General features: G+C 74.3%; 96 protein-coding genes, 1 pseudogene and 2 riboswitches (1 of these 99 only partly in view). Of the genes and pseudogenes, 64 read left to right on the forward strand and 33 right to left on the reverse strand.

The genetic code is table 11. The features are described 5' to 3' along the window. From ACZ7LB_RS01640 to ACZ7LB_RS01650, 3 genes are all read left to right on the forward strand, one after another. Positions 1-873 carry the 3' portion of a sensor histidine kinase gene (locus ACZ7LB_RS01640; RefSeq protein WP_471464787.1) on the forward strand. It extends 429 nt beyond the left edge of the window, so 873 of the gene's 1,302 nt are visible here — the last part of the coding sequence; the start codon falls outside the window, past its left edge; its stop codon occupies positions 871-873. Further along, positions 870-1,556, forward strand: coding sequence for a response regulator (locus ACZ7LB_RS01645; RefSeq protein WP_161225114.1), 687 nt, complete (start codon positions 870-872; stop codon positions 1,554-1,556). The genes ACZ7LB_RS01640 and ACZ7LB_RS01645 overlap by 4 nt, the downstream gene beginning before the upstream one ends. Positions 1,557-1,714: 158 nt before the next feature. Continuing rightward, the gene (locus ACZ7LB_RS01650) at positions 1,715-4,846 is read left to right on the forward strand and encodes an efflux RND transporter permease subunit (protein WP_471464789.1); all 3,132 of its coding nucleotides are present in this window, start codon (positions 1,715-1,717) and stop codon (positions 4,844-4,846) included. A gap of 281 nt (positions 4,847-5,127) precedes the next feature. On the opposite strand, the gene nadA is transcribed toward ACZ7LB_RS01650, so the two are convergent. Then, the gene (gene nadA, locus ACZ7LB_RS01655) at positions 5,128-6,312 is read right to left on the reverse strand and encodes a quinolinate synthase NadA (RefSeq protein ID WP_471464791.1); all 1,185 of its coding nucleotides are present in this window, start codon (positions 6,310-6,312) and stop codon (positions 5,128-5,130) included. A 261-nt stretch (positions 6,313-6,573) separates the two neighbouring features. On the opposite strand from nadA, the gene erpA reads away from it, so the two are divergent. Continuing rightward, complete coding sequence (erpA, locus tag ACZ7LB_RS01660) at positions 6,574-6,930, forward strand: iron-sulfur cluster insertion protein ErpA (protein ID WP_471464793.1); 357 nt, start codon at positions 6,574-6,576, stop codon at positions 6,928-6,930. A gap of 135 nt (positions 6,931-7,065) precedes the next feature. Here the strand turns inward: erpA and ACZ7LB_RS01665 are convergent, their stop codons facing one another. Both ACZ7LB_RS01665 and ACZ7LB_RS01670 read right to left on the reverse strand, forming a co-directional pair. Then, positions 7,066-8,586, reverse strand: a complete 1,521-nt coding sequence (locus ACZ7LB_RS01665) for a hypothetical protein (protein ID WP_471464795.1) — start codon at positions 8,584-8,586, stop codon at positions 7,066-7,068. Between the two features lie 399 nt (positions 8,587-8,985). Continuing rightward, positions 8,986-9,198 (reverse strand): hypothetical protein, encoded by a 213-nt coding sequence (locus ACZ7LB_RS01670; protein ID WP_471464797.1) that lies wholly within the window; start codon positions 9,196-9,198, stop codon positions 8,986-8,988. A 129-nt stretch (positions 9,199-9,327) separates the two neighbouring features. On the opposite strand from ACZ7LB_RS01670, the gene ACZ7LB_RS01675 reads away from it, so the two are divergent. Next, a complete protein-coding gene (locus ACZ7LB_RS01675; RefSeq protein WP_471464799.1) occupies positions 9,328-10,302 on the forward strand; it encodes a carbohydrate kinase family protein in 975 nt (324 codons plus the stop codon). Positions 10,303-10,423: 121 nt separating this feature from the next. Here the strand turns inward: ACZ7LB_RS01675 and ACZ7LB_RS01680 are convergent, their stop codons facing one another. Next, positions 10,424-11,806 (reverse strand): aminotransferase class V-fold PLP-dependent enzyme, encoded by a 1,383-nt coding sequence (locus tag ACZ7LB_RS01680; protein ID WP_471464801.1) that lies wholly within the window; start codon positions 11,804-11,806, stop codon positions 10,424-10,426. A gap of 235 nt (positions 11,807-12,041) precedes the next feature. On the opposite strand from ACZ7LB_RS01680, the gene ctaC reads away from it, so the two are divergent. The 4 genes from ctaC to ACZ7LB_RS01700 all read left to right on the forward strand — a co-directional run bounded on the left by ctaC (position 12,042) and on the right by ACZ7LB_RS01700 (position 16,533). Continuing rightward, the gene (gene ctaC / locus ACZ7LB_RS01685; RefSeq protein WP_161225122.1) at positions 12,042-13,001 is read left to right on the forward strand and encodes an aa3-type cytochrome oxidase subunit II; all 960 of its coding nucleotides are present in this window, start codon (positions 12,042-12,044) and stop codon (positions 12,999-13,001) included. Next, the gene (ctaD, locus tag ACZ7LB_RS01690; RefSeq protein ID WP_161225123.1) at positions 12,998-14,734 is read left to right on the forward strand and encodes an aa3-type cytochrome oxidase subunit I; all 1,737 of its coding nucleotides are present in this window, start codon (positions 12,998-13,000) and stop codon (positions 14,732-14,734) included. The genes ctaC and ctaD overlap by 4 nt, the downstream gene beginning before the upstream one ends. Next, complete coding sequence (locus ACZ7LB_RS01695) at positions 14,731-15,129, forward strand: cytochrome c oxidase subunit 4 (protein WP_161225124.1); 399 nt, start codon at positions 14,731-14,733, stop codon at positions 15,127-15,129. Before ctaD ends, ACZ7LB_RS01695 begins: the two co-directional genes overlap by 4 nt. Positions 15,130-15,258: 129 nt before the next feature. After that, complete coding sequence (locus ACZ7LB_RS01700) at positions 15,259-16,533, forward strand: L,D-transpeptidase (RefSeq protein WP_471464803.1); 1,275 nt, start codon at positions 15,259-15,261, stop codon at positions 16,531-16,533. A gap of 370 nt (positions 16,534-16,903) precedes the next feature. Here the strand turns inward: ACZ7LB_RS01700 and ACZ7LB_RS01705 are convergent, their stop codons facing one another. After that, positions 16,904-17,305, reverse strand: coding sequence for a response regulator (locus ACZ7LB_RS01705; RefSeq protein ID WP_471464805.1), 402 nt, complete (start codon positions 17,303-17,305; stop codon positions 16,904-16,906). 206 nt (positions 17,306-17,511) lie between these two features. Here ACZ7LB_RS01705 and ctaE point away from each other — a divergent pair, with 206 nt between their 5' ends. The 6 genes from ctaE to ACZ7LB_RS01735 all read left to right on the forward strand — a co-directional run bounded on the left by ctaE (position 17,512) and on the right by ACZ7LB_RS01735 (position 24,708). Continuing rightward, the gene (gene ctaE, locus ACZ7LB_RS01710) at positions 17,512-18,123 is read left to right on the forward strand and encodes an aa3-type cytochrome oxidase subunit III (RefSeq protein ID WP_161225127.1); all 612 of its coding nucleotides are present in this window, start codon (positions 17,512-17,514) and stop codon (positions 18,121-18,123) included. A 64-nt stretch (positions 18,124-18,187) separates the two neighbouring features. Further along, complete coding sequence (gene qcrC, locus ACZ7LB_RS01715; RefSeq protein WP_471464807.1) at positions 18,188-18,997, forward strand: cytochrome bc1 complex diheme cytochrome c subunit; 810 nt, start codon at positions 18,188-18,190, stop codon at positions 18,995-18,997. Then, complete coding sequence (gene qcrA, locus ACZ7LB_RS01720) at positions 18,994-20,052, forward strand: cytochrome bc1 complex Rieske iron-sulfur subunit (protein WP_471464809.1); 1,059 nt, start codon at positions 18,994-18,996, stop codon at positions 20,050-20,052. Before qcrC ends, qcrA begins: the two co-directional genes overlap by 4 nt. Further along, entirely contained in the window at positions 20,049-21,707 is a 1,659-nt protein-coding gene (gene qcrB / locus ACZ7LB_RS01725) for a cytochrome bc1 complex cytochrome b subunit (RefSeq protein ID WP_471464811.1), read from the forward strand. Before qcrA ends, qcrB begins: the two co-directional genes overlap by 4 nt. A gap of 127 nt (positions 21,708-21,834) precedes the next feature. Further along, the gene (trpD, locus tag ACZ7LB_RS01730; protein WP_471464813.1) at positions 21,835-22,899 is read left to right on the forward strand and encodes an anthranilate phosphoribosyltransferase; all 1,065 of its coding nucleotides are present in this window, start codon (positions 21,835-21,837) and stop codon (positions 22,897-22,899) included. A gap of 83 nt (positions 22,900-22,982) precedes the next feature. Then, a riboswitch (SAM riboswitch) is annotated at positions 22,983-23,099 on the forward strand. 169 nt (positions 23,100-23,268) lie between these two features. Continuing rightward, positions 23,269-24,708, forward strand: a complete 1,440-nt coding sequence (locus tag ACZ7LB_RS01735) for an aminotransferase class V-fold PLP-dependent enzyme (protein WP_471464815.1) — start codon at positions 23,269-23,271, stop codon at positions 24,706-24,708. A gap of 103 nt (positions 24,709-24,811) precedes the next feature. On the opposite strand, the gene ACZ7LB_RS01740 is transcribed toward ACZ7LB_RS01735, so the two are convergent. Together ACZ7LB_RS01740 and ACZ7LB_RS01745 are read right to left on the reverse strand one after the other, a co-directional pair. After that, a complete protein-coding gene (locus tag ACZ7LB_RS01740; RefSeq protein WP_161225133.1) occupies positions 24,812-25,093 on the reverse strand; it encodes an Lrp/AsnC family transcriptional regulator in 282 nt (93 codons plus the stop codon). Then, entirely contained in the window at positions 25,090-25,851 is a 762-nt protein-coding gene (locus ACZ7LB_RS01745) for a rhomboid family intramembrane serine protease (RefSeq protein WP_471464818.1), read from the reverse strand. The genes ACZ7LB_RS01740 and ACZ7LB_RS01745 overlap by 4 nt, the downstream gene beginning before the upstream one ends. Positions 25,852-26,010: 159 nt before the next feature. Here ACZ7LB_RS01745 and ACZ7LB_RS01750 point away from each other — a divergent pair, with 159 nt between their 5' ends. From ACZ7LB_RS01750 to ACZ7LB_RS01770, 5 genes are all read left to right on the forward strand, one after another. Next, positions 26,011-26,250 carry a hypothetical protein gene (locus tag ACZ7LB_RS01750; protein ID WP_471464820.1) on the forward strand — a complete coding sequence of 80 codons (240 nt, stop codon included), beginning with the start codon at positions 26,011-26,013 and terminating at the stop codon, positions 26,248-26,250. A gap of 59 nt (positions 26,251-26,309) precedes the next feature. Continuing rightward, positions 26,310-27,659 (forward strand): NYN domain-containing protein, encoded by a 1,350-nt coding sequence (locus ACZ7LB_RS01755; protein WP_471464822.1) that lies wholly within the window; start codon positions 26,310-26,312, stop codon positions 27,657-27,659. A gap of 475 nt (positions 27,660-28,134) precedes the next feature. Then, positions 28,135-29,232, forward strand: coding sequence for a C40 family peptidase (locus ACZ7LB_RS01760; RefSeq protein ID WP_471464824.1), 1,098 nt, complete (start codon positions 28,135-28,137; stop codon positions 29,230-29,232). 214 nt (positions 29,233-29,446) lie between these two features. After that, complete coding sequence (locus tag ACZ7LB_RS01765) at positions 29,447-30,469, forward strand: C40 family peptidase (RefSeq protein WP_471464826.1); 1,023 nt, start codon at positions 29,447-29,449, stop codon at positions 30,467-30,469. Positions 30,470-30,528: 59 nt separating this feature from the next. Further along, positions 30,529-31,722, forward strand: coding sequence for a hypothetical protein (locus ACZ7LB_RS01770; protein ID WP_471464828.1), 1,194 nt, complete (start codon positions 30,529-30,531; stop codon positions 31,720-31,722). A 300-nt stretch (positions 31,723-32,022) separates the two neighbouring features. Here the strand turns inward: ACZ7LB_RS01770 and ACZ7LB_RS01775 are convergent, their stop codons facing one another. Continuing rightward, entirely contained in the window at positions 32,023-33,234 is a 1,212-nt protein-coding gene (locus tag ACZ7LB_RS01775) for a glycosyltransferase 87 family protein (protein WP_471465108.1), read from the reverse strand. Positions 33,235-33,564: 330 nt separating this feature from the next. On the opposite strand from ACZ7LB_RS01775, the gene ACZ7LB_RS01780 reads away from it, so the two are divergent. Next, complete coding sequence (locus ACZ7LB_RS01780) at positions 33,565-34,707, forward strand: glycosyltransferase family 4 protein (protein ID WP_471464830.1); 1,143 nt, start codon at positions 33,565-33,567, stop codon at positions 34,705-34,707. A gap of 122 nt (positions 34,708-34,829) precedes the next feature. Here the strand turns inward: ACZ7LB_RS01780 and ACZ7LB_RS01785 are convergent, their stop codons facing one another. Then, a complete protein-coding gene (locus tag ACZ7LB_RS01785) occupies positions 34,830-36,626 on the reverse strand; it encodes an AMP-dependent synthetase/ligase (RefSeq protein ID WP_471464831.1) in 1,797 nt (598 codons plus the stop codon). Between the two features lie 260 nt (positions 36,627-36,886). Between ACZ7LB_RS01785 and ACZ7LB_RS01790 the strand changes: the two genes are divergently transcribed. The 6 genes from ACZ7LB_RS01790 to ACZ7LB_RS01815 all read left to right on the forward strand — a co-directional run bounded on the left by ACZ7LB_RS01790 (position 36,887) and on the right by ACZ7LB_RS01815 (position 43,493). Further along, positions 36,887-37,690 carry a metallophosphoesterase family protein gene (locus ACZ7LB_RS01790; RefSeq protein ID WP_471464833.1) on the forward strand — a complete coding sequence of 268 codons (804 nt, stop codon included), beginning with the start codon at positions 36,887-36,889 and terminating at the stop codon, positions 37,688-37,690. Between the two features lie 538 nt (positions 37,691-38,228). Then, entirely contained in the window at positions 38,229-38,669 is a 441-nt protein-coding gene (locus ACZ7LB_RS01795; RefSeq protein WP_161225143.1) for an SRPBCC family protein, read from the forward strand. Positions 38,670-38,699: 30 nt separating this feature from the next. Beyond that, positions 38,700-39,923, forward strand: a complete 1,224-nt coding sequence (locus ACZ7LB_RS01800; protein ID WP_471464835.1) for an ArsA family ATPase — start codon at positions 38,700-38,702, stop codon at positions 39,921-39,923. Positions 39,924-39,980: 57 nt separating this feature from the next. Next, a complete protein-coding gene (locus ACZ7LB_RS01805; protein ID WP_471464837.1) occupies positions 39,981-40,649 on the forward strand; it encodes a DUF5304 family protein in 669 nt (222 codons plus the stop codon). Between the two features lie 181 nt (positions 40,650-40,830). After that, on the forward strand, positions 40,831-41,784 hold the full coding sequence (locus tag ACZ7LB_RS01810; protein ID WP_471464839.1) for an ROK family glucokinase: 954 nt from the start codon (positions 40,831-40,833) through the stop codon (positions 41,782-41,784). Between the two features lie 950 nt (positions 41,785-42,734). Beyond that, positions 42,735-43,493 (forward strand): endonuclease/exonuclease/phosphatase family protein, encoded by a 759-nt coding sequence (locus tag ACZ7LB_RS01815; protein ID WP_471465109.1) that lies wholly within the window; start codon positions 42,735-42,737, stop codon positions 43,491-43,493. 157 nt (positions 43,494-43,650) lie between these two features. Here the strand turns inward: ACZ7LB_RS01815 and ACZ7LB_RS01820 are convergent, their stop codons facing one another. Then, complete coding sequence (locus ACZ7LB_RS01820) at positions 43,651-44,247, reverse strand: hypothetical protein (RefSeq protein WP_471464841.1); 597 nt, start codon at positions 44,245-44,247, stop codon at positions 43,651-43,653. Next, on the reverse strand, positions 44,240-45,043 hold the full coding sequence (locus ACZ7LB_RS01825) for an alpha/beta hydrolase (protein WP_471464843.1): 804 nt from the start codon (positions 45,041-45,043) through the stop codon (positions 44,240-44,242). The genes ACZ7LB_RS01820 and ACZ7LB_RS01825 overlap by 8 nt, the downstream gene beginning before the upstream one ends. Before the next feature lie 175 nt (positions 45,044-45,218). Here ACZ7LB_RS01825 and ACZ7LB_RS01830 point away from each other — a divergent pair, with 175 nt between their 5' ends. From ACZ7LB_RS01830 to ACZ7LB_RS01845, 4 genes are all read left to right on the forward strand, one after another. Next, entirely contained in the window at positions 45,219-45,986 is a 768-nt protein-coding gene (locus ACZ7LB_RS01830) for a lysophospholipid acyltransferase family protein (protein ID WP_471465110.1), read from the forward strand. Positions 45,987-46,032: 46 nt separating this feature from the next. After that, the gene (macS, locus tag ACZ7LB_RS01835; protein WP_471464845.1) at positions 46,033-47,235 is read left to right on the forward strand and encodes a MacS family sensor histidine kinase; all 1,203 of its coding nucleotides are present in this window, start codon (positions 46,033-46,035) and stop codon (positions 47,233-47,235) included. A gap of 134 nt (positions 47,236-47,369) precedes the next feature. Next, on the forward strand, positions 47,370-48,047 hold the full coding sequence (locus tag ACZ7LB_RS01840) for a response regulator (RefSeq protein WP_471464847.1): 678 nt from the start codon (positions 47,370-47,372) through the stop codon (positions 48,045-48,047). A 509-nt stretch (positions 48,048-48,556) separates the two neighbouring features. Next, entirely contained in the window at positions 48,557-49,552 is a 996-nt protein-coding gene (locus ACZ7LB_RS01845; RefSeq protein WP_471465111.1) for a 2-hydroxyacid dehydrogenase, read from the forward strand. Here the strand turns inward: ACZ7LB_RS01845 and ACZ7LB_RS01850 are convergent. Together ACZ7LB_RS01850 and ACZ7LB_RS01855 are read right to left on the reverse strand one after the other, a co-directional pair. Next, a complete protein-coding gene (locus ACZ7LB_RS01850) occupies positions 49,504-51,387 on the reverse strand; it encodes an anthranilate synthase family protein (protein ID WP_471464849.1) in 1,884 nt (627 codons plus the stop codon). The two genes, ACZ7LB_RS01845 and ACZ7LB_RS01850, sit on opposite strands and share 49 nt — an antisense overlap. A gap of 106 nt (positions 51,388-51,493) precedes the next feature. Beyond that, the gene (locus tag ACZ7LB_RS01855) at positions 51,494-51,583 is read right to left on the reverse strand and encodes a trp operon leader peptide (protein ID WP_471464851.1); all 90 of its coding nucleotides are present in this window, start codon (positions 51,581-51,583) and stop codon (positions 51,494-51,496) included. Positions 51,584-51,669: 86 nt separating this feature from the next. Between ACZ7LB_RS01855 and ACZ7LB_RS01860 the strand changes: the two genes are divergently transcribed. Together ACZ7LB_RS01860 and ACZ7LB_RS01865 are read left to right on the forward strand one after the other, a co-directional pair. Then, positions 51,670-53,025, forward strand: coding sequence for a class II 3-deoxy-7-phosphoheptulonate synthase (locus tag ACZ7LB_RS01860; protein WP_471464853.1), 1,356 nt, complete (start codon positions 51,670-51,672; stop codon positions 53,023-53,025). Between the two features lie 167 nt (positions 53,026-53,192). Then, complete coding sequence (locus tag ACZ7LB_RS01865; protein ID WP_471464855.1) at positions 53,193-53,441, forward strand: (2Fe-2S)-binding protein; 249 nt, start codon at positions 53,193-53,195, stop codon at positions 53,439-53,441. 49 nt (positions 53,442-53,490) lie between these two features. Here the strand turns inward: ACZ7LB_RS01865 and bfr are convergent, their stop codons facing one another. Next, the gene (gene bfr / locus ACZ7LB_RS01870) at positions 53,491-54,009 is read right to left on the reverse strand and encodes a bacterioferritin (RefSeq protein WP_471464857.1); all 519 of its coding nucleotides are present in this window, start codon (positions 54,007-54,009) and stop codon (positions 53,491-53,493) included. A gap of 182 nt (positions 54,010-54,191) precedes the next feature. Between bfr and ACZ7LB_RS01875 the strand changes: the two genes are divergently transcribed. Then, positions 54,192-54,839: a sulfite oxidase-like oxidoreductase gene (locus ACZ7LB_RS01875; RefSeq protein WP_471464859.1), complete on the forward strand. Its 648-nt coding sequence runs from the start codon at positions 54,192-54,194 to the stop codon at positions 54,837-54,839. Between the two features lie 117 nt (positions 54,840-54,956). On the opposite strand, the gene ACZ7LB_RS01880 is transcribed toward ACZ7LB_RS01875, so the two are convergent. From ACZ7LB_RS01880 to thiO, 5 genes are all read right to left on the reverse strand, one after another. Next, positions 54,957-55,835, reverse strand: a complete 879-nt coding sequence (locus tag ACZ7LB_RS01880; protein ID WP_471464862.1) for a deoxyribonuclease IV — start codon at positions 55,833-55,835, stop codon at positions 54,957-54,959. Between the two features lie 66 nt (positions 55,836-55,901). Further along, positions 55,902-57,821, reverse strand: coding sequence for a Stk1 family PASTA domain-containing Ser/Thr kinase (gene pknB / locus ACZ7LB_RS01885; protein WP_471464864.1), 1,920 nt, complete (start codon positions 57,819-57,821; stop codon positions 55,902-55,904). Between the two features lie 373 nt (positions 57,822-58,194). Next, positions 58,195-58,992, reverse strand: a complete 798-nt coding sequence (locus ACZ7LB_RS01890) for a thiazole synthase (RefSeq protein WP_471464867.1) — start codon at positions 58,990-58,992, stop codon at positions 58,195-58,197. 1 nt (position 58,993) lies between these two features. Then, positions 58,994-59,218 carry a sulfur carrier protein ThiS gene (gene thiS / locus ACZ7LB_RS01895; RefSeq protein WP_471464869.1) on the reverse strand — a complete coding sequence of 75 codons (225 nt, stop codon included), beginning with the start codon at positions 59,216-59,218 and terminating at the stop codon, positions 58,994-58,996. Further along, positions 59,215-60,414, reverse strand: a complete 1,200-nt coding sequence (gene thiO / locus ACZ7LB_RS01900) for a glycine oxidase ThiO (protein ID WP_365205745.1) — start codon at positions 60,412-60,414, stop codon at positions 59,215-59,217. The genes thiS and thiO overlap by 4 nt, the downstream gene beginning before the upstream one ends. Next, positions 60,411-60,523: riboswitch (TPP riboswitch) on the reverse strand. It overlaps the preceding gene by 4 nt. Positions 60,524-60,738: 215 nt before the next feature. Between thiO and ACZ7LB_RS01905 the strand changes: the two genes are divergently transcribed. The 5 genes from ACZ7LB_RS01905 to ACZ7LB_RS01925 all read left to right on the forward strand — a co-directional run bounded on the left by ACZ7LB_RS01905 (position 60,739) and on the right by ACZ7LB_RS01925 (position 65,456). After that, positions 60,739-61,989, forward strand: coding sequence for an NAD(P)/FAD-dependent oxidoreductase (locus ACZ7LB_RS01905; RefSeq protein ID WP_471464871.1), 1,251 nt, complete (start codon positions 60,739-60,741; stop codon positions 61,987-61,989). 91 nt (positions 61,990-62,080) lie between these two features. Beyond that, positions 62,081-62,446: an Rv2175c family DNA-binding protein gene (locus ACZ7LB_RS01910; RefSeq protein ID WP_471464873.1), complete on the forward strand. Its 366-nt coding sequence runs from the start codon at positions 62,081-62,083 to the stop codon at positions 62,444-62,446. A 248-nt stretch (positions 62,447-62,694) separates the two neighbouring features. Further along, positions 62,695-63,345 (forward strand): thiamine phosphate synthase, encoded by a 651-nt coding sequence (gene thiE / locus ACZ7LB_RS01915; protein ID WP_471464875.1) that lies wholly within the window; start codon positions 62,695-62,697, stop codon positions 63,343-63,345. A gap of 157 nt (positions 63,346-63,502) precedes the next feature. Further along, a complete protein-coding gene (metF, locus tag ACZ7LB_RS01920) occupies positions 63,503-64,426 on the forward strand; it encodes a methylenetetrahydrofolate reductase [NAD(P)H] (protein WP_471464877.1) in 924 nt (307 codons plus the stop codon). 55 nt (positions 64,427-64,481) lie between these two features. Beyond that, positions 64,482-65,456: an SCO2102 family sporulation regulator gene (locus ACZ7LB_RS01925; RefSeq protein WP_471464879.1), complete on the forward strand. Its 975-nt coding sequence runs from the start codon at positions 64,482-64,484 to the stop codon at positions 65,454-65,456. A gap of 87 nt (positions 65,457-65,543) precedes the next feature. Here ACZ7LB_RS01925 and ACZ7LB_RS01930 read toward each other — a convergent pair whose 3' ends face one another. The 4 genes from ACZ7LB_RS01930 to ACZ7LB_RS01945 all read right to left on the reverse strand — a co-directional run bounded on the left by ACZ7LB_RS01930 (position 65,544) and on the right by ACZ7LB_RS01945 (position 71,693). Beyond that, positions 65,544-67,043, reverse strand: a complete 1,500-nt coding sequence (locus ACZ7LB_RS01930) for a phytoene desaturase family protein (RefSeq protein ID WP_471464881.1) — start codon at positions 67,041-67,043, stop codon at positions 65,544-65,546. A gap of 346 nt (positions 67,044-67,389) precedes the next feature. Then, on the reverse strand, positions 67,390-68,019 hold the full coding sequence (locus ACZ7LB_RS01935; protein WP_365205755.1) for a TetR/AcrR family transcriptional regulator: 630 nt from the start codon (positions 68,017-68,019) through the stop codon (positions 67,390-67,392). 49 nt (positions 68,020-68,068) lie between these two features. Then, positions 68,069-70,285 carry a YhgE/Pip family protein gene (locus tag ACZ7LB_RS01940; RefSeq protein WP_471464883.1) on the reverse strand — a complete coding sequence of 739 codons (2,217 nt, stop codon included), beginning with the start codon at positions 70,283-70,285 and terminating at the stop codon, positions 68,069-68,071. Next, a complete protein-coding gene (locus tag ACZ7LB_RS01945; RefSeq protein WP_471464885.1) occupies positions 70,257-71,693 on the reverse strand; it encodes an ATP-binding cassette domain-containing protein in 1,437 nt (478 codons plus the stop codon). The genes ACZ7LB_RS01940 and ACZ7LB_RS01945 overlap by 29 nt, the downstream gene beginning before the upstream one ends. A 198-nt stretch (positions 71,694-71,891) precedes the next feature. Here ACZ7LB_RS01945 and ACZ7LB_RS01950 point away from each other — a divergent pair, with 198 nt between their 5' ends. From ACZ7LB_RS01950 to ACZ7LB_RS01960, 3 genes are all read left to right on the forward strand, one after another. Continuing rightward, positions 71,892-72,410 (forward strand): SAV_6107 family HEPN domain-containing protein, encoded by a 519-nt coding sequence (locus ACZ7LB_RS01950; protein WP_471464887.1) that lies wholly within the window; start codon positions 71,892-71,894, stop codon positions 72,408-72,410. 200 nt (positions 72,411-72,610) lie between these two features. Beyond that, complete coding sequence (locus ACZ7LB_RS01955; protein ID WP_471464889.1) at positions 72,611-73,459, forward strand: class I SAM-dependent methyltransferase; 849 nt, start codon at positions 72,611-72,613, stop codon at positions 73,457-73,459. 266 nt (positions 73,460-73,725) lie between these two features. Beyond that, positions 73,726-74,130, forward strand: coding sequence for a DUF3040 domain-containing protein (locus tag ACZ7LB_RS01960; protein WP_471464891.1), 405 nt, complete (start codon positions 73,726-73,728; stop codon positions 74,128-74,130). 1,055 nt (positions 74,131-75,185) lie between these two features. Here ACZ7LB_RS01960 and ACZ7LB_RS01965 read toward each other — a convergent pair. From ACZ7LB_RS01965 to ACZ7LB_RS01980, 4 genes are all read right to left on the reverse strand, one after another. Continuing rightward, positions 75,186-77,588: a transglutaminase TgpA family protein gene (locus tag ACZ7LB_RS01965; protein WP_471464893.1), complete on the reverse strand. Its 2,403-nt coding sequence runs from the start codon at positions 77,586-77,588 to the stop codon at positions 75,186-75,188. Beyond that, complete coding sequence (locus tag ACZ7LB_RS01970) at positions 77,585-78,988, reverse strand: DUF58 domain-containing protein (RefSeq protein ID WP_471464895.1); 1,404 nt, start codon at positions 78,986-78,988, stop codon at positions 77,585-77,587. The genes ACZ7LB_RS01965 and ACZ7LB_RS01970 overlap by 4 nt, the downstream gene beginning before the upstream one ends. Then, positions 78,988-80,052 (reverse strand): AAA family ATPase, encoded by a 1,065-nt coding sequence (locus ACZ7LB_RS01975; RefSeq protein WP_471464897.1) that lies wholly within the window; start codon positions 80,050-80,052, stop codon positions 78,988-78,990. Before ACZ7LB_RS01975 ends, ACZ7LB_RS01970 begins: the two co-directional genes overlap by 1 nt. 280 nt (positions 80,053-80,332) lie before the next feature. Continuing rightward, positions 80,333-80,878 (reverse strand): beta-class carbonic anhydrase, encoded by a 546-nt coding sequence (locus ACZ7LB_RS01980; RefSeq protein WP_471464899.1) that lies wholly within the window; start codon positions 80,876-80,878, stop codon positions 80,333-80,335. A gap of 417 nt (positions 80,879-81,295) precedes the next feature. On the opposite strand from ACZ7LB_RS01980, the gene rsmH reads away from it, so the two are divergent. The 16 genes from rsmH to ACZ7LB_RS02060 all read left to right on the forward strand — a co-directional run bounded on the left by rsmH (position 81,296) and on the right by ACZ7LB_RS02060 (position 99,353). After that, positions 81,296-82,249 (forward strand): 16S rRNA (cytosine(1402)-N(4))-methyltransferase RsmH, encoded by a 954-nt coding sequence (rsmH, locus tag ACZ7LB_RS01985; RefSeq protein ID WP_471464901.1) that lies wholly within the window; start codon positions 81,296-81,298, stop codon positions 82,247-82,249. A gap of 52 nt (positions 82,250-82,301) precedes the next feature. Then, a complete protein-coding gene (gene ftsL / locus ACZ7LB_RS01990) occupies positions 82,302-82,937 on the forward strand; it encodes a cell division protein FtsL (protein WP_471464903.1) in 636 nt (211 codons plus the stop codon). A gap of 4 nt (positions 82,938-82,941) precedes the next feature. Continuing rightward, positions 82,942-84,900, forward strand: a complete 1,959-nt coding sequence (locus ACZ7LB_RS01995; RefSeq protein WP_471464904.1) for a peptidoglycan D,D-transpeptidase FtsI family protein — start codon at positions 82,942-82,944, stop codon at positions 84,898-84,900. 261 nt (positions 84,901-85,161) lie between these two features. Then, complete coding sequence (locus tag ACZ7LB_RS02000) at positions 85,162-86,682, forward strand: UDP-N-acetylmuramoyl-L-alanyl-D-glutamate--2,6-diaminopimelate ligase (protein ID WP_471465112.1); 1,521 nt, start codon at positions 85,162-85,164, stop codon at positions 86,680-86,682. 28 nt (positions 86,683-86,710) lie between these two features. Next, positions 86,711-88,141, forward strand: a complete 1,431-nt coding sequence (locus ACZ7LB_RS02005; RefSeq protein WP_471464905.1) for a UDP-N-acetylmuramoyl-tripeptide--D-alanyl-D-alanine ligase — start codon at positions 86,711-86,713, stop codon at positions 88,139-88,141. Next, the gene (mraY, locus tag ACZ7LB_RS02010) at positions 88,141-89,232 is read left to right on the forward strand and encodes a phospho-N-acetylmuramoyl-pentapeptide-transferase (RefSeq protein WP_471465113.1); all 1,092 of its coding nucleotides are present in this window, start codon (positions 88,141-88,143) and stop codon (positions 89,230-89,232) included. Before ACZ7LB_RS02005 ends, mraY begins: the two co-directional genes overlap by 1 nt. Before the next feature lie 8 nt (positions 89,233-89,240). Next, complete coding sequence (murD, locus tag ACZ7LB_RS02015) at positions 89,241-90,647, forward strand: UDP-N-acetylmuramoyl-L-alanine--D-glutamate ligase (protein WP_471465114.1); 1,407 nt, start codon at positions 89,241-89,243, stop codon at positions 90,645-90,647. 74 nt (positions 90,648-90,721) lie between these two features. Further along, entirely contained in the window at positions 90,722-92,104 is a 1,383-nt protein-coding gene (gene ftsW, locus ACZ7LB_RS02020) for a putative lipid II flippase FtsW (protein WP_471464906.1), read from the forward strand. A 6-nt stretch (positions 92,105-92,110) separates the two neighbouring features. After that, positions 92,111-93,205 (forward strand): undecaprenyldiphospho-muramoylpentapeptide beta-N-acetylglucosaminyltransferase, encoded by a 1,095-nt coding sequence (gene murG / locus ACZ7LB_RS02025; RefSeq protein WP_471464907.1) that lies wholly within the window; start codon positions 92,111-92,113, stop codon positions 93,203-93,205. Positions 93,206-93,230: 25 nt separating this feature from the next. Continuing rightward, positions 93,231-94,028 carry a cell division protein FtsQ/DivIB gene (locus tag ACZ7LB_RS02030; RefSeq protein ID WP_471464908.1) on the forward strand — a complete coding sequence of 266 codons (798 nt, stop codon included), beginning with the start codon at positions 93,231-93,233 and terminating at the stop codon, positions 94,026-94,028. Positions 94,029-94,314: 286 nt separating this feature from the next. Continuing rightward, positions 94,315-95,514 carry a cell division protein FtsZ gene (ftsZ, locus tag ACZ7LB_RS02035; RefSeq protein WP_471464909.1) on the forward strand — a complete coding sequence of 400 codons (1,200 nt, stop codon included), beginning with the start codon at positions 94,315-94,317 and terminating at the stop codon, positions 95,512-95,514. Continuing rightward, positions 95,511-96,239, forward strand: coding sequence for a peptidoglycan editing factor PgeF (gene pgeF / locus ACZ7LB_RS02040; protein WP_265291541.1), 729 nt, complete (start codon positions 95,511-95,513; stop codon positions 96,237-96,239). The genes ftsZ and pgeF overlap by 4 nt, the downstream gene beginning before the upstream one ends. A 6-nt stretch (positions 96,240-96,245) precedes the next feature. After that, on the forward strand, positions 96,246-96,965 hold the full coding sequence (locus ACZ7LB_RS02045; RefSeq protein WP_471464910.1) for a YggS family pyridoxal phosphate-dependent enzyme: 720 nt from the start codon (positions 96,246-96,248) through the stop codon (positions 96,963-96,965). A 129-nt stretch (positions 96,966-97,094) separates the two neighbouring features. Beyond that, entirely contained in the window at positions 97,095-97,736 is a 642-nt protein-coding gene (gene sepF, locus ACZ7LB_RS02050; protein ID WP_161225187.1) for a cell division protein SepF, read from the forward strand. Between the two features lie 71 nt (positions 97,737-97,807). Further along, positions 97,808-98,092, forward strand: coding sequence for a YggT family protein (locus ACZ7LB_RS02055; protein WP_161168615.1), 285 nt, complete (start codon positions 97,808-97,810; stop codon positions 98,090-98,092). Between the two features lie 55 nt (positions 98,093-98,147). Then, complete coding sequence (locus tag ACZ7LB_RS02060) at positions 98,148-99,353, forward strand: DivIVA domain-containing protein (protein WP_471464911.1); 1,206 nt, start codon at positions 98,148-98,150, stop codon at positions 99,351-99,353. 405 nt (positions 99,354-99,758) lie between these two features. Here ACZ7LB_RS02060 and ileS read toward each other — a convergent pair whose 3' ends face one another. Beyond that, positions 99,759-102,905, reverse strand: a complete 3,147-nt coding sequence (gene ileS, locus ACZ7LB_RS02065; protein WP_471464912.1) for an isoleucine--tRNA ligase — start codon at positions 102,903-102,905, stop codon at positions 99,759-99,761. A 657-nt stretch (positions 102,906-103,562) separates the two neighbouring features. Here ileS and ACZ7LB_RS02070 point away from each other — a divergent pair. The 5 genes from ACZ7LB_RS02070 to ACZ7LB_RS02090 all read left to right on the forward strand — a co-directional run bounded on the left by ACZ7LB_RS02070 (position 103,563) and on the right by ACZ7LB_RS02090 (position 108,339). Continuing rightward, positions 103,563-104,303 (forward strand): TraR/DksA family transcriptional regulator, encoded by a 741-nt coding sequence (locus tag ACZ7LB_RS02070; RefSeq protein WP_471464913.1) that lies wholly within the window; start codon positions 103,563-103,565, stop codon positions 104,301-104,303. Between the two features lie 88 nt (positions 104,304-104,391). Beyond that, positions 104,392-105,078, forward strand: coding sequence for a signal peptidase II (gene lspA / locus ACZ7LB_RS02075; protein WP_471464914.1), 687 nt, complete (start codon positions 104,392-104,394; stop codon positions 105,076-105,078). Between the two features lie 169 nt (positions 105,079-105,247). Further along, positions 105,248-106,192, forward strand: coding sequence for an RluA family pseudouridine synthase (locus tag ACZ7LB_RS02080; protein ID WP_161225191.1), 945 nt, complete (start codon positions 105,248-105,250; stop codon positions 106,190-106,192). Next, positions 106,189-106,662, forward strand: a complete 474-nt coding sequence (locus tag ACZ7LB_RS02085; RefSeq protein WP_471464915.1) for a GNAT family N-acetyltransferase — start codon at positions 106,189-106,191, stop codon at positions 106,660-106,662. Before ACZ7LB_RS02080 ends, ACZ7LB_RS02085 begins: the two co-directional genes overlap by 4 nt. Positions 106,663-106,752: 90 nt before the next feature. Beyond that, positions 106,753-108,339: a Na+/H+ antiporter gene (locus ACZ7LB_RS02090; RefSeq protein WP_471464916.1), complete on the forward strand. Its 1,587-nt coding sequence runs from the start codon at positions 106,753-106,755 to the stop codon at positions 108,337-108,339. 298 nt (positions 108,340-108,637) lie between these two features. On the opposite strand, the pseudogene ACZ7LB_RS02095 reads toward ACZ7LB_RS02090, so the two are convergent. After that, positions 108,638-109,714: pseudogene (locus tag ACZ7LB_RS02095) on the reverse strand (mechanosensitive ion channel family protein); the annotation flags it as partial. A 134-nt stretch (positions 109,715-109,848) separates the two neighbouring features. Between ACZ7LB_RS02095 and ACZ7LB_RS02100 the strand changes: the two are divergent. After that, a complete protein-coding gene (locus tag ACZ7LB_RS02100; RefSeq protein ID WP_471464917.1) occupies positions 109,849-110,442 on the forward strand; it encodes a dienelactone hydrolase family protein in 594 nt (197 codons plus the stop codon). Here ACZ7LB_RS02100 and ACZ7LB_RS02105 read toward each other — a convergent pair. From ACZ7LB_RS02105 to ACZ7LB_RS02120, 4 genes are all read right to left on the reverse strand, one after another. Next, positions 110,355-112,025 carry an alkaline phosphatase D family protein gene (locus ACZ7LB_RS02105; protein WP_471464918.1) on the reverse strand — a complete coding sequence of 557 codons (1,671 nt, stop codon included), beginning with the start codon at positions 112,023-112,025 and terminating at the stop codon, positions 110,355-110,357. The two genes, ACZ7LB_RS02100 and ACZ7LB_RS02105, sit on opposite strands and share 88 nt — an antisense overlap. 162 nt (positions 112,026-112,187) lie before the next feature. Continuing rightward, on the reverse strand, positions 112,188-112,988 hold the full coding sequence (locus ACZ7LB_RS02110) for a thioredoxin domain-containing protein (RefSeq protein WP_471464919.1): 801 nt from the start codon (positions 112,986-112,988) through the stop codon (positions 112,188-112,190). An 81-nt stretch (positions 112,989-113,069) separates the two neighbouring features. Then, positions 113,070-113,777, reverse strand: a complete 708-nt coding sequence (locus ACZ7LB_RS02115) for a hypothetical protein (protein WP_471464920.1) — start codon at positions 113,775-113,777, stop codon at positions 113,070-113,072. Between the two features lie 236 nt (positions 113,778-114,013). Then, positions 114,014-115,339 carry a DUF2252 family protein gene (locus tag ACZ7LB_RS02120; RefSeq protein ID WP_471464921.1) on the reverse strand — a complete coding sequence of 442 codons (1,326 nt, stop codon included), beginning with the start codon at positions 115,337-115,339 and terminating at the stop codon, positions 114,014-114,016. Between the last annotated feature and the right edge of the window lie 4 nt (positions 115,340-115,343).

Below are 115,343 nucleotides of genomic sequence, written 5' to 3' on the forward strand. Positions count from 1 at the left end.
GAGAACCTCGCCGTCTTCGCCTGGACCGGCATCGGCGCCACCGCCGGGGACGCCGTCCGCAGCCGCCGGGCCTTCGTGCAGGCCATCCGGGACCGCGCCGAGAAGGCCGAGCGCACCCGGGAGGAGGAGGCCCGCCGCAGGGTCGCCGAGGAGCGGCTGCGCATCGCCCGCGACCTGCACGACGTGGTCGCCCACCACATCGCCCTGGTCAACGTGCAGGCCGGGGTCGCCGCCCACGTCATGGACAAGCGGCCCGACCAGGCCAAGGAGGCCCTCGCCCATGTGCGCGAGGCCAGCCGCTCGGCGCTCAACGAACTGCGCGCCACCGTCGGCCTGCTGCGCCAGTCCGGCGACCCCGAGGCCCCCACCGAACCCGCGCCGGGCCTGGACCGGCTCGGCGAACTGGTCGCCACCTTCCACCACGCCGGACTGAGCGTCCAGGTGGCCCGCACCGACCAGGGCACCGCCCTGCCCACCGCCGTCGGCCTGGCCGCCTACCGGGTCATCCAGGAGGCCCTGACCAACGTCCAGAAGCACGCCGGGCAGGGCGCCAGGGCCGAGGTCAGCGTCATCCGGGTGGGGCCCGCCGTGGAGATCACCGTCATCGACGACGGCGCCCGCGCCGCCGCCGCGGCCCCCGACGCCCCCGCGCCCCCGCCCGCCGCCTCCGGCCAGGAGCCGGCCTCCGCCGCCGGGCCGGGCGCCGGGCCGGGCGAGGGCCCCGGCGGCGGGCACGGCCTCCTCGGCATGCGCGAGCGGGTCACCGCCGTCCGCGGCACCCTCGCCACCGGCCCCCGCTACGGGGGCGGCTTCCGGGTCCATGCGATCCTGCCCGTCACACACCGCACCGACGCCGCGGAGGACCCCGCATGACCATCCGTGTCCTGCTCGCCGACGACCAGGCGCTGCTGCGCAGCGCCTTCCGGGTGCTCGTCGACTCCGAGCCCGACATGGAGGTGGTGGGGGAGGCGTCCGACGGCGCGGAGGCGGCCCGGCTGGCCGCCGAGCGGCGCCCCGACGTGGTCCTCATGGACATCCGGATGCCCGGCACCGACGGCCTCGCCGCGACCCGTCTGATCAGCGCCGACCCGGAGCTGGCCCGGGTCCGCGTGGTCATCCTGACCACCTTCGAGGTCGACGACTACGTGGTGCGCTCGCTGCGCGCCGGGGCCTCCGGCTTCCTCGGCAAGGGCTCCGAGCCCGAGGAACTGCTGAACGCCATCCGGGTCGCCGCCGCCGGGGACGCGCTGCTCTCCCCGGCCGCCACCAAGGGCCTGATCGCCCGGTTCCTCGCCCAGGAGGGCACCGCGGACGACCCCGACCGCGACCCGGCCCGCGCCGAACGGCTGGACTCGCTGACCGTGCGCGAGCGCGAGGTGCTGGTGCAGGTGGCGGGCGGGCTCTCCAACGACGAGATCGCCGAGCGGCTGGAGGTCAGCCCGCTGACCGTCAAGACGCACGTCAACCGGGCCATGGCCAAGCTCGGCGCCCGCGACCGGGCCCAACTCGTCGTCACGGCGTACGAGTCCGGGCTGGTACGTCCAAGGGTGGAGTGATCCCGCTCCGGGCGTACTGCGCCCGGAGTAGGTCCCAGGTAAGGAAATTGCACCTGCGGTCTAGGGAACGGGCACCGGGCATGGACCAGGGTGGTGGAATGGGCGCGCCCGCTGTGTGCCCCGTCCTCCGCTCGGCCACAGAAGAGAGACCCTGATCCATGTCCTGGCTGTCGAGATTCAGTCTGGCGCAACGGGCCCTGATCGGGCTGATGTCGGTCATAGCCCTGTTCTTCGGGGCGATCGCCATACCCCAGCTCAAGCAGCAGTTGCTCCCCACCATCGAACTGCCCATGGTGTCGGTGCTGGCGCCGTACCAGGGCGCCTCGCCCGACGTGGTCGAGAAGCAGGTCGTCCAGCCCCTCGAGGACATGCTCGAAGCCGTCGACGGCATCTCCGGCATCACCTCCACGGCCAGCGAGGGCAACGCCGTCATCATGGCGTCCTTCGACTACGGCAACGGCACCCAGCAGCTCGTGGCGGACGTCCAGCAGGCCGTCAACCGGGCCCGCCCGATGCTGCCGGACGGGGTGGACCCGCAGGTCATCTCCGGCTCGACGGACGACATCCCGACCGTGGTCCTCGCCGTCACCTCCGCCAAGGACCAGCAGGCCCTCGCGGACCAGCTCGACCGCACGGTCGTCCCCGAGCTGAAGGGCATCGACGGCGTCGGCCAAGTCGTCATCGACGGGGTCCGCGACCTCCAGGTCGGCGTCACCCCCGACCGGGCGAAGCTCGCCAAGGCCGGGCTCGGCCCCCAGTCCCTCGCCCAGGCCCTCCAGGCCGGCGGCGCCACCGTCCCGGCCGGCTCCTTCGACGAGGACGGCGCCAACCGCACCGTCCGGGTCGGCGGCGGCTTCACCTCGCTGCGCCAGATCCAGGACCTGATGATCCCGGGCGAGGGCGGCCGCAAGCCGGTGCGCCTCGGTGACGTGGCCACCGTCGAGCAGCGCGAGGCCAGGGCCGACTCGCTCACCCGCACCGACGGCAGGCCGAGCCTGGCCGTCGCCGTGACCATGGACCACGACGGCAGCGCGGTCGCCATCTCGGAGGCCGTCCAGGACAAGCTCCCCGACCTGCGCAAGCAACTCGGCTCCGGCGCGGAACTGACCGTCGTCAGCGACCAGGGCCCCGCCGTCTCCGAGGCGATCAGCGGGCTGACCACGGAGGGCGCCCTCGGCCTGGTCTTCGCGGTCCTCGTCATCCTGGTCTTCCTCGCCTCCATCCGCTCCACCCTGGTCACCGCCGTCTCCATCCCGCTGTCGGTGGTGCTGGCGCTGATCGTGCTGTGGACCCGCGACCTGTCGCTGAACATGCTGACGCTGGGCGCGCTGACCATCGCCATCGGCCGCGTCGTCGACGACTCGATCGTGGTCCTGGAGAACATCAAGCGGCACCTCGGCTACGGCGAGGAGCGCCAGGAGGCCATCCTCAAGGCCGTCCGCGAGGTGGCCGGCGCGGTCACCTCCTCCACGCTCACCACCGTCGCCGTCTTCCTGCCCATCGGCCTGACCGGCGGCATGGTCGGGGCGCTGTTCGGCTCCTTCAGCCTCACCGTCACCGCCGCGCTGCTGGCCTCCCTGCTGGTGTCGCTGACGGTGGTCCCGGTGCTGTCGTACTGGTTCCTGCGCCCGCCCAAGGGCACCCCCGAGGACGCGGCCGAGGCCCGCCGCCTCGCGGAGGAGAAGGAGGCCCGCAGCCGCCTCCAGCGCCTCTACGTCCCCATCCTGCGCTTCGCCACCCGGCGCCGGCTGACCAGCCTGGCCATCGCGGTCGTCGTCCTCCTCGGCACCTTCGGCATGGTGCCGCTGCTGAAGACGAACTTCTTCGACCCGGGCGAGCAGAAGGTCCTGAGCATCAAGCAGGAGCTGGAGCCGGGCGCCAGTCTGGCCGCGACCGACGAACAGGCCAAGAAGGTCGAGAAGCTGCTGGCCGGCACCGACGGCGTCAAGGACTACCAGGTCACCGTCGGCTCCTCCGGCTTCATGGCGGCCTTCGGCGGCGGCACCGACACCAACCAGGCCTCGTACCAGGTGATGCTGGAGGACTCGGCCTCCTCCGGCGACGTGCGGGACCGCATCGAGGCAGGGCTCGCGAAGCTCGACGGCATCGGCACCACCACGGTCGCCTCCGGCGACGGCTTCGGCGGCCAGGACCTCAGCGTCGTCGTGAAGGCGGCCGACGCCGAGGTGCTCCGCAAGGCCGCCGAGCAGGTCCGCGAGGCGGTCGCCGGGCTCGACGACGTCACCGACGTCAGCAGCGACCTGTCCCGCAGCGTGCCCCGGATCTCCGTCCGGACCAACGAGAAGGCCGCCGCGGCCGGGTTCACCGACCAGACGCTCGGCGCGGCCGTCGCCCAGGCGGTGCGCGGCACCCCGGTCGCCAAGGCGATGCTGGGCGACGCCGAGCGCGACGTCGTCATCGGCTCGGACCGCCCGGCCCGCACCATGGCCGAGCTGAAGGCCCTGGACCTGGGCCCGGTCAGGCTCGGTGACATCGCCACCGTCGAGCTGGTGGACGGACCCGTCTCGATGACCCGGATCGACGGCCAGCGCGCGGCGACCGTCACCGCCCGCCCGACCGGCGACAACACCGGCGCGGTCAGCGCCGACCTCCAGTCGAGGATCGACGGGCTGGACCTGCCGGCCGGTGCCACCGCCGAGATCGGCGGCGTCAGCGCCGACCAGGACGACGCGTTCAAGAAGCTCGGCCTGGCCATGCTCGCCGCCATCGCCATCGTGTTCATGCTGCTGGTCGGCACCTTCCGGTCGCTGGCCCAGCCGCTGATCCTGCTGGTCTCCGTCCCGTTCGCGGCGACCGGCGCCATCGGCCTGCTGATCGTCACCGGCACCCCGATGGGCGTCCCGGCGATGATCGGCATGCTGATGCTGATCGGCATCGTGGTCACCAACGCCATCGTGCTGATCGACCTGATCAACCAGTACCGGGCGCGGGGACACGGCATCGTCGAGGCGGTGATCGAGGGCGGCCGGCACCGGCTGCGGCCCATCCTGATGACGGCCCTGGCGACCATCTTCGCCCTGCTCCCGATGGCGCTCGGCGTCACCGGCGAGGGCGGCTTCATCGCGCAGCCGCTCGCCGTGGTGGTGATCGGCGGTCTGGTCACCTCGACGCTGCTGACGCTGCTGCTGGTCCCGACGCTCTACGCGATGCTGGAGCTGCGCAAGGAACGCCGCCGCGACAAGCGCGCGGCCAAGCGGGAGGCGGCCGGGGGGAGGACCGGCCCGAGCCGGTCCGAGTCCTCGGACGACCCGGAGCCCGCGCAGGTCTGACGGGCGGCACGGGTACGGCGGGTCCCGCGGGTCACGCGGCCCGCCGGACCCGGCCGGACCGGTCACCGGACCACCCGGCACATGGAGAGGGCCCCCGCCCGGTACACCTCGCGGTGTGCCGGGCGGGGGCCCTCTCCGCCGTCCGGCGGCCCTCTCCTCCGGGGGGCCGGGGGAGGTCGTCCGGCTGACGACGGAGGAAAGAGGCCGTGCCCCGCCGGGCCCGGTGCCCCGCCCGGCCGCGCGGGCCCGGGACCGCACACGCGCCCGGCGGGGGCCGCCCGCTACGGCAGCGCCAGCATCCGCTCCAGCGCCAGCTTGGCGAACGCCTCGGTCTCCTTGTCGACCTCGATGCGGTTGACCGTGTTGCCGTCGGCCAGCGACTCCAGGGCCCATACGAGGTGCGGCAGGTCGATGCGGTTCATGGTCGAGCAGAAGCAGACCGTCCGGTCGAGGAAGACGACCTCCTTGCCCTCGGGAGCGAAACGGTTCGCCAGCCGCCGGACGAGGTTCAGCTCGGTGCCGATGGCCCACTTGGACCCGGCGGGGGCCGCCTCCAGCGCCTTGATGATGTACTCCGTGGAGCCCACCTCGTCCGCCGCCGCGACGACCTCGTGCCGGCACTCGGGGTGGACCAGCACCCTGACGCCGGGTATGCGCTCGCGCACGTCCCTGACCGAGTCGAGGCTGAAGCGGCCGTGCACCGAGCAGTGGCCGCGCCACAGGATCATCCGGGCGTCGCGCAGTTCCCCGGTGGTGAGCCCGCCGTTCGGCTTGTGCGGGTTGTAGACGACGCAGTCCTCCGGCGACATGCCCATGTCCCGCACCGCGGTGTTGCGGCCGAGGTGCTGGTCGGGCAGGAAGAGCACCTTCTCGCCCTGCTGGAAGGCCCATTCCAGGGCCCGCTCGGCGTTCGAGGAGGTGCAGATGGTGCCCCCGTGCCGGCCCGTGAACGCCTTGATGTCCGCGGAGGAGTTCATGTACGAGACGGGCACGACCCGCTCGGCGACCCCCGCCTCGGTCAGCACGTCCCAGCACTCCGCGACCTGCTCGGCGGTGGCCATGTCGGCCATCGAACAGCCGGCGGCCAGGTCGGGCAGGACCACCTTCTGGTCGTCGGAGGTCAGGATGTCGGCCGACTCCGCCATGAAGTGGACACCGCAGAAGACGATGTACTCCGCCTCCGGGCGCGCGGCCGCCTCCCGGGCCAGCTTGAAGGAGTCGCCCGTGACGTCCGCGAACTGGATGACCTCGTCGCGCTGGTAGTGGTGGCCGAGGACGAAGACCCTGTCCCCGAGCCTCTCCTTGGCCGCCCGGGCGCGCGCGACCAGATCCGGGTCGGAGGGCGAGGGAAGGTCGCCGGGGCACTCCACGCCGCGCTCGCTCCTCGGGTCGGCCTCCCGGCCGAGCAGCAGCAGGGCGAGGGGCGTCGGCTGTACGTCGAGCTCCTGGGTTTGGGCGGTGGTCACGACACGCACCCTTTCTACTTTTCGTCGAACTGACGCTATATATCATATCCGGTTCACGTCACTTTGACGATGCCCATCGTGTCGATGTGACGTGAATCCCGGCGCCGGAGCGGCTGTCCGCCTCCGGAGGCATGTGCGAGCATGAGGGAGAGGGCCGTGGGGAAGGACCCGGAGAACCCGGGGGCCGACCCGGAATGAATCCGGGACCCCGCCGGTTGAAACGTCGGCAAGCAGTCTCCGTACAACCCGGGAGAGATGTAGATGTCCGTATCGGACGAGACCACCACCGTCACCGACGGCATCATCCTGACCGACGCCGCCGCGGCCAAGGTCAGGGCCCTGCTCGACCAGGAAGGCCGTGACGACCTCGCGCTGCGCGTCGCCGTCCAGCCCGGTGGCTGCTCCGGCCTCCGCTACCAGCTCTTCTTCGACGAGCGCTCGCTCGACGGCGACGTGGTGAAGGACTTCGACGGGGTCAAGGTCGTCACCGACCGTATGAGCGCCCCGTACCTGGGCGGCGCCACCGTCGACTTCGTCGACACCATCGAGAAGCAGGGCTTCACCATCGACAACCCGAACGCGACGGGCTCCTGCGCCTGCGGCGACTCGTTCAGCTAGCCGGTCCCGGCGGCCGGCCCGGGCCACGGACACCGTCCGCCGGTCCGCGCCGCGCACCGGACCCGCACCCGAGGGCGGCGGTCCCGGAGGAATCCGATTCCTCCCGGGGCCGCCGCCCTCGTGCCGTCCGGGCGGTCAGCGGGCCTCCCCCGGGAGCCGCGCCCCCGGCTCGTGCCGCGGCACGGGAGCGCCGTCGGAGCCCACCACGGCGCGGTCGCCCAGCGGCCGGTCCAGCGTCACCGTCCGCGTGTACTCCCTGGCGACCAGGACGCACGTCCGGCCCGGCTGCGGGGTCTCGGTCACGGTGACCGTCACCCGCCGGTCGTCGGCCCGCGCCGCCGCCGCGTAGTCCGAGCACACCCCGCCGATGAAGCGCACCGTCAGTTCGCTGCCCGCGGCGGTGTAACCGGTCACCCGCACCCCGTGCGGTGCCGCGGGCTCCGCCGGGGTCGTCTCCGGTTCCCCGGAGGGCGCCGTCCCGGCACCGGCGGGGGGCGCCAGGTGCGAGGGCTCGACCGCCGGGTACGTCACGGTGAACGTGTTCTCCGTGCCCGCCGTCCGCACCTCGTACAGCCAGGACGGCACCAGGGCCTGCCGTCCCCGCACCGAGTGCGCGGCCAGCCCGAACACCGCGTCCTCCACGGTGACCGTCCGCTCGTCCGGCCCCTCCGCCGGGGACGCGCACGGCCGCCCCGTCCCCTCCCGCAGCGGCACCGGTTCCGCGCAGCCACCGGAGTCCGGGGCGGTGGCGCCCTGCGCGTTCAGCAGCTCCAGCGTCCGCTCGGCGTCCAGCACCGGGTAGGTGTCGGCCTCGGCCGGCGCCTTCAGCCGTCCGCTGCCGCCGACCACCTCGCCCAGGGGGCCGACGACGACGCCGGTCGTCCAGCCGTACGTGGGCAGCCCGCCCACCTCGGGCTCGGCGTTCACCACCCGCCGGGCGCCCATGAGCTGGCTCGCGTCCAGCGCGGCGCCGTCCTGGCCCACCGCCTTGAGCACCGGGTCCGCCGCCCGCACCGCCGCCGCCTCGCCCACCGGGGTCCCACCGGCCGAGGGCGCCTTGCAGACGGGGCCCGTGCCGCAGTCGTCAGTGCCGGGGGCGTGGCGCTGGAAGGTCCAGAAGCCGGGCGCCTCCACGTTCACGGTGAGCAGGGGGCCGAAGCCGTCCCCGGAGGTGCCCACCTTCCACGCCCCGCCCTGCACCCGGGGGGTGCCCTCCACCCCGAGGGCCCCGGCCAGCCGGGCCACCTCGGCCGCGGTGACGTCCTCCCGCGCCGCGTACACCGGGGCCGAGCGGGGTCCGCCGGGGAGCGGGCGGGCCGCGCGGTAGACGACGCCGCGCGGGTCGGGCTCGCCGGGCGCGATACCGGGACCGCTGCCGCCGCCGCCGTCGGTCGAGGAGGTGCCGTCCGCGGGGGCGGCGAGGTCGTCCAGGGCCAGGGGTTCGGGGGCGCCCCGGGAGGTGCCGGGGGCCCTGCCGCCGTCCGGCCCGCCGCCGGAGGACGTCGCGGCCAGGACCGCGCCGCCGCCCCCGATCAGCAGGACGGCGGCGGCGACGGAGACGGCGGCGACCCCGGGGGAGCGCCGTCGCGCGGCACGTCCGGTGCCGGACCCGGTGCCCCGGGTGGCGTCGTCGTTGTCGGGTCGCTCGCTGTTCACCGCATCGCTCCTTCGGCCGGTGCTGGGACAGCCATGGGACGTGGCCCGGAGCCGTACGGTTCCCGCCACCCGGCCCGCGCCACCCGAACGGCCCAGCGATCCACCCCGTCAGGGGGACGACCCCGTGCCGACCGCCCGCACCCCCGCGGTGCCCAACAGCCACATGCGCAACACCCGGGAACCCGAGGCCCACGGCACCCGAGGCCCACGGCACCTCGACGCCCGCGCGCCCGGCGCCCACGGCACCCGGCGCCCACGGCGCTCAGGTCCCGCGGCCCTCCACGCCCCCGGCCCCGGCGCACCCCGCCGGGTCCCCGCGCCCGGCGGTCCCGGGGCGCCCCGCGTCACCGGCCGGCTGCCCCGGGGCCCCGGCGGGACGGCGCCCCGGCCGCCGCCGCCTCAGTCCCCGTACTCCGACATCGCGTCCAGCAGCCGCGCCGACCTGCCCGGTACCGTCACCCCGTGCGGCAGCCCCGGCGGGACGGCGCGGCCGGCGGTGCTCGTGGGAGGGGTCCAGCGCGGTGCCATCAGGGCGCAGTCGCCGCGCAGTTCCGCCAGGCCGGGGTCGAGGTCCGGCCGAGCGGTGGTCGAGTCGGTCTTCCGGTTCGTCATAACGGCACCGTAGGCACGTTCCGAAGCGCGGAGAAAGTGGTACTACCGGGTAGTTTCGTACGCTTCGGCGTGGGCGCGTCCCCGGGTAGCGTGAACCGTCCACCCAACCTCCCCTCAGGAGTCCACGCCGTGCGCATCGCTGTCACCGGCTCCATCGCCACCGACCACCTCATGACCTTCCCCGGACGCTTCTCCGACCAGCTCGTCGCGGATCAGCTCCACACGGTCTCGCTGTCCTTCCTGGTCGACCAGCTCGATGTGCGCCGGGGCGGTGTCGCCGCCAACATCGCCTTCGGCATGGGGCAGCTCGGCACCCGCCCGGTCCTGGTCGGCGCCGCCGGCTCGGACTTCGACGAGTACCGGGCCTGGCTGGAGCGGCACGGCGTCGACACCGACTCGGTGCGCATCTCCGAGACGCTGCACACCGCCCGCTTCGTGTGCACCACCGACTCCGACCACAACCAGATCGGCTCCTTCTACACCGGGGCGATGAGCGAGGCCCGCCTGATCGAGCTGAAGACGGTCGCGGACCGGATCGGCGGCCTGGACCTCGTCTCCATCGGCGCGGACGACCCGGAGGCGATGCTCCGGCACACCGAGGAGTGCCGCACTCGGTCCATCCCCTTCGCCGCCGACTTCTCCCAGCAGATCGCCCGGATGAACGGCGACGAGATCCGGATCCTGCTCGACGGCGCCACCTACCTCTTCTCCAACGAGTACGAGAAGGGCCTGATCGAGACCAAGACGGGCTGGAGCGACGAGGAGATCCTCTCCCGCGTCGGCCACCGCGTCACCACCCTCGGCGCGCGCGGGGTGCGGATCGAGCGGCGGGGCGGGGAGACGATCGAGGTCGGCGTGCCGGACGAGGAGCGCCGGGCCGACCCGACCGGTGTGGGCGACGCCTTCCGCGCCGGGTTCCTCTCCGGCCTCGCCTGGGGCGTCTCCCTGGAGCGCGCCGCCCAGATCGGCTGCATGCTCGCCACCCTCGTCATCGAGACGGTCGGCACCCAGGAGTACCAGCTCCAGCGCGTCCACTTCATGGAGCGCTTCACCAAGACCTACGGCGACGACGCGGCCACCGAGGTCCGCGCCCACCTGGGCTGACCCGGGCCCGCCCGTGCCGCCCGGCCCGGTCCGCCTCGTTCCGCGGGGCGGGCCGGACCGGCCGGGGCGACCCCGCCGGTCCGCCCGCCATCCCGGTCCGCCCGCCACCCCGGTTTGCCCGTCAGACCAGCCGGCGGACCAGGTACGCCGTGCCCCGGTCCGCCGGCTCCTCGCCCGCGTACTCCTGGCCCCGCATCTCGCACCAGGCGGGGATGTCCAGCCGGGCCGCCTCGTCGTCCGACAGGACCCGCACCGTGCCCCCCACCGGCACCCTCCCGATGACCTTGGCCAGCTCGATCACCGGAACGGGGCAGCGCCGGCCCAGCGCGTCCACCACCAGCGCGTCCACCGTCCCCCCGGCGGCGTCCGCCGCCTCCGGCGCCCCGAGACGGGCCCGCACCCCGGCCACCGCCCCGGGCAGCACCGCCAGGAACCGCTCGACGTCCCCGGCCGGGGTGCCCGGCGGCAGCGACACCCGGATGTTGCCCTCGCTGAGCACGCCCATCGCCCGGAGCACATGGCTCGGCGTCAGCGTGCTGCTCGTGCAGGACGATCCGGACGAGACGGAGAAGCCGGCCCGGTCCAGCTCGTGCAGCAGGGCCTCCCCGTCGACATAGAGACAGGAGAAGGTGACGACGCCGGGCAGCCGCCGGACCGGGTCGCCGACCACCTCCACGTCCGGCACCAGCGCCGGGACCCGCTCCCGGACGCGCTCCGTCAGCTCCCGCAGCCGGTCCGCCTCCCGGGCCGCCTCCGCCCGCACCGCCCGCAGCGAGGCCGCGGCCGCCACCACCGCCGGAAGGTTCCCGAAGCCGGGGGAGCGCCCCGACTCCCGCTCGTCCACCGGGCCCCGGGGGGCGAACCGGGTGCCCTTGCGGACCACCAGCAGCCCCACCCCGGGCGGGCCGCCCCACTTGTGCGCGCTGGCCGCCAGCAGCGACCAGCCGCCCGGCACCGGCCCCCAGCCGAGCGACTGCGCCGCGTCCACCAGCAGCGGCACCCCGGCCGCCCGGCAGACCTCGGCCGCCTCCGCCACCGGCTGCTCGGTGCCCACCTCGTGGTTGGCCGACTGGAGGCAGGCCAGCGCCGTGTCCGGGCGCAGCGCCGCCGCGTACGCCGCCGGGTCCACCGCGCCCGCCCGGTCCACGGCGACCCGGGTCAGGGAGCCCCCGGCGGCCTCGTGCGCCTCCGCCGCATGGAGTACGGAGGAGTGTTCGACCGATGACACGATCAGATGACCTCCGGTGCGCCGCCGCCCCGCCAGCGCGCCCGCGATCCCGCCGTGCACCGCGTGTGTCCCGGAGGGGGTGAAGACCAGCTCGTCCGGGCGGCACCCCACCGCCTCGGCGGCCGCCTCCCGCGCCGCGTCCAGCAGCAGCCGGGCCCGCCTCCCCTCCTGGTGGAGCCGTACGGGATCGGCCCAGCCCTCGTCCAGGGAGGCCAGCAGGGCCTGGCGGGCGACGGGGTGCAGAGGGGCGGCGGAAGCGGCGTCGAAGTAGGGCACACGGCCACGCTAACCCGTGCCGCGGAAGGGGTGTCAGAACCACCCCTGGGCAGGTGATTCCACCCCTTCGGGGTGACCGGCGGCGCGTTGGGCACCCTCCCCGCGCGACCCCAAATGGCGTCCAGTAGGGTTTGGTCCGCATAAACATCAAACCCCTGCCCGACGCAGGGCGGCGACCGACCAGCGAGAAGGCCGCAGCCAACCAGCGCGGGCGAGACTCTCGGGAAGGCGCTACGTGAGTCCCAACGGCTCCGACCGCTCGCCGCGGCGCCCGATGCGGCGGAAGCTGCTGCAGGCACTGACCGCGGGCCTGGTCCTGGCGACCGCCACCGGTTGCACATACAAGGACTTCCCCCGCCTTGGCATGCCCACCCCGACCACGGAGGAGGCTCCCCGGATCCTCTCCCTGTGGCAGGGCTCGTGGGCCGCCGCGCTCGCCGTGGGCGTGCTGGTGTGGGGCCTGATCCTGTGGAGTGCTTTCTTCCACCGGCGCTCGCGCACCAAGGTCGAAATCCCTCCGCAGAACCGGTACAACATGCCCATCGAGGCGCTGTACACGGTGGTTCCGCTCGTCATCGTCTCGGTGCTCTTCTACTTCACCGCTCGCGACCAGTCCGAGCTCCTGAAGCTGGAGAAGAAGCCCGACGTCACGGTCAACGTGGTCGGCTTCCAGTGGAGCTGGTGCTTCAACTACGTCGCGGACGTCCCGGGTTCCACCGGTGACGCCAAGACCTCGAAGGACCTGGACGCCGTTCCGCAGCGGTTCAAGGACGCCTTCCCGGCCAACGCCGGCGGCGTCTACGACTGCGGTGTCCCCGGCACCCGGAACCCGCAGACCAACAACCCCGGCCCGACCCTGTGGCTTCCCGAGGGCAAGCGGGTCCGCTTCGTCCTCACCTCGCGGGACGTCATCCACTCCTTCTGGGTGGTGCCGTTCCTCATGAAGCAGGACGTCATCCCGGGCCACACCAACGCCTTCGAGGTGACCCCCAACAAGGAGGGCACGTTCCTGGGCAAGTGCGCCGAGCTGTGCGGCGTGGACCACTCCCGGATGCTGTTCAACGTGAAGGTCGTCTCCCCGGAGCGCTATGAGCAGCACCTCCAGGACCTCGTGAAGAAGGGGCAGACCGGTTACGTTCCCGCAGGCATCGCCCAGACGAGCCACGAGAAGGACCGGAAGGCGAACATCCTGTGAGCATCCTCAATGAACCCCAGGGTGCGGCGGCAGCGGAGGACTCGTACGAGAACGAGCTGCCGGTGCGGCGCAAGCGACCCGGCAATGTCGTGGTCAAGTGGCTGACGACCACCGACCACAAGACGATCGGCACGCTCTATCTGGTGACGTCGTTCGCGTTCTTCTGCATCGGTGGCGTGATGGCGCTCGTCATGCGCGCCGAGCTGGCCCGTCCGGGCCTGCAGATCATGTCGAACGAGCAGTTCAACCAGGCGTTCACGATGCACGGCACGGTCATGCTGCTGATGTTCGCGACGCCGCTGTTCGCGGGCTTCGCGAACTGGATCATGCCGCTCCAGATCGGTGCTCCGGACGTCGCCTTCCCGCGGCTGAACATGTTCGCCTACTGGCTCTACCTGTTCGGCTCGCTGATCGCGGTGGCCGGTTTCCTCACCCCCCAGGGCGCGGCCGACTTCGGCTGGTTCGCCTACGCGCCGCTGTCCGACGCGGTCCACTCGCCGGGCATCGGCGGTGACCTGTGGATCATGGGTCTGGCCTTCTCCGGCTTCGGCACGATCCTCGGCTCGGTCAACTTCATCACCACGATCATCTGCATGCGCGCGCCCGGCATGACGATGTTCCGCATGCCGATCTTCACCTGGAACGTGCTGCTGACCGCGCTCCTCGCGATCATGGTGTTCCCGGTCCTCGCCGCGGCCCTGTTCGCGCTGGAGGCGGACCGCAAGTTCGGCGCCCACATCTTCGACCCGGCCAACGGCGGGGCGCTGCTCTGGCAGCACCTCTTCTGGTTCTTCGGCCACCCCGAGGTGTACATCATCGCGCTGCCGTTCTTCGGCATCGTCTCGGAGATCATCCCGGTCTTCTCCCGCAAGCCGATGTTCGGCTACATGGGCCTGATCGCGGCCACGATCTCCATCGCGGGCCTGTCGGTGACCGTGTGGGCGCACCACATGTACGCCACAGGCGGCGTGCTGCTGCCGTTCTTCTCGTTCATGACCTTCCTGATCGCGGTCCCGACCGGGGTGAAGTTCTTCAACTGGATCGGCACCATGTGGAAGGGCAGTCTCTCCTTCGAGACGCCGATGCTCTGGACGCTGGGCTTCCTGATCACCTTCGTCTTCGGTGGTCTGACCGGTGTCATCCTGGCCTCGCCGCCGCTGGACTTCCACGTGACGGACTCGTACTTCGTGGTGGCGCACTTCCACTACGTGGTGTTCGGCACCGTGGTGTTCGCGATGTTCGCCGGCTTCCACTTCTGGTGGCCGAAGTTCACCGGCAAGATGCTGGACGAGCGCCTGGGCAAGATCACCTTCTGGACGCTGTTCGTCGGCTTCCACGGCACCTTCCTGGTCCAGCACTGGCTGGGTGTCGAGGGCATGCCGCGCCGGTACGCCGACTACCTGGCGGCCGACGGGTTCACCGCCCTGAACACGGTCTCGACCATCGCCTCGTTCCTGCTCGGCATGTCGCTGCTGCCGTTCTTCTACAACATCTGGAAGACCGCCAAGTACGGCAAGCCGGTCGGCGTGGACGACCCGTGGGGCTACGGCCGCTCGCTGGAGTGGGCGACCTCCTGCCCGCCGCCGCGGCACAACTTCCTCACCCTGCCGCGCATCCGCAGCGAATCCCCGGCCTTCGACCTGCACCACCCCGAGATCGCCGCCATCGACCAGCTCGAGAACGCCGACCTCCACGAGAAGGCCCTCGCCGGCGGCAAGGAGGACGGCAAGTGAAGATCCAGGGCAAGTTGTTCCTCTGGCTGGCCGTATTCCTCCTGATCATGGCCGTCGTGTACGGCGTCTGGTCGAAGGAGCCGGTCGGCACCACCGCGCTGTTCCTGGCCTTCGGCCTGGCCATCATGATCGGCTTCTACCTGGCCTTCACGGCCCGGCGGGTCGACACCGGTGCGCAGGACCGCAAGGACGCGGACGTCGCGGACGACTCCGGCGAGGTCGGTTTCTTCAGCCCGCACAGCTGGCAGCCCCTCGGGCTCGCCATCGGCGGCGCGCTGGCCTTCCTGAGCATCGCGGTCGGCTGGTGGATCATGTACTTCGCACTCCCGGTCATCCTGACCTCCATCTGGGGCTGGGTGTTCGAGTACTACCGCGGTGAGAACCGCACCCAGTAGCACGCGCCGAGCGCCGAGGGGCCCGGACACTCCGAGAGGGGGGTCCGGGCCCCTTCGCGTGCCCCGGCCCGCTCACCCGTACGGCTGACCCACCGCGCCGCGCCGGGGGACCCTCCTTAGCGTGAACCCATGAGGAACACGCATCACAACCCGACGCGGGGGCGTGCCGCCATCGGCCGCACCCTGCTGGTGATCGCCCTCGGTGCCGGCGTGACCGCGTGCGGCGGCGACGCCAACCCCCTGGCCTCCGCCCCCTACGACGCGGCCGACCGGATCTCCTTCAGCGGGCCCGCGGACGCCGGGAAGAAGGCGGACCCGGACAAGCCCCTGGAAGTCGTCGCCGAGGGCGCCGACGGACGCATCACGGACGTCACCGCCGAGGACGCCTCGGGGCGCTACGTGGCGGGCGAGCTGTCCGCCGACGGCAGCCGCTGGCACAGCACCTCCCCGCTGGCCGCCTCGGCCCGCTACACGGTGCGGGTCAGCACCGAGGACGGGGACGGCGCGCCCGGCCGCAAGGTCCTCAGCTTCGAGACCGGCAAGCCCGGTGAGAAGAAGACCCTGGACGTCGCCTTCGGGCCCGCCGCGGGCTCCTACGGCGTCGGCCAGCCCGTCACCGCCGAGCTGAGCCGCCCCGTCTCCGACCCGGCCCAGCGGGCCGTGGTGGAACGGGCGCTGAAGGTGGACTCCACCCCGGCCGTGGAGGGCGCCTGGCACTGGGTGGACGACCGCAAGCTGCACTACCGGCCCAAGGAGTTCTGGCCGGCCCACGCCACCGTCCAGGTGCGCAGCAACCTCGACGGCATCAAGATCGGCGACCGGATGTGGGGCGGTGCCGCCAAGCCGCTGAAGATCACCACGGACGACCGGGTGGTCGCCGTCACCGACGCCGCGGCCCACACCCTGACCGTCTACCGGGACGGCGAGGAGGTCCGGGAGATCCCGGTGACCACCGGTAAGCCCGGCTTCGAGACCCGCAACGGCGTCAAGGTCGTGCTGGGCAAGGAACGCTTCGTACGCATGCGCAGCACCTCCATCGGCATCGCGGAGGGCTCCTCGGAGTCGTACGACCTGCCGGTGTACTTCGCGACCCGGGTCACCTGGAGCGGGGAGTACGTGCACGCCGCCCCGTGGTCCGTCGGGTCCCAGGGCTCGGCCAACGTCAGCCACGGCTGCGTCGGGATGAGCACCGAGGACGCCGAGTGGTTCTTCGACGCCGTCCAGGAGGGCGACGTCGTCCAGGTCGTCAACTCCGACGGCGAGACGATGGAGACCTTCGACAACGGCTTCGGCGACTGGAACCTGGACTGGGCCGCCTGGCGCCGGGGCAGCGCCCTGACGTCCGGCGGGGCCGACGGCACGGGAGCCCAGGAGGCGGCGCGGCTGCGCCCGGCGGCGGTGTGAGCCGCGGGGCGGTCCTCCCGGGGCGCCCCGGAAGGACCGCCCTTCCGGGCGCGCCCCGGAGACGGCCGCGGGCGCCCCGGAGGCCCCAGGGACCTCCGGGGCGCCCGCGCGGGCACCGGGGTGCCGTCGCGTCACCCCCGTCCGTCCCAGGGGCGCACAGGGCGTCGCCGGGTGGACGGGGCGGTGACGGCGGGGGCCCAGGGCCTGTCCGACAGTCGCCGTCGTCGCCCGTAGGGCGGTCGTGCGGCGTCAGGTGCGTGCTCTCGGCGCGCCGGCCCCGGGCCTTCGTACGGAACCTTGGGGCCGGGGCCGACGCGCCGAGAGTGCCGTGCATGGCGTCGTGAGGCAGAAGGGATGCGTCGGACAGGCCCTAGACCCCCTGGAGCCTCTTCCGGCGCAGCAGGGCGGCCAGGGAGCCCGCGAACTCCACCGGTTCCACCGGCAGGGTCACCGCGGCCTCGGCACGGCTCCAGGTGGCCAGCCACGCGTCCTGCGGGCGGCCGATGAGGAGGAGCACCGGCGGGCAGTCGAAGACCTCGTCCTTGATCTGCCGGCACAGGCCCATGCCGCCCATGGGCGCGGACTCACCGTCCAGGACGCAGACGTCGATGCCGCCCCGGTCCAGCTCCTTGACGACGGCGGCCGGGGTGGCGCACTCCACGAACTCGACCACCGGCACGTCCGGGGCAGGCCGCCGGCCCGTCGCGAGCCGCACCTGTTCGCGGGTGTTGGAGTTGTCGCTGTAGACCAGCACCGTGACGGTCGGCTGCATGCTTCCTCCGATACGCAGTGATACGCATGAGGCTGTCGTAGCCCGTTCCGCCGGATGCTACTCCCTCGGGCATGCCCCCAACACCGGTTCGCCGCACGGCTTCGCGGGGCCGTTCGATGGGCCATCCGGGCAGTCCAGACGGGGCGGACACTCCGAACAGCACCCCCCGGGGTGAGGGCGGGATAAGCGACCGACATAATGTCGGCGTGGCGACAGCAACGACAGTAGATACCGGGCACGCGCACCCGTCGGTCAACCGACCGAACCTCACCAGCGTCGGAACCATCATCTGGCTGAGTTCCGAGCTGATGTTCTTCGCGGCCCTCTTCGCGATGTACTTCACCCTGCGATCGGTGACCGGCCCGGATTTCTGGGCCGAGAAGGCCGACGCGCTGAACTTCCCGTTCTCCGCGACGAACACCACGATCCTGGTGCTCTCCTCCTTCACCTGCCAGCTCGGCGTCTTCGCCGCCGAGCGCGGTGACGTGAAGAAGCTCCGGATGTGGTTCATCGTCACCTTCGTGATGGGTTCGATCTTCATCGGTGGTCAGGTGTTCGAGTACACCGAGCTGGTCAAGCACGAGGGCCTCTCGCTCTCGTCCGACCCGTACGGCTCGGTGTTCTACATGACCACCGGCTTCCACGGACTGCACGTGACGGGCGGCCTCATCGCCTTCCTGCTGGTCCTCGGCCGCACCTACGCGGCCCGGAGGTTCACCCACGAGCAGGCGACCGCCGCCATCGTCGTGTCCTATTACTGGCACTTCGTCGATGTCGTCTGGATCGGCCTCTTCGCCACGATCTACATGATCAAGTAGTCGCGGCACGCTCCCGCGCAATCCAGAAGCATCGACGCAGAAGATCCTGACACCGGGGTAATCCGTGAAAAAGCTCTCCGCACGACGACGCCATCCGCTGGCGGCGCTCGTCGTCCTACTCCTCGCGCTGGCATGCACCGGGGGGCTGTACGCCGTGTTCGCACCCGCGGACAAGGCGCAGGCCGATGACACCGCCCAGTCCCTCGCCATCGAAGAGGGCAAGAAGCTCTACGCCGTCGGCTGCGCGAGCTGCCACGGCACCGGAGGCCAGGGCAGCTCCGACGGCCCCAGCCTCGTGGGCGTGGGTGCCGCCGCCGTGGACTTCCAGGTGGGCACCGGCCGTATGCCGGCCCAGCAGCCCGGCGCACAGGTCCCGCGCAAGAAGGTGATCTACAGCCAGGCCGAGATCGACCAGCTCGCGGCCTACGTCGCCTCGCTCGGCGCCGGTCCGGCCGTCCCCGCCGGGGACAAGTACAGCCCGGAGGGCGCGGACTCCGCCCGCGGCGGTGAGCTGTTCCGCAACAACTGCGCGCAGTGCCACAACTTCACCGGCAAGGGCGGTGCGCTGACGCGCGGCAAGTACGCCCCGGGCCTCGAGGGTGTCGACCCCAAGCACATCTACGAGGCCATGCAGACGGGTCCGCAGAACATGCCCTCCTTCCCCGACACCACCCTGTCGGAGCAGAACAAGAAGGACATCATCGCGTACCTGGAAGCGGTCAACGGTGACAAGACCGTGAACCCCGGCGGTCTTTCGCTCGGCGGCCTCGGGCCGGTCAGCGAGGGCCTCTTCGGCTGGATCTTCGGTCTCGGCACCTGCATCGCCGTCGCCGTGTGGGTCGCCGCTCGGACCGCAAAGGCCAGGAAGTCATGAGTAGCCAAGACATCCCAGAAGAGAACCTGCCCGCAGCGCAGGACGCCTCCCACGACGTGGAGGGCATCGCGGACGAGGAGCACCCGTTCGCGGACCCGGGGCTGCCGCCCCACGAGCACCGTGTGCAGGACATCGACGAGCAGGCCGCCCGGCGGTCCGAGCGCGTCGTCGCCCTGCTGTTCACGATCTCGATGCTGGCCACGGCGGGCTTCATCGCCTCGTTCGTGGCGATCCCGCACGACAAGTCCATCTTCGTCTTCCCGATCGGTCACATCCGGGCGCAGAACTTCGCGCTCGGCCTGACCCTCGGCGCCGCCCTGTTCACCATCGGCGCGGGCGCGGTCCACTGGGCCCGCACCCTGATGTCCGACGTGGAGATCACGGACGAGCGCCACCCGATCGCGGCCGACCCGGAACTGCGCGCGAAGGTCCACGCGGACTTCAAGCAGGGTGCCAAGGAGTCCGTCATCGGACGCCGCAAGCTGATCCGCGGCACGATGTTCGGCGCGTTCGCGCTGGTGCCGCTCTCGGGCGTCGTGCTGCTGCGCGAACTCGGTCCGCTGCCGGGCACCAAGCTCCGCCACACCCGCTGGTCCCAGGGCAAGCTGCTCGTCAACATGAACACCAACGAGCCGATGCGCCCCTCGGACATCACCGTCGGTTCGCTCACCTTCGCCAGGCCCGAGGGCCTGGAGGAGCACGACGAGGATTTCCAGAGCGAGATCGCCAAGGCCGCCCTGATGCTCATCCGTATCCAGCCGGAGAACATCAAGGACAAGCGCGAACTCGAATGGTCGCACGAGGGCATCGTCGCGTACTCGAAGATCTGCACCCACGTCGGCTGCCCGATCTCCCTGTACGAGCAGCAGACGCATCACGCGCTGTGCCCGTGCCACCAGTCCACCTTCGACCTCTCCGACGGCGCCCGGGTGATCTTCGGTCCCGCCGGTCACGCTCTGCCTCAGCTTCGCATCGGCGTGAACGACGAGGGCTATCTGGAGGCGCTCAGCGACTTCGAGGAGCCCGTCGGTCCTGCATTCTGGGAGCGCGGATGAGTACCGCAGCGAGCAACCCGAATCCGTCCTCCGGATCCCCGGCGGAACGCGGGCGCAAGGCTCCGGCCGGCGAGCGCGTCGCCGACTGGGCGGACGGCAGGCTGGGCATCTACGCCCTGGCCAAGACCAACATGCGCAAGATCTTCCCGGACCACTGGTCCTTCATGCTCGGTGAGATCTGCCTGTACAGCTTCATCATCATCATCCTCACGGGTGTGTACCTGACGCTGTTCTTCCACCCGTCGATGAACGAGGTGGTCTACAACGGCTCGTACGTCCCGCTCCAGGGACAGCTGATGAGTGAGGCCTACCGGTCGACGCTCGACATCAGCCTGGAGATCCGCGGTGGTCTGCTGATCCGGCAGATCCACCACTGGGCGGCCATCGTCTTCCTGGCCGGCATGTTCGTGCACATGATGCGCGTCTTCTTCACCGGCGCGTTCCGCAAGCCGCGCGAGATCAACTGGCTGTTCGGCTTCCTGCTGTTCGTCCTCGGCATGTTCACCGGTTTCACCGGTTACTCGCTCCCGGACGACCTGCTCTCCGGCACCGGTGTCCGCTTCACGCAGGGCGCGATCCTGTCCGTGCCGATCGTCGGCACGTACATCTCGATGTTCCTGTTCGGCGGGGAGTTCCCCGGCCACGACTTCGTGGCCCGGTTCTACTCGATCCACATCCTGCTGCTGCCGGGCATCATGCTGGGCCTGCTGGTGGCCCACCTGATCCTGGTCTTCTACCACAAGCACACCCAGTTCGCGGGTCCCGGCCGGACCAACAAGAACGTGGTCGGCATGCCGCTGCTGCCGGTGTACATGGCGAAGGCGGGCGGCTTCTTCTTCCTGGTCTTCGGCGTGATCGCGGTGGTCGCGGGCCTGGTGGCGATCAACCCGATCTGGGGCATCGGCCCCTACCGTCCGGACCAGGTCTCCACGGGCGCCCAGCCCGACTGGTACATGGGCTTCGCGGAGGGACTCGTCCGGGCCATGCCCGGCTGGGAGATCAACCTCTGGGGTCACACGCTGGTCCTCGGCGTGTTCGTCCCGCTGGTCCTCTTCGGCGTGTTCCTCGGCATGATCGCCCTGTACCCGTTCATCGAGTCCTGGATCACCGGGGACAAGCGCGAGCACCACATCCTGGACCGCCCGCGCAACGCCCCGACCCGGACGGCGTTCGGCGTGGCCTGGGTGACCGCCTACCTGATCATGCTGATCGGCGGTGGCAACGACATCGTCGCCACGCACTTCCACCTGTCGATCAACGCGGTCACCTGGTTCGTGCGGATCGGGTTCTTCCTCGGCCCGGTCGTCGCGTTCGTCATCACCAAGCGGATCTGCCTCGGCCTCCAGCGCCGGGACAAGGACAAGGTGCTGCACGGCCGCGAGTCGGGCATCATCAAGCGCCTGCCGCACGGTGAGTTCATCGAGGTGCACGAGCCGCTGAGCCAGGACCAGCTCCACACGCTCACCGCGCACGAGCAGTACAAGCCGGCCGAGATCGGCCCCACGGTCGACGCGAACGGTGTCGAGCGCAAGCCGAAGGCCCCGGAGAAGCTGCGCGCCAAGCTCAGCGACGCCTACTTCGGCGAGGACTCGCAGATCCCGAAGCCGACCGCCGAGGAGTACAAGGAGATCACGAGCGGCCACGGCCACCACTGATCCTCCGACGTCGCCACACCACGGCACAGGGCCCCGTCCGTTCCCCGGACGGGGCCCTGTGCCGTGCCCGTGCCTGGATAGGGTGGGGGAGACCATCTCCCGGACTCACACGAAGGCAGGACGGCTCATGAGCGCTGTGGCACCCGCTGGAGGCGACACCGCGGCGGGCCGCTCCTGGCCCGCCCTGCTGAACGGACTGCTCGACGGGCGGGACCTGTCCGCCGACGAGACCGCCTGGGCGCTGGACGTGATCATGCGCGGCGAGGCGACCGACGCGCAGATCGCCGGGTTTGCGGTGGCGCTGCGCGCCAAGGGCGAGACCGTCGAGGAGATCTCCGGGCTGGTCCGCACGATGTACGAGCACGCCAACGTGATCGAGGTGCCGGGCGAGACCGTCGACATCGTCGGGACCGGCGGCGACGGCGCCAAGACCGTCAACATCTCCACCATGTCCGCCATCGTGGTGGCGGGCACCGGGGCGAGGGTCGTCAAGCACGGCAACCGGGCCGCCTCCTCGGCGTCCGGCGCCTCCGACGTCCTGGAGAAGCTCGGCGTCAATCTGGAGCTGACGCCGCAGCGGGTGGCGGAGGTCGCCGAGGAGGCCGGGATCACCTTCTGCTTCGCGGTGAAGTTCCATCCGTCGCTGCGCCATGTCGCCGCCGCCCGGGGCCAGTTGGGCATCCGCACGGTCTTCAACTACCTGGGGCCGCTGACCAACCCGGCCCGGGTGAAGGCGCAGGCGATCGGCGTCGCCCACGCCCGGATGGCGCCGATCATGGCCGGGGTGTTCGCCGAGCGCGGCCACTCCTCCCTGGTCTTCCGGGGCGACGACGGGCTCGACGAGCTGACCACCTGTGCCACCTCCCGGGTCTGGGTCGTCCGGGACGGCGGGGTCACCGAGGAGGCCTTCGACCCCCGCGACGTCGGCATCGACCTCGTGCCCATCGAGGCGCTGCGCGGCGCCGACGCCTCGTACAACGCCGACGTGGCCCGGCGGCTGCTGAGCGGCGAGCGGGGTCCGGTGCGCGACGCGGTGCTGCTGAACTCGGCGGCGGCCCTGGTGGCCCTGCGGCCCGGCGGCGGGACCCTGACGGAGCGGATCCGGGCCGGCATGGACCGGGCCGCCGAGGCGATCGACTCGGGCGCGGCCGCCCGGACCCTGGAGCGCTGGGTGGCCGCCAGCAACGGCTGACGCACCGGCGTCCCTGTGCGAGGCGTCCCGCGATCCGGTACGGGGTTGCGGGACGCCGCCGTTTTCCCGTAGCTTCCTTTCCAGGTCATGAGTGACAGTCATGCGGCCCCGGCCGACTGTCCGGCAACCCTCCGTCCGTGGCGGGGTGCCCCGGGTGAGGACCAGGCAGTGGACAGCAAGGTCCACGGCAAGCGCGGACCCCTCGCGAACACCAGGGGTCCTGGTCGTACGAGGGAGCCTCTTTCCGTGAACCAGCGAATGCGATAGGGCCGCCGAGCCCCGCCTCCGCGTTTCCTGTCACCCTTCCCGCGCCGGTGCCCCCTGTGCCCCCGCGCGGTGAACCCCGCCTGCCTTCACGGGAGTTCCGCCATGTCCGTTTCCGCCGTCCCCGCCTCCGCCACCGCCGCCCACCGGACCGCCGCCCCGGCCTGCGGCCCCGCCGGGGCGGCCCCCGGCACCGACGCCTGCTCCGCCCCGCTGCCCGTGCTGGGCCGGGACGTCACCGTGCCGCTGGTCACCGGCGGCGAGGTCACCTACGCGGCGCTCGACTACGCCGCCAGCACCCCCGCGCTCCAGCGGGTCTGGGACGACGTGGCGGCCTACGCCCCGTACTACGGCAGCGTCCACCGGGGCGCCGGATACCTGTCGCAGCTCTCGACCGACCTGTTCGAGAACGCCCGCGCCACCGTCGCCCGCTTCCTCGGCTGCCGCGAGGACGACCAGGTCGTCTTCACCCGGTCCACCACCGACTCCCTGAACCTGCTGGCCGGGGCGCTGCCCGAGGGCTGCCGGGTGTTCGTCTTCGAGACCGAGCACCACGCCGCCCTGCTGCCCTGGCGGAACGCCGACGTCACCGTCCTGGACGCCCCGCGCTCGCCCGGCCGCGCCGTCGAGATCCTGGAGCACGCCCTCGCCGCCCGCGAACCCCACGGCCCCGCCCTGGTCTGCGTCACCGGCGCCTCCAACGTGACCGGCGAGCTGTGGCCGGTGCGCGAACTGGCCGCCGCCGCCCACGCCCACGGCGCCCGGATCGTGCTCGACGCCGCGCAGCTCGCCCCGCACCACCCCGTCCCGGTCGCCGCGCTCGACGTCGACTGGGTCGCCTTCTCCGGCCACAAGCTCTACGCCCCCTTCGGCTCCGGGGTGCTGGCCGGCCGCGCCGACTGGCTCGGCGGCGCGGAGCCGTACCTGGCCGGGGGCGGCGCCAGCCGCGCGGTCACCCGGCGCGCCGACGGCGGCGTCGACGTGGTCTGGCACGACGGCACCGCCCGGCACGAGGCCGGATCGCCCAACGTCATCGGCGCCTACGCCGTCGCCTCCGCCTGCGAGGCGCTCACCGAGGCCGGTTTCGACAGCCTGGTCGCCCGCGAGCGGCGACTGGTCGAGAGGGTGCGGGAGGGGCTCGCCCGGGTGCCCGGGGTCCGGGTGCTGTCCCTGTTCGGCGACGACGCCCCGCGGGTGGGCGTGCTGTCCTTCGTCGTCGAGGGGTGGAACAGCTCCCACTTCGCCGCCGCCCTCTCCGCCGAGTACGGCATCGGGGTGCGCGACGGCCTGTTCTGCGCCCATCCGCTGGTGCGGCTCCTGCTCGGCGGCGACCCCGGCGGCACCGCGGGCGCCTGCGGCGCGCCGGAGGGCGACGGGGGAGAGCAGCCGCTGAACGCCGTCCGGGTCAGCTTCGGCGCGGGCACCCCGGACGAGCACGTGGAACGGTTCCTGGCCGCGGTCGGGGAACTGGTCGGCGAGGGCGCCCGATGGACGTACCGCGCGGTGGACGGCCGCTGCGTTCCGGACACCTCCGCGGCGCGCTGAGCCCGGCCCGGCTCCGGCTCCGGCGGGCGGTGCCCGCCGGGTTCCCGGCCCACGGGACCGGGTGCCTCCGGCCGGTGGGCCGGGGCGGGTCCGCCGGGGGACCCTAGTTGTCCAGCCCGATCGCGAAGGCCGCCTCCAGGTCGTGCTGGGAGTAGGTGCGGAACGCCACGTGCGTGTCCGTGCCCTCCACCCCCGGGATCTTGCTGATCCGGCCGGGGATCACCTCGGCCAGCTCGTCGTGGCGGCGCACCCGCACCATGGCGATCAGGTCGTAGGTGCCGGTCACCGAGAACACCTCGGTCACGTTCTCCAGCGCGGCGATCCGCTCCGCGATCTCGGGAATCCGGTCCACGCTGGTCTTGATGAGGACGATCGCGCTGATCACGGCTGGTTCTCTCCCTCGGGGGCCGTCGCTGGAACGCTCCTCACTCTAGTCGTACGCCCGGGGCCCACCCAGGCGAAGAGGAAGCCCAGCCCGAAGCCGACCAGATGGGCCAGATAGGCGACCCCCGGCCCGTCGCCCGCCCGTCCGGCGGCCGCCCACTGCAACGCGGCCCAGAACGGCAGCACCACCCAGGCCGGGAAGCGCAGCGGCAGGAAGAAGGCGAACGGCAGCAGACTGGTCACCCGGGCGCGCGGGAACAGGAACAGGAACGCGCCGAGCACCGCCGAGATCGCCCCCGAGGCGCCCACCAGGGACTGCTCCGACCCCGGGTTGTCGGCCGCGTAGCCGAGCAGGGCCAGGGCGCCGCAGCCCAGATAGAACAGCAGGTACCGGACCCCGCCCAGCCGCGCCTCGGTCATCGCCCCGAAGACGTACAGGAACAGCATGTTCCCGAGCAGGTGCACCCAGCTCCCGTGCACGAACAGGGCGGTGACCGGGGTCGCCCAGGAGCCCGGAAGGGGCGCGAACAGGTCGGCCGGGATCACCCCCCAGCGGTGGAAGTGGGCGCGCTGCGCCGCGAGCAGCTCCTCCCCGGTGCCGTAGGCCGGGTTCAGGCCCGCCGCCGGGCTGATCACGAACAGCGCGCAGCACAGGGCGATCAGCGCATGGGTCACCGGGGCGGCCCGGCTCCGCGGCGGGCGGGACCGGCGCGGAGCCCGGACCGTCCGGAGGGCCGCCGAGAACCAGGTGCGGATCATGACTACAGAGCATGACGCAACGGGACGAATCACCCCGGACCGCCTCGCCGCCGCGGACGGGCGGGCGGAGGGTACCCGCCAGGCCGTAGGGTTACGTGCCTACACGCACCGGGCGCGCTCCGGCGCGTCATCGCCAGCGGAAGAGAGCGAACAGCCACGATGACGGTTCCCCTGCCCACGGCCACCACCCGGTGGCGCTGCACCCTCTGCGGAAACCTCACCCGCTTCGACGTCACCCGGGCGTCGAAGGTCGTCGAGTACGTCCACCTGGACCTGGCCGGAGAGCCGAAGGTCGAGGAGCGCGAGGTGCTCAGTGAGACCATCGAGTCGGTGCGGTGCCGCTGGTGCAACGCCGTGGACCAGGTCGAACTCGTGGACAGGCCGGGCGCCGGCTCCTGAGCGGAGCGGACCCGGCAGGTGGTCCCCCTGCGGGACCCTGCTCAGTATTGGGGTGACGGATGGCGGAGACGCGGAGCGGGGAGCCGGACGACGGCGCCGCCGAGGTGCTCGACCGGCCGCTGCCCGACGGCGTGCGCCGCAGGGTCGTCCAGATCGTCTCGGACGGCTTCGGCGGGCTGACCCTCACCGAACTGCCCGCGCAGCTGCGCCAGTACGCCCGCTTCGCCCCGAACCGCCGGACGAAGTTCGCCGGGAACGCCATGGCCGCCGCCGTGGAGAGCGATCCGCTGTTCCGCCAGCGCATCGGGGAGAAGCTCAGGGAGGCCCAGCCCGAGCTGGCCGGCGCCCTGGACTCCGGCTCCCCGCCCCCCGCGGCCGATCCGCTCGACGTGGCCGCCGCGGCCTATGTGCTGCGTCCGCACGGCTGGGTCAAGCTGGTCGCCGCCGCGGGCGAGGAGGCGCAGCGCGCGGACGCCGAGCGGGCCGGCGAGGAGAGCCGCGCCGAGCTGGAGCGGCTGCGCGAGGAGCTGGCCCGGGCCCGGGACCACACCCGGTCCGAGACCGAGCGGCTGCGCGGCGAGCTGGAGGCGGTGCGGAAGGAGGCCGACTCCCTGCACCGCAAGCTGCGTTCGGCGCTCAGCGACGTGAAGCGGGGCGAGGCGGCGCTGCGCAAGGCGCGCGACGAGGCCGAGGCGGTCCGTGCCGAGAGCCACGCCCAGGTCTCCGCCGCCGAGAGCGAGACCCGGCGGCTGCGGACCCGGCTCGGGGAGGCGGAGGCGGCCCTGGAGGCCACCCGCCGGGCGGCGCGCGAGGGCCGCAGCGTCGAGGACATGCGGGTGCGGCTGCTGCTGGACACCGTGCTGGAGTCCGCGCAGGGACTGCGCCGGGAGCTGGCGCTGCCGCCGGTGTCGGTGCGGCCCGCGGAGACGGTGGACGCGGTGGAGCCCGGCCGGATGACGCCGAAGGACATCGCCGCCCGCGCGCTCTCCGAGAACGACCCGGCCATTCTCGACCAGTTGCTCGCGCTGCCCCAGGCCCATCTGGTGGTCGACGGCTACAACGTCACCAAGACCGGCTATCCGCAGATGCCGCTGGAGAAGCAGCGGCTGCGGCTGCTCGGCCAGCTCTCCCAGCTCGCCGCGCAGACCGGCGCCGAGACCACCTGTGTCTTCGACGGCGCGGAGCTGGCGGCGCCGGTGCTGCTGGCGCCGCCGCGCGGGGTGCGGGTGCTGTTCTCCAAGCCGGGGGTCACCGCCGACGAGCTGATCCGCCAGCTGGTGCGCGCCGAGCCGCCCGGACGTCCGGTCATCGTCGCCTCCACCGACCGCGAGGTCGCCGACGGGGTGGCCAGGGCGGGGGCCCGGCCGGTGGCCTCGGTGGTCCTCCTCAAGCGCTTCTCGCGGGGCTGAGCCTCCGCCCCTCCCGGGGTCCCGCCTTCCGCCGCGGCCCCTCGTGCCCTCCCGGGCCCCTCGCGTCCTTCTCCGCGCCGGCCCGTCCGCGCCTCCCGCCGCAGTGAACGGCACGGCCGCCCCGTCGCCGGTGTCCCCGTGCTCCCGCGCTCCTGTGCTCCTGTGAGAGGAGGTCCGGGACCGCTCGGGCCGTCCCCGCCGGACCCTCCGGAGCGTCCGTGTCAACCGCCGTGACCGATCCATCCGTTCAGCTCCTCCATGTTCCGTATGCGACTCACGCGCCGCATGGCCGGATTGGGGTGATATGGGGCGACGGACTGTCAGGGGCGCCTCACCAGCGGTGATTTCACGGCAAAATATGCCTCACCACTCACACTATTTTCGGCTGAGGATTTGAACTCATCACGACTTGGTCACTAGGGTCTGGCTTCGAACCCTCGAACGGGTTGTCCCTCTCAAGAAGGAGCTCGTCTCCGTGGCGTCCCACCGTCGTCCCAAACAGCCGAGCCGCACCCGTGTGACCGTGCTCACCACCGCGGCCGCCGCCGCTGTCGCTCTCAGCTCGCAGGCCGCCAACGCCGCGCCGAGCGAGAAGCCGAACAAGGACGAGGTCAAGTCCAAGGTCGACAAGCTCTACGAAGAGGCGGAGCAGGCCACCGAGAAGTACAACGGGGCCAAGGAGAAGCAGGAGAAGCTCCAGAAGGAGATCTCCACCATCCAGGACAACGTCGCCCGCGGTCAGGAGGAGCTCAACGACCTGCGCGACGGCCTCGGGTCGATGGCGAGCGCCCAGTACCGCTCGGGCGGCATAGACCCGTCCCTGCAGCTCTTCCTGTCGGCCGACCCGGACAGCTATCTGGACAAGGCGTCCACGCTCAACCAGCTCAGCGGCCAGCAGGTCGAGGCGCTGAAGAAGATCCAGGAGAAGCAGCGCACCCTCTCCCAGCAGCGTGCCGAGGCCACGGAGAAGCTCAAGGACCTCTCCGCCACCCGCACCGAACTGGGCAAGAAGAAGAAGGAAGTCCAGGGCAAGCTCTCCTCCGCCCAGAGACTGCTGAACACCCTCACCGCCGCGGAGAAGGCGGCCATCGCCGCCGAGGAGCAGCGCGCCACCCGCGCCAGCGAGCGCCAGGCCCTCTCGGCCAACCCGTCCTCGTCGACGTCCTCCTCGTCCTCGTCCTCCTCCCCGTCGACGGCGACCCCCGCGGCGCCCTCCTCCGGCCGTGCCGGGGCGGCCTTCGGCGCGGCGCAGGGCAAGATCGGCACGCCCTACGTGTACGGCGCCACCGGCCCGTCCTCCTTCGACTGCTCCGGCCTGACGTCCTGGGCCTACGCCCAGGCGGGTGTCGGCATCCCGCGCACCTCCCAGGCGCAGGCCAACTACGGCACCCGGATCTACTCCGCGAGCCAGCTCCAGGTGGGCGACCTCGTCTTCTTCTTCAACGACCTGCACCACGTCGGCCTCTACGCCGGCAACGGCCAGGTGCTGCACGCCCCGCGCACCGGCACCAACGTCCGGTACGAGTCCATGAACACCATCGGCGGCCCCTTCATGTTCGGCGTCCGCGTCTGACACCCGGCGCCGCGCCACCCCGGAACACCCCCCTGCCGTGCCGCCCGTTCGGGCGAATCACGGTACGGCGTTGCCGCCTCCCGCCCCGCCGCTGACCTGCGTCAGCGACGGGGCGTCGGCTTGTTCGAACCGCTCGGTCGTTGGCCGGGGTCCCGTCACGGGGCTACTGTCTGCCGCGTTTCCCCGACAGACAGCGGAAGGAGTGCGGCTTCCCGTGGGCTCCCATCGCCGCCTTGCACCGTCCGGTCCGGACCGCGGCGCCGTCGCCGCCGTCGGCCTGCTCTCCGCGGCGGCCGCCGTGCTCGCCGCCGTACCGGCCGCCGCGGCGCCGCACGACGACTCCCGCCGGGACCGGCGGGCCGAGGTGGACCGCCTGTACACCGAGGCGGAGCGGGCGACCGAGGCGTACAACCGGGCCGGGGAGCGCACCCGCGCCCTGCGCGAGGAGATCGGCACCGCCCAGGACCGGATCGCCCGGGACCAGGAGCGGGTCAACACGCTGCGGGACGGCCTCGGTTCCCTGGCGGGCGCCCAGTACCGCTCCGGCGGCATCGACCCGTCGCTGGAACTGCTGCTCTCCGCGCACCCGGACGACTACCTCGACCGGGCCTCCGTGCTGGACCGGATCGAGGGCCGGTCGGCCGGCCGGCTGACCGAACTGCGGGGCGCCCTGCGGGAGCTGGCCCAGGAACGCGCCGAGGCCGCCCGCAGGCTCACCGAACTGGAGCGGGGGCGGCGGACCGTGGCCGCCCACAAGAAGACCGTGGAGCGCAAGCTGGCCGCCGCCCGGCGGCTGCTCAACTCCCTTCCGGAGGGCGACCGCGCCGGATTCGGCCGGGCCTCCCGCTCCGGCCGCGCCGGACTGGCCGGACCCGACGGCCCCGCCGCCTCCGGCCGCGCCGCGGCGGCCGTCGCCGCCGCCCGCTCCGCCCTCGGCAGGCCCTACGTCTGGGGCGCCAACGGCCCCGGCGGCTTCGACTGCTCGGGCCTGATGCAGTGGTCGTACGCCCGGGCCGGGGTGGGGCTGCCGCGCACCTCGCAGGCGCAGCGGTACGCGGGGCGGCAGGTCCCGCTCTCCGAGGCCAGGCCCGGCGACCTCGTCGCCTACCGGGACGACGCCAGCCACATCGGCATGTACGTCGGCGGCGGCCGGGTCATCCACGCCCCCTACCCCGGAGCCGCCGTGCGCTACGACCCGGTCGGCATGATGCCGGTCTCCTCCGTCACCCGGGTCTGACCGGTCCGTACGGCCGACCCACCGGACTCCGCCGTTCCGCCGCCCGTACGATCGGGCAGGTGGCTGGTCGCGGACGTCGGACATCGGGGCGCGCGGCGGGAGCGGTGCTCCTGCTGCTCGTCTCCCTCGTGGGCTGCGGCGCCCGGGCGCCCGCCGACACCGTGCGGGACGAGGTGCAGCGGACGCTGAACCTGCGCGCGGCGGCGGTCCTGGCCCGCGACCCGGCCGCCCTGGCCCGCTCCGGCGCCGACGCCGGGTCCGCGAACCTGGGCGCGCTGCCCCTGGCCACCTGGTCCTACCGGGTGACCGGCGTGGAGCGGACGGGCGGCTCCGCCACCGCCGCCGTCGACCTGCGCTACCGGGTCGAGGGATACGACCGGGGCGACGTCCTCGCCCGGCGCACCGTCCGGCTCCGCCTCGGGGAGGAGGGGCGCTGGAAGGTCGAGACCGACCGCCCGGCGGCGGGGGCGCCCCAGCAGCCGTGGGACCAGGGCCGTGTCGAGGCCGTCCGGGGCGCGCACAGCCTCGTGCTGGGCGTCGGACGGCCCGCCGGGGAGCTGCGCGGCTTCGCCGCCCTGGCCGACCGGGCGGTGCCCGCCGTGCGGGACGCCTGGGACGGCGACTGGGCCGGGCGGGTCGTCGTCCTCGTCCCGGGGTCCCTCGCGGGCATGGCCGGGCTGCTGGCCGCGCCCGCCTCCTCCTACCGGGGCATCGCCGCGGTCACCACCGGCGAGACCGGCCGCCGCGGGCCCGGCCCCGCCGACCGGATCATCGTCAACCCCGAGGCGTACGAACTCCTCGGCGACCAGGGCAGACAGGTGGTGCTCACCCATGAGACCGCCCATGTCGCCACCCGCCCGCACACCACCGCCGCGACCCCGCTGTGGCTCTCCGAGGGGTACGCCGACTGGGTCGGCTACCGGGGCGGCGAGCGCTCCGTGTCCGGGGCCGCGCCCGAACTGGCCCGCGCGGTCCCGGCGGGGCGGCTGCCCGCCGCGCTGCCCTCGGACGAGGACTTCGGCTTCACCGGCAGCACCGACCGGCTGGCCCGCGCCTACGAGGGCGGCTGGCTGGCCTGCCGGATGATCGCCGACCGGTGGGGCGAGGAGCGGCTCGGCGCCTTCTACCGCGCCGTCGGCTCCCACGACGTCCGTCCGGGCGCCGTGGAGGACGCGATGCGCCGGATCCTCGGCACGACCCCGGACGCCTTCACGGAGCGCTGGCGCGCCTATCTGCGGACGGAGCTGGGCTGACGGGGCGGTGCGTCCGGGGGCGGGGGCGCTCACCCGCGGGGTCGTCCCGGACGCGGCCGGGACCCCCGGGGCCGGTGTCCCGGGGCGCCACGGCCGGCGGGCGCCCGGGTGGTTCGGGTGGTTCGGAAGGACCGGCGGCCCCGCCCGCCGGGGGCGTCCCGTCCCCACGGCAGCCGGGTTCCACGGCGAAGCCGGGTCCCGGGCCGCCGGGGCGGCGTCCCGAGTCGGCCGGGGCCGGGGCCGCCGTACCCCGTCGTGCCGTCGGCCGGGGCCGGGGCACGGTGCGCGTGGTCGTCCGGGTCAGCGCCCCGCCGGAGCGCCCTCGGCGCGGGCCTTGGCGCGCGTCCTGGCGCGGTGCGGGAGCGGGAGGGCGGCGTCGCCGGGGACCGTGTCGCGCCACAGGGCGACGGCGGCGATGACCGCGGCCGCCACCAGGAGCCCGTTGCGCATCACCATCAGCGAGACGCCCAGCGCGTCGCTGGTGACGACATGGCCGAACCAGATCGGGAAGTCCAGCGCGGTCACCGGGCAGGCCATCAGCACCAGCGCGGCGGGCTGCCGCATCCGGGTCGTGCGGAAGCAGCAGCAGACCGCCGCCAGACCGATCAGCCACACCATGTACTGCGGGCTGAGCACCCTGCTGGTCACCGTGAACAGCAGCACCGCCGTGAACGCCGCGTCCGCCGCCGTGTGCGCGGTGAACCGCGACGCCGCCAGCCGCCACAGCAGCAGCCAGCCGAGGACCATCCCGGTCAGCGCCATGGCCGCGGTGCTCACCGTGGCCACATGGGGGCCGAGGAACTCCATCGAGCCGTAGTTCAGCAGCACCCGGCCCTCCCAGCCCGCCTGCCGGGCGAAGTGGAAGACGAGCGCGCCCACCGACTCCACCTCGGTGCCCCGGTCGCGCTGGAACGTCAGGAAGGCGAACGCCCCCGGCATGGCCGCCGCGAACAGCGCCGCCAGCCCCGCCCCGGTCACCGCCGCCGCGGCCCACACCCGGCGCCCGCGCATCCCCAGCAGCACCAGGACCGGCCACACCTTCAGCAGCGCCCCGAACGCCGCCAGCGCCCCCGCGGCCCGGGGGTGCCGCCCGGCGGCCAGCACCGCGGCCACCGCGACGGCGGTCACCATCACGTCGTAGCGGGCGTACACCGTCGTCCCGATCAGCGGCATGCCCACCACCCAGGCCCAGGCCCCGAGCAGGGAGCGCCCCCCGCCCCGGCCGGCGTGGCCGAGCAGGGCGAGGACGGTCAGGTCGGCGACGCAGGCCAGGACGAAGAAGGCCGTCGCGTAGTCCAGGAACGGCAGCAGCGCCGGGGAGAGGACGGGCAGCGCCGCGGCCGGGGGGTACTGCCAGGTGATGTCGTCCAGCGGAAACCTTCCGCCCCGCAGGACGTCGGACCAGCCCTGGTAGGTCACCGACACGTCGCCCGTGACGTCCGAGCCCGGGAAGATCCACACCTTCAGCACGAACAGCAGCAGCGCCAGCCGCGACAGGGCCCACACCGCCATGAGCGCGGCCGCCGCGGGCCGGCCCCGGGACAGTCCGGCCGGCAGCAGCCGGCCCAGCAGCGGCCCCGTCGCTCCGTCCGGCGGCAGCGGGGCCCGGGAGGGCCTCGTGTCCTTCATCTCCACCTGTTGACCACCCGTCCGCGCCTGTCCTGCCGGTCGGGCCATGATGTCCCGGCCACCCGCGCCCGCGCCACCCGTGCCCGCCGCGTCCCCCGGGCCCCTCGCACCCCCCACCCCGCGCCCCCTTCGCCCCGCGCCCCCTTCGCCCCGGGGCCGCTCGCGCGGCCGGGAGCCGCCGTCCCGGGGGGCCGTTCGGTAGGGTCGGCGGCGATGCGCAAGACCTTGATCGTCACCAACGACTTCCCGCCCCGTCCCGGCGGCATCCAGGCGTTCCTGCACAACATGGCGCTGCGCCTGGACCCCGAGCGGCTGGTCGTCTACGCCTCCACCTGGAAGCGGGGCCGGGAGGGCGCCGAGGCCACCGCCGCCTTCGACGCCGAGCAGCCCTTCACCGTCGTGCGCGACCGCACGACCATGCTGCTGCCCACCCCGGGCGCGACCCGCCGGGCGGCCGGGCTGCTGCGCGAACACGGGTGCACGGCGGTGTGGTTCGGGGCGGCGGCGCCCCTCGGGCTGATGGCACCGGCGCTGCGGGCGGCCGGCGCCGAGCGGATCGTCGCCACCACCCACGGCCACGAGGCGGGCTGGGCCCAGCTCCCCGTCGCCCGGCGACTGCTGCGCCGCATCGGCGAGTCGACGGACACGATCACCTACCTGGGCGAGTACACCCGGTCCCGGATCGCCTCCGCGCTGACCCCGCCGGCCGCCGCCCGGATGCGCCGGCTGGCGCCGGGCGTGGACGAGGGGACCTTCCACCCGGGCAGCGGCGGCGACGCGGTGCGGGCCCGGCTGGGGCTCGCCGGGCGGCCGGTCGTGGTGTGCGTCTCCCGGCTGGTGCCCCGCAAGGGCCAGGACACGCTGATCCGGGCCATGCCCCGGGTCCTGGCCGCCCACCCGGAGGCGGTGCTGCTGGTCGTCGGCGGCGGTCCGTACGGCAAGGACCTGCGCCGCCTGGCCCGCGAGACCGGGGTCGCCGACGCGGTCCGCTTCACCGGCTCCGTCCCCTGGGCCGAACTGCCCGCGCACTACGGCGCCGGCGACGTGTTCGCCATGCCCTGCCGGACCCGCCGGGGCGGCCTGGACGTGGAGGGGCTCGGCATCGTCTACCTGGAGGCGTCCGCGACCGGGCTGCCCGTCGTCGCCGGTGACTCCGGCGGCGCCCCGGACGCGGTCCTCGACGGCGAGACCGGCTGGGTGGTGCGCGGCGGCTCCCCGGAGGAGACCGCCGACCGGCTCGTCACCCTGCTCGGAGACCCGGGGCTGCGCCGCAGGATGGGGGAGCGGGGCCGGGCCTGGGTCGAGGAGACCTGGCGGTGGGATCTGCTGGCGGGCAGCCTGAGGGCGCTGCTGTAGCGTGCGGCGGCCCGGCCCGGCCCGGCGCGGCCCGGCCCGGCCCGGCGCGGTGATCCGGGCACGGGACGCGGGGCGGTGGCCCGGCGCCCGGCGTTCCCCGGCCGACGCGCCCGCGCCGCCGTCTACGTGGTGTAGAGCGCCTCGATCTCGGCCGCGTAGTCCCGCGTCACCACGTTCCGCTTCAGCTTCAGCGACGGCGTCAGATGCCCCGACTCCTCGGTGAACTGGGTGGCCAGCACCCGGAACTTGCGCACCGACTCCGCCTTGGACACCGCCGCGTTCCCGTCGTCGACGGCCGTCCGGACCGCCGCCAGCAGGTCCGGGTCGTCCCGCAGCGCCGCCGCCGTCGACCCGGCGGGCTTGCCGTGCTCCGCGCACCAGCGGCCGAGGAACTCCTCGTCCAGGGTGATCAGCGCGGCCACGAACGGGCGCCCGTCGCCGACCACCATGCACTCCGCGACCAGCGCGTGCGCCCGGACCCGGTCCTCGATCACCGCCGGGGCCACGTTCTTGCCGCCCGCGGTGACGATGATCTCCTTCTTGCGGCCGGTGATCCGCAGATAGCCGTCCTCGTCGAGGGTCCCGAGGTCGCCGGTGTGGAACCAGCCGTCCGCCAGCGCCTCCGCCGTCGCCGCCGGGTTGTTCCAGTACTCCTTGAACAGGTGCTCGCCGTGCAGCAGCACCTCCCCGTCGTCCGCGATGCGCACCACCGAGCCGGGCAGCGGCTGGCCCACGGTGCCGATCTTCTGCCGGTCCCAGGGGTTGAAGGCGGTGGCCGCGCACGACTCGGTCAGGCCGTAGCCCTCCAGGACGGTGAAGCCGATGCCGCGGAAGAAGTGGCCGAGCCGCTCGCCCAGCGGGGCGCCGCCGGAGATGGCGTACTCGCCGCGCCCGCCGAGCACCGCGCGGAGCTTGCCGTAGACCAGCCGGTCGAAGACCCGGTGCCTGATCCGCAGCCCCAGGGAGGGGCCGGAGGGGCTGTCCAGCGCCCGGCTGTGGGCGATGGCCGTCTCGGCGGCCCGGTCGAAGATCCGCCCCTTGCCGTCGGCCTGCGCCTTGGCCCGCGCCGCGTTGTAGACCTTCTCGAAGACCCGCGGCACCCCGAGGATCAGGGTCGGCCGGAAGGCGGCCAGCTCGTCGGTGAGGTTGCGGATGTCCGGGACGCAGCCCAGCTTGATCGGCGCCATCATCGGCGCGATCTGCACCAGCCGGCCGAAGACGTGGGCCAGCGGCAGGAACAGCAGCACGGAGCACTCGTCGGTGCGGAACAGCGGGCGCAGCCGCTCGACGACGTTGCCGCACTCCGCGAAGAAGTTGCGGTGGGTGAGCACACAGCCCTTGGGGCGCCCGGTGGTGCCCGAGGTGTAGACGATGGTCGCCGTGTCGTCGGCCTTCGCGATGGAGCTGCGCTCCTCGACCGCCGCGTCGCTGACGTCCTGCCCGAGCCGCCCCAGCTCCGCCACGCCCCCGGCGTCGATCTGCCAGAGGTTCTTCAGCGCCGGGAGGTCCTCGCGCACCGACTCCACGGCGGCGGTGTGCCCGGCCGACTCCACGACGCAGGCCGTCGCGCCCGAGTCGCCGAGGATCCACCGGACCTGCTCCGCCGAGCTGGTCTCGTACACCGGCACGGTGACCGCGCCCGCGCTCCAGATCGCGAAGTCCAGCAGCGTCCACTCGTAGCGGGTCCGCGACATCAGGCCGACCCGGTCGCCCGGCTGGACCCCGGAGGCGATGAGCCCCTTGGCGGCGGAGCGCACCTCGGCGAGGAAGTCGCGGGCGGACACGTCCCGCCAGACCCCGTCCGCCTTCCGGGCGATGACGGCGACCTCGGGATGCTGCGCGGCGTTTCTGCGGACGATGTCGGTGAGGTTTCCGTCCGCGGGGATCTCGTACAGGGCCGGAAGGCTGAACTCGCGCAAGACTGCTGCTCCTCATAGGGCGCCGGCGCCACGACGTTGTGTGATGCGACGGTGTGTCCATGGCTCGGGCACGAGTGGACGGGCCGGACGTTACCCGCCGGTATGGCCTCTCCGACAGGGGGTCTCCGCGAGATGTTCGCCGCGTCACACGGTTGGGGTCTGCTTCGCGCACAGTAGTCGACACTTCGGGAGCCGAGCCAGTAACCGCAGGTCGGAACGGTCTGTTCAGCGGCTCCCGGCTCTGCCTAGGCTTGATCGCCATGGCACCCTCCTCCTCCCCGTCCGGCACCCGCACCACCCGGGTGCACGTGGTCAGCGACGTCCACGGCAACGCCCGTGACCTGGCCCGCGCCGGTGACGGCGCCGACGCCCTGATCTGCCTGGGCGACCTCGTCCTCTTCCTCGACTACGCCGACCACGCGCGCGGCATCTTCCCCGACCTGTTCGGGGTCGAGAACGCCGACCGCATCGTGGCGCTGCGCACCGCCCGCCGCTTCGCCGAGGCACGGGAGTTCGCGAGCGGGCTGTGGGCGGGGGTGGGCGGGGAGCGCGCCGGGCTGATCGAACGGGCGGTGCGCGGACAATACGCCGAGATGTTCGCCGCCTTCCCCACCCCGACGTACGCGACCTACGGCAATGTCGACATGCCGCCCCTGTGGCCGGAGTACGCCCGGCCCGGTACCACCGTGCTCGACGGCGAGCGGGTGGAGATCGGCGGCCGGGTCTTCGGCTTCGTCGGCGGCGGGCTGCGCACCCCGATGCGCACGCCGTACGAGATCGGGGACGAGGAGTACGCCGCGAAGATCGAGGCCGTCGGCGAGGTGGACGTGCTCTGCACCCACATCCCGCCCGAGGTACCGGAGTTGGTCTACGACACGGTGGCGCGCCGCTTCGAGCAGGGCAGCCGGGCCCTGCTGGACGCGATCCGCCGCACCCGGCCGCGCTACGCGCTGTTCGGGCACGTGCACCAGCCGCTGGCGCGGCGCATGCGGATCGGCCGGACCGAGTGCGTCAACGTCGGCCACTTCGCGGCCACGGGGAGGCCGTGGGTGCTGGAGTGGTGACGGCGGCGGCCGGACGGCGGGCGGTGGGAACGGTGACGGGGCGGGTGCCGTTCCCGGCGGGGGCCTCGCGGGGGCGGGGAGCTCCGCCGCATCCGGGGACCGGCGGAGCGGGACGCGGCCCCGGGCGGGTGCGATGCGTCGGGCGGGCGCGGCGCCCCGGGGCCGGGAACGACGCGCCGGGTGCCGCGAGTGCGGGGAACCCGCGGCGGGCCACGGACCGGGCCGTGCGGTCCGGGCCGTGCGGTCCGGGTCGTCGTCCCGGGGGAGCGGGAGCCGGGGCGGGGGCGGGCGGGGGACGCAGGGGCCGGGAGGGCGCCGGGAAGCGCGGCCCGGAGGGACGGCGGAGCGGTCCCGGGAGGGGCACGCGGGCCGGACGGGAGCGGGGCGGCCCGAAGCCCCGGGGCAGGTGGTGACATCCGGGGGGTCCGTGCGCGATAGCCTGCACGCGGCGCGCACGAGCGTCACGGCGGCGTGCGGCGGCGCACCGCGACGCACGGCCACCCCATCACACCCGTCCGCATCCGGAGGAGCCACGACGATGGCGGAACACACCAGTTCGAGCATTACCATCGAGGCGGCACCCGGCGCTGTCATGGCGGTGATCGCCGACTTCGCCCGGTACCCGGACTGGACCGGCGAGGTCAAGGAGGCCGAGGTCCTCGCGACCGACGACCGGGGCCGCGCCGAGCAGGTGCGCCTCGTCATGGACGCCGGGGCGATCAAGGACGACCAGACCCTCGCCTACACCTGGACCGGCGAGCACGAGGTCTCCTGGACGCTGGTCAAGTCCCAGATGCTGCGCTCCCTGGACGGCACCTACCTGCTCACCCCGTCCGGCACCGGCACCGAGGTCACCTACCGGCTGACCGTCGACGTCAAGATCCCGATGCTCGGCATGATCAAGCGCAAGGCCGAGAAGGTCATCATCGACCGCGCCCTCGCCGGGTTGAAGAAGCGCGTGGAGACGACCGCGAAGTAGCGCCCGCCCGCGCGGGTAGCGTTCACCCTCATGCGCACCCTCCTGATCACGGGCCCCGGCGGCAGCGGACGGACGACCGTGGCGGCCGCCACCGCGCTAGCCGCCGCCCGTGCGGGCACCCGCACCCTGCTCCTGGGCGCCGACCGCGACGACACCCTCGGCGCCGTCCTCGGGACGCCCACCGGACCGGCCCCGGCCACCGTCGCCCCCGGGCTGACCGCCTGGCGCCCCGACGCCGCGCAGGGCTTCCGGGACGACCTCGCCGCCCTCCAGGAACGCGCCGCCTCCGCCCTGGAACTGCTCGGCGCCGCCTGCCTCGACCCCGAGGAACTCACCCCCCTGCCCGGCGCCGACGAACTGGCCCTGCTGCGCGCCCTGCGCACCGCCGCCCCCGCCGGGGCCGGACCGGCGTACGACCTCCTCGTGGTCGACCTGCCGCCCGCCGCGCGCGCCCTCGCGCTGCTCGCCCTGCCCGGGGAGCTGCGCCGCTACCTGCGCCGCCTCCTCCCGGCCGAACGGCAGGCGGCCCGCGCCCTGCGCCCCGTCCTCGGGCGGCTCGCCGGGGTGCCGATGCCCACCGAGTCCTTCTACGAGGCCGCCGCCCGCTGGGACCTGGAGCTGGCCGCCACCGAGGCCGTCCTGGCCGACCCGGGCACCGTCGTCCGGCTGGTCGCCGAACCCGGCCCGGCCGGGGCCGACGCCGTGCGCACCGCCGCCCTCGGCCTCGCCCTGCACGGACTGCGCGCCGACCTGCTGGTCGCCAACCGCGTCCTGCCCGGGGACGGCCCGGCCGACGGCTGGCTCGCGGGGCCGGTGGCGCAGCAGCGCAAGGCCCTGGAGGAGTGGCAGGGCACCCACGCCGTGCACCGCGTCGCCCACCTCGGACGCGACCCCCGCGGCGCGGACGACCTCGCCGCGCTCGCCGCCGCCCCCGCCGTCGCGGACGGGGGAACGGGCACGGGCGCCGGCGGGGACGGCGCACCCGGGGCGGGGCGGATCGAGTGGCCGGTCACCGACCGGCTGGCCGGGGACGGCGTCCTGGTCTGGCACATCCCGCTCCCCGGCGCCCTGCGCGAGGAGCTGGACCTGATCCGGCGCGGCGACGAACTCGTCCTCACCGCGGGGCCGTTCCGGCGCATCGTCGCCCTGCCCTCCGCGCTGCGCCGCTGCACCGTCGACGGGGCCGCCCTCAGGGACGGCACCCTCACCGTCCGCTTCGCCCCGGACCCCCGGCTGTGGCCCCGGAGCCGGTGAACGCGGGGCGGCCGTTCGGGTACCGTCGTAAGGGCGAACCGTCATCAGGAGCCCGTCATGAGCGAAGACCTCCCCCCGTCCGAGGCGGACCGCCCGGACGGGACCGACCCGGCCCGGAACCGGCCGTCCGGACCGCCGGAGCCGTCGGGGGCGTCCGAGGGGCCCGGGGCGTCCGGGCCGCGGGAGCCGTCCGGGGCGTCCGGGCCGGCCGCGGCCTCCGCCCGGTCCGCCCGCGCCGACGGCGACGGGGCCCGAGCGACCGACGCCGACGCCTGGGCCACCGCCTGCGCCGAGGACCTGGAGGCCGAGCGGGCCCGCCGCCGGGCCGACCGGGGTGCGCCGCCCGGCTCCGCCGCCGAGGAGCTGCGGCGGCTCGTCGAGACCGTCGCCGACAAGCTCTCCGGCCTCCAGCCGCCGCCGTTCGGCCCGTTCGCCGGGCCCGCCGCCCAGCAGGTGGTCCGGCAGGTCGTCCAGCAGGCCAGGGCCGCCGTGGAGCCCGTCATCGAGCGCAACCCGGACGTCTTCGACCATCTCGCGGCGGCCGGGGGCGAGATCCTCGCCGCCTACCGCTCGGCCGTGCGCGGCCAGGAGGCCCGCTGGACCTCCGGGGAGGACCCCCGCGACACCCGCGACCCGGACGCCCGCGACGGGGACGGACCCGGCGGGGACGGGGACGACGGCGGGGACGACGGCACCGGTCCGGGCCGCCGCATCGACCTGGACTGACGCCCTCCGGCCCGCTCCCGGCCGCCCCGCCGGGGGCCGGCGAGGCGCCGTCCCGGCGTCTCTTCCGGCATGCCTCCGGCCCCCCCCGCCCGAGGTGCGGGGGGCCTGCGGAGGGCGCCCTCCCGGCGGCGGTGGCTCGGGTACGGTTGGCCGTAGCGGGCTCGACCGAACTGAGGGATTCATGGGACTCACCATCGGCGTCGACATCGGCGGCACGAAGATCGCGGCCGGCGTGGTCGACGAGGAAGGCACCATCCTCTCCACCTTCAAGGTGCCGACCCCCGGCACCCCCGAGGCCATCGTGGACGCCATCGCCTCGGCGGTGGAGGGCGCCCGCGCGGGGCACGAGATCGTCGGGGTGGGCATCGGCGCCGCGGGATACGTCGACCGCCAGCGGTCCACGGTCTACTTCGCGCCCAACATCGACTGGCGCCAGGAGCCGCTCAAGGAGAAGGTCGAGGCCCGCGTCGGCCTCCCCGTGGTCGTGGAGAACGACGCCAACGCCGCCGCCTGGGGCGAGTACCGCTTCGGCGCGGGCAAGGGCCACCGCAACGTCATCTGCATCACCCTCGGCACCGGCCTCGGCGGCGGCATCATCATCGGCAACAAGCTGCGGCGCGGGCACTTCGGCGTCGCCGCCGAGTTCGGCCACATCCGCATGGTTCCCGACGGCCTGCTCTGCGGCTGCGGCTCCCAGGGCTGCTGGGAGCAGTACGCCTCCGGCCGCGCCCTGGTGCGCTACGCCAGGCAGCGGGCCCGGGCCACCCCCGAGCGCGCCGAGCTGCTGCTCGGGCTGGGCGACGGCACCCCCGACGGCATCGAGGGCAAGCACATCTCCGTCGCCGCCCGCCAGGGCTGCCCGGTCGCCGTCGACTCCTACCGGGAGCTGGCCCGCTGGGCCGGGGCCGGACTCGCGGACCTGGCCTCGCTGTTCGACCCGTCCGCCTTCATCGTCGGCGGCGGCCTCTCGGACGAGGGCGAGCTGGTCCTCGACCCGATCCGCAAGTCGTACAAGCGCTGGCTGGTCGGCGGCACCTGGCGCCCCGTCGCCGAGGTCATCGCCGCGCGGCTGGGCAACAAGGCGGGGCTGGTCGGCGCGGCCGACCTGGCCCGGGAGCCCGACCCGATCATGTGACGGCCCGGGCCGCGCCCCGGGGCCCGTACCCCCGGGGCCCGCCCGGCCCCTTGCCTCGCGCCGTGCGCACCGGGCCCCCGTTTTCGCGGCCGTGCGCACCCGGCCTCCGGGCTCACGCCGGGGCGTGCCGGTGCCGCTGCGCGTCGGCCGCGTCCGGTCGCCCCGGTGTCCGCCGGGTGTGGCCGTGCCGGTCGGGTCCCGGTCCGGCGTGACCGTGCCGGTTGTCATCGGGTGGGACTGTGCCGGTGCCCGTCGGGTGCCTGGGCCTCCCGGTCTCCGCCGGGTGTGGCTGCCCCGGTGCCCATCGGGTGCACCTGGCCTCCGGGTTCCCGCCGGGGCGTGCCGGTGCCGCTGCGCGTCGGCCGCGTCCGGTCTCCCCGGTGTCCGCCGGGTGCGGCCGTGCCGGTCGGGTCCCGGTCCGGCGTGACCGTCCGGGGCCGTGGGGTGCGCCCGGCTCCGGCCTCCCGCACGGTGTGACCGTGCCGGTGCCCGTCGGACGCATCCGGCCTCGCGGCCTCCACCGGGCGTGGCCATGACTGCCCCCGTCGGGTGTGACCGGTCCCGGCGGTGCCTCGTCCCCGCCACGACCGTCCAGGACGCCCCGGCACCCGTACACCCACGCCCCCCGGCACGGTCCCGGTGCCCGTACCGCACGGCACCCCGCGGCGGCGCGCCGGCGTCCTGCCCGTCCGGAGCCACCGGCGCCGCAACGTCCGTGCCGCCGCCCCCGGGGCGACCCTCGCCGCCCCGCCGAGGAGCCCCCGCGCCTACGGCCGTACCGACCCCCCTGCCGTCGGCGCCGTGCCCGCCCCGGCGTCACCCATGTGCCCCGCGCCCGGCGTCACCGACGTGCCCGGCGTTCGTCCGGCGCCGATGTGACCGGCGTCGCCGCACCCGGCGTGACCAGCGGGTGCGGTGGGTGGACGCGGCGTAGATTGGCGCGCATGGCCATGTCCACGACCCTCCCCCCGCTCCCCAACTCCCGTACCGAGCCCGACGGTTCCGCGGTCGTCCGGGTGCTCAGCTACAACGTCCACTCGCTGCGCGACGACACCGGCGCGCTCGCCCGGGTCGTCGCCGCCTGCGCCCCCGATCTGGTCCTCCTCCAGGAGGCCCCCCGCTTCTTCCGCTGGCGCAAGAAGCTCGCCCGGCTCGCCGCGGCCTCCGGCCTGGTGATCCTCTCCGGGGGCGGCACGGCCGCCGGTCCGGCCCTGCTCTGCTCGCTGCGGGCCACCGTGGAGCGGACCGAGGACCTGCTGCTCCCGCTCGTCCCCGGGCGGCACCGCAGGGGTCTGGCCACGGCCGTGGTCCGGATCGGCGGCGCCCGGCTCGGCGTCGTCGGCTGCCACCTCTCCCTGGACCCGCGGGAGCGCCACGCGCAGGCCGGGCTGGTCCTCGACGCCCTCGCCGGGCTGGACGTGAAGCACGCCGTGGTGGGCGGCGACCTGAACGAGGCCCCCGGCGGCCCGGTCTTCGAGCGGTTCGGCGAGGAGCTGCGGGACTGCCGGACCGTCGCGCCCTGGGGCGGCGAGCACACCTTCACCCCGGCCGACCCCCGGCGGCGCGTGGACGCGGTCTTCGCCACGGAGGGCGTGGAGGTACTGGGCTGCGGGGTGCCGGCGGGGCTGCCCGGGGTGGCGGCGGACGATCTGCGGGCGGCCACGGACCATCTGCCGGTCCTGGCCGCCCTCCGCGTGCCCGCGGCCTGAGGCCGCGCCACCGGCGCCCGCCCGGCGGGAGGACGGGACCGCGCCCGGCTCCGGCCGGACGGCGGCGCGGCGGACCGGGGCCCGGCCCGCCGGGAGCGCGCACCCGACGCCGCCGGACCCGCCCCGCGCGGAGCGGGGGAGGGGGCGACGACAGGCTCTAGACCACGGCCCCGCGCCCCGGGTCCTCGTCGTCCTCGTCCGTGCGCATCCGCGTCACCAGCGTCGCGACGCCGCCGAGGAAGCCGCCGATGCTGAGCGTCGTCAGCCACCAGGTCATGTCCCAGGACAGCAGCACCGCCAGCAGCAGGAGCACCGGACCGCCGAGCACACCCAGCCAGGCGAACCGGTCGGTGGCGTCGCCACCGGCCATCGGGGGCGGCTCGGGCGGCACGAAGTGGCCCTCGTCGTCCTCGTCGAAGTCGTCCTCGGACGCCTCGGCCAGACTGTGGTCGCGCGGGCCGACCCCGGGCGCGAAGGCGATCGAGCTGCCCAGCGGCCGGGCCGCGGGCGACGGCTCCGGGTCGGGGTCCGGCTTCTCGTCGTTGGGCTCCGCCTCCAGCAGTGCCAGGTCCTCCACCGACTTGAAGGGCTTGGCGCCCGGCGGGTCCGGCGGCTCCTGCCCGTACCCGGCGACGATGGCCTGCCAGGCGGCGGCCTCGTCGAACGGCACGCCCTGGCCCGGGGCCGCCCCGTCCCGGCGCTCCCCGCTCTCCCGGTCCTCCCGGTCCTCGCGTTCGGACTCGTACTCAGCCACCTGCTGTCGTCCCTTCCTCACCGAGACCGGGCACCGGTTCCCCCACCGCACCGGGCGCGAGCCGGTCGATGAACGCGACGCTCCGCGCGAAGATCCGGTCCGCGTCATGGTCCAACGTCGCCACGTGGTAGCTCTGTTCCAGCAGGATCTCCGTCACGTCCGCCGACGACACCCGGCCCAGCACGCGCGCCGCGTCGGCCGGCGGCACCACATGGTCCCGCGGGCTGCGCATCAGCAGCAACGGCTGGGTCACCTGCGGCAGTTCGCCGTCGACCAGACGGAAGAACGAGCGCAGCGAGTACGCGGCGTGCAGCGGGACCCGGTCGTACCCCAGCTCCTCGGCCCCCGGCTTCGCGATGTCACTGGCGATGCCCCGCGTCGAGGGCAGCACATGGCGCAGCACCGGCAGTGCGTGCCGGGCCGCCCCGTGCATCCGGTTGGCCGGGTTGACCACCATCACGCCGCTCACCGCGTCCCCGTGCCGCGCGGCCAGCCGCAGCGCCAGGGTGCCGCCCATGGACAGCCCGGCCACGAAGACCCGGGCGCGGCGCTCGCGCAGGGCGCGCAGCTCCCGGTCCACCTCGGCGTACCAGTCCTGCCAGCCGGTGCGCTGCATGTCCTGCCAGCGGGTGCCGTGGCCCGGCAGCAGCGGCAGCGAGACGGTCAGACCGCGCGCCGCCAGGTACCGGGCCCAGGGGCGCAGGGACTGCGGGGAGCCGGTGAAGCCGTGGCAGAGGAGCACGCCGGTGTCACCGCCCTCGTGGCGGTACGGCTCGGCTCCGGGCAGGACCGGCACGGGTCGGTCTCCTGTCGTGGGGGGCCGGCGCAGCCGGCGCGGGGGTGCGGTACGTGCGGGTACTTCACCGTACGCGACGACACCGACACCGACCAGGGCCGTCGGGGCCATTGACGGTCCCCCGGGATAAGGTCGACCCACTCATACGGGAGGCATTCGGTTGTTGTACGGCACGATGAAGCTCACCATCGGGGGTTCGCTGAAGCTCGCCTTCCGCCCCTGGGTGGAGGGCCGCGAGCACATCCCGACCCACGGGCCCGCCATCCTGGCCAGCAACCACCTGTCCTTCTCCGACTCCTTCTTCCTCCCCGCCGTCCTGGACCGCAAGGTCACCTTCATCGCCAAGGCGGAGTACTTCAACACCCCCGGCGTCAAGGGCAGGCTGACGGCGGCGTTCTTCAAGGGCGTCGGCCAGCTCCCGGTGGACCGCTCGGGGGCCCGGGGCGCGGGGGAGGCCGCCATCAGGAGCGGCATCGAGGTCCTGGAGCACGGCGAGCTGTTCGGCATCTACCCGGAGGGCACCCGCTCCCCGGACGGGCGCCTCTACCGGGGCAAGCCCGGCGGCCTCGCCCGGGTGGCGCTCGCGACGGGCGCGCCGGTCATCCCCGTCGCCATGATCGACACCGAGAAGATCCAGCCGCCGGGGAAGGTCGTGCCCAAGCTGATGCGGCCCGGCATCCGCATCGGCCGCCCCCTCGACTTCAGCCGCTACCAGGGCATGGAGCACGACCGCTTCGTCCTGCGGGCGCTGACCGACGAGGTCATGTACGAGATCATGAAGCTCTCCGGCCAGGAGTACGTCGACGTGTACGCGACCGCGATGAAGCGGCAGCTCATGGAGGCGGCGAAGGCCGACAGGGAGGCCGGCCGGGCGGAGAAGGACGCCGGCCGGGGGGCCCGGGCGTCGCTCGCCCGGGAGGAGCGGGACCGGCCCGGGCGGTAGCGCCGGGGCGGGGCACAGCGAGGAGCGGGGACGGGGGGCGGGGCGGATGGCCGGTCGCGCGAAGGTCATGAGGATGTCGGTCGAGCTGCCGCTGTGGCGCGCGCTCGCCGGGTACCGCGTGCTCACCATGCTGTACGCCATCGGCTTCTTCGCCACCGCCCACTCCGGCTTCGCCCGCCCCTGGCCGGCCGTCGGCTACTACGCCGTCCTCCTCGTCTGGACCCTCGCCACCCTGCCCCGCGTCGCCAACGCGGCGAGCTGCACCAAGCGGTTCCTCGCCGCCGACCTGACCGTCGCGCTCACCGGCATCCTCCTGACCCCCTTCACCGACGACCCGGAGCGGGTCATGGGGGGCGGCCCGACCCTGCCGTCGATATGGACCGCCGGTTCGGTGCTGGCCTTCGCCCTCAAGGGCGGCTGGCGCTGGGCGGCCCTGGCCTCCACCCTGGTCGCCGCCGCCAACCTGGCCGAGCGCGGCACCCCCGCCCGCGACACCCTGCACAACGTCCTCCTCGTCTGGATCGCCTCCATCGCCATCGGCTACGTCGTCGAGGTCGCCCGCGCCTCCGAGCGCACCCTCGCCCGCGCCCTGGAGATCGAGGCGGCGACCAGGGAGCGGGAGCGGCTCGCCCGGGACATCCACGACGGGGTGCTCCAGGTGCTGGCGATGGTGCAGCGGCGCGGCGCCGTCATCGGCGGCGAGGCGGCCGAGCTGGGCCGGATGGCGGGGGAGCAGGAGGTCGCGCTGCGCACCCTGGTCTCCGGCGGGCTGGTGCCCGTCTCCCGGGTCTCCGAGGACAGCGCCGACGGCGCGGTGGTCCGCGTGGTGGAGGAGCCGGAGGAGGGCGCCCCGGACGCCCCCGTGGACCTGCGCGCGCTGCTCGCCCCGTACGCCGGTGCCCGGGTGCACCTGGCCGAGCCGGGAGCCCCGGTGCCGATGGCCCCGGCGGCGGCGCGGGAGCTGGCCGCCGCCGTCGGCGCCGCCCTGGACAACGTCCGCCGCCACGTGGGCGCGGACGCCCGCGCCTGGCTGCTGGTCGAGGACGAGCCGGACGGGGTGGTCGTCACCGTCCGGGACGAGGGCCCCGGCATCCCCGAGGGGCGGCTCGCGGAGGCGGAGGGCGAGGGGCGGCTCGGCGTGGCCCAGTCCATCCGGGGGCGGCTGCGGGATCTCGGCGGCACCGCCGAGCTGATCTCGGTGCCCGGCCAGGGCACGGAGGTCGAACTGAGGGTCCCCAGGAGGACCTGAGGGCGCGGCGGCGGCCGGGCCCGCGGCCGGCGGCGGCGCGGGCACACGTGCGGCGCGGGCACGCGGGCGCGCGGAAGGACCGAAGGCATCGACGAACACCGGCGGCATCCCCGTCCGGGGGAAGGCAGCGGACCATGAGTGAAGAGCAGCGGCCGATCAGGGTCATGGTCGTCGACGACCACCCGATGTGGCGCGACGCGGTCGCCCGCGACCTGGCCGAGTCCGGCTTCGAGGTGGTCGCCACGGCGGGCGACGGCGACCAGGCGGTGCGCCGCGCCCTGGCGGCCCGGCCCGAGGTCCTCGTCCTCGACCTCAACCTGCCCGGCAAGCCCGGCGCGCAGGTCTGCAAGGAGGCCGTCGGCGCCGATCCCTCGCTGCGCGTCCTGGTGCTCTCCGCCAGCGGTGAGCACGCCGACGTGCTGGAGGCGGTCAAGTCCGGCGCCACCGGCTACCTCCTGAAGTCGGCCTCCACCGAGGAGCTCCAGGACGCGGTGCGCCGCACGGCCGCCGGGGACCCGGTCTTCACCCCCGGACTGGCCGGGCTGGTCCTCGGCGAGTACCGCCGCCTCGCCTCGGAGCCGGCCCCGGCGTCCGGCACCGGTGAGCCGGGCGCCCCCCGGCTCACCGACCGGGAGACCGAGGTACTGCGGCTGGTCGCCAAGGGCCTGAGCTACAAGCAGATCGCGGAACGCCTGGTGATCTCCCACCGCACCGTGCAGAACCACGTCCAGAACACCCTGGGCAAGCTCCAGCTGCACAACCGGGTGGAGCTGGTCCGCTACGCGATAGAGCGCGGGCTCGACACCGACTGAGCCCGGCCGCCCGCCGCCCCCGGCTGCCGCCCAGGGCACCGCCCACGGCGCAGCCAGGCTCGCCTCGCCCCTGTACACCGGGCACGGCCCCCGGCGGTCCCCGCCCGCGCTCCCGGCCCGGCCGCCGCCCATGGCGCCGCCCGGCCTGCCCCGCCACACCGGGCACCCTCCCCGCGCCGTCCGGCCCGCCCCTGTACACCGGGCACGGCCCCCGGCGGTCCCGGCCGCGCTCCCGCTCCGGCACCGCCCGGCCCCCGTGCGCCGGGCAGGCCCGTCCCGGTACCGCTCGCGCCTGCGCACCGGACACGCCGCTCGGCATTCCGGCGCGCGCCCGTGCCGGGCACACCAGGTGGGTCCGTCCGGCCACGGTCCGTCCGGCCGCGGTCCGTGCCCCGTCCCGCCGGGCGCGCCCGGCGCCCCGGTCCGTCCGGCGGTGGCGGGCCGCGCGCCGTATATTCGGGCCCGGGTCCGGGCGGCCGTCCGGACCGACCGGCGATCCGGGAGTGTCCGTGGAGATCCTCGCCTTCGGCGTGCAGGCCGATGAGAAGCCCCTGATCGAGCGGGCGTTCCTCGGCCTGGAGGAGATCCGCTGCCTGGACGTCTTCCTCACCGAGGACACCGCCCCCATCGCGGCCGGCCACGAGATCGTCTCCTCGTCCGTCAACTCCGTTCTCGGCGCCCCGGTGCTGGAGATGCTCGCGGCCGGGGGTACCCGGCTGATCGCCCAGCGCTCCACCGGCTTCAACAACATCGACCTGGCCGCGGCCGAGCGGCTCGGGCTGACCGTCGCACGGGTCTCGTACTACTCCCCGTTCTCGGTCGCCGAGTTCGCCTGGACCCTCGCGATGGCCGTCAACCGCCGCATCGTGCGGGCCTCCAACCGCACCCGCGACTTCGACTTCCGGCTCGACGGGCTGATGGGGCGCGACCTGTACGGCCGCACCGCCGGGGTGCTCGGCACCGGGAAGATCGGCGAGGCGTTCGCCCGGATCGCCCACGGCTTCGGCATGCGCCTGCTCGGCTGGGACGTCGCCGAGAACCCCGCCTGCGCCGCGCTCGGCATGGAGTACGTCCCGAGGGAGCGGCTGCTCGCCGAGTCCGACCTGATCACCCTGCACGTCCCGCTGACGCCCGAGACCCGGCACCTGATCGACGCCGCCGCGCTGAAGTCGATGAAGGACGACGCCATCCTCATCAACTCCAGCCGCGGCGGACTGGTCGACGCCGCCGCCCTGGTCGGGGAACTGCGCGCGGGCCGCTTCACCGGGGTCGGCCTGGACGTGTACGAGGCGGAGGCGGGCCTGTTCTACCTCGACAGGTCCCTGCAGCCCGTCGAGGACGACACCCTGGCCCGCCTGGTCACCTTCCCCAACGTCCTGGTCACCTCCCACCAGGCGTACTACACCCGGGACGCCGTCGGCCAGATCATCGACGCCACCGTGCGCAACGTCGCGGACTACCGGGCCGGGCGCCGCTCGGAGAACGTGCTGGTGCCGCGCGCCTGACCGGCCAGCTCCCGCACCAGCGCCGCCCCGCCGAGCGTCAGCACCGACTCGGGGTGGAACTGCGTCCCGGCGAACCCGGGCCCGCGCAGCGCGTGCACCTCGTGGCCCGCGCTCCGGCTGACCTCGACGCCCCGCGCGGCCAGCGCGGCGGCCCGCCCGTCGTCGCAGCGGGCCACGAAGCTGTTGTAGAAGCCGACCGTCTCCGGCCGTCCGAACAGGTCGATCTCCGTCTGCGCCCCCTGGTACGGCACCTCCTTGCGGACGATGTCCAGCCCCAGTTCGGCCGCGATCAGCTCGTGCCCGAGGCAGACCCCGAGGAGCCCGTGCCGGTGCTCCCGCAGCGCCTCGGCGGTCAGCGCCCGCAGCAGGCGCATCCTCGGGTCGGCGGCGTCCGCCGGATCGCCGGGTCCGGGCCCGAGCACGAGGAGCCCGTGGTGCCCGCGCACCGCCCCGCGCAGTCCCGGCTCGTCGTGGCGCCGGACGTCCACCGCGTACCCGGCCGAGCGCAGCAGGTGCGCGAGCATCGCCGTGAAGGTGTCCTCCGCGTCCACCACCAGGGCGTGCCCGGCGTCCGCCGGCACCGGCTCCCGCATCCGCAGCCAGAACGGCGCCAGTGCCGCCCGGCGCCCGTCCAGCGCCGCCCGCACCCGGGGGTCGTCGGCCGGCCGGGGCCGGGCCGCCCCGGTCCGGGGCCGCGCGGGGCGCGCCCCCAGCGCCGCCAGCACCCCGGCCGCCTTGGCGTGCGTCTCCGCGACCTCGCCGGCCGGGTCCGAGCCGCGCACCAGGGTCGCGCCGACCGGCACCCGCAGCCGCCCGGCGGCGTCGATGTCGGCGGTGCGGATGAGGATGGGGGAGTCGAGGGTCTGGGCGCCGCCCGCGTCCCGCCCGAGCAGCGCCAGCGCCCCGGCGTAGTAGCCGCGGCCCCCGCTCTCGTGCCGTTCGATGACCCGGCAGGCGTTCTGCACCGGCGAGCCGGTCACCGTCGCCGCGAACAGGGTGCGCCGCAGCACCTCGCGCACGTCCAGCGAGGACCGGCCGCGCAGTTCGTACTCGGTGTGCGCGAGGTGCGCCATCTCCCGCAGCCGCGGCCCGACGACGACCCCGCCCATGTCCCCGACGTCGCACATCATCTTCAGCTCCTCGTCGACCACCATCGAGAGCTCCTCGATCTCCTTGGCGTCGGCGAGGAACTCCAGCAGGTGCTCCGGGGAGGGGTCCGAGGCGGGATAGCGGTAGGTGCCGCTGATGGGGTTCATCACGACCGTCCCGCCGGACATCCGCACGTGCGCCTCGGGGCTCGCCCCCACCAGCGTCCGCTCCCCGGTGTGCACGACGAACGTCCAGTACGCGCCCCGCTCGGTCTCCAGCAGCCGCCGGAACAGGGCCAGCGCGTCGGCCCGCCCGAAGCCCGGGACGGTGCCCCGGTACGTGCGCCGGATCACGAAGTTGGCGCCCTCGCCCCGGCCGATCTCCTCCTCCAGCACCCGGCGCACGATCGCGGCGTACTCCTCGTCGCCGGTGTCGAAGCCGCCGTCCTCGACGCGCACCGCGTGCGCCGGGAGCGCGTCGAGCGCCTCGGCCAGCGGCACCTCGTGCCGTTCCTCGGGGGTGAGCACCAGCAGCGGCGTGCCGTCGTCGCGGACGTCGAAGCCGCGCTCGCGGATCTGCCGGAAGGGGACGAGGGCCAGCCCCTCGTCGGGCAGCGACGCCAGCCGGGCGTGCTCGGTGACCGGGCCGGTCAGCAGCTCCACCACGTCGTGGTCGCGGCCGGGGGAGCGGCGGCGCAGCAGGGCGAACGGCCGGGTGCCGGTCGCGAGGGTGTCGAGCGGGTTCATGTGATCCTGGTCCTTCTCGTCGTGGAGGAGAGGGACGGTCCCGGCCGCGGAAACACCGAAGGCCGCCCCTCGGGGCGGCCTTCGCGAAAGTCGTGCGTACGCGCAGTCAGTGGGCCGCCGGATGAGCGGTCCACCACCAGGAACGGGTCGAGTGCGCGAACATGGCGGGCAGCGTACACGACCGGGCGGGTGACATGTCGTGACGGGCCGTGCCCGGACGGTGCCGTCTCACGGACTGGGCGGGCGGCGGTGCACCCCCGCCGACCGCGTACTGTTTGGAGGGTGACCGTCAACGCTGATTCCCGAAGTGTCGCCGCCGAGGCGACGTGGCGAAGCCTGCCTGCGGCGCAGCAGCCCGAGTACCCGGACGCCGAGGCCCTGCGCGATGTGATCGCCGAGCTGGGCACCTATCCCCCGCTGGTCTTCGCCGGTGAGTGCGACCAGTTGCGCGGACGGATGGCCGCGGTGGCCCGGGGCGAGGCGTTCCTGCTCCAGGGCGGTGACTGCGCGGAGTCGTTCGACGCGGTGTCGGCCGAGCACATCCGGGCCAAGCTGAAGACGCTGCTCCAGATGGGCGCCGTCCTCACCTACGCCGCGTCCGTGCCCGTGGTGAAGGTCGGCCGGATCGCCGGCCAGTACTCCAAGCCGCGCTCCAAGCCCACCGAGACCCGCGACGGCGTGACCCTGCCGACCTACCGCGGCGACTCGGTCAACGGCTTCGCGTTCACCGAGGCCGAGCGGGTGCCCGACCCGCAGCGGCTCAAGCGGATGTACCACGCCTCGGCCTCGACGCTGAACCTGGTGCGCGCCTTCACCACCGGCGGCTACGCCGACCTGCGCCAGGTGCACGCCTGGAACCAGGACTTCGTGAAGTCCTCCCCGTCCGGCCAGCGCTACGAGCAGCTCGCCCGGGAGATCGACAACGCGCTGCACTTCATGCGGGCCTGCGGCACCGACCCGGAGGAGTTCCGGACCGTCGAGTTCTTCGCCTCCCACGAGGCGCTGCTCCTCGACTACGAGTCCGCGCTGACCCGCGTCGACTCGCGCACCGGGAACCTGTACGACGTCTCCGGGCACATGGTGTGGATCGGTGAGCGCACCCGGCAGCTCGACCACGCGCACATCGAGTTCGCCTCCCGGATCAGCAACCCGATCGGCATCAAGCTCGGCCCCAGCACCACGGCCGAGGAGGCGCTGCAGTACGTCGAGCGCCTCGACCCCGACCGCGAGCCCGGCCGGCTGACCTTCATCGTCCGCATGGGCGCCGACAAGGTCCGCGACAAGCTCCCCGAGCTGGTCGAGAAGGTCACCGCGTCCGGCGCGGTGGTGGCCTGGGTGACGGACCCGATGCACGGCAACACCTTCGAGGCGGCCTCCGGTCACAAGACCCGGCGCTTCGACGACGTGCTCGACGAGGTCAAGGGCTTCTTCGAGGTCCACAAGGGCCTCGGCACCCACCCGGGCGGCATCCACGTGGAGCTGACCGGCGACGACGTCACCGAGTGCGTGGGCGGCGGCGACGAGATCTTCGTCGACGACCTGCACCAGCGCTACGAGACGGCCTGCGACCCGCGGCTCAACCGCAGCCAGTCGCTGGACCTGGCGTTCCTCGTCGCGGAGATGTACCGGGACCAGTGAGGCCCGGCCCGTGCGCGCCCCGTGCGCGGGGCGGCACGGCACGGAGTGGGGCGCGGGTCACAGACGATCCGCGCCCCTTCCCCTGTCGCGCCTCCGCCGGTATGGGTAAGGTTAGGTTTGCCTCACCGATCAGTCGGGACGGCACCACTGATCGATCCCGTCGGGAGGTGAACCGCGTGTTCGTCTGCAGCTGCTTCGGCGTGACCGAGGAACAGGTGAGGAACCACGCGGAAGCGGGCGCCTGCACGCCTCGGCAGATCGCCTCCGCCTGCAAGGCCGGCACCGACTGCGGCGGCTGCGTCCGGCGCATCCAGGCCCTGCTGGGCCGCGGCGCCTGCCCCCGCCGGACCGTCGCCGACCAGGGCGGACCGGTCCTCGCGGAGCTCCCCGGGACCGGCCTCCCCGAAGCCGCCTGAGCGGCCCCCTGCCGGGTCCGGCCCGGCGCCGGCGGCCCGCCCGTCCCGGTCAGTGGGACGAGAAGCCGTCCGTGCCCGGCCCCGAGGAGTCCGGCTGGGACTGCTCGATGACCGTCGACAGGTACAGGGACTCGCCCAGCTTCTCGATCAGGTCGAGCTGGGTCTCCAGGTAGTCGATGTGGTGCTCCTCGTCGGCGAGGATCGCCTCGAAGATGTTGGCCGACGTGATGTCGCTCTTGGCCCGCATGACCTCGACGCCGCGGCGCAGCCGGTCGATCGCCTCGATCTCGATCTCGCGGTCGGCCTGGAACATCTCGGTCACCGACTGGCCCACCCGGACGTGGAACAGCCGCTGGTAGTTCGGCAGCCCGTCCAGCAGCAGGATGCGGTCGGTGAGCAGCTCGGCGTGGCGCATCTCGTCGAAGGACTCGGCGCGGGTGTACTTCGCCAGCTTCGTCCAGCCCTTGTGGTCCTGCAGCTTCGAGTGCAGGAAGTACTGGTTGATCGCGGTCAGCTCGGCGGTGAGCTGTTCGTTGAGGAACTCGATGACCTCGGGGTCGCCCTGCATCGTGTGGGACTCCTTCCAGCGGGAACAGGAGGGTTGCGCCGCATGATTGCACCGGCGGGGAAGATCGTCCAGTAAGTCTTGACTTAGTGAGTACGTACACGCTTGCACGCATTGGTCGTCCTCTGTCCGTGTTCGGGTGACCCCGAGCGGGGGCATCGGTCCCGGTCTGTCAGGATGGAGACATGGGTCAGCCGGTGGAACGCGCGTCGGGAGAAGGCGGTACGGAGGGAGCCCCGCGGTTCGAGCTTCCGCCGGGGCAGCGGCTCCAGCGCGGCTGGCCGGTCACCCACTACGGCCCCGTTCCCAAGTTCCGCCCCGAGCGCTGGGAGTTCCGGGTCTTCGGCGCCACGGCCGACGGCGGGAAGCACTGCTGGAACCACGACGAGTTCACCGCCCTGCCGTACACCACGGTCGTGGCCGACCTGCACTGCGTCACCCGGTTCAGCATGCTCGGCGCCGAGTGGGGCGGCGTCCCGGCCCGCACCATCCTCGGCCTCGCCCCGCCCGCGCCCTCCGTCACCCATGTGATGGTGTGGGCGGAGTACGGCTTCAGCTCCAACCTGCGGCTGGCCGACTTCGCCGCCGAGCGCACCCTCTTCGCCACCCACAAGGACGGTGAGCTGCTCACCGCCGAGCACGGCTTCCCGCTCCGCCTGATCGTCCCCCAGCTCTACGCCTGGAAGGGCCCGAAGTGGGTCCGGGGCGTCGAGTACATGACCGCCGACCGGCGCGGCTTCTGGGAGGAGCGCGGCTACCACAACATCGGCGACCCCTGGCGGGAGCAGCGCTACTCCTACCAGGAGGAGCCCGGGGACGGCCCGGAGCTCTGAGCCTTCCGCGGGACCGCCTCCCGCGGCCCCGCCCCCACCGTCCGCGCGCCCCGCGGCCCCGTGCCCCGTCCGTTCCCCCGTCCGTACGCCCCGCGGCCCCGTGCCCCGGGCTCCGGATCAGCCGTCGCGCAGCTTCTTCAGCCGCTCCACGTCCGCCGCGTGCCCCTCCCGGCCGCCCGGCGTCTCGATCACCAGCGGCACGCCCTCCGTCGCCGGGTGCGTCATCAGCGCCCGGAACGGGTCCTCCCCGATGTGCCCGGCGCCGATGTTCGCGTGGCGGTCCTTGCGCGCCCCGGCGACGTCCTGGGAGTCGTTGGCGTGGATCAGCCGCAGCCGCCCCTCGCCCACCGTCCCCACCAGCAGGTCCAGCGTCCGGTGCATCCCGTCCGGGCCGGTCAGGTCGTGGCCCGCCGCGAAGACGTGGCAGGTGTCCAGGCACACGCCCAGCCGCGGATGCGCGTCCAGCGCCTCGAAGTACGGCCCGAAGTCCCAGGTCCGGGAGCACAGCGAGGACCCCTGCCCGGCCGTCGACTCCAGCAGCAGATACGGGTCGTCGTCGTGGGTCAGCTCCTCCAGCAGCGGCAGCAACCGCTCCCTGACCTGCCGGAGGGCCACCGTGCGGGTCCGGCCGCCGGTCGCGCTGCCCGTGTGCACCACCACGCCCCGCGCCCCGATCGCCCGGCCCCGCCGCAGCGAGTGGCGCAGCGACTCCACCGAGCGCTCCACCGTCGCCTCGGTGTGCGAGCCGAAGTTGATCAGGTACGGCGCGTGCACGTACACGGGGACCGACGCGGCGGCGCACGCCTCCCGGAACGCCTCGTCCTGCGCCGGGTTGCCGGTCGGCGTGGCCCAGCCGCGCGGATTGGCGACGAAGACCTGCACCGCCTCGGCCCCCAGCTCACGGGCGTAGGACATCCCGACGGAGTGCAGTCCGCCGGCCACGGGGACGTGGCCGCCGACGGGGTTGCGGGGAAGGGCGGGGCGCTGTGTCGTCACCCGTCCAGGGTGTCATGCGGGATCACCCGTCCGGACGCGCCCGTGCCCAGCCCGGCCCGCGCCCGGTCACCTGATGGTGATCGTCACCGTGGAGCCCCGGGGCGCGGTGTCGCCGCCCTCCACCGACTGCTTCTTCACGGTGTCCCCGAAGAGGCCGAGCAGCCCCCGCTCCTCCCGGACCTCGAAGCCCGCGTCCTTCAGCGCCCGGGTGGCGTCGTCCACGCTGTCCCCGACCACGTCCGGGACCTCGACCAGCTCCGGCCCCTTGGACACCGTCAGGGTCACCGTGTCGCCCTCGGCGGCCTCGGCGCCGCCCTCCGGGCTCTGCCGGGCGACCTCGCCCTCCTCGTACTCGGAAGTGACCCGCTCCGGGGCGACCTCGACCTTCAGACCGGCGTCGGCCAGCTCCTCCCGGGCGTCGTCGAGGGCGTCGCCGGTCACGTCCGGGACCTCCACGGCGCGGCCCTTGCTGACGACCAGCGCGACCGCGGCGCCCCCGCGCACATAGGTGTCCGCGCCCGGCTTCGTGGCGACGACGTAGCCCGCGGGCACGTCCTCGCTGAACTCCTCGGTCACCATGCCGGGCTCCAGCCCCGCGTCCTTCAGCGCGCTCCGGGCGCGGTCCAGCCGGTAACCGCCCACGTCGGGCAGCTTCACCGTCCGGGGCCCGTCCGAGACGGTGAAGGACACCGAGCCGTTCCTGCGGATGCGCGCACCGGCCCCGGGATCGCTGTCGATCACCCGGCCGCGCTCGACCGTGTCGCTGTAGGAGTGCCCCACCGTGCCCACGCCCAGCCCGGCCGACTCCAGCCGCTTCCGGGCCTGCGCCTCGGTCTTGGACAGCAGCGGCGGCACCTCGGTGAACTGGCCCGAGCTGATGTACCAGACGCCCGTGCCCACCCCGAGCACCAGCAGGACCGCCAGCACGACCGCCAGCGGTCCGCGCGGCACACCGGGGCCGCGGCGGCGCGGCGGCGGCGGGGGAGGAGCGGTCAGCCGGCTGGTGTGCCGCACGCCGTCGTCCCCGGTACCGGCGGCCGACGGCCCGGCGGCGGGCGGGCGCGGTATCACACTGGTGCGGTCCTCGGCGTTGTCGTGGGCGGCGGCCAGCGCCCCCGGCGGCACCGCGTCGAGTTGCTCCGCGCTCAGCCGGGACCGCGCCTCGCGCGCCTCGGCGAGCAGTGCCACCGCGTCGTGCGGACGGACCTCCGGATTCCGTGCCGTGGCGGAGGCGACCAGCCCGTCCAGCTCGTACGGCAGCCCCGGCACCTCGGCCGACGGCGGCGGCACGTCCTCGTGGAGGTGCTGGTAGAGGATCTGCGCGGGGGACTCCCCGTCGTGCGGCTTGCCGCCGGTCAGCATCTCGTACAGGACGACGCCGCAGGCGTACACGTCGACCCTCGGGTCGGCGGTGCCCTTCTCGATCTGCTCCGGTGCCAGGTAGGCGACGGTGCCGAGGACCGCCCCGGTGGTGCTGGTGACCGTGTTCACGGCGCGGACCAGGCCGAAGTCGGCGACCTTGACCCGGCCGTCGTCGCCGATGAGCACGTTCTCCGGCTTCATGTCCCGGTGCACGAACCCGGCCCGGTGCGCGGCGCCGAGCGCGGCCAGCACCGGCTCCAGGATGTCCAGCGCGGCCCTCGGCCGCAGCGCGCCCCGCTCGCGCAGCACGTCCCGCAGGGTGCAGCCGGCGACGTACTCCATGGCCAGGTAGACGTACGCGCCCTGGGCGCCCTGGTCGAAGACCTGGACGACGTTGGGGTGGTCGAGCCGGGCCGCCGACTTCGCCTCGCGGATGAACCGCTCGACGAACGTGGCGTCGGTCGCCAGCGCCGGATGCATCACCTTCAGCGCGAGCACGCGGTCCAGGCGGGTGTCCACGGCCCGGTAGACCGTGGCCATCCCGCCGACCGCGATCCGCGCGTCGACGCGGTACCGGCCGTCGAGCACCTGCCCGACCAGAGGGTCCTGAAGGGTCGTGTCCACGGGCCGAGTCTACGAGCCGCCGCGCGCCCCCCGGGGCCCCGGCCGGGGTTCCCGCCCGTACTGCAGCCCACCTGTGACGTGGGCCGGGGCACGGGGGAGGGGACGGCCGCCGGGGCGGAACGGGCCCCTTGGAGGGAGATCAGGAGAGAGGGCGGGAGGGCGGGCGCCGGGGATCGCCCCGCCGGGCCCGCGGCGGGACCGCCCCCGGAGCCCGCCCGGGGGGGGATCGGGCTCAAAGGGACCGGACTCCGGGGCGCGCGGGCGGGAGCACGGAGTGCGGCCCGCGTGCACGGGTCGTGGCGGCGGCGGGGGGGCGGAGGCGGCGGGGGCCGGGCCGGGGGCTCCGCCGTCCTCCCGGCCCGGGAACCGTCCCTCAGCCGAACGCCGGGCGCTCCGGATCGAGCGCCGCCAGGCCCTCCGCCGGGGAGGACGCCCGCGCGAAGTGCCGCCGCGGCATCCGGCCCGCGAGCCGGGCCAGCCGGCCGGCCTCCACCGCCCCGCGCATCGCCGCCGCCATCAGCACCGGCTCCCGGGCCCGGGTCACCGCCGAGGCGAGCATCACCCCCGCGCACCCCAGCTCCATCGCCAGCGCCGCGTCCGACGCCGTTCCGGCGCCCGCGTCCAGGATGACCGGCACCCGGGCCCGCTCCACGATGAGCTGGAAGTTGTGCGGGTTGCGGATGCCGAGCCCGGAGCCGATCGGGGAGCCGAGCGGCATCACCGCCGCGCAGCCCACGTCCTCCAGCTTCCGCGCCAGCACCGGGTCGTCGTTGGTGTAGGGCAGGACGGTGAAGCCGTCGTCGACCAGGGTCTCGGCCGCGTCCAGCAGCTCGACGGGGTCGGGCAGCAGGGTCCGCTCGTCCGCGACCACCTCCAGCTTGACCAGGTCGGTGCCCAGCGCCTCCCGGGCCAGCCGCGCGGTCAGGACGGCCTCCCCGGCGGTGAAGCAGCCCGCGGTGTTCGGCAGCACCCGGATGCCGAGCCGCTCCAGCACCGACAGCACGGAACCGCGCACCGAGGGGTCCACCCTGCGCATCGCGACCGTGGTCAGCTCCGTGCCGGAGGCCGCGAGCGACCGCTCCAGCACCTCCGGGCTTGGCGCCCCGCCGGTGCCCATGATCAGGCGGGAGGTGAGGGACAGCCCGCCCAGGACGAGGGGATCGTCGGCCATCTCAGCCTCCCTGCACGGCGGTGAGGATCTCGACGCGGTCGCCCTCGGCCAGGGCGGTGGACGCCCAGCGGCTCCTCGGGACGACGGCCTCGTTGACGGCGGCGGCCACCCCGGACGGCGCCGCGGTGAGCGTGGCCACCACCGTGTCCAGGGGCGTGCCGGGGGCCACCCGGCGGGGCTCTCCGTTGACCGAGATGGCGACCGCGGTGTGCGGCGGGTTGTTCATGCGGACCGCTCCGTGAGGACGGGGGCGGCGTCGAACCGCCGGGGGGTGAAGGGGCGGGCCTCGTCCGGGAGCTCCCCGGTGACCAGGGCGTGCCCCAGGGCGTCGCCGGTGACGGGGGTCAGCAGCACGCCGTTGCGGTGGTGGCCGGTGGCCAGCAGCAGCCCCGGCAGGCCGGTGGGGCCGAGCAACGGGGCGTTGTCCGGGGAGCCGGGCCGCAGCCCCGCCCGGGTCTCCGTCAGGGGCAGCTCGGTGATGCCGGGCACCAGTTCGTGGGCGTCCCGCAGCAGTTCGTAGACGCCGCCCGCGGTCACCGTGGTGTCCCAGCCCAGCTCCTCGCTGGTGGCGCCGACGACCAGTTCGCCGTTCTCCCGGGGCACCAGGTAGAGGTGGCCGCCGCGGACCACGGCGCGCACCGTCCGGTGCAGCAGCGGACCGTGCGCCCGCGGCATCGTCAGCCGCAGCACCTGCCCCTTCACCGGCCGCACCGGGGGCCGCACCTCCTCCGGCACGCCCGCCAGCCGCCCGCTGAAGCTGCCCCCGGCCAGGACGGTCTGACCGGCGGTCAGGGCGGTCCCGTCGGCGGTGACGACGCCGGTGGCCCGGTCGCCGGTCACGGTGAGCCGCTCGGCCCACACCCGGTGGAAGGCCACGCCCGCCCGTTCGCAGGCGATGACCAGGGCCCGGGCGAGCCGGCGGGGGTCGATCTGGTGGTCGCCGTCCACCCGGAGACCGCCGCGCACCCCGGGGGCGAGCATCGGCTCCAGGCGCCGGCACTCCCGGCCCGACAGCCACTCGGACTCCAGCCCGGCGCTCTGCTGGAGGGCGTGCAGCTCGCGCAGATGGGCGCGGTCGTCGGCGTCCAGGGCCACGGCGAGGGTGCCGCAGCGGCGGTGGCCGAGATCGCGGCCGGTGCACTCGGTCAGTTCGGCCGCGAACCGCGGGTAGCGCCGGGCCGAGGCCAGGTTGAGCGCGAGCAGCGTCTGCTCGCCGTGGTGCAGTTCGGTGACGGCGGCGAGCATCCCGGCCGCCACCTGGGCGGCCCCGCCGCCCGGCTCGGGGTCCACGAGCGCCGTGGCGAGCCCGCGCTGCGCGGACCGCCAGGCGGTGACCAGACCGATGATCCCGCCCCCGACGACGAGCACGTCGGGCGTGCGCGTCGGCGGCGGTACATGGACAGAGCAAGCTGGGGACGGCATGGGCGTCCAGCTCCTCCCTTCGCCGGCATGACCCGGATCAGGTGCGTACGGTCGGAGGCCGCCAGCCTCCCTCTCAGCCCGGTGCGTCCGGACTCCCGCGAGTGTGTGTACGCCCGCCACCCTAGTCCTCACCGTCGCGGCCCCGTAAGGGAGCCGTGTCGGCGCCCGCGGGGACGCCACCGGGGGCGGCGCGGCGACACCGCCGGGCCGCGCGGGGGACCCGGGCGGACCGGGGAGTCCGCCGGGCCCGTCGGGGCTGCCCCGTCCCGGTGGTTGTGCCGGGTGCCGCCCGCCCGGGCCCCGCCGGGTGTCTATGGTGATCGGGTGAGCGAGCAGAGGCGGGAACCGGGAGCGGACGCGCCGCGGCGCGTGGTCGTGGTCGGCGCGGGCATGGCGGGGGTGCAGACGGCGGTCGCGCTGCGGGAACAGGGGTTCACCGGCGCCGTGACCCTGATCGGCGCCGAGCCCCACCCGCCCTACGACCGGCCGCCGCTGTCCAAGGCCGTCCTGCTCGGCACCGCCGAGGGCTCCGCCCTCGACGTCGACTTCGAGTCGCTCGGCGTCGGACTCCGCCTCGGCCGCGAGGCGCTCGGCGTCCGCCCCGGCGACCACGTCCTGGACACCTCCGACGGCCCCGAGCCGTACGACGTCCTCGTCCTGGCCACCGGCGCCGAACCGGTCCGGCTGCCCGGTACCGCGGACACCCCCGGCGTGCACCTGCTGCGCACCCTCGACGACGCCGAGCGGCTGCGCCCGGTCCTCGCCCGCCGGCACGACGTCGTGGTCGTCGGCGCGGGCTGGATCGGCGCCGAGTTCGCCACCGCCGCGCGCGAGGCGGGCTGCGCCGTCACCGTCGTGGAGGCCGCCGACCGGCCGCTGTCCGGTGCCCTGCCCGCCGAGATCGCCGATCACATGACCGCCTGGTACGCCGACGCCGGGGTGGTGCTGCGCACCGGGGCCCGGGTGGCGCGCGTCGAGCCCGGTGAGCCCGGCCACGTGGTGCTCGACGACGGCACCCGGCTGCCCGCGGGCGCCGTCCTCGTCGGCGTCGGCGCCCGGCCCGCCACCGGCTGGCTCGCCGGGTCCGGGATCGCGCTGGGCGAGCGGGGCGAGGTCCTCGCCGACGACCTGCTGCGCACCTCGGCCCCCGACGTGTACGCGGTCGGCGACTGCGCCTCCTTCCCCTCCCGGCGCTACGGCGAACGGCTCCTGGTGCACCACTGGGACAACGCCCTCCAGGGCCCCCGCGCGGTCGCCGCGAACATCACCGGCGCCGCCACCGGAGAGGCCCCCGAGGTCTACGACCCGGTGCCGTACTTCTGGTCCGAGCAGTTCGGCCGCTTCGTCCAGTACGCCGGCCACCACCCGTCCGCCGACACCACCGTCCGGCGCGGCGACCCCTCCGGACCCGCCTGGACCGTCTGCTGGCTGCGCGAGGGCCGGCTGGTCGCCCTGCTGGCGGTCGGCCGCCCCCGCGACCTGGCCCAGGGCCGCCGCCTGATCCAGGCGGGCACCCTGATGGACCCGGCCCTCCTGCCCGACCCCTCCGTCCCGCTCAAGAAGGCCGTCGCCTAGCGCCCGTCCACCGGTCCGGCCCCGTGCGCGCACGCCCCGGGTCGGCGGGGGCCGGTTTCCCGGTGCCGGTGGAAGGTGGCAGGCTGGACGCGTGACCGAGATTGACGCAAAGACCGATGCGCTCGTGCCTGCCTGGCTCACCGTCCCCGACATCGCCGAGATGCTCGGCATCGAGGTGACCCGTGTCCGGCAGCTCATCAAGGAGGGCCAGCTCATCGCCGTCCGGCGCGGGGAGAACCGCGCGCTGCACATCCCCGCCGCCTTCATCGACGACGACAAGGTCGTCAAGGGCCTGGTGGGCACCCTCACCCTGCTGCGGGACGACGGCTTCACGGTCGAGGAGATGCTGGAGTGGCTGTTCACCCCCGACCCGAGCCTGCCCGGCACCCCCGCCCAGGCGCTCGCTGAGAACCGCGGCACGGAGGTGAAGCGCCGGGCCCAGGCACTCGCCGTCTGACCCGGGCGCCCGCCCCGCCCCGGCACGGCACCCGTGGCACCGCGCCCCGGCGCCGCTCCCGGGTGCGCGCCGGAGCGCCGCCGGGGCACCCGCCCGGCGTACGGCTGGGGACCGCCGGTCCGCCCGTACTCCGCCCGGAGCCCCGGCCGACTCGGCCACCCGGTCCGCGCCGCCCCACACCCGTCCCGGCCCCGTGCGCCGTCCCGGCGGGGTCCGCCCGCACACCGTCACCGATCTGGGGGACACCCATGCCCGACTCCGCGCGCGACCGCCTCTCCGGCGCCCTGCTGTACCTGTGCACGGACGCCCGCACCCGCCAGGGCGACCTGCCCGAGTTCCTGGACGCGGTGCTGGCCGGCGGCGTCGACATCGTGCAGTTGCGCGACAAGGGCATGGAGGCGGCCGAGGAACTGGCGCACCTGGAGGTCCTCGCCGACGCCTGCGCCCGCCACGGCAAGCTGCTCGCCGTCAACGACCGCGCGGACGTGGCCCACGCCGCCCGCGCCGACGTGCTGCACCTGGGCCAGGGCGACCTGCCCGTCCCCGCCGCCCGCGCCGTGCTCGGCGGCGACGTGCTGATCGGGCGCTCCACCCACGCCGAGGCCGAGGCCGCCGCGGCCGCCGTCCAGGAGGGCGTGGACTACTTCTGCACCGGTCCGTGCTGGCCCACCCCCACCAAGCCGGGCCGCCACGCGCCGGGACTGGACCTCGTGCGGCACACCGCCGCGCTGGGCACCGCCCGCCCCTGGTTCGCCATCGGCGGCATCGACCTGGGCAACCTCGACGAGGTGCTGGAGGCGGGCGCGCGCCGGGTCGTCGTCGTCCGCGCGATCACCGGGGCGGACGACCCGGGAGCGGCGGCGGCGGCCTTCGCCGCACGGCTGCGCGAGGCCGTCTGACGGGGTCCGGCGCCGGGCGGCCCGCCCCGGCGCCCGGGGTGTCGGCCCGGCCGGGGTGTCCGGAAAATTGTCCAAGGGATGGACAGCCAAACCGTCAAATCGGGACAAAATCACTCATCCGGTTGGGGGGCCGCCCTCCCCTGGCTACCCTGCCGGTATGGCCCTAGGAACCGCGTCCATCAGGACGGATCGCGCCCGTACTGTGCGTGACATGCTCGCCACCGGCAAGGCGACGTTCTCGTTCGAGTTCTCCGCGCCGAAGACCCCCAAGGGCGAGAAGAACCTGTGGAACGCGCTCCGCCGGGTGGAGGCGGTCGCCCCCGACTTCGTCTCCGTGACCTACGGCGCCGGCGGTTCGACCCGGGCCGGGACGGTCAAGGAGACCGAGCAGATCGTGGCCGACACCACGCTGACCCCCGTCGCCCACCTCACCGCCGTCGACCACTCCGTCGCGGAGCTGCGCAACATCATCGGCCAGTACGCCGACGCCGGGATCCGCAACATGCTCGCGGTCCGCGGCGACCCGCCCGGCGACCCGATGGGCGAGTGGGTCCCGCACCCCCAGGGCCTCACCTACGCCGCCGAACTGGTCCGGCTCATCAAGGAGTCCGGCGACTTCTGCGTCGGCGTGGCCGCCTTCCCGGAGATGCACCCGCGCTCCGCGGACTGGGACGCGGACGTGGCCCACTTCGTGGACAAGTGCCGGGCCGGCGCGGACTACGCGATCACGCAGATGTTCTTCGACCCCGAGTCCTACCTCCGGCTGCGCGACAGGGTGGTCGCGGCCGGCTGCGAGACCCCGGTCATCCCCGAGATCATGCCGGTCACCAGTGTGAAGATGCTGGAGAGGCTGCCCCGGCTGAGCACCGCGGCCTTCCCCGACGAGCTGAAAGAGCGCATCCTCGCGGCACGGGAGGACGCGGCCGCTGTACGCTCCATGGGGATCGAGTTCGCCACGGAGTTCAGCGCGCGACTGCTGGCCGAGGGAGTGCCGGGTCTGCACTTCATCACGCTGAACAGCTCCACGGCGACCCTGGAAATCTACGAGAACCTGGGCCTGCACCAACCACCGCAGGTCTAGACCGGTCGCCAGTCGTGCGAGACACTGCACTGCGGCCACTGGGAGAGGGGCGTACATGGGCTGGACGGTCCTCTACATCGCGTTCGGCGTCGTCGCACTGTGGCTGCTGGGCGAGGTCCTGCTGCAGTACAAGGCGCGGCTGCGCTGGCGGCTGCTGGCCTTCGGCGGATTCCTCGGCGTCGTCCTCGGCGTCCTGATCCCGTCCGTCGTCGTCATCGGGCTGGGCGCGGCGGCGTTCGCGGTCGGCCAGACCTACGTCACCCTGTCGTTCCGCCGGGGCTTCGACTCCGGATGGGCCGTCAACGCCCCCGCGGGCCTGGCCCGCAAGCGGCGCCGTCCCGAACGCGGACGCCAGGAGCCGTCGTCGGAGGTCTCCGGCCCGGAGGCCCCCGACCCGCTGCACGACGCGCCGACCCAGCTCCAGGAGGCCGTCCCCGCCCACGAGGGCCGGGGCCGGGAGGAGTTCGACGGCGACGACGTGTTCACCCCGGCCCGCCCGGCCGACGCGCCCGACGCCGGGGCCACCTCCGCCTACGCGCCGCAGCCGATGCCGGACGACTCCGGCTCCTACGGCGTCTACGGCGGCGACTCCGGCTACGGCGGCGACCAGCAGCGGCAGCCGGCCGCCGCGCAGGGCGCCGACCAGTCCTACGGCTACGACTACCAGGGCTACACCGGCCAGGACTACGGCTACGACAACGGCGGGCAGCAGTACGCCGCCTACTCCGACCCGTACATCGGCACCAGCCACGGCTACAACGGCGGCGCCTACGACACCGGAGGCTACGCCGCCCCCGGCGGGGCGCCCTACGACCCGCAGGGCTACGGGCAGGACCCGTACGCCACCGGTACACCCGGCACCCCGGACGGTTACGCCGGGGAGACCCCGCCCGGCGGGGTGTGGGTCCCGCAGCAGCGCACCACCGACACCCCCTACGGCGGCGACCTCCCGCCGGAGCAGCAGTACCCCTACCCGGGCGACGGGCAGCAGCGGAACCAGGGGTACGACGAGCAGCAGTACCGCTTCTGACGGTCCGGCGCCCGCCGGGACGCGGCGGGCCCGGCCCGGGGTCCGCCCCGGCACGCCGGACGGCGCGGACCCCGGGGCGCCCCCGGCTCACTGGGAGCCGCGGAACTCCGGCCCCTCCACGACGAGTCCGGCGACCAGCGCGCCCGACATGCCCGCGTGCGGCAGCCCGCCGCCGGGGTGCGACCAGCCGCCCACCGTGAACAGCCCCGCGATCCGCGTGCCGTTGGCCGGGTGCAGCAGTCTGCCACCGGCCGCCGCCAGCGCGGGCGCCGGCACCGCGCCGCCCGCAGCGCCCGTCTCCGCCGCGATGTCGGCCGGGGTGCGCGTCTCGTGCCACAGCAGGCGCTCGCGCAGCCCCGGGACCGCGCCCGCGGCGGCGGTGATCATCCGCCCGGCCCGCGCCTCCGCGTCCCCGGCGCCGTCCGCGGGCACCACCGAGGTCAGCGTGACCGCCTCATGGTCCGCGTCCGGCACCGACCCGGAGTCACCGGGCCGCAGCACGGTGACCGTGGGGCGCCCGGGCGCCGACGGCACGGCACCGAACAGCGCGGCCAACTCGGCGTCGCGGTCCGCCGCGTGCACCACCGTGCGGTGCGCCGTGCCCTCGGGACGCGCACCGCGCAGCGCCAGCAGCACCGTCAGCCTGCTCATCGCCCCCCGGGGCGCCGGGACGTCGCCCGCGCCGCGCGGCGGCACCGTCCCGCACAGGCGCTCCAGCGCGTCCGGCGAGACCCCCGCCACCACGAACTCCGCCTCCTCCACGGCCCCGTCGGCGCCCGTCCGGACGCCCGCGACCCGGCCGTCCTCCACCACGATCCCGGTGACCCCCTGCCCGAAGCGGAACTCCACCCGCCGGGCCAGGCACCGCTCGTACACCGCCCGCGCCAGCTCCCGCATCCCGCCGCGGACGTACCACATGCCGAAGGCGTACTCCATGTACGGCAGTACGGCCGCGTTGGCCGGGGCGGTGCGCGGGTCCAGCCCGTGCGCGAGGGCGTGGCCCTCCAGCAGCGCCGCCAGCCGGGGGTCCCGCAGCTCCCACGCGCCCACCTCGGCCAGCGTCCCGGCCCGGCGGGTGCGCAGCAGCCGCTTGTGGGGGACCGCCGGATAGGGCTCGCGTCCGGCCAGCACCTCCCAGTCGGGCCAGAGGGGCTCCTCCAGCAGGGGCCGACGCGTCCGGTCCCAGGCCTCCCGGGCCCGGACCAGGAAGTCGCCCCAGCGCTGCCCCGCGGGCGCGCCCAGCGCCGCGTCCAGGGCGGCGACCACACCCGCGCGCGAGGCGTTGGGCAGCGACACGGCGGTGCCGTCGGCGAAGACGTGCCGCGCCGAGGGGTCGACCTGGACCAGGCCGACGCGGTCCTCCAGCGGCTCCCGGCCGGTCTTGACGAACAGATCGCGCCAGACCGCGGGCAGCGGCAGCAGACCGGGGCCGGTGTCGAAGCGGAACCCGTCCCGCTCCACCCGTCGCAGCGCTCCGCCGTACGTCTCCGTCCGCTCGTACACCGTCACCCGGTGGCCCGCGACGGCCAGCCGGGCGGCGGCAGCCATCGCGCCCGTCCCGGCGCCGATCACCGCAATCCGTGCCATGTGGGGGACCCTATCGGCCACCGGGAGCGGCCCCGGCCCGAGGGACCGGGTCCGGGCACCGGGCCCTGAGTAGCCGTACTCAGGGTCCGGGATGAGTACGGGGACGGATGGGGGAGGACCGTCCCGGAGGGGAGAGTGGGGGCGACGGAGAGGGGCCCTGCCCGGTACCGGCGACACGGGGCGCCGGAACGGGAGCGGGGCCGCGATCCGACGGGGGAGGCACGGGGGAGCAGGACGGCGCCGGCCCGCCGGAGGCCCGCGGGGGACGCGGCCGCGGCGGGCCGGTGTTCCCGCTCCTGACCGCCGGACGCGGGGAGCGCCCGGCGCGCCACCGGCCCCGCGGCGCTCAGGAGGGGGCGCCCACGCGTCCCTGGAGCAGCCGGGACAGCGCCGCGTGCACGTCGTCCAGGGAGCGCTCCGGCTGGAACGACTTCCAGTCCAGCGCGGCCACCAGCACCATGCCGACCAGCGCCGCCGCGGTGAGCTGCACATCGATCTCCGGGCTGAACTCGCCGCCCGCCACCCCCGCCCGCAGCACGCCCTCCACCACGGCCACCGCCTCCTGCCGCACCACCAGCAGCGTCGACTGCCAGGCGCGGTTGGTGCGCCACAGCTCGGCCACGTAGAGCTGGGTGAAGGCCGGGTAGCGGTCGATGAAGACCAGCCCCGCCCGGACCATCGCGTCCAGCGCGTCGACCCGGCCGCCGCCCTCCCGCTCGGTGCGCTCCGCCGCCTCCCGCAGCGACGCCGTGAGCAGGCCGACGCCGTGCCGCAGCAGTTCCTCGAAGAGGACGGACTTGCTGGCGAAGTTGTAGTACACCGTGCCCTTGGCGACCCCGGCGCGCTCGGCGATCTCGTCCACGGTGGTCGCGGAGAAGCCCTGCTCGGCGATGAGGGTGACCGCCGCCTCGTAGAGCTTCTGCCGGGTGGCCTCGCGCCGGCCGCCGCCCGGCGGGGAGGTGCTGCTGCTGTCCATGGTCCCGATTGTCACAGGAACCCCACGCCCGCGGTCACCGAACGGATCATCACAGGCTCAGCTCCGGGTGCAGCCGGTCCAGGGTCCACACCTGGCGTCGGCGGGCCGCCAGGGCGGTCAGCGCGAGGGCCGCCGCGGTGAACAGCGTCAGCACCGCGCACGCCTGCCACACCGGTGCCAGGCCGCCGCCCGTGATCAGCCTGCGGAGCGCCTCGACGACGTGGCTCATCGGCAGGAACGGGTGCAGCGCGTTGAAGAGGTCCGGACTGGTCTGCACCGGGTACGTGCCGCCCGCCGAGGTGAGCTGGAGCATCAGCAGGGCGAGCACCAGGATGCGCCCGGCCGGCCCGAAGCGGGCGTTGAGCCACTGCACGATCGCCGCGAAGCACGCCGACACCAGGAACAGGAAGCCCACCGTCCCGGCCGCCCGGACCATCTCCAGGCCCACCGCCCAGTGCAGCACCGCCATCAGTGCCGCGGTCTGGAGCGCCCCGAGCGCCACCACCGGCAGCCAGCCGGCCAGCGCGGTCCGCCGGGCCGAGGCCCCCGCGGCGAGCGCCCGCCCGTTCAGCGGCGGGACCAGCATGTACGCCACCATGGCGCCCACCCAGAGGGAGAGCGGGATGAAGTACGGGGCGAACCCGGTGCCGTAGTTGGGCGCCCGGTGCAGGGAGTCGGAGACCAGGCGCACCGGGTCGGCCAGCACCCCGGCCCGCCGCTCGCGGTCCGGCCCGTCGTGGTCCGGGATGCGCCCGGCGCCCTCGTGGAGTCCTCCGGCCAGTTCCTCGGAGCCGTCGACCAGCTTGAGGATGCCGCCGTTCAGGTCGTCGGCGCCGGTGCGCAGCCTGCCGACGCCCTCGTCGAGGTCCTTGGCGCCGGTCCGGGCGGTGCCGATGCCCTTGTGCAGCCTCTCGGCCCCGGCGGCGACCTTCCCGGCGCCGTCGTCGAGGTCGTTGATCCGGGTGACGGCGTCGTCGAGGTCCCCGGCCAGGCGCGGGGCGCGCGCGGCGAGCGCGGTGGCCTGCTTCCGCAGGGCGGACAGGTCGCCGTCGAGCCGCTTCAGTTCGTCCTTCCGGTCCGCGACCAGCCCCTCCACTTCCCCGGCGACGGCCGCGACGCCGGTGGCCGCGTCCCGGGCCCGCTCCAGGTGGGGGCAGGCGGTGTCGGGCCCGGCCGGGCCGTCCCCGGCGGCGGGGCCGGGGACGGTGTCCGCCCCTGCCTCTGCCCCTGCTCCGGGGCCTGTCCCGGTGCCCGCCGCCGTGCCGCTCCCCGTCGCCGGCCCGGTCCCGGTCGCCGCCGTCCCCGTCCCGGACGGGCAGCGCGCGCGGTACACCCCGTCCAGCGCGGCGGCCTCGGCGCGGGCCTCCTCGGCGGCGGCCGGGGCCCGCTTCACCAGGCCGTCGAGGTCCTCGCGGAGCGCCGCGGCGCCGTCCGAGACGAGGCGGGCCGTGTCGGCGATGTTCCGCTCGTCGTCCTCCAGGAGGGGGGCGAGCGTGCCGGAGAGCCCGTTCACCCGGCCGGCGAGCTTGCGGGTGCCCTCCGCGACCTCCTTCGCGCCCTTGGCCAGGCCGTCCGAGGAGGTGTCGAGGTCCTTCAGTCCCCCGGCGAGCCTGCCGCTGCCGCTCTCGGCGTCCTTGAGGCCGTCCGCCAGGTCCTTGGAGCCCCTCTCGGCCCGGCCGATGCCGCCCTTGAGGGTGTCCGCGCCCTTGGCGGCCTTCTCGGTCTCGGCGTGGATGTCGGAGAACGAGACGAGGATCCCGTCGAGGAAGGCCCGCGAGGCCTTCCCGGACGCGGCCCGGCGCACCTCGCCGAACACCGTCCGCGAGATCTGTCCGACGACGTAGTTGTTGGCGTCGTTCGTCCGCACCCGGAGCGTGCCGGCCTCCGGGGCGTCACCGGTGCCGGAGGCGATCCGGCGGCTGAGGTCGGCGGGCATCGTCAGCGACAGGTAGTACCGGCCGTCCTCCACGCCCCGCCGGGCCTCCTCGGCGTCCACCTCGTGCCAGTCGAAGGTCCCGCTCTCGCGCAGCCCCTCGGTGATGTCGTCGCCCGCGGTGAGCCGCCCGCCGTCGGCCGACGCCCCCTCGTCCTCGTTGACCAGCGCCACGGGGACGCGGTCCAGCCGGTCGTACGGGTCCCAGAAGGACCACAGGTACAGGGCGCCGTAGAGCAGCGGGAGCAGCAGCAGGGCGACGAGGGCGGCGCGGGGCAGCCTTCCCCGTCCGAAGCGCCGCAGCTCAAGCGCGGCCAGTCCCGGCGAGCGCATCGGCCGCCCCCTTCTCCTCGTCGTGCCCGGCGGAGGGGTTCTCCGCCGGGGTGTCCCCGTCGGGGGCGCCCTCGTGGGAGGTGCCCTCGTGGGAGGTGCCCTCGCGGGCGGTGCCGGTGCCGTCCGGGGGAGTTCCGTCCGGGGGAGTGGCGCGGTGAGCCGCGCCGTCGTCGTGCGGGGACGCCTCGTGCGCGCGGGCGCGGGCGCGAGGCGCGGTCCGGGCGGGAGCGCAGTCGGAGGGGGCGCCGTTCCGCGCGTCCGGGCGGGCGGGGGCCCGCCGCTTCCGCGCGGACGCGGGGCGGGGGGTGAGGCCGCCGGGTGCCGGGCCGGAGGTGACGGCGCCGGAGGGCGGGGCGGCGTCGTCCACGGCGGCGGGGGCCGCGCTGTCCGGTGCCGTGACGCCGGGGCCGGGGCCGGGGCCTGATCCGGGGGCCGGGGTGTCCGGGGGCGTGCCCTCGTGTTCCGCGGTACCGTGCCCCGCGGCACCGTCCGCACCGGCCGCCGTGCTCCTGCGGCCCGGCGCGGGCGGGGGTGTGCGGCGGGCGTCCGGTTCGGTCGCGCCGGCCGGGGGAGTCCCATCGATCGGCGAGGCCCCGTCCGGTGGGGGAGTCCCATCGGCCGGAAGGGTTTCGTCGGCCGGAGGGGTCCCGTCGGCCGGGGGAGTTCCGTCCGGCGGGGCGCCGTCCCCGGTGTCCCGGTCCGGGGCGGCCCCCGGCTCGCGGCCGGTGGACACCAGTACCGCCGACCGGGGCGCCTCGCTGCACACCGCCACGACCGTCGTGCCCTCCCGCGCCACCGACTCCAGCAGCGCCCACAGCTCGGCCCGCTCGGCGTCCGACAGCTTGAGGTCGGCGTCGTCCACCCCGAGCAGCCGGGGGCGGCCGATCAGGGCCAGGGCGACCGACAGCCGCAGCGCCTCCAGGCGCTCCAGATCCCGTACGGCCGTGCGCGGGCCCCTGGGCAGCGCGTCCACGTCCAGCCCGGCCGAGGCCAGCGCCTCCCCGGTCCGCCGCGACGCCGCCGTCCGCCGGGCCCGGAGGCGCAACAGCGCGCGCACCTCGTCGCGGAAGCGGCGCTGCAGCAGCTCCCGCTCGCGCAGGTGCTCGGCGACCGTCAGCGACGGTTCGAGATCGGTGATCCCGGGCACGTGCGCCAGGGCGCTGACCCGCCGCAGGGCGGCCATCCCCCGGGGCAGCCGCAGCCCGCCCACGACGGCCCGCCCCTCGGTGGGCCGCATCCGCCCGGTCAGCGTCAGCAGCAGCGCGGTGCGCCCGGAGCCGGACGGTCCCCGCACCGCGACCAGCGCCCCGGGCTCCGCGTCGAACGACACCCCCCGGAACGCCCAGCCGCGCGGTCCCCGCACGCCGAGGCCGCGGGCCGTCACCCCCAGTCCGAACGGACCGTCCACGGCCCCCACCCCCTGCTCCGCCGGGACCGCGAGGGCATGCGGACACCCGGACCCAGATTTTGTACTGACTGGTCAGTGCAAAAACTAACCCGAACCTCCGGCCGGGGCAAAAGCGCAGGTCGGAACGGACTGTCAGTGGCGTCCCCGACGATGGACCCCAACGGCCCAGCGCCGTCACGCGACGACAGGAGGATCGTCATGGCCCACTCGTCCGCGGCCGCCCCCCGGCGGCCCCACACGGCCGGCCCTGCCCCCTCACCGACCGGCCCGGCGAGCGATGTGCACCCCGTGCTCCGCCGGACCACCGCCCCGCCGGCCGCCCTGGACCTGCTCGTCCAGGCCCGCGCCGGCCTTGAGGAGGCCGCTCGCCTCGAGACGCCGAACGAGCGCTACGCCACCGCCCACCTCGCCGCCCTGCGCACCGCCGCCGCCGTGCTCGCCGCCCGGGGCCGCCCGGAGGCCACCCCGAGGGCGCGGGCCCGCATCCGCAGCGCCTGGGAGGTGCTCCCGGAGATCGCCCCCGAGCTGGCCGACTGGAGCGCGCTCTTCGCCTCCGGCGCCCTGCGCCGGGCCCGCGCCGAGGCCGGCATCCGGGGCGCGGCCGGCAAGCGGGACGCCGACGACCTGGTACGGGACGTCGCGGTGTTCCTGCGCATCGTCGAACGGCTGCTGGTCCTCCAGCCCGTCCTGCCCCGCCCCCGCCCCGACGCCGGCTGATCCCGACCCCGTGCGGGCCCCCGGCGCGGGGGCCGGGCCGTGCCGCCGCGTGCGCGGGCACCGTAGTGATCGGTCCGCCCGCCGGAGGCCATAGGGTGGGAGGTGCCTGAAAACTGCCCCCCTTCCCGTGTCCGGGAGGGACGGCGGTCCGTTCGCTCCGCCCCTCCCGGAGGCGGTGCCGCGCCGAGGAGTCAACTGCCGTGCCGGACCCGATGCGCCAGCCCGCCCCGCACCACCGGTCCCGGGCGACGTCCCCGCGCTCCGACCCCTCCCGCCCCCGCGCCGCCCGGCGCACCGCCGTCGTCTGGGACGTCCTGCGGGACGCGGTCGACCGCCGGGCCGGGGCCACCGGCCGCCCCTCGCTGGACGTCCTGGACACCGGCGGCGGCAGCGGCAGCCTCGCGGTGCCCCTGGCCGCCCTCGGTCACCGGGTCACCGTCGTCGACCCGAGCCCCAACGCCCTGTTCGCCCTGGAGCGCCGCGCCGCCGAGGCGGGCGTCGCCGACCGGGTGCGGGGCGTCCAGGGGGACGCCCGCGGCCTCTTCGAGGTGGCCGAGCGCGGCGGCTACGACGTGGTGCTCTGCCACGGCGTCCTGGAGTACCTGGACGACCCCGCCGAGGGCGTCCGCAACGTGGTGGCCGCCCTGCGCGCCGAGGGCGTCCTCAGCCTGCTCGCCGCCGGAGTCGGCGGGGCCGTGCTCGCCCGGGCCCTCGCCGGGCACTTCAAGGAGGCCCGGCACGCCCTCGGCGACCCAAACGGACGGTGGGGCGAGGGTGACCCGGTGCCGCACCGCTTCACCGCCGAGGAGCTCACCGCGCTGGTCGGGGACGCGGGCCTGCGGGTCGCGGCCGTGCACGGCGTGCGGATCTTCACCGACCTCGTGCCCGGCGGACTCGTCGACAACGAGCCCGGCGCCCTGGACGCCCTCCTGGAGCTGGAGGCCGCGGCGGCCGGACTCGCCGCCTTCCACTCCGTGGCCACGCAGCTCCACGTGCTGGGCGAGACGGAAGGGGCCCAGGAGGCACCGGATACCCGGGCCGCCGGCTGAGGTACGCCGCTGAGCAGCGACGCGGCGGCAGATGGAGTACGACACAGGCCGCCCGAACCGCGGCCGGGCGCCGTATGATCGAGGGACACCATCCGGCATGACGGGCCGGCCGCTGGGGAATGGGAACTTCAGCGAGCCGGCGTGCGCATGGCGGAAACCGGTTGGCCAATTGGCGCAGAGGGGCGGGTTTCACGGGGGCGATTCCCTGCCTATCCTGAAGAGACCCCCCCGGGTCGCCCCGGCGACTGCACGATGAGGAGGACTCCGTGCCGCTCTCGGAGCACGAGCAGCGCATGCTCGAGCAGATGGAGCGAGCGCTCTACGCCGAAGATCCCAAGTTCGCGTCGGCGCTCGAGGGAAGCGGGCTGCGCACGTACACCCGACGGCGGGTCTACCAGGCGGTCGTGGGCTTCCTCGTGGGTATTGCGCTCCTCATGGCCGGAATGGTCGCCCAGCAGGTCTGGCTCAGTGTCGTGGGCTTCCTGGTCATGCTGGGGTGCGCGGTCCTCGCCGTGACCGGCTGGCGCAAGGCGCCCAAGCCGGGCGAGCAGCAGACGGCGGCCGGAGCCGGGCCGCAGGCGGGCCGCCAGGCGCGGCAGCGGCGCTCGGTGATGGACCGCATCGAGGAGCGCTGGCAGCGTCGCCGCGACGAACAGCAGGGCGGCCAGTAGCCGCCCGCATCCCGTCACGTCGTGAGGGGGCGACCACCGCGAAGGTGGTCGCCCCCTCCACGCGTGTCGGCGCCCCCGCGCATATGCCGGACGCGCCGAACGATCACCGTCCCCCGGACACGCGGGCCCGGCATCCCACCGGCAGACCAGCGGCCGTGCCGGTGGCACGCGACGGCCCGGCACCCCACCGGCGGACCAGCCCTCGCGCCGGTGGCACGCGCGGGCCCGGCATCCCACCGGCAGAGCAGCCCTCGCGCCGGTGGCACGCGACGGTTCCCCACCGGCACGCCCCGTACAGGCGGCACACACCCTCGTGCGGGCGGCACGCCCGTTCCCGGGCGGATCCCCGTTCCCGCGTTCCCGGTGGTGGCTCCGTGTCCCGGCTCCCGTACGCCGGTCTCCGCGCCGTGAGTCACCCCTCCGGCGTACTGGCCCGACTCCAGGAACCGCGCCCGCACCACACACCGGCCCGAGCGCCCTGGCGCCCACCGCAGAGACCCCCTGGACGCCGGGATTCCGTGCCGGGCGCCGAGGCCCTGCCGCCCGCCCACCGGAGCTGCCTGAACAGGAGCCCTCCCGCGTTGGGCCTCTGCCGGACCGATGGACCGGGGCCCTCGTGAACCGGGCCCCTCCTGAGCCGGGCCCTCCGCGCTGGGCCCTTGGCGGACCAATGGACCAGGGTCCTCCCGAACCGGGTCCTCCCGAACCGGGTCCTCCCGAACCGGGTCCTCCCGGAACCGGCTCCTGCTGAACCGGGCCCCTCCGCGCTGGAGCCCTCTCTCACGGGACCGGGTGAGCCGGCCCTCCCCGGGGCGAGTCGGTGATGCCGCCCCGGGTGGGCCGGTGGCCCGCTGGGCTGTCCAGGGCGCGCCCTCCCCCTCCGGGGGTCTTGGGCGCCCGTACAACAGGCCCGGGACCATCTCCCCGGCCGGAGCCACCGACAGCCCCGGGGCGGGCACCACGCACCGGCCACCGGCGGGCCCCGCGTCGCGGAAGACCGCCGCCCGACGCTTCCGGCCCCGGTGCCCGGGTGCTTCCGGCACGCCGCGCCCTCCTCAGCCGCGCCTGTCCGCCGCCCTCCGCATCCGCGGAATCCGCGGCACCGGCAGCGCCGCCGCGATACGCCCCCGCAGGGACGTCCAGCGGGCCGAGACCGCCCAGACCACCCGCACGGCCGAACGCGGAGCGACCCGTGCCCGCAGCCGCGCGCCGCGCCCGGCGCCGTCCCGCAGTCCGGCCGCCGTCCGGCGTATGTCCTCCGCCAGCCCCGCCGTCGGGCGCGGGTGCGGGGCGTAGAGCGCCTGCTCCACGGCGCCGGCCACCCGGTGCACCGCGGCCGAGGGCTCGGGGCCGAGACGGCCCAGCCGCACGATCCGGTCCGCCGCCCGGCGCGGTGTCCGCGACTCCAGGGGCGGGATGCCGTGGTCCCAGGCCGAGTCGGTCAGCTCCTCCCAGGCGGCCAGCGCGGCCGTCGCCGCGTCCGCCTCCGAGCGGCCGGGCGTCCCCAGCCGCCGGGCCCGGGCCCGCAGCCGCCACAGCATCGGCGCCAGCGGGACCAGCAGGAGGAGCAGCCCGCCCAGCACCTTGACCGCCACCCCCGGCCCCCCGGGACCGCCACCGCCCGCGACCGGCACGGCCCGGGCCGACTCACCGGCGCACACGCCGGGCTGCCCGCCGCCCGCCGCGCACTCCTCCTCGGCCGAGGGCGCCGCCGAGGGCTCCGCCTCCGGGGCCCGGGACGGCAGCGCCGGGTCCGCGTCCGCGCGGTCCGGTGCCTCAGCCATCGTGTACGACGGGGCCGAGCCCCGGGTCGGCGTCGGCTCGAAACGGGTCCAGCCCACGCCCTCGAAGTACAGCTCCGGCCAGGCGTGCGCGTCCTTCAGGCTCACCGACACCGAGCCGTCCGCCCGCGTGGAGCCCGGCGCGAAGCCGACCGCGACCCGCGCCGGGATGCCCAGCGAACGCGACATCGCCGCCATCGCGAAGGAGAAGTGCACGCAGAAGCCCCGCCGCTCGTCGAGGAACCGGACCATGCCCGCGGGACCACTGCCCACGTTGACCTCGGTGTCGTACGTGAAGCCGCCGTTGACCGCGAAGAACTCCTGGAGCCGGACGGCCCGCTCGTACGGGTTCGCCGCGCCCGCCGTGATCTCCCGGGCGGTGCGGCGCACCACCTCCGGCAGCGAGTCCGGCAGCTCCGTGTACTCCCGCACCAGCGCGGCCGGCGGCGGCGGAGCCCCGGCCAGCTGCGCGGCCGTCGGGCGCACGTCCAGGCTCGTCACCTCGTACGTCAGCCCGCTCGTGCGCTGCCCGTGGTCGCCGATCAGGGTCATCCCCACCGGCTCGAAGCGCCACTTGCCGCCGACCGCCACACCGGTGGGCGGGTACGGCATCGGCAGCCACTCCTGGGCGTATCCGCCGGCCGCCGTGATCGTGCTGCGCACCTGCGTCCGCGCGACGTCCGGCCCGAGGCCCATGGGGGGCGGGAAGGTGCCCTCCGGCACTGTGGTGATGCGCCGCTTGGACGGCTTCCAGGTGCTCCCGTCGAAGTCGTCCAGGGAGACGATCCGCAGATACAGGTCCGAGAGGGAGTCGGCGTCGGTCCGGACCGTGAGGACCTCGCGGTCGTCGTCGTTGTTGAGGCTGTCCCGCAGGGAGACCAGCGGGTTCACCGCCGAGATCGTGCCGCCCCCGCCGCCCTCGCCCCGGCCGCTCCCGGCGCCGTCCAGCAGCCCGCCCTCCATCGCGGGCAGGGCCAGCGGCACCACCAGGGCGGTGCCCAGCGCCAGCGCGCCGATGCGGCGCCCGGTGCGCACCGGGGTCACCGCCCCGGGCCGCCGGCCGTCCGGAGTACGGGCCGCGCCGCCGAAGACCCGGCCCCACCGGGCGAGCCGCTCGCGGCCCTCCGCGAGCAGCAGCATCAGATAGCCGCCCGCCGCCGTCAGGAACCACAGCCAGTCCGAACCGGCCTCGGAGAGCCCCGCTGCCACCGAGTACAGCGCCAGCAGCGGCAGACCGGCCGGGGCGGCGCTGCGGAAGGTCACCGCGAGGGTGTCCACCAGCAGCCCTATCACCAGCACCCCGGCGATCAGCATCAGCCGGATGCCGTCGGACTCCAGCGGCGCCGGGGCCGCGTACCGGGCGATGTCGTCGGCGCCCTGCCGCAGCAGCTCCGCGAAGTGCCGGAACGCCTCGGGCCCCGGCACCAGCCCGGCGAACGCCTGGGTCCGGGCGAAGACCAGGGTCAGCAGCGCCAGCGCCGTCACGGCCTGCGCCGCCACGGTCAGCGGCCGTGCCAGGGGCACCCGGCGGGCCGCCGTGCCCACCCCGGACTGGACCGCCAGCAGGAACGCCGCCTGGAACAGCCAGGACGGCGGGTCCACCAGCGGCAGCAGCGCGCACGCCGTCATCAGCGTGGCCGCCCACGCGCACAGCGCCAGCCGTACCTGCCCGCTCATCGCACACCCTCCCCGCCCGCCGGGGCGAGACCGGCGCGCTGCCGGTCCGCCGAGCGCCACAGCTCCTCCAGCGGGACGCCCCTCGACACCTTCACCGCCGTCCATCCGGCCTCGCGCAGCGTCGTCAGCCCCTCCTCGGCCCGGTCCGTCCCCGCCCCCGGACCGGCGGGCTCGTGCGACCAGGAGGCGTCGTCGAGGATGGAGACGGACTCGTGCCGCCAGGAGGCGTCGTCGAGGACGAAGGCGACCGCGGTGCCGCCGTGCCGCCGCATCCGGCCGGCCAGCGCCGCCTGCTCCTCGTCCAGTTCACCGAAGAAGGCCACCAGCAGACCCTCGGTCCCGCCGCGCAGCACGTCGTGGGCGGCGGACAGATCCGTGCCGTCCGAGTGGTCGATCACCGCGAGCGTGTCCATCAGCATCCCGGCCGCGTCGGCCGACTCCTGGCCCGCCCCGGCGAAGCCGTCCGCGCCCTCGCCGGGCACGGCGGTGCCGGTGTCCGTGAGCAGCCGGACCGACAGCCCCCGCTCCAGCAGGTGCATCAGCACGGAGGCGGCCCCGGAGACGGCCCACTCGAACGCCGAGTCCGGGCCCGCGCCCTCATAGGCGATGCCCCGGGTGTCCAGCAGGACCGAGCAGCGGGCGCGCTGCGGTTGCTCCTCCCGGCGCACCATCAGCTCGCCGTGGCGCGCGGTGGAGCGCCAGTGCACCCGGCGCAGGTCGTCGCCGTACCGGTAGCCGCGCGGGATCACGTCGTCCTCGCCGGCCAGCGCCGGGGAGCGCCGCCGCCCCTCGCCGTACCCGGTGGCCCCGCCGCCGAACCGGACCGGCGGCAGCGGCTCCACGCGCGGGATCACGGTGAGGGTGTCCCGCGTGGAGAAGGACCGGGTCAGCTCGCACATCCCGAACGGGTCGGCCAGCCGGAGCTGGAGCGGGCCCAGCGGATAGCGGCCGCGCAGGTCCGGACGGACCCGGTAGGACACCTCGCGCTTCCCCGCCGGCTCCACCCGGTCCAGCACGAAGCGGGGGCGCGGCCCGAGCACGTAGGGCACCCGGTCCTGGAGCATCAGCAGACCGGTGGGGAGCCGGGAGATGTTCTCGACGCGCAGATGGACCCGGGCCTCGCTGCCCGCGGGCACCCGGCCCGGTTCGAGCCGGCGGCTGCCCGCGACCCGGTGCCGGGTCCGGTACAGCACCGTCGCGCACACCAGCGGCAGCACGCCCAGCAGCAGGCCGACCCGCAGCAGGTCGCCCTGTCCGAGGACGTAGGCGCAGACGGCGGCGGCCGCACCGGCGGCCAGGAAGGAGCGCCCCCGGGTGGTCAGACCGGTCAGCGCGGTGCGGACACCGCCCGCCCGGTCCTCCTCGTCCCGGGTCCCGTCCGGCCCCCCGGCGGTGGTCATCACGGCCTCCGCGGGGGCTGCCCGTGCGGCGGGGTGCCCCGGCCCGCGCCGGCGCGCTGCGGGTGCGCGGCGGGCACCGGGGTGCGCTGGAGGATCTCCCCCACGATCTGCTCGGCGCCCCGCCGGTTGAGCTGGGCCTGGGAGGTGGGCAGCAGACGGTGCGCCAGCACCGGCACCGCGAGAGCCTGCACGTCGTCCGGCAGCGTGAAGTCCCGGCCGCCGAGGGCGGCGGACGCCCTGGCCGCGCGCAGCAGGTGCAGCGTGGCGCGGGGGGAGGCGCCGAGCCGCAGGTCGGGGTGGGCGCGGGTGGCGGCGACCAGGTCCACCGCGTACCGCTTGACCGGCTCCGCGACGTGCACGGCGCGGACCGTCTCGATCAGCTTGAGGATGTCGTGGGCGTGGGCCACCGGGTGGAGGTCGTCCAGCGGGCTGGCCCCGCCGTGCACCTCCAGCATCCGCAGCTCGGCCTCCGGGCCCGGGTAGCCGATGGAGACCCGCGCCATGAAGCGGTCGCGCTGGGCCTCGGGCAGCGGATAGGTGCCCTCCATCTCGACCGGGTTCTGCGTCGCCACCACCATGAAGGGGCTGGGCAGTTCGTAGCTCTGCCCGTCGATGGTGACCTGCCGCTCCTCCATGGATTCCAGCAGCGCCGACTGGGTCTTGGGCGAGGCGCGGTTGATCTCGTCGCCGATCACCACCTGGGCGAAGATCGCGCCCGGCTTGAACTCGAAGTCCCGGCGCTGCTGGTCCCAGATGGAGACGCCGGTGATGTCCGACGGCAGCAGGTCCGGGGTGAACTGGATGCGGCGCACCGAGCAGTCGACGGACCGCGCCAGGGCCTTGGCCAGCATGGTCTTGCCGACTCCCGGGACGTCCTCGATCAGCAGGTGTCCCTCGGCCAGCAGCACCGTCAGCGCCAGCCGGACGACCTCGGGCTTGCCCTCGATCACGGTCTCCACGGAGGCGCGCACCCGCTCGGCCACCGCGGTCAGCCCGTCGTCCGTCACCGGCTCCGCACGCACGGGGTGCCCCCCATGGCTCGCCCGTTCCTCAAAGGTCGTCACCCGTGGCCCTCCTCGGCCCTTTCCCTGCTCAGCGCGGAGCGGGGAATCCCCAGCTTGCCGGGCCGGTGCCTGCGGCGGGGCGGCCCGCCCCTCATCACGGACGCCGCGCGGAAGAGGTTCCGCGGGGTGCCGCTCCCGCATTCTCGCCGCCGCCATGGATTCGTGTCACTCGCCTGTGGACAACTACCCGCACATTGTCAGCTTTCCCGACTTTCGGTATTCCTGTGCGGCGTTGTCCGCCGGGGGGCGCGGCACCGGTTCCGGCCGGGCGGACGCCGGCTCAGCCCGGGGTGACCTCGCGCAGCCCGCCGGTCTGCACGTCGAAGACGAAGCCGCGCACATCATCGGTGTACGGCAGGAACGGCGAGGTCCGCACCCGCTGGATGGACTGCCGGACGTCCTGGTCGACGTCCCGGAAGGCCTCCACGGCCCAGGCCGGGCGCTGTCCGACCTCCAGCTCCAGGTCGTGCCGGAACTCCTCGGTGATGGTCTCCATGCCGCAGGTCGTGTGGTGGATGAGGACCACGCTGCGGGTGCCCAGCGCCCGCTGGCTGATGGTGAGCGAGCGGATGACGTCGTCCGTGACCACACCGCCCGCGTTGCGGATCGTGTGGCAGTCGCCGAGCTGGAGGCCGAGGGCGGCGTGCAGGTCGAGCCGGGCGTCCATGCAGGCCACGACCGCGACGCGGCGCACGGGACGGGCGTCCATGCCGGGGTCGGCGAACGCGGCCGCGTACCGCTGGTTCGCCTCGACGAGCCGGTCCGTGACGGTGCCGCCCGCCGGGGCGGAGTCCGAGCCTGTGGGTACCGATGCAGAAGTCGTCATAACCATGACGTTACTGCTCGCCCGTTCGGGGGGTCCGGCGTGAAACGGGGACAAAGAACGTCATCGTGGCGCGCTGTGAGCCAATCCACAGGGCGGTACGAAGGCCGCCGTCCGAGTGAAAAGCCGCACGGCGCCGGTCGGCGGACCGCGGGGTCCGCGACGCGCAGGCCGGTTGATTGACCGCGCGACACGGTGGACTAAAGTGACGCGAAGCGGGAGACGCGGCTCTCCCTGCTGGACTGAATTCCCCGGAGATGCGGCCGATGCCGCCGGATCTCCCCGCGTGCGCGGCGCGTACGTACGGCTCGGCCTCCTCCCGCTCCGGTCGGCCGACGCCCCCGGCGCCGGTCGCCATCCCGTTGACGGGCGTGCGGGGAACCGGCGTGCGTGACGCCGCGCCGGACCTGAGAGGGCCCCGTGAGCCTAAGACACGTCCCGGTGATGCTCCAGCGGTGCATGGACCTGCTGGCGCCCGCCCTCCAGGAGCCGGGAGCCGTCGTCGTCGACTGCACCCTCGGGCTCGGCGGGCACAGTGAGGCGCTGCTCACGCGCTTCCCGGGGGTCCGGCTCATCGCGCTGGACCGCGACAAGGAGGCCCTGCGGCTCTCCGGCGAGCGGCTCGCGCCCCACGGGGAGCGCGCCACCCTGGTGCACGCCGTCTACGACGAACTCCCCGACGTGCTGGAGCGCCTGGGCGTACCGCGCGTCCAGGGCGTCCTGTTCGACCTCGGTGTCTCCTCCATGCAGCTCGACGAGGCCGACCGGGGCTTCGCCTACGCCCAGGACGCCCCGCTGGACATGCGGATGGACCAGACGACCGGCATCAGTGCCGCCGAGGTCCTCAACACCTACCCGCCGGGCGAACTCGTCCGCGTCCTGCGGGCCTACGGCGAGGAGAAGCAGGCCAAGCGGATCGTCTCCGCCGTCGTCCGCGAGCGGGAGCGGGAGCCGTTCGGCAACAGCGCCCGCCTGGTGGAGCTGATCCGCGATGCCTTGCCGCAGGCCGCCAAGCGCACCGGCGGCAACCCGGCCAAGCGCACCTTCCAGGCGCTGCGCATCGAGGTCAACGGCGAACTCGCCGTCCTGGAGCGGGCGATCCCGGCCGCCGTGGGCGCCCTCGCCGTCGGCGGCCGGATCGCGGTGCTCTCGTACCACTCCCTGGAGGACCGCCTGGTCAAGCAGGTCCTCGCGGCCGGGGCCGCCAACACGGCGCCCGCCGGGCTGCCCGTCGTCCCGGAGCGCTACGCGCCCCGGCTCAAGCTGCTGACGCGCGGTGCCGAACTTCCCACCGAGGAGGAGATCGCCGAGAACCGGCGCGCGGCCCCGGCGCGGCTGCGCGGCGCCGAGCGCATCAGGGAGGACGCCGAGTGAGCCGGGCCATGCGCCGGGCCGGGATCCGCCGCCCGGCCCGAAGGGAGGGCACATGAGCGGAAAACCGCGGCTCAAGGGCAGGGCGGCCCGCCTCGCCCGGCTCTTCCCGGCCGGCAGCCGCGTCCGCCGGGCGGCCCGCGCGCCCTTCGTCCTGCTCGTCGTCCTGCTGCTCGGCGGCGGCCTCATCGGGCTCCTGGTCCTCAACTCCGCCCTCAGCGAGGGCTCGTTCCAGCTGGAGGACCTGAAGCAGCGCACCAAGGGCCTCACCGACGAGGAGCAGGCGATCCAGCGGGACATCGACGCCTACTCCGCGCCCCGCGCCCTGGAGCGGCGGGCCCGCGAACTCGGCATGGTGCCCGGCGGCGACCCGGTCTTCCTCGCCCCCGACGGCGCCGTCCGGGGCTCCGCGAGCCCCGCGCCGACCCCGCTGCTCCCCGCCCCCGAGGCGCTCACCCCGCCCCCGGCCCCGGCCACGCCCGGCGCCGGCCCCTCCGCCACCCCCGCGCCGACCGCGAGCGCCTCCGGGACCACCGCCCCGCCGGGTGCCCCGGCGAGCGGCACTCCCGGGTCCGGCGCCCCCGCGTCCACCAGCACCCCCGCCCCGCCCGGCACGGCCGCCACCGGCCCCGCCGGCGCGCCCCCGGCCACCGAGGCCCCCGCCACCCCGACCCCGACCCCCGGCAGGTGAGGAAGTGTCCGACAGGCAAGCGCCGCGCCGCCGTGTGCCGGGCCCCGCCCGGCCCGCGCGCCCCGCGGCGAAGCGGCAGCCCGGCCCGGCCGCCCGAACGGCCCGCGGCCCCCGGCCGTCCCGACCGGCCCCGTCCCGCGCCCTCCGGCTCGGCAGCCCGCGCCCCCGGCTGCGCATGGTCGGGCTCGCCCTGACCCTGGTGCTCGGCGCCTTCGTCTTCCGGCTGCTCCAGGTGCAGGCCGTCGACGCCGGCACCTACACCGCCAAGGCCGAGCAGAACCGCTATGTCGTCCACACCCTGTCCGCCGAGCGTGGCGGCATCACCGACCGCAACGGCGTGGCCCTGGCGACCACCGTGGACTCGTACGACATCACCGCCGACCCCACGATGTTCACTCCCGAACAGCTCTCCGTCGACGACGGGCCCGAGCAGGCGGCGGCCCTGCTGGCCCCGATCCTCGGCGAGGACCAGGACAGGCTCCTGGCCCAGCTGCGGCCGAAGAACAAGGAGCTGCGCTACGTCCGGCTGGCCCGGCTGCGCACCCCGCAGGTCTGGAACCAGATCAAGGACCTCAAGTCCGCGCTGAACACCAGGGCCAGGACGGACCCCACCGCGGTCAACGTCCTCGCGGGCGTCTTCGCGGACCCCAGCAGCAAGCGCGTCTACCCCGGCGGCGACCTCGCCGCCGGAGTGCTCGGCTGGGTCGGCGCCGACGGCGAGGGCGGCGGCGGCCTGGAGCGCCAGCTCGAGGCGACCCTGGCGGGCGAGGACGGCGAGATCCGCTACGCGCAGTCCGGCGGGCGCCAGGTGCCCACCGCGGGCTCCAGCGGGACCCCGGCGGTGCCGGGCAGCGACGTCGAGCTGACCCTCGACCGCGACATCCAGTGGGCCGCCCAGCACGCCATCAGCGAACAGGTGAAGAAGTCCCGGGCGGACGGCGGCTACGTCATCGTCCAGGACACCCGCACCGGCGAGATCCTCGCCATGGCCAACTCGCCCGGCTTCGACCCCGGCGACCTCGCCCACGCCGACCCCGAGGCCCTCGGCAACGGCGCCCTCCAGGACGCCTACGAGCCCGGCTCCACGGCCAAGGTGCTGTCCATGGCCGCCGTCCTGGAGGAGAACGCCGCCACCCCCGGGACCCATGTCACCGTCCCCAACCGGCTGCACCGCGGCGACCGGCTCTTCAAGGACGACATCGACCACGCCACCTGGTACCTGACGCTCAACGGGGTACTCGCCAAGTCCAGCAACATCGGGACGATCCTGGCCACCGGCCAGCTCGGCAAGGACCAGGACGAGGCGAACCGGGTGCTCTACTCCTATCTGCGGAAGTTCGGCCTCGGCGAGTACAGCGGCCTCGGCTTCCCCGGCGAGACCAAGGGCATCCTCGCGCCCCCCGGCCAGTGGTCCACCTCGCAGCAGTACACGATCCCTTTCGGCCAGGGTGTCTCCGTCACCGCGCTCCAGGCGGCCTCCGTCTACTCGACCATCGCCAACGGCGGCGTCCGCGTCGCCCCCACCCTCGTCCGCGGCACCAAGGGGCCCGACGGGCACTTCGAACCCGCCCCCGAACCCGCGAAGAAGCGCGTGGTCAGCGAGAAGACGGCCAGGACCCTGGCCCGGATGCTGGAGTCCGTCGTCGACGACGAGGAGGGCACCGGCGCCAAGGCCCGCATCCCCGGCTACCGGGTGGCCGGAAAGACCGGTACCGCCAACCGGGTGGACCCGGCCACCGGCAAGTACCGCGGCTACACCTCCTCGTTCGCCGGGTTCGCCCCCGCCGACCAGCCCCGCGTCACCGTCTACTGCGCCATCCAGAACGCCACCAAGGGCAACTACTTCGGTGGCCAGATCTGCGGCCCCATCTACAAGGAGGTCATGGCCTTCGCCCTGAAGACCCTCCAGGTCCCGCCGACCGGGGCCGCCCCCGCCAACCTCCCGGTCACCTTCCAGCCCTGACCGCCCCCGCGGTCCCCGCCCCCTCCGAGCCGTCCCCCACCCGCCCCCGCGCCACGGCGCCCGCCCCGGCCACCGCCGGGGCGGAGCCCGACGGCACCGCCGGTACCGAGCCACCAGGAACCATTCGTGACCACCATCACCCCGGATTCCGGGAACCAGAGCGACCCCCACGACTCACTTCGCCCGGAGGCGGGTGAGCCCGGTACGCTCACCGCCGTGCCACACGCTGATCAGTCCCAAACCACCCAGAAGGGCCGCTCCGTGACCCATCCGGGACCCCCCCGGCCCGTGCGCAGCACCACCACGGCGCTCACGGAACTCGCCGGCCAGCTCGGCGTCACCGCCCCGGACGGCACCGTCGGCGTCACCGGCATCACCCACGACTCGCGCGCCGTCCGCCCCGGCGACCTGTACGCCGCCCTGCCCGGGGCCCGTCTGCACGGCGCCGACTTCGTCACCCAGGCGGCCGGTCTCGGCGCCGTCGCCGTGCTGACCGACCCGGACGGCGCGGAGCGCGCCGCGGCGGCCGGACTGCCGGCCCTCGTCGTGGACGACCCGCGGGCACGGATGGGCGACCTGGCCGCCACCATCTACGGACGCCCCGGCGACGGACTGCTCCAGATCGGCATCACCGGCACCTCCGGGAAGACCACCACCGCCTACCTCGTCGAGGGCGGGCTGCGCACGGCCAGGACCACCGGGCTCATCGGCACCGTCGAGATGCGCATCGGCGACGAGCGCATCCCCTCCGAGCGCACCACCCCCGAGGCCACCGACCTCCAGGCCCTCTTCGCCGTCATGCGCGAGCGCGGCACCGAGGCGGTCGCCATGGAGGTCTCCAGCCACGCCCTGGTCCTCGGCCGGGTCGACGGCTGCGTCTTCGACATCGCCGTCTTCACCAACCTCAGCCCGGAGCACATGGAGTTCCACTCCGGCATGGAGGACTACTTCCAGGCCAAGGCGCAGCTCTTCACCCCGCGCCGCAGCAGGCTCGGCGTCGTCAACACCGACGACGAGTACGGCCGCCGGCTCGCCCGGCAGGCCACCGTGCCGGTCGTCACCTACTCCGCCGAGGGCCACCCGGACGCCGACTGGCGCGCCGAGGACGTCACGCTCGGCCCGCTCGACTCGACGTTCACCGCGGTCGGACCGGAGGGCGAGCGGATCCCCGCCCGCTCGCCGCTGGCGGGCCCGTTCAACGTGGCCAACACCCTCGCCGCGATCGCCGCCCTGGCCGCCGCCGGGCTCGACCCGCGGTCCGCCGCCGAGGGCGTCGCCGCCGTCCCGGGCGTCCCGGGCCGCCTGGAGCGCGTCGACGCCGGGCAGCCGTACCTCGCGGTGGTCGACTACGCCCACAAGACCGACGCCGTGGAGTCCGTGCTGCGGGCCCTGCGCAAGGTGACCGGCGGGCGGCTGCACGCCGTCCTCGGCTGCGGCGGCGACCGGGACACCACCAAGCGCGAGCCGATGGGCGCGGCGGTGGCCCGCTTCGCCGACACGGCCGTGCTCACCTCCGACAACCCCCGCTCCGAGGACCCCCTCGCCATCCTCGCCACCATGCTCCGCGGCGCGGCCTCCGTGCCCGCGCACGAGCGCGGCGAGGTGCAGGTCTTCGAGGACCGGGCCGCCGCCATCAGCGCCGCCGTCGGTCTCGCCGGCCCCGGCGACACCGTGCTGGTCGCGGGCAAGGGCCACGAGCTGGGCCAGGACATCGCCGGGGTGGTCCGTCCCTTCGACGACCGCCAGGTGCTTCGCGAAGCCATTCAGAAGACCCAGGGATGAACTCCCGCATGATCCAGGGGATGAACTTGTGATCGCCCTCTCCCTCGCCGAGATCGCAGAAGTCGTCGGCGGGCAGATGCACGACATACCGGACGGGTCCGTCGAGGTCACCGGACCGGTCGTCCGGGACTCCCGCGAGGCGGGTCCCGGCAGCCTGTTCGTCGCCTTCGTCGGTGAGCGCGCCGACGGCCACGACTTCGCCCGCGCGGTCGTCGGTGCGGGGGCGGTGGCCGTGCTCGGCTCCCGTCCCGTCGGCGTGCCCGCGATCGTCGTGGACGACGTGCAGGCCGCCCTCGGGGCCCTCGCCCGGCACGTCGTGCGGCGGCTCGGCGCCACGCTGGTGGCGCTGACCGGGTCGGCCGGCAAGACCAGCACCAAGGACCTCATCGCCCAGGTGCTCCGGCGCAAGGCCCCCACGGTCTTCACACCGGGCTCGCACAACAACGAGATCGGGCTGCCGCTCACCGCGCTCACCGCCACCGAGGAGACCCGCTTCCTCGTCCTGGAGATGGGCGCCCGGGGTGTCGGCCACATCCGCTACCTGACCGGGCTGACCCCGCCCCGGATCGGGCTGGTCCTCAACGTCGGCAGCGCCCACATCGGCGAGTTCGGCGGCCGGGAGCGGATCGCCGAGGCCAAGGGCGAACTCGTGGAGGCCCTCCCGCCGGCGGCCGAGGGCGGCACCGCCGTCCTCAACATGGACGACCCCCTGGTGCGCGCCATGGCCTCCCGGACCGAGGCGAAGGTGCTGTTCTTCGGTGAGTCCGACGAAGCGGACGTACGCGCCGAGAACGTGCGACTCACGGACAGCGGGCAGCCCTCCTTCCGGCTTCTCACACCCTCCGGTGCAAGCGATGTGACCATGCGCCTGTACGGTGAGCACCACGTGTCGAACGCGCTCGCCGCGGCCGCCGTCGCCCACGAGCTGGGCATGTCCGCAGACGAGATCGCCACCGCGCTCTCCGAGGCGGGCTCCCTCTCCCGCTGGCGGATGGAGGTCACCGAGCGCCCGGACGGTGTGACGGTCGTCAACGACGCCTACAACGCGAACCCCGAGTCCATGAAGGCCGCGCTGCGCGCGCTGGCGGCCATGGGCCGTGCCTCCCGGGCACGCGGGGGCCGCACGTGGGCGGTGCTCGGCAGGATGGCCGAGCTGGGGGACGAGTCGCTCGCCGAGCACGACGCGGTCGGACGGCTCGCCGTCCGGCTCAACGTCAGCAAGCTCGTCGCGGTCGGGGGCAGGGAAGCCGCCTGGCTGCAATTGGGCGCATATAACGAGGGTTCGTGGGGTGAGGAGTCGGTGCACGTGTCCGACGCACAGGCGGCTGTCGACCTGTTGCGCAGCGAGCTGCGCCCGGGGGACGTCGTGCTCGTGAAGGCGTCCCGGTCGGTGGGGCTGGAGAGTGTCGCCGCGGCGCTCCTGGAGACCGGCGCCGAGGGTGAGGTCGCCGCCCGATGATGAAGCAGATCCTGTTCGCGGGAGTCATCGGCCTCTTCCTGACGCTGGTCGGCACGCCGCTGCTGATCAAGCTGCTGGCCCGCAAGGGCTACGGCCAGTACATCCGCGACGACGGGCCGCGCGGGCACGCCAGCAAGCGCGGCACGCCGACGATGGGCGGCATCGCCTTCATCCTGGCCACGGTCATCGCCTACTTCCTGGCCAAGGTGATCACCGGCTACCTGGACGGGGAGGCGGACACCGGGCCGACCTTCTCGGGTCTGCTGGTGCTGGGTCTGATGGTCGGCATGGGCCTGGTCGGCTTCCTCGACGACTACATCAAGATCGTCAAGCGGCGTTCGCTGGGCCTGCGGGCCAAGGCGAAGATGGCCGGGCAGCTCATCGTCGGCATCGCCTTCGCCGTCCTCGCCCTGCAGTTCGCCGACAACCGCGGCAACACCCCGGCCTCCACCAAGCTGTCGTTCATCACGGACTTCGGCTGGGCCATCGGCCCGGTGCTGTTCGTCGTCTGGGCGCTGTTCATGATCCTGGCGATGTCCAACGGCGTGAACCTGACCGACGGTCTGGACGGCCTGGCCACCGGCGCCTCCGTCCTCGTCTTCGGCGCCTACACCTTCATCGGCGTCTGGCAGTTCCAGGAGTCCTGCGCCAACGCGCAGACCCTGACCAACCCCGGTGCCTGTTACGAGGTGCGCGATCCGCTCGACCTGGCGGTGGTCGCCTCCGCGCTGATGGGCGCCTGCCTGGGCTTCCTCTGGTGGAACACCTCGCCGGCCAAGATCTTCATGGGCGACACCGGTTCGCTGGCGCTCGGCGGTGTCCTCGCGGGCCTCGCGATCTGCTCGCGCACCGAGCTGCTGGTCGCCATCCTCGGCGGCCTGTTCGTCCTCATCACCATGTCGGTCGTCATCCAGGTCGGCTCCTTCCGGCTCACCGGGAAGCGGGTCTTCCGGATGGCACCGCTCCAGCACCACTTCGAACTCAAAGGCTGGTCCGAGGTCCTCATCGTGGTCCGCTTCTGGATCATCCAGGGCATCTGCGTGATCGTCGGACTCGGCATCTTCTACGCGGGATGGGCAGCGGACAAGTGACCTCCTCGGTGCCTTCGGACTTCACCGGCAAGCACGTCACCGTGGCCGGCCTGGGCGTCTCCGGCGTCCCGGCCGCCCGGGTCCTCAGCGGCCTGGGCGCCCGCGTCACCGTCGTCAACGACGGCGACGACGAGCGCTCCCGGAGCCAGGCGGCGGAGCTGGAGCCGCTCGGCGTCACCGTGCGCCTCGGCGACGGCGACACCCTGCCCGAGGGCACCGAGCTGATCGTCACCGCCCCCGGCTGGCGGCCGGACAAGCCGCTGTTCGCCGCCGCCCGCGAGGCCGGCGTCCCCGTCTGGGGCGACGTCGAACTCGCCTGGCGGCTGCGCGGCCCCGGCGCCGCCCCCTGGCTGGCGGTCACCGGCACCAACGGCAAGACCACCACCGTGCGGATGCTCGCCGCCATGCTGACCGCCGCCGGGCTGCGCACGGCCGCCGTCGGCAACATCGGCGTCTCGCTGCTGGACGCGGTCACCGGCGACGAGGAGTACGACGTCCTGGCCGTGGAGCTGTCCAGCTACCAGCTCCACTGGGCGCCGTCGGTGCGCGCCGACTCGGCCGCCGTGCTCAACCTCGCCCCCGACCACCTCGACTGGCACGGCTCCATGGCCGCGTACGCCGCCGACAAGGGCCGCGTCTACGAGGGCAACCGCGTCGCCTGCGTCTACAACACCGCCGACCCGGCCACCGAGGACCTGGTCCGCGGGGCCGACGTCGAGGAGGGCTGCCGGGCCGTCGGCTTCACCCTCGGCGCCCCGGGCCCGTCCCAACTCGGCGTCGTGGACGGCATCCTGGTCGACCGCGCCTTCGTCGAGGACCGGCAGCGCAACGCCCAGGAACTCGCCGAGGTCTCCGACGTCCGCCCGCCGGCCCCGCACAACATCGCCAACGCCCTCGCCGCGGCGGCCCTGGCCCGCGCCCACGGCGTCCCGGCCGCCGCCGTCCGCGACGGGCTGCGGGCCTTCACCCCGGACGCCCACCGCATCGCGCACGTGGCGGACCTGGACGGGGTCGCCTACGTCGACGACTCCAAGGCCACCAACACCCACGCCGCCGAGGCGTCGTTGACGGCGTACGGATCGGTCGTCTGGATCGCCGGGGGACTCGCCAAGGGCGCCGCCTTCGACGAGCTGGTCGCCGGTGCCGCCGGGCGGCTGCGGGGCGCGGTCCTCATCGGCGCCGACCGGGCCCTGATCCGCGAAGCCCTGGCGCGACACGCCCCGGAGGTACCCGTCGTCGACCTCGACCGGACCGACACTGGGGCGATGCTCCAGGCCGTCCAGGAGGCGCGGCGGCTCGCCCGGCCCGGCGACACGGTGCTGCTGGCCCCGGCCTGCGCCTCGATGGACATGTTCACCAACTACAACCAGCGCGGTGACGCGTTCGCCCGGGCCGTCCGCGAACTCGGCGCCTGATCCGGCCGACCGCGCCGGGCGCTCTCGGGAGGGACGCGTGGGACGGTCCGAACCGACGTACAGGGGAGGCCGCGATGCCCGCTAGCCCCGGCAGCCGCACCGGGCGCCCGCCCGCCCAGCGGGCTCCCCGGCGACCCGCCCCGGCCCGCCCGCCGCGGGAGGACAACGCCGTCGTGCGCCTGTACCACCGGCTGCGCAGGGCCTGGGACCGGCCGCTGACGGCCTACTACGTGATCTGCGGCGGCAGTGCGCTGATCACCGTCCTGGGCCTGGTGATGGTCTACTCGGCCTCCCAGATCACGGCGCTGCAACTGTCGCTCCCGGGGTCGTACTTCTTCCGCAAGCAGTTCCTCGCCGCGCTGCTCGGGGCCGGGCTGCTGTTCGCCGCCATGAAGATGCCGGTGAAGCTGCACCGCGCCCTGGCCTACCCGATCCTCGCCGGTGCCGTCGCCCTGATGATCCTGGTCCAGGTGCCGGGGATAGGGATGGCGGTCAAGGGCAACCAGAACTGGATCTCGCTGGGCGGCTCCTTCCAGGTGCAGCCCAGCGAGTTCGGCAAGCTCGCCCTCGTCCTCTGGGGCGCCGACCTGCTCGCCCGCAAGCACGACCGGAACCTGCTGGGCCAGTGGAAGCACATGCTGGTGCCGCTGGTGCCGGCCGCGTTCATGCTGCTCGGGCTCATCATGATCGGCGGCGACATGGGCACCGCGATCATCCTCACCGCGATCCTCTTCGGGCTGCTCTGGCTGGCGGGCGCGCCCACCCGGCTGTTCGTCGGTGTGCTCTCCGTCGCACTGCTGATCGGCGCCGTGCTGATCAAGACCAGCGCCAACCGGATGGCCCGGATGGGCTGCCTGCTCGCCACCGACCCGGGCCCGGACGACACCTGCTGGCAGGCCGTGCACGGGATCTACGCGCTGGCCTCGGGCGGGATCTTCGGATCCGGGCTCGGTGCCAGCGTGGAGAAGTGGGGACAACTCCCGGAGGCGCACACCGACTTCATCTTCGCCGTCACCGGCGAGGAGCTGGGCCTGGCGGGGACGCTGTCGGTGCTCGCCCTGTTCGCGGCTCTAGGCTATGCGGGTATCCGCGTGGCCGGACGCACGGAGGACTCCTTCGTACGGTATGCCGCGGGAGGCGTGACCACCTGGCTCATGGCGCAGACCGTGATCAACATCGGTGCGGTCCTCGGACTGCTGCCGATCGCGGGTGTCCCCCTCCCGCTGTTCTCGTACGGGGGCTCCGCCCTGCTGCCGACCATGTTCGCCATCGGACTGCTGATCGCCTTCGCCCGCGACGAGCCCGGTGCGCGGGCGGCGCTTGCGCTGCGGCAACCCCGCTTTGGTAGAAAGCGGGGAACGGGGGGAAGCGGGGGCTCCGGACCCAAGCGGAAACCCCGGAGTCGGAACACGATGAGACGGCGTGCCTCTGCGGCGCGTCCGTCCGGAGAGCGGTGAATTTCGGTGCATGTCGTACTCGCCGGCGGAGGAACCGCGGGCCACATCGAGCCCGCGCTCGCCCTCGCGGACGCCCTGCGCAGGCAGGACCCGTCCGTGGGGATCACGGCCCTGGGCACGGAACGCGGTCTCGAGACCCGCCTCGTACCCGAGCGCGGGTACGAACTGGCGCTGATCCCGGCCGTCCCGCTGCCGCGCAAGCCCACCCCCGAACTGATCACCGTCCCGGGGCGGCTGCGCGGCACCATCAAGGCCGCCGAGCAGATCCTCGAACGCACCCGGGCGGACGCCGTGGTCGGCTTCGGCGGCTACGTCGCCCTGCCCGCCTACCTCGCGGCCAAGCGGCTCGGCGTGCCGATCATCGTGCACGAGGCCAACGCCCGCCCCGGGCTGGCCAACAAGATCGGTTCGCGCTACGCCGCCCAGGTCGCCGTCTCCACCCCGGACAGCAAGCTCCGCAACTCCCGCTACATCGGCATCCCGCTGCGCCGCTCCATCGCCACCCTGGACCGCGCCGCCGCCCGCCCCGAGGCCCGCGCCCTGTTCGGGCTGGACCCCAACCTGCCGACGCTGCTGGTGACCGGCGGCTCGCAGGGCGCCCGCCGCCTCAACGAGGTGATCCAGCAGGTCGCCCCCTGGCTCCAGCAGGCCGGCATCCAGATCCTGCACGCGGTCGGTCCCAAGAACGAACTGCCGCAGGTGCACCAGATGCCGGGGATGCCCCCCTACAGGCCGGTAAGTTACCTGGACCGGATGGACCTCGCGTACGCCGCCGCCGACATGATGCTCTGCCGCGCGGGCGCGATGACCGTCGCCGAACTCTCCGCCGTCGGGCTCCCGGCCGCCTACGTCCCGCTGCCCATCGGCAACGGCGAACAGCGGCTGAACGCCCAGCCGGTGGTCAAGGCCGGCGGCGGACTGCTGGTCGACGACGCGGAGCTGACGCCCGAGTGGCTGCAGCACAACGTGCTGCCCGTGCTCGCCGACCCGCACCGGCTGTACGAGATGTCCCGCGCCGCCGCCGAGTTCGGCCGCCGGGACGCCGACGACCTGCTCGTCGGCATGGTGTACGAGGCGATCGCCGCCCGTGCGCGCCACTAGGAACGTCTGACGGAGGGCAGGGAGCGTGGCCGGACCGACCACCACCGCGGAGCGCGGCGAACGTCAGCGGGAGTCGTCCGGCCCGCCCCCCGGGGGGCGGTTCACGGCGCCGGGCCTTCGTACGATCGTCATCTCGGCCATCGTCCTCGTGCTCCTGGCGGGCGGCGGGGTGTGGGTCCTCTACGGTTCCCACTGGCTGCGGGTGGAACGCGTGTCCGTCGCCGGAACGCGCGTGCTGACCCCCGACGAGGTGCGCGCGGCGTCCGGGGCACCGCTCGGCGCCCCCCTGGTCTCCGTCGACACCGGCGCCATCGAGGCACGGCTGCGCCGGGCGCTGCCGCGGATCGACACGGTGACGGTGGAGCGCTCCTGGCCGGACGGGATCGGGGTGAAGGTGACCGAACGCACGCCGGTCCTGGTGATGGAGAAGGGCGGGACCTTCACCGAAGTGGACGGGAAGGGCGTCCGGTTCGCCACCGTCCCGAAGGCCCCCGAGAAGGTCCCCGTGCTGGATCTGGACGTCGTCCGGACGGGGTCGGCGGCGGCCGCCGCGCGGCGCTTCGGCGAGGACCGCCTGGTGCGGGCCGCGGTCGAGGTCGCCGACACCGTCCCGGGGAAGGTCGCGCAGCGGACCCGGAAGATCAGGGTCCGTTCCTACGACGACATCGCGCTGGAGCTGGACGGCGGGCGGACCGTGGCCTGGGGGAGCGCCGAACTCGGCGAGGAGAAGGCCCGGACGCTCACGGCGCTGATGAAGGCCACCCCGAAAGCACGGCACTTCGACGTCAGCGCGCCCACGGCGCCCGCGTCATCCGGGAGTTGACGGCCATACCCGCAGGCCAGCACCCTGGTTGGGCAGCGCTACGGCTGATCACATAGGGTGAAAAGAAAAACGGGAGGTTCGGCGTGTTCGTTGAACGCGCGCCACGTGTCGACTTAGTGTCCTGTTCGGAAGACTCCAAGGAACGGACACACTGATAACCCTAAAGTTCAGCGTTAGGGTTCGGGTCGGCGCTACGGACCGTCCCATTCGGCATCAGTCGCCGGTCGCCGGGCAGCAGTGCTCCCGTCACCGGACGACACGTAACTCGAGGCGAGAGGCCTTCGACGTGGCAGCACCGCAGAACTACCTCGCAGTCATCAAAGTCATCGGTGTCGGCGGCGGTGGTGTCAATGCCATCAACCGGATGATCGAGGTCGGTCTCAAGGGCGTCGAGTTCATCGCCATCAACACCGACGCGCAAGCGCTGTTGATGAGCGACGCCGACGTCAAGCTCGACGTCGGCCGCGAACTCACCCGCGGACTCGGTGCCGGAGCCAACCCGGCCGTCGGCCGCAAGGCCGCCGAGGACCACCGCGAGGAGATCGAGGAGGTCCTCAAGGGGGCCGACATGGTCTTCGTGACGGCCGGTGAGGGCGGCGGCACCGGCACCGGCGGCGCGCCCGTCGTGGCCAACATCGCCCGCTCGCTGGGCGCTCTGACCATCGGCGTGGTCACCCGCCCGTTCACCTTCGAGGGGCGGCGCCGGGCCAACCAGGCCGAGGACGGGATCGCGGAACTCCGCGAAGAGGTCGACACCCTCATCGTGATCCCCAACGACCGGCTGCTGTCCATCTCGGACCGCCAGGTCAGCGTGCTCGACGCGTTCAAGTCCGCCGACCAGGTGCTGCTCTCCGGTGTGCAGGGCATCACCGACCTGATCACCACGCCCGGCCTGATCAACCTGGACTTCGCGGACGTCAAGTCCGTCATGTCCGAGGCGGGTTCGGCCCTCATGGGCATCGGCTCGGCGCGCGGCGACGACCGCGCGGTGGCCGCCGCCGAGATGGCGATCTCCTCGCCGCTGCTGGAGGCGTCCATCGACGGCGCCCGGGGAGTGCTGCTCTCCATCTCCGGCGGCTCCGACCTCGGCCTCTTCGAGATCAACGAGGCCGCCCAGCTGGTCAGCGAGGCCGCCCACCCCGAGGCCAACATCATCTTCGGCGCCGTCATCGACGACGCCCTCGGCGACGAGGTCCGGGTCACCGTGATCGCGGCCGGCTTCGACGGGGGCCAGCCCCCGGCCAAGCGGGACAACGTGCTCGGCTCCACCGCCGCCAAGCGCGAGGAGCCGGCCCCCGTGCGGCAGACCGAGAGCCGCCCGTCCTTCGGCTCCCTCGGCAGCGTCAAGCCGAAGGAGGAGCCGGAGCGCGGCATGCCCGAGCCGGTCAACGACCTGCCGCCGGTGGCCCCGCCGCCGGTCCCGCCGTCGCGGACCTACTCGGACAGCGCCGCCGAGGAACTGGACGTGCCGGACTTCCTGAAGTGATAGGACAGCGCGACACCGTGAACGGCGCGCACTTCGGCTTCACCGACCGGTGGGGCGGGGTGAGCGCCGTTCCGTACGAGGAGCTGAACCTCGGCGGCGCGGTCGGTGACGACCCCGCCGCCGTCACGGCCAACCGGGACCGCGCCGCGCGGTCGCTGGGGCTGGACCCCGTCCGGGTGGTCTGGATGCACCAGGTGCACGGCGCCGACACCGTCGTGGTCGACGCGCCCTGGGGGGACCGCCCGGTCCCGCCCGCCGACGCCGTCGTCACCGCCGAGCGGGGCCTCGCCCTCGCCGTGCTCACCGCCGACTGCGTGCCCGTCCTGCTGGCGGACCCGGTGGCCGGGGTCGCCGCCGCCGCGCACGCCGGGCGGCCCGGCCTGGCCGCCGGGGTGGTCCCGGCCGCCGTGCGGGCCATGACGGAGCTGGGCGCCGACCCCGCCCGCATCGTCGCGCGCACCGGACCCGCGGTGTGCGGGAGGTGCTACGAGGTGCCGGAGGAGATGCGCGCCGAGGTGTCCGCCGTCGAACCGGCGGCGTACGCCGAGACGGGCCGGGGCACCCCGGCGCTCGACGTGGGCGCCGGAGTGCACGCGCAGCTCGCGCGCCTGGGGGTGGGTGACCGGTCCCGTTCGCCGGTGTGCACCCTGGAGTCGCAGGACCACTTCTCGTACCGCCGCGACCGCGCCACCGGGCGTCTCGCGGGCTATGTCTGGCTGGACTGATGGGGCATGACGGACCGTAGGGATGAAATCGCCGCTAACCTGGCGAAAGTGGAGGAGCGGATCGCCGCCGCGTGTGCGGCGGCGGGCCGCCGCCGTGACGAGGTGACCCTGATCGTGGTCACCAAGACCTATCCGGCGGACGACGTCCGCCGCCTCGCCTCGCTCGGTGTGCGGCACGTCGCGGAGAACCGCGACCAGGACGCGGCGCCCAAGGCCGCCGCTTGTTCGGATCTGTCGCTTTCCTGGCACTTTGTCGGACAGCTCCAGACCAACAAGGTGCGTTCGGTGGTCGGTTATGCCGACGTCGTGCAGTCCGTCGACCGGGCGCGGCTCGTCACGGCGCTGTCGAAGGAGGCGGAGCGGGCCGGCCGGGAGGTGGGCTGCCTCCTCCAGGTGGCCCTCGACGCCGGGGAGGGCGGCCGCGGCGAGCGCGGCGGTGTCGCCCCCGGCGGGGTCGGGGAGTTGGCCGCCCGCGTCGCCGACGCGCCCGGGCTGCGGCTGGACGGGCTGATGACCGTCGCGCCGCTCACGGGGGAGTACGCGGGGCGTCAACAGGCCGCCTTCGAACGTCTCGTGGATGTGTCGGCGGGCCTGCGCCGCGACCATCCGGCTGCCACCATGGTCTCCGCCGGGATGAGTGCGGACCTCGAGCAGGCCGTGGCCGCCGGGGCGACACATGTACGCGTCGGCACCGCGGTACTCGGAGTCCGCCCCGTGCTCCGGTAACGTCGCCAAGAAGTCGGACCACAGTAGAAAATATGGTCATTACCGTCGAGAGGCGGACGCAACGACCTCGTGGATGGCGGGCACTTGGCAGTCGTCAGCCGATCCACCACAGAGCGGAGGACTCAGAGAATGGCCGGCGCGATGCGCAAGATGGCGGTCTACCTCGGCCTCGTGGAGGACGATGGTTACGACGGCCGGGGGTTCGACCCCGACGACGACTTCGAACCCGAACTGGACCCGGAGCCCGAGCGGGACCACCGCCGGCACGAACCGGCACACCAGCCGCATGGTTCACATCAGCCGCAAAGGGAAGAAGAGGTACGAGTCGTACAGCCGCCCGCCCAGCGAGAGCCGGTGCCCCGATCCGCTTCGCTCGCCGCTGAATCGGGCCGCCCCGCGCGGATCGCGCCCGTGGCGTCCATCACACAAGAACGCGCAAGCCTGGAAAAGAGCGCACCGGTCATCATGCCCAAGGTCGTGTCGGAACGAGAGCCGTACCGGATCACCACGCTTCACCCGCGGACCTACAACGAGGCCCGTACCATCGGGGAACACTTCCGTGAGGGCACTCCGGTGATCATGAATCTCACTGAGATGGATGACACAGATGCGAAGCGACTTGTCGACTTTGCCGCCGGTCTGGTGTTTGGTCTTCACGGCAGTATCGAGCGGGTGACGCAGAAGGTGTTCCTGTTGTCGCCTGCTAACGTCGATGTCACGGCGGAGGACAAGGCCCGTATCGCAGAGGGCGGGTTCTTCAACCAGAGCTGAGACGCACCACCGGTGGGCAGCGGGTCCGGAGCGGATCCGAGAGTTGGAACAGGGGAGAGGGAAGCACAGGGATGAGCGTGTTCCTGGATGTCGTCTACATCGCGTTGATGTGCTTCCTCATCGTGCTCATCTTCCGGTTGGTCATGGACTACGTCTTCCAGTTCGCCCGCTCGTGGCAACCCGGCAAGGCGATGGTGGTCGTTCTGGAGGCCACCTACACTGTCACCGATCCACCGCTGAAGCTCCTGCGGCGGTTCATTCCGCCGCTGCGTCTCGGAGGCGTGGCGCTCGACCTGTCCTTCTTCGTACTGATGATCATCGTCTACATCCTGATCTCGATCGTGAGCCGGCTGTGAGCGATGACAGAGACACGGGCTTGCCGAATGCCGACGACTACGTTGAGGTGAAGAGATGCCGTTGACTCCCGAGGACGTGCGGAACAAGCAGTTCACGACCGTCCGCCTTCGTGAAGGCTATGACGAGGACGAGGTCGATGCCTTCCTCGACGAGGTCGAGGCCGAACTGACGCGCCTGCTGCGCGAGAACGAGGACCTGCGCGCCAAACTGGCCGCCGCCACGCGCGCGGCCGCCCAGAACCAGCAGAACATGCGCAAGCCCCCGGAACCGCCGCAGGACCAGCAGCATCCCCAGCAGGGCATGCCGCCGCAGGGCATGCGGGGTCCCGGCGCTCCGGTGCCCGCCGGCATATCGGGCCCGCCGCAGCAGCAGATGGGTGGCCCCATGGGTGGTCCGCCCCAGCTGCCGAGCGGTGCTCCGCAACTGCCCGCCGGACCCGGCGGTCAGGGCGGTCCGCAGGGCCCCGGTCCCATGGGCCAGGGTCCCGGACCGATGGGTCAGGGTCCCGGTCCGATGGGTCAGGGCCCCGGCCCCATGGGACAGGGTCCCGGCCCCATGGGCCAGGTCCCCGGTCCGATGCAGGGTCAGATGGGCCCCGGCCCGATGGGCGGCCCCATGGGCGGTCCGCAGGGTCCCGGCGGCCCCGGCATGCCCGGTCCGCAGGCCCCCGGCGGCGACAGCGCCGCCCGGGTGCTCTCGCTCGCCCAGCAGACCGCCGACCAGGCGATCGCGGAGGCCCGTTCCGAGGCCAACAAGATTGTCGGCGAGGCGCGTTCGCGGGCCGAGGGCCTGGAGCGGGACGCCCGTGCCAAGGCGGACGCCCTGGAGCGGGACGCCCAGGAGAAGCACCGTGTCGCGATGGGCTCGCTGGAGTCCGCCCGCGCCACGCTGGAGCGCAAGGTCGAGGACCTGCGCGGCTTCGAGCGGGAGTACCGCACCCGGCTGAAGTCCTACCTGGAGTCGCAGCTCCGTCAGCTGGAGACCCAGGCGGACGACTCGCTGGCCCCGCCGCGCACGCCGGCCGCCGCGTCGCTGCCGCCGTCCCCGACGCCCTCGATGGCGCCGGCCGGCGCCGGTGCCCCGGCGTACGGCGGCGGTCAGTCGATGGGCGCGGGCCCCGGCCCGTCCTACGGCGGCCAGCAGCAGATGTCGCCCGCGATGACCCAGCCGATGGCGCCGGTGCGTCCGCAGGGTCCGTCCCCGATGGGGCAGGCGCCCTCGCCGATGCGCGGGTTCCTGATCGACGAGGACGACAACTGAGCCGGTGCGCGGGCGCCGTCGGGACGGCGTAGCGCACGGCACGACACAGGGGCGGGCCCCGGGTGTTCACCACCCGGGGCCCGCCCCTGTGTCGTGCGCGTTCGTGGTGCTGCTTCCCCGGGCGGTCCCCGCGGCGTGGTGCGCGCCCGCCGTGCCGCCGAGTCCCGCCGAGCCCGGCCCCCGCTCCCGTCCTCGCCCCGGCTCCTGCCGCCGCCGCTGCGGCGCGGCCCCGGCAGGAGGAACGGGAAGGCGAGGGCGAGGGGAACGAACGGACCGATGCCGCGCGGCGGTCCCGTCCGTCCCCGTGGTCCCGTCCGTCCCCGTCGTCCCGGGCCCGACCGCCGTCGCCCGGTGGGCCGCTCCCGTTGCGGGGAGGGCGTCCACCGGGCGTCGGCGGAACCGCCGTTACCGCTTGCGGAGCCGGAAGGTCAGCGTCAGCGGCCCGTCGGTGAACGGCTCCCCGTACGCGTCGTCCGCCTCGCCCCGGGCGAAGTCCGTGGCGAGCACCTCGTCCGCGATCAGCCCGGCGTGCTCGGTCAGGGCCGAGGCGACCGCCGGGTCCGTGGCCGTCCAGCGCAGGGCGATCCGGTCCGCCACGTCGAGGCCGCTGTTCTTGCGGGCCTCCTGGATCAGGCGGATGGCGTCCCGGGCGAGACCCGCGCGGCGCAACTCCTCGGTGATCTCCAGGTCGAGGGCGACGGTGAGGCCCGCGTCGGAGGCGACCGACCAGCCCTCGCGGGGCGTCTCCGTGACGATGACCTCGTCGGGGGCGAGGGTGACCGTCTCGCCGTCGACCTCCACCGAGGCGGTGCCCTCGCGCAGGGCGAGAGAGAGGGCGGCGGCGTCCGCGGCGGCGACCTCCCTGGCGACGTCCTGGACGCGCTTGCCGAACCGCTTGCCCAGGGCGCGGAAGTTGGCCTTGGCCGTGGTGTCGACCAGGGAGCCGCCGACCTCGCTCAGCGAGGCGAGGGACTCCACGTTCAGCTCCTCGGTGATCTGCGCGCGCAGCTCCGGGGAGAGCCCGTCGAAGCCGGGGGACCCGATCAGGGCGCGGCGCAGCGGCTGGCGGGTCTTGACGCCGGACTCGGCGCGGGTGGCGCGGCCCAGCTCGACCAGACGGCGCACCAGCACCATGTGCCGGGACAGTTCGGGGTCGACGGCGCCCGGGTCGGACTCGGGCCAGGAGGACAGGTGGACCGACTCCGGGGCACCCGGGGTGACCGGCACGACCAGGTCCTGCCAGACCCGCTCGGTGATGAACGGGGTGAGCGGGGCCATCAGCCGGGTCACCGTCTCGACCACGTCGTGCAGGGTGCGCAGGGCCGCCCTGTCGCCCTGCCAGAAGCGGCGGCGGGAGCGGCGCACGTACCAGTTGGAGAGGTCGTCGACGAAGGCGGAGAGCAGCTTCCCGGCGCGCTGCGTGTCGTACGCGTCGAGTGCCCGGGTGACCTGGTCGGTCAGGGCGTGCAGTTCGGAGAGCAGCCAGCGGTCGAGGACCGTCCGGTCGGCGGACGCCGGGTCGGCCTCGCCGGGGGCCCAGCCGGAGGTGCGGGCGTAGAGGGCCTGGAAGGCGACCGTGTTCCAGTAGGTGAGGAGGGTCTTGCGGACCACCTCCTGGATGGTGCCGTGGCCGACCCGGCGGGCCGCCCACGGCGAGCCGCCGGCCGCCATGAACCAGCGCACCGCGTCGGCGCCGTGCTGGTCCATCAGCGGGATCGGCTGGAGGATGTTGCCCAGATGCTTGGACATCTTGCGGCCGTCCTCGGCGAGGATGTGGCCGAGGCAGACCACGTTCTCGTACGAGGAGCGGTCGAAGACCAGGGTGCCGACCGCCATCAGCGTGTAGAACCAGCCGCGGGTCTGGTCGATGGCCTCGCTGATGAACTGCGCCGGGTAGCGGGACTCGAAGAGTTCCTTGTTCCGGTACGGGTAGCCCCACTGCGCGAACGGCATGGAACCCGAGTCGTACCAGGCGTCGATGACCTCCGGCACCCGGGTGGACGTCCTTCCGCAGCCCTCCTCGGGGCAGGCGAAGGTGATCGCGTCGATGTACGGGCGGTGCGGGTCGAGGGAGGACTGGTCGGTGCCGGACAGCGCGGTCAGCTCCGCGCGGGAGCCGACGGCGGTGAGGTGGCCCTCCTCGCAGCGCCAGATCGGCAGCGGGGTGCCCCAGTAGCGGTTGCGGGAGAGCGCCCAGTCGATGTTGTTGGTCAGCCAGTCGCCGTAGCGGCCGTGCTTGACGGAGTCGGGGAACCAGTTGGTCCGCTCGTTCTCCTCGAGCAGGCGGTCCTTGACGGCGGTGGTGCGGATGTACCAGGACGGCTGCGCGTAGTAGAGCAGCGCGGTGTGGCAGCGCCAGCAGTGCGGGTAGCTGTGCTCGTAGGCGATGTGGCGGAAGAGCAGGCCCCGGGCGTTCAGGTCCTCGGTCAGCCGCTCGTCGGCCTTCTTGAAGAAGACGCCGCCGACCAGCGGGACGTCCTCCTCGAAGGTGCCGTCCGGGCGCACCGGGTTGACGACGGGCAGCCCGTAGGCGCGGCACACCTTGAGGTCGTCCTCACCGAAGGCGGGGGACTGGTGGACCAGACCCGTGCCGTCCTCGGTCGTCACGTACTCGGCGTTCACCACGTAGTGCGCGGGCTCGGGGAACTCGACCAGCTCGAAGGGGCGCCGGTAGGTCCAGCGCTCCATCTCGGCGCCGGTGAAGGACTGCCCGGTGGTCTCCCAGCCCTCGCCGAGGGCCTTGCCGACCAGCGGCTCGGCGACGACGACCCGCTCCCGGCCGTCGGTGGCGACGACGTAGGTGACCTCGGGGTGCGCGGCGACGGCGGTGTTGGAGACCAGGGTCCAGGGGGTGGTCGTCCACACCAGGAGGGCGGCCTCGCCGGCCAGCGGGCCGGAGGTGAGCGGGAAGCGCACGTAGACGGACGGGTCGACGACCGTCTCGTAGCCCTGGGCCAGCTCGTGGTCGGACAGCCCGGTGCCGCAGCGGGGGCACCAGGGGGCGACGCGGTGGTCCTGGACCAGGAGGCCCTTGCCGAAGATCTCCTTCAGCGACCACCAGACGGAGTCGACGTACTCCGGGTCCATGGTCCGGTAGGCGTCGTCGAGGTCGACCCAGTAGCCCATGCGGGTGGTCAGCTCGGCGAAGGCGTCCGTGTGCCGGGTCACCGACTCGCGGCACCTGGCGTTGAACTCCGCGATGCCGTACGCCTCGATGTCCTGCTTGCCGTTGAAGCCCAGCTCCTTCTCGACCGCCAGCTCCACCGGGAGGCCGTGGCAGTCCCAGCCGGCCTTGCGGCCCACGTGGTAGCCGCGCATGGTGCGGAAGCGGGGGAAGACGTCCTTGAAGACGCGGGCCTCGATGTGGTGGGCGCCCGGCATGCCGTTGGCGGTGGGCGGACCCTCGTAGAAGACCCACTCGGGGCGGCCCGCGGACTGCTCCAGGCTCTTGGCGAAGATCTTCTGCTCGCGCCAGAAGTCGAGCACCGCGTGTTCGAGCGCGGGCAGGTCGACCTGGGCGGGCACCTGTCGGTACTGGGGCTGCGTGTTCAACGGGCTTCCTCCGGCGGACGTGCTGCCTTCCGTCGGAGGGACGAGAGCCGTAAGGCTACGGACGCCGCACTGTGCGGCGCGCTCCCGCGGTACCACCCTCCTTGGCCCCCCGGTGCGTCGTGTGCTCCGGTGAGCCCCCTCATTGGGGTCGCGAGGCCGGTTCTACTCGCCCGGCTGCTGGTCCGGGCTTTCCTCCGGCGGCTCCGGGGTGATCTTCACGTCGCGCTGGCCCCCGGGCTTCCACCGTCCCCGGGTCGCTGCGGACCGCGTACGCCGCTACTCGTCCCCATCCACGCTTTTCGCTCCGCCCAGTGTACGGCGCCGTGCGGACGGCGGCCGACCGAGTTTCCCCGGTCCCGCCCGGCCGCGGAGCGGGTGCGGGGGCCGGGCGGGGGAAGAGGCGACCGGGCGGGGGCGCGGGACGGGCCGGGTGACCCGAATGGCGCGGCCGGGCGTCCGGGGCGGTGCGGGGGCGCGCGCCGTGCGCGCCGGCGGCATACCCGGCCGGGAGCTGGGCACAACGCAGGCAGGTCCGCCGCGCGGCGGTCGCGGGGCGGGCGATGCGGGCGGCGTGCCCCGTTGCCGAGGGGCCCGGGTCGATTTATCGTCCCAGCACGATTCGCGCGCAAGATCACCCAGGGTGAAGGGGCCGCGGCCATGGTGGCGAAGAGCACGCACGGAGCGGCGGAGGAGCCCCCGGCCGGGAGCGGTCCGCCGGAGGGCGGGACGGACGCCGGGGGTGCCCCGGCCGGGGAGGCGCGGTCCGGGAAGCGGGCCGCGCGGAAGGCCGCCGGGAAGGGCGGCGCCGAGGGCACCGCGTCGCGGGGGACGTCGAGGAAGAGCACGGCCAAGAGGACCGCGGCCGGGAAGTCCGCGGCCGAGAAGGCGGGTGCGGCCGAGGCCGCCGAGCAGACGGGAGCCACGACGGTGGTTGCGAAGAAGACCCCTGGCACGGCCACGGCGGACAAGGCCGCCGTTCCCCAGGCACGCGGCGCCGAGGCCGGCGAGCTGGCCGTGCGCCCCGGCGAGGACCCCTGGACGGCGGAGGAGGCCGAGGCGGCCCGCGCGGAGCTCCAGTCGGAGGCGGAGCGGTTGCGCACCGAGATCGCCTCCTCCGAGCGCTCGCTCCAGGGCATGATGCGCGACTCCGGCGACGGCGCCGGGGACGACGAGGCGGACACCGGCAGCAAGAACATCACCCGCGAGCACGAACTGGCGCTGGCGGCCAACGCCCACGAGATGCTCACCCAGACCGAGCGGGCCCTGGAGCGCCTCGACGCCGGCACCTACGGCCTGTGCGAGAACTGCGGCAAGCCCATCGGCAAGGCCAGGATGCAGGCCTTCCCGCGGGCCACCCTGTGCGTGGAGTGCAAGCAGAAGCAGGAGCGGCGGTACTGAGCCGCGCCCCGGGCGTCCCGAGCAGGGGGGACGCGCGGGGCGTGCCGTACCCTCGTCCTCAGTCAGGTACCTAGGTCGAGGGACTCACGTGGCAGAGGCGGAGCGCATCATCGGTACGCCGGAGACTCCGGACGCGGCGGGGGACGGGCGCGCGGAGAGCGAACGGACGGGCGACGGCGGCCCGCGGCCCGCGGCCGGCCGGACGGTGCCGTCCGCGGAGCCGGAGGCCGGGCACCCGCAGCCGGCGGCCGGCGGGTCCGCCCCCGGGCCGGACGCCCCGGCGGGGCGGGGCAAGCGGCGGATCGCGGTGCTGTTCACCATCGCCCTGATCGCCTATCTGATCGACCTGAGCAGCAAGATGCTCGTGGTCGCCAAGCTGGAGCACCACGAGCCGATCGAGATCATCGGCGAGTGGCTGCGCTTCGAGGCGATCCGGAACGCGGGCGCCGCCTTCGGCTTCGGCGAGGCCTTCACCGTGATCTTCACGGTGATCGCCGCCGCCGTGATCGTCGTCATCGCCCGGCTGGCCCGCAAGCTGTACAGCCTGCCCTGGGCGATCGCGCTCGGCCTGCTGCTCGGCGGCGCGCTGGGCAACCTGACCGACCGGATCTTCCGCTCGCCGGGCGTCTTCGAGGGCGCCGTCGTCGACTTCATCGCGCCCAAGCACTTCGCCGTGTTCAACCTCGCGGACTCCGCGATCGTCTGCGGCGGCATCCTGATCGTGCTGCTCTCCTTCCGGGGGCTGGACCCGGACGGGACCGTCCACAAGGACTGAGCCCCGCGCGGGCGCCCACCGCGCCCCGCCGCCCTGCCTCCCGCCCGGACCGCGTCCGGGGCCCGATGGCCCCGGCCGGGAGCCCCCGGGAGGTCCTGCCAGGTCGGGCCCGGTCGGCCCGGCCGGGAGCGCGTGCGGGCCCGGGGAGCGCGTCCGGCATACTCGACGGGTGAGCACGCTTCCCGAGATCCGTACCCTGCCCGTGCCCGACGGCCTGGAGGGCGAGCGCGTCGACGCCGCCATCTCTCGCATGTTCGGCTTCTCCCGCACCAAGGCCGCCGAGCTGGCGGCGGCGGGGAAGGTGCAGGTCGACGGGGCGGTGGTCGGCAAGTCGGAGCGGGTCAGCGGCGGTGCCTGGCTGGAGGTCGAGATGCCGCCGGCCGCCGCGCCGGTGCAGGTGGTGGCCGAGCCCGTCGAGGGCATGGAGATCGTCCACGACGACGACGACGTGGTCGTGATCGTCAAGCCCGTCGGGGTGGCCGCCCACCCCTCGCCCGGCTGGACCGGCCCGACCGTCATCGGCGGGCTGGCCGCCGCCGGGTACCGGATCTCCACCTCCGGTGCCGCCGAGCGCCAGGGCATCGTGCACCGCCTCGACGTGGGCACCTCCGGGCTGATGGTGGTCGCCAAGTCGGAGCGCGCCTACACCTCGCTCAAGCGGCAGTTCAAGGAGCGCACGGTCGACAAGCGCTACCACACGCTCGTCCAGGGCCACCCCGACCCCACCAGCGGCACCATCGACGCCCCCATCGGGCGCCACCCGAACCACGACTACAAGTGGGCGGTGACGGCCGACGGCAAGCCCTCCGTCACCCACTACGACCTGATCGAGGCATTCCGCGCCGCCTCCCTGCTCGACGTCAAGCTGGAGACCGGCCGCACCCATCAGATCCGCGTCCACATGGCCGCCCACCGCCACCCCTGCGTCGGCGACCTCACCTACGGCGCCGACCCCACGCTCGCCAAGCGGCTGCGGCTGACCCGCCAGTGGCTGCACGCCGTGCGCCTCGGCTTCGAGCACCCCGGCGACGGGCAGTGGGCCGAGTTCGCCAGCGACTACCCCGAGGACCTCCAGGCCGCGCTCGACCGGGTCCGCGAGGAGACCTACGGGTGACCGGCGCCGCCCGCCCGGCGCGGGTGCGCGTCGCCGACGGCGCCGCCGACCGCACGGCCTGCCTCGCGGTGCGCCGGGAGGTCTTCGTCGTCGAACAGGGCGTCCCCGAGGAGATCGAGTACGACGCCGACGACGCCGGGGCCGTGCACGTCCTGGCCGCCGACGGGGACGGCACCCCGCTGGGCACCGGCCGGCTGCTGCACGGCCCGGCCGCCGCCGCCCGCACCGGGGCCCCGGACACCGGCGCCCTCGGCCGGCTCGCCGTGCTCCGCCGGGCCCGCGGCCGGGGCGTCGGAGCGGCCCTGGTGCGGGCCCTGGAGGAGGCGGCCCGCGAGCGCGGTCTCACCGCGGTCGACCTGCACGCCCAGACCCACGCCCTGGGTTTCTACGAGCGGCTGGGGTACACGGCGTACGGACCGGAGTTCCCCGACGCGGGGATACCTCACCGCGCCATGCGGCGCGCCCTGTGACCTGGGGCGCCGTACCCGGCCGAGGGACCGGCCGCATGGCAGTCTGGGGATCAGCCGTGTGAACGCCCAGACCCCGCCGGAGCCGTGACCGTGGATCAGTTGGCCCTGTTGTTCCTGCTGCTGATCGGGGCCCTGCTGAGCGTGCCGCTCGGGGACCGCCTCGGGCTTCCGGCGCCGGTGCTGACCACGCTCCTCGGGATCGCCCTGGCGCTCCTCGACTTCGTCCCCAACGTGGACATCCCGCCCGAGCTGATCCTCCCCGCGCTGCTGCCCCCGCTGCTCTACGCGGCCGTGCGGCGCACCTCCTGGCGGCAGTTCGCGGCCAACAAGCGCCCGATCTTCCTGCTCGCGGTCGCGCTGGTCTTCGTCACCACCGCCTGCGTCGCCTCCGTCGCCCACGCCGTCGTGCCGGGGCTGCCGCTGGCCGCCGCCTTCGCCCTCGGGGCCCTGGTGGCGCCGCCCGACCCGGTCGCCGCGACGGCCGTCGCCGGACAGCTCGGGCTGCCGCGCCGCCTGGTGTCCATCCTGGAGGGCGAGGGCCTCTTCAACGACGTGACGGCCATCGTCCTCTACCACGTGGCCATCGCCGCGGCCGTGGGCGGCACCTTCTCGCCCTGGCGGGCCGGGCTCGACCTGGTGCTGTCGGCCGTCGTCGCCGTCGCCGTGGGGCTCGCGCTCGGCTGGGGCGCGTACAAGCTGATGGACGTGCTCGGCGACGCCACCCTCCGGATCGGACTGACCCTGCTCGTCCCCTACGTCAGCTACGTCCTCGCCGAGGAGCTGCACGGCTCCGGGGTGCTCGCCGTGCTCACCACCGCGATGTTCCTCGCCGAGTACGCCTCCGACGCCGACGACGTGATGTCCCGGCTCGCCGGGCACACCGTGTGGGACGTCGTCGACACCCTCGTCACCGGGATCGCCTTCGGACTGATCGGCCTGGAGCTGCACAACGCGCTGCGCACCGCCTCCGGGCGGTGGACCGAACTGCTGGGCTGGGCCGCCGCCGTGGCCGGGGTGGTGATCCTGGTGCGGCTGGCCTGGCTGCTGCCGGCCACCTGGCTGACCAAGCGGCTGCACTCCCGGCGCGACCAGGACGAGGACATCCCCACGACCTGGCGGGAGACGGTGGTGATGTGGTGGTCGGGGATGCGCGGGGTGGCCTCGGTGGCGCTGGCCCTCGCCATCCCGCTGCGCACCGAGGACGGCTCGCCCTTCCCCCACCGCGAGGAACTGATCTTCATCGCCTTCGGCGTGATCATGGCGACCCTGCTGCTCCAGGGCCTCACGCTGCCCTGGCTGGTGAACCGGCTGGGGGTGCGCGCGGACACCGAGCGGGAGAAGGAGTACGAGAAGCAGCTCGCGGTGCGCGCCGCGCGCGCCGCCAAGCAGCGGCTCAAGGAGATCGAGACGGTGGAGGAGCTGCCGGAGGAGCTGTCCGAGCAGATGGTGCGGCGCGCCTTCGACATCGGGCTGCGGATCAGCCCGGACATCGGGGACGAGGAGCGGCGCGAGGCCCAGGAGCAGCGCGTCCGGCGGCTGCGCAGGATCCGCCGGATCCAGGCCGAGATGCTCAGCGCCGCCCGGCACGAGGTGCTGGCGGCGCGCAGCGAGCCCGGCGCCGACCCGGAGATCGTCGACCGGGTGCTGCGCCACCTGGACGTACGCAGCATGCGCTGACCGCGGGCCCGCCGGGGCCCGCCGGGGCCCGGCCGCCCCGGCCGCTGCGGCGCCGTGCGGTGGGCCCCGTCCGGGCACGGCCCCGTCCGGGGCGCGGTCCGGCGCCGCGCGCCGGTCAGCGCCGGGTGCCGGAGCGGCGGGGCCGTCCGCCGCCCGGCTCCGCCGCCTCCGGGCGGCCGTCCGGCGCCCGGCGGGAGCGCGGCAGGCCCTCGCGGGCGGCGGGCGGCCCGGTGCCCGTTCCGGCCGCCTCCGTGCCTGCCGGCGCCGTTCCGGCCGCCTCCGTCCCTGCCGCTTCCCTTCCCGCCGGCTCCGTCCCGGCGGCCGGTTCCGGCGCGGTGGGCCGGGCCGCCGGGGCGGTGTTGACCCGGGGCAGGGCGTGCGGGTGCTGCTCGGCCAGCCAGCGGATCATCCGCTCGCGGACATGGACCCGCACCGTCCAGATGTCGTCCGCGTCCTTCGCCGTCACCAGGGCGCGCACCTGCATGGTGTTCGGGGTGGTGTCGGTGACGGTCAGGTTGTAGGTCCGCCCGTCCCAGGCCGGGCAGTCCCGCAGGATGTCCCGCAGCCGCTCGCGCATCGCGTCCAGCGGCGCGGTGTGGTCCAGGTGCCAGTAGACGACGCCGGTCATCTGCGGGGTCCCCCGCGACCAGTTCTCGAACGGCTGGGAGGTGAAGTAGGACACCGGCATGGTGAACCGGCGCTCGTCCCAGGTGCGCACCGTCAGGAAGGTCAGGGTGATCTCCTCGACCGTGCCCCACTCGCCGTTCACCACGACGGTGTCGCCGATGCGCACCATGTCGCCGAAGGCGATCTGCAGCCCCGCGAAGAGGTTGCCCAGGGTGGACTGCGCGGCCACACCGGCGACGATGCCCAGGACGCCCGCCGAGGCCAGCAGCGAGGCCCCGGCCGCGCGCATGTCGGGGAAGGTCAGCAGCATGGACGCGGCGGCGACCACGCCCACCACCGCCGACACCACCCGTCTGATCAGCGAGACCTGGGTGCGCACCCGGCGCACCCGGGCCGGGTCGCGCCGGGCGTGGGCGTGGGCGTAGCGGGCGTAGGAGGTCTCGACGACCGCCGCGGCGATCCGGACGACCAGCCAGGCCGTCGAGCCGATCAGGACCAGCGTCAGCGTCCGGCCGATCCCGGCCCGGTGCGACGGGAACAGCCCGGCCTGGTCGTAGGAGGCCCTCAGCAGGGCGGCGCACAGCACCAGCCGGTACGGGACGAGGGCCCGGCGCAGCAGCCCCCAGAGGGGCGTCTCGCGGTGGCGCGCGTCGGCCTTGCGCAGCAGCAGGTCGGTGGCCCAGCCGAGGGCGAGGGTCAGCAGGACGGAGCCGCCGACGACGATCAGCGGGCGGAGTATGTTCTCCATGCCCTGGAACGTAACCGGCGGGGCGCGGACCGAACCTGTGATCTGTGCCCCTCCCGGGCGGGGCCGGTGCGCGTGCCCTGCGCCGGGGAGCCGGCGTGCGCGGCGGGGCCGTACCCGCCTGGCACGATGGCCCCATGAACATCGTGCTCTTTCACTCGACCCACGGCCTGCGGCCCGCGGTGCGCGAGGCCGCCGAGCGGCTGCGCGGCGCCGGGCACCGGGTGTGGACCCCGGACCTCTTCGATGGGCGGACGTTCGACACGGTCGAGGAGGGCATGGCCCACCAGGAGGGGATCGGCCGGGAGGAACTGCTGAGGCGGGCCGTGCTGGCCGCCGCGCCCTACTCCGAACGCGGCCTGGTCTACGCCGGGTTCTCGCTCGGCGCCTCCGTCGCCCAGACCCTCGCCCTCGGCGACCAGCGAGCGCGCGGGCTGCTCCTCCTGCACGGCACCTCGGACATCGCGCCCAACGCGGCCGTGGACGGCCTGCCGGTGCAGCTCCACGTGGCCGAGCCGGACCCGTTCGAGACGGATGACTGGCTGAGCGCCTGGTACCTGCGGATGGGCCGGATCGGCGCCGACGTCGAGGTGCACCGGTATCCCGGGGCGGGCCACCTCTACACCGACCCCGGGCTGCCGGACTACGACGCGGAGGCGGCCGGGGCCACCTGGCGGGTGGCGCTCGGCTTCCTCGACTCCCTCGGGGAGGAGGACCGGACCGGGTCGTAGACCCGCTGGACCCGCTGGGTGCCGCTGAGCGTGCGGTAGGAGCGGACCCAGGCGGAGGAGGCGTCCGGGTCGGCCCGGTCGGAGACGGTGTAGAAGTCCATCTGGGCCCGCGCCGGGGTGATGTCCAGCACCCCGTACCCGTGCCGGTCGGTGTCGACCCAGTGGACGTGCCGGTTGGCGGCCCGGATGACCGGGGCGGCGACCGCGGAGACGGTCCCCTCGGGGACCCGGACGAGGTCGTCGAGGTTGTCCGAGGTGACGGAGGCGACCACGAACTCGGTGGCCGCCGACTCGGACAACGGGTACGTGGCGGCGTCGTGCGGCACGTCGTTGGCCCACGCCATGTGGATGTCGCCGGTCAGGAAGACCGTGTTGCGGATCGCCCTCGCGCGCAGATGGGCCAGCAGCTCGCGGCGGTCGGCGGTGTAGCCGTCCCACTGGTCGGTGTTGACGGCGAGGCCCTCCGCGGGCAGCCCCAGCAGCCCGGCGAGCGGCTCCAGCAGTTCGGCCGGGAGCGCGCCGAAGGCGAACGGCGAGATCATCACCGAGTTGCCGACCAGCCGCCAGGTGGTGTCCGAGGCCGCCAGCCCGGTCTTGAGCCAGTCCATCTGGGCGCGGCCGGTCAGGGTGCGGCCGGGGTCGTCGACCTCGCCGCGGCCCGTCCCGGCCTGCCGCGAGCGGAAGGACCGCAGGTCCAGCAGCGACAGATCGGCGAGCCTGCCGAAGCGCAGCCGCCGGTAGGTGGTCCCGGTGACGGCCGGGCGGACCGGCATCCACTCGAAGTACGCCTGCTTGGCCGCCGCCTGACGGGCCGCCCAGGTGCCCTCGGCACCCTCGGTGTGGTTCCCGGCCCCGCCGGACCAGGCGTTGTCGGCGAACTCGTGGTCGTCCCAGATCGCCACCACGGGCGCGGCGGCGTGCAGGGCCCGCAGGTCGGGGTCGGTCTTGTACCGGGCGTGCCGCACGCGGTAGTCGGCGAGGGTGACGATCTCGTGCGCGGGCTCGTGCGGGCGGACGACGGTGCCGCGGCGGGCGTAGGCGCCGGTGCCGTACTCGTAGAGGTAGTCGCCCAGATGGAGCCAGGCGTCCAGGTCGCCGCGGGCCGCGAGGTGCCGGTACGGGGAGAAGTGGCCGGCCTCCCAGTTGGCGCAGGAGACCACGCCGAAGCGCAGTCCGGCGACGTCGGCCCCGGCGGCGGGGGCGGTGCGGGTGCGGGCGGCGGGGGAGTCGCCGCCCCCGGCGGAGAAGCGGAACCAGTAGTCGGTGGCGGGCGCCAGGCCCCGCACGTCGGCCTTGACGGTGTGGTCGGAGGCGGCGGTGGCGAGGGTGGTGCCCCGGGCGACGACGCGGGTGAACGCCCGGTCGGCGGCGACGGTCCACCGCACCTCGGTGTCGGGTCCGGCACCGGAGCCCGGCACGGCCCCGGGCACCGGGGTCACCCGGGTCCACAGCAGGACGCCGTCGGGCAGCGGGTCGCCCGAGGCGACGCCGTGCAGGAAGGCGGGCGCCGCGGCGCCCGCCCCGGCGGGCGGGGCGGCGGCGAGCGGGGCGGCGAGGACGGCCCCGGCCGCCGCGGCCTTCACGACCGTGCGGCGGCTCGGGGTCCGCGGGCCCGCCGGTGCGGCGGTGGGCGGGACGGAGTCAGCGGATGTTCCTGGTCGACTGGTCACGCCCGATCACGTTACCGACCGGTAGTGCCGCGAGGGGGCGAACCGGGGAAAGTTCGCCCGCCCGTCGGCCGCCGGTCACTTCCCGATGCCGGCGTCCTTGAGGGCCTTGTTCCACTCCTCGACCGAGCCCGGGTTCTTGATCACCTTGTCGTCGATCTTGATGGTGGGCGTCGACTGGACGTCCTTCGCCTTCTGGAAGGAGTCGCTCATCCGCATCGCCCAGGGGTCGAAGGTGCCGTTCTTCACGGCGTCCTGGAACTTCTTGTTGCCCTTCAGGGCGTCGACGGTGTCGGCCACCTTGATCAGGTAGGAGTCGTCCGCGAACTTGTCGGTCGACTCGTCGGGGTGGTGCTCCGCCGAGTACAGGGCGCCCTTGTAGTCGATGAAGGCGTCCGGGCTCACGTCGAGCGCGGCACCGAGCGCGCTGAGCGCGTTCTTGGAGCCCTCACCGCTCAGGTTGTTGTCGAGGAAGGTGCCCAGGGTGAAGGACAGCTTGTACTCGCCGTCCTTCATGCCCTTGTTGATCGTCTCGCCGAGACCCTGCTCCATGGAGGCGCAGGCGGGGCAGCGCGGGTCCTCGTAGAGGTGGACGACCTTGTCGGACTTGGAGTCGCCGATGAGGACCGTGGTGCCGTCCTTGCCCGACGAGTTGGCCGGGAGGACCACCTTCGCCTCGGCGGCCTTGTCCCACCCGGTGGGCTTGCTGTTCTGCACGACGAAGTAGCCGATGCCGCCGGCCACCGCCAGCACGCCGACGATGGAGCAGGCCACGACGACCTGGCGCTTGGCCTTGTCGCGCTTGGCCTGGCGCTCGCGCTCCTGGCGCAGACGCTCACGGGCCGCCGTCTTCGCCGCCTGGCTGTTCCTCTTGCTCATGGTGGTGTTCTCTCCTGGGGACACGCGCACGGGGGTGCGCGGGCATGCGTGAAAGATGGGGGGACTGCGGTGCGCTCGGGGTCACACGGAGGCGACCGGGCGGCACGGCGGTCCCCGCCGTCCCAGGGAGTGGGTGCGGACCAGCTCGCGCGCGACGGCGGCGCGGCGCACCGGGCGGACCGGGCGTGCGGCGGCCGGGACCCGGCGCACCGTCACCGCCGCGACCGCCACCAGCAGCGGGCGGAAGGTGGTCGCGCCCACCGCGCGCAGCACCTGGGCCAGCGCCCGTTCGCCGCGCCGCAGCCAGGCCGCCGCGGCCAGGCCGACGGCGACGTGCGCGCCGAGCAGCAGCCAGGCCGTGGCCGGAGCCGCGTCGGACAGCGCCACCGCCAGCCGGTCGCCCTCGGCGCCGGTGACCCGGGCCAGCGGGGCGGTGACCCCGGAGCCGACGCCGGTGCCGTCGCCGCAGAGCACGCCGAGGCCGACGGACCGCAGCGGCCCGGTGACCGGCCCGCCCGCGCTGCCGTAGCAGACGTGCTGGCCGGTGGTGAAGACCGTGTCGGCGGCCAGCTCCAGGGGGATCAGCAGCGCGGCGATGCGCCCGAAGCCGCGCTCGCGCCCGGCCAGGGCGTACGCGATGACGAACACGGCGGCGGCCACGGCCGTCACCGTGCGCAACGGCAGCGGGACCCCGGACAGCAGCACGTGCGACGTGGTGCTGAGCGTCACGACGAGTGCCGTGAACAGCGCCGCGCGTACGGCTCTGAGCGGGGTCCCGGATATGTCCATAGCGATTCACGAGTGTGGCACGAAGGCAGGTAAAGAACTCCTAAAGGAGGGCTGTGAATATCGGCACCCACCGGGAACTGCCGCCGGTCCCCCCCCACCGGGCGCCGCCGCTGGTCACCCCCACCGGGCGCCGCCGCTGGTCACCCCCACCGGGCGCCGCCGCCGGTCACCCCGCCGCGCGGACCGGGGCGGGGCGGGGCCGGACGCCCTGCCGTCCCGTCCCCGCCCGGCCCGGCTCAGACGCCCGGCACCCGGCCCTCGCGGAGCAGGCCGACGAGGATCCGGTGGTCGGAGCGCGCCCGCGCGGCACCCTCGTGCGCGAAGTCGACCAGCAGCGGCGCGAACCCCTCCTCGTCGGCGGCGAGCGCGGCGTCGATGGCCCGCTCGGTGGCGAACGGCACCGGGGAGTCCCCGGAGGGGTCGTCCGCCGCCGCGTGCAGGGCGGCCGTGGCCCGGCCCAGGTCCGCCGCCACCTCCGCGATCTCCTCCGGGTCGTCCAGGGCGTCCCAGTCCAGGACCGCCTCGTACGGGGAGACCTCGGACACCCGGCGGCCGGTGCCGTCCAGCTCGGTCCAGCCCAGCCACGGGTCGGTGTGCGTCTGCAGCGCCCGCTGCGAGACCACCGCGCGGTGGCCCTGGTGCTCGAACCGGTCCCGGAGCTCCGCGTCGGCGACGTGCCGGGACAGGGTCGGGGTCCCGGGCCGCTCGAGGCGGATCACCACGTCGTTCTCCAGGGCGTCGCTGCCGCCCTCCAGGAGGATGTCGTACGACGCCGGGGGACCGGACCTGCCGGTGCCCGGGGCGCGCCGCCCCACCACGTCCTTCACGCGGTAGGAGTCGGGCCGGGTCAGGTACCACTCCGGCAGCGTCTCCAGATAGCCGTCGAAGGCCGCCAGCACCTTGTAGCGGGTGGCCGCGTCCAGCTCGACGGCGCCGGCGGCGGTGGTGAAGCGGCGCTCGAAGTCGCGGACCTCCGTCAGCGAGTCCAGCAGTCCGGTCCGGGTCAGCGCCCGCGCCCGGCGCAGCACGCCCAGCAGCGGCCCCTCCGCGGTGTCCAGGGTGAAGGGCGGCACCTCGTCGCTCTTGGCGCCGGTCGCCAGGGCGTGCACGCGCTCCCGGTAGGCGTCCGCGTACGCCCGCACCACCTCGCCGATCCACGCGTCGCTCAGCGCCTTCGACCAGCCGATCAGCGCGACGGAGGAGACGAAGCGCCTCAGGTCCCGGGTGAAGGGGCCGACGTACGCCTCGTCGAAGCCGGTGGCGCCGAAGACCAGGCGGCCGGTGGAGTCCATGCGGGTGCCGAAGCGCCCGGCGTGCAGGTCGCCGTGGGTCCACACCCGGGAGGTGCGCTCGTCCAGGTACGGCCCGCGCCGCTCGCCGGCCAGGTCGTGGTGGAAGAGGCAGGCCGTGCCGCTGTGGAAGGCGAGGGCGGAGCCCGCCATCCCGCGCAGGCGCGCCCGGTACGCGTCCGGGTCGGTGGCCGGGAGCCGGCCGAAGGCGGTGTGGAGGACGGCGAGGATCTCCTCGCCGCGGCGCTCGTCGTCGGGCTGCGGGACCGGCATCGCT

The organism is Streptomyces sp. NPDC107521 (assembly GCF_055598485.1).

Bases quoted from the DNA above. Each gene is read 5' to 3' on its own strand.
- ACZ7LB_RS01645 (WP_161225114.1), top strand. From the start codon at position 870: ATGACCATCCGTGTCCTGCTCGCCGACGACCAGGCGCTGCTGCGCAGC.
- ACZ7LB_RS01650 (WP_471464789.1), top strand. From the start codon at position 1,715: ATGTCCTGGCTGTCGAGATTCAGTCTGGCGCAACGGGCCCTGATCGGG.
- erpA (WP_471464793.1), top strand. From the start codon at position 6,574: ATGTCCGTATCGGACGAGACCACCACCGTCACCGACGGCATCATCCTG.
- ACZ7LB_RS01670 (WP_471464797.1), bottom strand. From the start codon at position 9,198: ATGACGAACCGGAAGACCGACTCGACCACCGCTCGGCCGGACCTCGAC.
- ACZ7LB_RS01700 (WP_471464803.1), top strand. From the start codon at position 15,259: ATGAGGAACACGCATCACAACCCGACGCGGGGGCGTGCCGCCATCGGC.
- ACZ7LB_RS01705 (WP_471464805.1), bottom strand. From the start codon at position 17,305: ATGCAGCCGACCGTCACGGTGCTGGTCTACAGCGACAACTCCAACACC.
- qcrA (WP_471464809.1), top strand. From the start codon at position 18,994: ATGAGTAGCCAAGACATCCCAGAAGAGAACCTGCCCGCAGCGCAGGAC.
- qcrB (WP_471464811.1), top strand. From the start codon at position 20,049: ATGAGTACCGCAGCGAGCAACCCGAATCCGTCCTCCGGATCCCCGGCG.
- trpD (WP_471464813.1), top strand. From the start codon at position 21,835: ATGAGCGCTGTGGCACCCGCTGGAGGCGACACCGCGGCGGGCCGCTCC.
- ACZ7LB_RS01735 (WP_471464815.1), top strand. From the start codon at position 23,269: ATGTCCGTTTCCGCCGTCCCCGCCTCCGCCACCGCCGCCCACCGGACC.
- ACZ7LB_RS01745 (WP_471464818.1), bottom strand. From the start codon at position 25,851: ATGATCCGCACCTGGTTCTCGGCGGCCCTCCGGACGGTCCGGGCTCCG.
- ACZ7LB_RS01750 (WP_471464820.1), top strand. From the start codon at position 26,011: ATGACGGTTCCCCTGCCCACGGCCACCACCCGGTGGCGCTGCACCCTC.
- ACZ7LB_RS01755 (WP_471464822.1), top strand. From the start codon at position 26,310: ATGGCGGAGACGCGGAGCGGGGAGCCGGACGACGGCGCCGCCGAGGTG.
- ACZ7LB_RS01775 (WP_471465108.1), bottom strand. From the start codon at position 33,234: ATGGCGGTGTGGGCCCTGTCGCGGCTGGCGCTGCTGCTGTTCGTGCTG.
- ACZ7LB_RS01780 (WP_471464830.1), top strand. From the start codon at position 33,565: ATGCGCAAGACCTTGATCGTCACCAACGACTTCCCGCCCCGTCCCGGC.
- ACZ7LB_RS01790 (WP_471464833.1), top strand. From the start codon at position 36,887: ATGGCACCCTCCTCCTCCCCGTCCGGCACCCGCACCACCCGGGTGCAC.
- ACZ7LB_RS01795 (WP_161225143.1), top strand. From the start codon at position 38,229: ATGGCGGAACACACCAGTTCGAGCATTACCATCGAGGCGGCACCCGGC.
- ACZ7LB_RS01800 (WP_471464835.1), top strand. From the start codon at position 38,700: ATGCGCACCCTCCTGATCACGGGCCCCGGCGGCAGCGGACGGACGACC.
- ACZ7LB_RS01805 (WP_471464837.1), top strand. From the start codon at position 39,981: ATGAGCGAAGACCTCCCCCCGTCCGAGGCGGACCGCCCGGACGGGACC.
- ACZ7LB_RS01810 (WP_471464839.1), top strand. From the start codon at position 40,831: ATGGGACTCACCATCGGCGTCGACATCGGCGGCACGAAGATCGCGGCC.
- ACZ7LB_RS01815 (WP_471465109.1), top strand. From the start codon at position 42,735: ATGTCCACGACCCTCCCCCCGCTCCCCAACTCCCGTACCGAGCCCGAC.
- ACZ7LB_RS01830 (WP_471465110.1), top strand. From the start codon at position 45,219: ATGAAGCTCACCATCGGGGGTTCGCTGAAGCTCGCCTTCCGCCCCTGG.
- macS (WP_471464845.1), top strand. From the start codon at position 46,033: ATGGCCGGTCGCGCGAAGGTCATGAGGATGTCGGTCGAGCTGCCGCTG.
- ACZ7LB_RS01840 (WP_471464847.1), top strand. From the start codon at position 47,370: ATGAGTGAAGAGCAGCGGCCGATCAGGGTCATGGTCGTCGACGACCAC.
- ACZ7LB_RS01850 (WP_471464849.1), bottom strand. From the start codon at position 51,387: ATGAACCCGCTCGACACCCTCGCGACCGGCACCCGGCCGTTCGCCCTG.
- ACZ7LB_RS01855 (WP_471464851.1), bottom strand. From the start codon at position 51,583: ATGTCACCCGCCCGGTCGTGTACGCTGCCCGCCATGTTCGCGCACTCG.
- bfr (WP_471464857.1), bottom strand. From the start codon at position 54,009: ATGCAGGGCGACCCCGAGGTCATCGAGTTCCTCAACGAACAGCTCACC.
- ACZ7LB_RS01875 (WP_471464859.1), top strand. From the start codon at position 54,192: ATGGGTCAGCCGGTGGAACGCGCGTCGGGAGAAGGCGGTACGGAGGGA.
- ACZ7LB_RS01890 (WP_471464867.1), bottom strand. From the start codon at position 58,992: ATGGCCGACGATCCCCTCGTCCTGGGCGGGCTGTCCCTCACCTCCCGC.
- thiS (WP_471464869.1), bottom strand. From the start codon at position 59,218: ATGAACAACCCGCCGCACACCGCGGTCGCCATCTCGGTCAACGGAGAG.
- thiO (WP_365205745.1), bottom strand. From the start codon at position 60,414: ATGCCGTCCCCAGCTTGCTCTGTCCATGTACCGCCGCCGACGCGCACG.
- thiE (WP_471464875.1), top strand. From the start codon at position 62,695: ATGCCCGACTCCGCGCGCGACCGCCTCTCCGGCGCCCTGCTGTACCTG.
- metF (WP_471464877.1), top strand. From the start codon at position 63,503: ATGGCCCTAGGAACCGCGTCCATCAGGACGGATCGCGCCCGTACTGTG.
- ACZ7LB_RS01925 (WP_471464879.1), top strand. From the start codon at position 64,482: ATGGGCTGGACGGTCCTCTACATCGCGTTCGGCGTCGTCGCACTGTGG.
- ACZ7LB_RS01930 (WP_471464881.1), bottom strand. From the start codon at position 67,043: ATGGCACGGATTGCGGTGATCGGCGCCGGGACGGGCGCGATGGCTGCC.
- ACZ7LB_RS01935 (WP_365205755.1), bottom strand. From the start codon at position 68,019: ATGGACAGCAGCAGCACCTCCCCGCCGGGCGGCGGCCGGCGCGAGGCC.
- ACZ7LB_RS01940 (WP_471464883.1), bottom strand. From the start codon at position 70,285: ATGCGCTCGCCGGGACTGGCCGCGCTTGAGCTGCGGCGCTTCGGACGG.
- ACZ7LB_RS01950 (WP_471464887.1), top strand. From the start codon at position 71,892: ATGGCCCACTCGTCCGCGGCCGCCCCCCGGCGGCCCCACACGGCCGGC.
- ACZ7LB_RS01965 (WP_471464893.1), bottom strand. From the start codon at position 77,588: ATGAGCGGGCAGGTACGGCTGGCGCTGTGCGCGTGGGCGGCCACGCTG.
- ACZ7LB_RS01970 (WP_471464895.1), bottom strand. From the start codon at position 78,988: ATGACCACCGCCGGGGGGCCGGACGGGACCCGGGACGAGGAGGACCGG.
- ACZ7LB_RS01980 (WP_471464899.1), bottom strand. From the start codon at position 80,878: ATGACGACTTCTGCATCGGTACCCACAGGCTCGGACTCCGCCCCGGCG.
- ftsL (WP_471464903.1), top strand. From the start codon at position 82,302: ATGAGCGGAAAACCGCGGCTCAAGGGCAGGGCGGCCCGCCTCGCCCGG.
- mraY (WP_471465113.1), top strand. From the start codon at position 88,141: ATGAAGCAGATCCTGTTCGCGGGAGTCATCGGCCTCTTCCTGACGCTG.
- ftsW (WP_471464906.1), top strand. From the start codon at position 90,722: ATGCCCGCTAGCCCCGGCAGCCGCACCGGGCGCCCGCCCGCCCAGCGG.
- ACZ7LB_RS02045 (WP_471464910.1), top strand. From the start codon at position 96,246: ATGACGGACCGTAGGGATGAAATCGCCGCTAACCTGGCGAAAGTGGAG.
- sepF (WP_161225187.1), top strand. From the start codon at position 97,095: ATGGCCGGCGCGATGCGCAAGATGGCGGTCTACCTCGGCCTCGTGGAG.
- ACZ7LB_RS02055 (WP_161168615.1), top strand. From the start codon at position 97,808: ATGAGCGTGTTCCTGGATGTCGTCTACATCGCGTTGATGTGCTTCCTC.
- ACZ7LB_RS02060 (WP_471464911.1), top strand. From the start codon at position 98,148: ATGCCGTTGACTCCCGAGGACGTGCGGAACAAGCAGTTCACGACCGTC.
- ACZ7LB_RS02070 (WP_471464913.1), top strand. From the start codon at position 103,563: ATGGTGGCGAAGAGCACGCACGGAGCGGCGGAGGAGCCCCCGGCCGGG.
- ACZ7LB_RS02100 (WP_471464917.1), top strand. From the start codon at position 109,849: ATGAACATCGTGCTCTTTCACTCGACCCACGGCCTGCGGCCCGCGGTG.
- ACZ7LB_RS02110 (WP_471464919.1), bottom strand. From the start codon at position 112,988: ATGAGCAAGAGGAACAGCCAGGCGGCGAAGACGGCGGCCCGTGAGCGT.
- ACZ7LB_RS02115 (WP_471464920.1), bottom strand. From the start codon at position 113,777: ATGGACATATCCGGGACCCCGCTCAGAGCCGTACGCGCGGCGCTGTTC.
- ACZ7LB_RS02120 (WP_471464921.1), bottom strand. From the start codon at position 115,339: ATGCCGGTCCCGCAGCCCGACGACGAGCGCCGCGGCGAGGAGATCCTC.